Genomic DNA, 113371 nt, shown 5'->3' on the forward strand with positions numbered 1-113371 from the left:
CTCGGCATGCTCACCCCCGCCAGCGGGGAGGTGCGGCTCGACGGCTCTCCGTGGTCTTCACTGCGCGAGAACCAACGACGGTCGCGCCGGTCCCGCATCCAGCTCGTGCCACAGGATCCCCTCAGCTCGTTCGACCCACGATTCACCGTCGAGCGCATCATCGGGGAAGGGCTCGGCCATCCCGGACGACGAGGAGCCTCCGCCAACCGGTCCCGCATCGTCGAACTGCTGCACCGGGTGGGGCTCGACGACGCCATCTTGGACCGGCGCGGCATGCAGCTCTCCGGCGGGCAACGTCAACGCGTGGCCATCGCCAGGGCCCTCGGGCCGGAGCCGGAGATCCTGGTCTGCGACGAACCCGTCTCCGCACTGGATGTCACGATCCAAGCGCAGATCCTCGACCTGTTCACCACCCTGCGCCGCGACCTCGGCGTCGCGCTGCTGTTCATCTCCCACGACCTCGGCGTCATCCACCAGGTCTGCGACCGTGCCCTGGTGATGAAGGACGGCGCGATTGTCGAACACGGGGCCGTCTCCGACGTCCTGCGATCACCCAAGCACCCCTACACGCGAACGCTCCTCGCGGCTCTCGACCCGACCCACCCACCGGCCGGCCCGACCTTGGGTCCGCGCCAGGCCTTCACCTCAACCGAAGGATGACCGAAATGACAAAAGAAACGACACCGCCCGCAGCGCCCAAATGGACTTCGGAGGCCATGAACACGCCCGAGAACACCGACGAAATGGCCCGCCGCATCCGGACCGCCCTGAACGTCGACTTCGAGATGTACCACAGCGTGCATCACACCCTCTTCGCGGCCGTCATCGAGGTGGCGATCGCCCCGTGGGAGCAGCCCACCGACCAGCACGAATACACCGTCCTGGACCACGACACGGTCGCCGGGGAGGGCAACTACGGCGCATTCCTGCGTCGCACGATCCCGGACCTCGCCATCGCCGGCACCGCCACCGCGCGGTCCGCCGACACGATCGTCGCCGACTACACGATCATCGGCACGCTGCCCGACGGCCCCCTACACCTGCACACCGAGGCGACCCTCAACGTCGAGAACGGCAAGGTCGTGCGCTACCTCGTCCGCCACCACGCGGCCGAGTGGCAACGCTTCCTCGCGGCAACCGGCAACCCGTACGAGGGTGGCGGGATCCCCTCGGCCGAACTGGACAAGACCGACGTCGTCAACGGAGACGCCTGATGACGCTCCGTATCAGTGCTGCAGAACGGAAAGCGATCCGGGAACTGCTGGAATTTCCACTCCTGGCAAGCATCTACGGACGGCGATCACGCCGGTTCCCGGTAGGCGGAGAGGTACCGGCCGGTGAACTTGCCTTCCGCAGCAACAAGAAGCCCCAACCGCTCAGCGAACTCGAGCGAGCGCTCGTGCTCGCGACGGTAACCGGGGTCACCGGCTGGAACTTCGGCATAACCCATCATCCCGGCTACGCGCCGGCGTTTCCGAACTATCCAGGTTCAGCCGGCGGACGGACCTTCCCTTCGGCAGCAGGCTTTCACACAACCGAATTCTTCTTCACCGACGACTCCGGCACCTACTTTCTGTCCACTCGCGACGAAGCACCTGCGGTGGAGGTGGACGACGGGAAGGTCGACATCGACGCCTGGCTCGAGACCACGTCCGCGCGCTACCGGAAGCTGTCGTCGTCGCGCATCCATCTCCCCCGGCAAGAGCCGTATCTCGAGGGCCACAACACCTGGATCGCCAACCATCCGGGCTCTTTGCTGGTGATTCCGGTGGCAGACCTGGCACAGCACCTCATCGCCAACCTGGCTTTCTTCCTGCAGAACGGTTACGCCGTCTATGACGACGTCCATGACCGCCCGATTCCCGGCGTGGAGACCTTTACCGACCTCCGGCACGCCGGCGATCCCTTCCCCCTCTCGTTCGCCGAGCAGTACACCCTGGCGGAAGCCAGCGCCGAACTCATCACCAGCGTCTACAACGGCCACCTCCTCCTGGGGGCAATGGGACTCGGAGGCTGGACCTTCGATGGCATCGATCGTCTCTCGATCCTCGGGGCCTCAGGCGATCCGGAGGTTCCTGGCCTGGAATTTCACGTCGAGCACGACGACCGCTGGACGTTGCCCAACCCCACCGGCCTGCCCGGCGTGTTCGAAACACTGTCCCGTCCACACGTCCGTGACGCCGACGACGCGGTCGAGAGGTTCGCCCAGCGGAAATTCGGCAGGGGCGGGCCACTGAATGCGCAGACCCCAGGCCCGTGGAAAGACAACGCCAGGGTACGAGGTTCGGCCGCACCCTACGATGCCCGTTTCCTCGAACGGCTGGCGCTCCAGGTGCGCTACATCGATGACGTTTTCGGCAAAATACCCGGCACGGTCCCCACTGTCCATATCCTCAACTACTTACAGGCGCAGCACATCGACACGGACTTCTACGACCACCACTTCGCTCCCGGCGCGTACCTGTCGACCCATCGCGATCACCAAGGGAACTGGCATTAATCCGCTTGGTTCACCGGCCAGGGGGAGAGGCTTTCGCCGCCTGGCGTCCAACGGTACCCTCGGCTCATCCGCTCTCGAACCTCAACTTCCGGCGCTCCACCACCAATGGGAGAGATTCAGAAGCACCTGTCGGAGATCTACGGGGTGGAGGTGTCGCGTGAGCTGATCTCGAAGATCACCGACAAGGTTCTTGGTGAGATGACTGAATGGTCTTCGCGGCCACTGGAACGCGTGTATCCGATTCTGCTGATTGACGCGATTCATGCGAAGATCCGGGAGGGTCAGGTCGCGAACCGGCCGATTTAGGTGGTGGTCGGCGTCAACCTTGCTGGTGAGCGTGACGTGCTGGGCCTGTGGGCGGGCACCGGTGGTGAGGGGGCCAAGCACTGGGCCGGGGTGCTGGCCGAGCTGCGTAACCGCGGGATCGAGGACGTCCTGATCGTGTGTTGCGATGGGCTGAAAGGCCTGCCCGAGGCGATCAACGGTGCCTGGCCGCTGGCGCTCTACCTGTTGTCCGGGTTGACTATCCGGTTATGCGCTCGCCGTAGAAATATCCAGCCGGTTCGGGCGGGCCCGGGCCCAGGCAGGCGGCGGGCTGATAGCACGATGACGGAAAACTGCTACGGTCGGTGGATTCCTGGAAACGACGTATGCGGCCGTGGCGGCCCTGCTGACCGGGATCGCGCCGCGTTGGAGGCCGATCTCACCGCTGGGACGACCGGCGACTGGCGGCCCGACGATCCCGCAGGAGGCATCAGTGACGGATCACGACGACCTTCCCGCGCCGCGGGTAGGCCTGGTCATAACGCATTTCCTGACTGTGCGCGATGTCGCGGTCTCGCGCGAGTTCTACGCCGGCATCTTCGGCGGGCAGGTCGTGCTCGCCGAGAATCCCGCTATCGTCCGGATCGCCAACAGTTGGATCATCTTGAACCCCGGCGGCGGGCCTACCCCGGACAAACCGGACGTCGTGCTCACTCCGCCCCGGCCCGGCGACCCGGTATCGGCGTTCCTCAACGTCCGTGTGGCCGACATCGCGGCGTTCTATGCCGACGCCCGCGCGAAAGGCGCGGAATTCCTCACCGAACCCATCGACCGCAAAGCCGAATTGCGGTGCTACCTCCGCGACCCGGACGGCTATCTCATCGAAATCGGCCAGGCCACCGGCATGCTGCACGGCGTTTTCGCCGACCGCTCCCCGACAGCCGACTAGGTCGTCGGGAGACTGTAACTTCAACGTCGTAATTGCGCCGGAGTCCGCAACCCGAACCCGCGACAGGTAACCCCGCAGCGGGTAGCCCCATGCTCGCTGCCACACCCACTGGCGAACACCGTCAGGTCAGGTAGCCATAGGACCATCCGAACTGCGCCGACTCACCGTGGTTCACCGCTGCCCCGAACTGCGCGAGGCAATCCTGTTCCCGGCCCGAAGCATGGGATTGGACGTCGAATCCGGACTGGTCGAGCTGCTGCTGCGGGATCTGGGCACCACCACGACCGACGACGCCTCCGGCGGGCAAGCAGTTCCCGATCCCGTAACGCCGCGGCGATCCGGTCGGACACGCTTTCCAGGCGTCGATAGGTCCACGCCTGCTCGGCGATCGCCACCGCCTCGGGTATGCGTGAACCGACCGCTCTGATCAGCTCCGGAATCCCGTGGGACGCCGCATACTCCACTTCTGGTCCACAAAGGACACTACCCTCGGTCGACTCCGATCCCCTGTCACCTACCGCGCACCGTGCCCGGTCAGGGCGACGGTGCGCGGCACCGCCTCGATTGTCCGGCTGCCGGCGCGCTAATGGCTCTGTGGGAACGCCGACCCACGGCCGGCCGTCCGCGCCTGCGCGATGGCCGTCGCGCTCGGCGGGGTCCGGGTGAACTCGTCGTGTCCCACATTGGTGGCCTGCCATTCGGCGGCCGCGGTGCTGCTCGTGGTCAGCAACCACTGGGTGACGATTTCCGGCTGGGCACCGGCGAAGTACTGGCCACTCCACGTGGCCGTGGAATGCGCGTTGAGCTTGGAATTATAGAAGGTCACCGTCCAACCGACCGAAACGCCGTCGCCCGCGGGCGGCGCCGAGTCGAACCGCCCGGTGAGGACGTAGTAGTCCGTGGCCTCGCCGACAGCCGAGTAGTAGTTCCCGCTGAGCATGCCGTCCGCGGTCGCGGTCAGCTTCATCTTCGAGCCGAGTTCGTTGTACCAGACGCCGGTGAGTTCGTCGGCCAGATCGTTCGGTGCCGCATGCGCGGCGGTGACGGTCGTCGCGTGCTGGGCCGGCGATGACACAGCCAGCGCGCTCGCGGACGCGCCGGCTCCGGTGAGCAGTACCGCGAAGGTGATCACGAGTGTCTTGCGTAACCTGGTCACAGCCAATTCCCCTTCATTCCTTGATTGACAAAATCCAAAGTGGACAACGTGCCTGCCTGCTCACCAGGACAGGGGGCATCGCGGCGGCTTCGCAAAGCAGCGAAAGTCAGCCGAATTCACACCTTCGGTTGAAAAATCCCCAGTTCGCCCCCCCGAATCCCTCGTGCGACAGTCGATCATTAAGCCTTTTGGGACCGTCGATCAATTTCACAACGGAGCCCGTCCCCCGGCATTCAATCGGAGGTTACAACGGGAAAATATGGTTGGCAACCTCCTTCGGCACGGGATAAAGTCGATGATAAGGGGTGATCTGGGGGTGGGGGATGCACAGGCTCGCGCCGAGGTACCGGTGGTTCACCGGTACGCAGCACAATCCGTTGTGGTGGCCGGAAACCGTGGGCGACCCGCGGCACGGATCGGCCTGGGCACTCGGTTCCCGGCAGGACGGCGACGGGCAGAGCTTCGTCGGCGCGGACCCCGGTCCGGCCGTCTGGATACGGCGTGGTTCCACGGGGGTGACACCCGCGCGCATGGACGCGGTGGTCGTGTGCGCGGCCGTCCGGCGCGGGGTGCCGCAGGACCAGGCGACGATCGCCGCCGCCCGCGCGGCCGCCGGCGATCAGCTGGTCATCGCGGCCAACGGATACACCACACCGCTTCTGGGCGTCGGTGATGACGCGGAGATCGGCGGATTGCTGCACGCCGTCGGGGAGGCCGCCGACGCGGCCGGAGCGGTGCCGGTGGTGCTGCACTGCCCCGCGGGCGATCCGCTGTTGCGCGTGTTGCCGCGCCTGGGTTACCTCGTCGGCATCACCGATCTGTACGCCAGTATCGCATTGCCCGGTGCCGACCTGGCCGATCTGCTGGCCACCCTCCCGGCCAAGCGGCGCACCACCATCCGCCGGGAACTGCGCGCGCCCTCCCCCGGTGCCGGCCGGATCGTGGCTGGTGCGGCGGCCGAACCGTTCATCGACCCGGCGGCCGAGTTGGTGGCGGCCGCTTACCGCGCTCGCGGCCAGTCCATCGAACCGGCCGCCGTGGCCGGAAACTACCGGCGGCTGCTCGCCGCTTTCGGCGCGGATTTCCTGCTCAGCATGGTGTTTGCCGATGACCGGCTATTGGCCTCCACCTGCGTGCTCACCGCCCGAGACACCGCGATGAGCTACAGCGCGGGTTTTCGGCTGCCTGAAGCGAAAACGGTCGCGGGCTATTTCAACGCCGCCTACTACCTGCCGATCAAGCACTGCTACGACACCGGGCGGACCACATTGCTGCTCGGTCCCGGCACCCTCGAGGCCAAACGCCTGCGCGGTGCGCGATTCGGCCCGCTCTATTCAGCGGTGCCCCGAAGTTGTGCGCCGCTGGCCGCATTGCTGACCCGGACCGACGCCTGGCACCGCCGCAGATTGGCCGAACTGCCCCTCGCCACGGCGCAGCACCCGGACTCGTGATCAATCGCTGAGCGCCGGCACCAGCCGGACCAGCAGGAGGCCACAGCCGAGCAGGCCGAGGCCCAGCAGTGCCCAGCCGGTGAAGCCGAGATCGAGACAGAGTGCGCCGAGCAGCACCGGCGCGATCGCCTTGACCAGTCCCCGCCCCAGGCCGAACACGGCTTGGTACTGGCCTTGGGACCGCTCGTCGGCCAAGTCGAAACTCAGCGTGAACGAGGACGCCGTCTGCCACAGCTCGCCGGCGGACTGCACCACGACGCCGACAAAAAGCAGCACCACCAGCACCACGGACGGCCCGGACAGGAACGCGGTAAGGCCGAAAATCAGGCAGCTCATCAGGAAGGTCGCGCCGGCCCGCAGTCCGATCCGCGCCGCCGCCCGCGCGCTGTCCGCCTGGCGGCTCGCGGCGACCTGGAACAGGATTACCACCATGGTGTTCACCACGATCAACGCGGAGGCCAACCAGGCCGGTACCCCTGGCAGCCGAAGAACCCACAGCGGAAGCAGCACGGCCAGCACGTCGAAGTGCAAGCTGAGCAGGCCGTGCAGTGCGGTGACCGCCAAATACCGGCCGTCCCGCAGGGCCGTCGGTGACCAGGCCCGCCGCGGCGGGCCGGTGGCGGCCCGGACCGCGACCGGCAACCGCCGCACCAGCACCCCGCCGGCCGCGACGAACGCCGCGACCGCGCACATCATCACCGTGTAGGACAGTCGGGTGTCCACCGCGATCGCGGCGGCGGCACAGGCCGCGCCGAACGTCACGCCGAGATTCGCCACCGACCGCAGATAGGCCCGTACCCGCGTCCGTTCCGCGCCACCGACCTGGGCTATCAAAGCGCCGATCGCCACGTTCGCGCCGCGGTCGGTGATCATCACCAGCGCGGTGATCACCATCAGCGCGGGGAAGGCGGAGGTGGTCACGAACAGCACCGTGGCCAGTGCCCGGCACAGCAGCATCAGGGTGGCCATCGGCCGCGCGCCCACCCGGTCGGCGAGTTGCCCGATGGGCAGCGCGCCGAACAGGCCGGCGAAACCCGCCACGGACAGGGCCAGCGAGGTGTGGCCGCTGTTCAGGTGCGCCGAGCGGACCAAAAACAGCGCGAGCCCGCCGGTCAACTGGCCGGTGCCGGTGGTGTTCACCAGCACGGCGATGGTCAGCGGCCGGATCCCGGGCACCTCGGGACCTGCCAGTGCCCGGGGAAGCCGCCGGCTACGGCCTGCCGGAGACCGGCGCGAAATGGACGTCAAGGGTTCCCGCCAACCGGTCGGCGGCCGCGACCGCCGCGGCCCGGGTCGGCGCGCACGCGACGTGCACCGCCCGGATACCGAAATTGTCCTCAATGGACCGCAACACCGAACCCGGCCGCACATAGCACCGGGTCTCCACATGCTCCGCGGCCAGGCGTACCGGCTCGTCGCCGACCACCACGGCGGTGACCTCGCCGACTCCCTCGGACACGCACCGGCGCACCGCGACCGCGGCGCGGCTCGGGGTCAGGTCCGGGGTCCGTCCGTGCAGCACGTCGCACCAGGCGCCATACAGGTTGATTCCGGTCGCGGCGAGCACCATGTGCGCCAGGAACAGTCCACCGATCCGGGCATTCACCTCGATCACCTGGGGGCCGTCCCGGGTAAGCCGCAGTTCGGTGTGCGTCGGCGCGTCGCTGATACCGAGCGCGCCGACCGCGGCGACGGCCACCTCGTGCACCTGGCCACGCAGCCGCTCCGGCAGTTCGGCCGGCACCTCGGCACCGAGCTTGAGAAACCGCGGCGGATGCCCGATTTCCTTGGCCACCACCGCGATGACGCTGGTGCGGCCGGCCTGGGTGATCGCCTCGACGCTGACCTCGGGACCGTCCAGGTAGCGCTCGACCAGGTAGCCGCCGGTCCACGACTGGTCGAGCACCGCCTGGTAGGCGGCATCGAGTTCCGCTTCGCTGCCGGCGTAGACCACCGCGGCGCTGTTGGACCGGTCCGCCGGTTTCACCACGACCGGGAATCCCAGTTCGGCCGCCGCGCGGGAAAGTCCGGCGCGGGTGGTGAACGTGCGCCAGGCCGGCCCGGGCACACCGGCCTTGTCCAGCATGGCCCGCTGCGATCGCTTGTCGGCACAGACAGCGCCGGTCCGTGCGGTGTGGCCGCGCAGCCCGAGCCGATCGTTGAGCCGGCCCACCGTCGGGAGCAGGTAGTCGAAATCGGCGGTGATACCGGTGAGCGGGAACTGTTGGTGGAAGCGGACGATCCGGTCTTCGACCGCGCTCATGTCACCGCGCCGGAAGGCATCCACCAGCGTGTCCACCGGAATCTGGCGGTCGCCCAGCCCGAACAGTTCGCTGCCCGGGTGATCGGCGATCACGATTTCCACGCCGCGGCGCGCGAACGTGAGCACGCCGATCTCCCGCTCATGCAGCGGACGCAGGAAAAGCACCCGCTCCAGCACCATGTCTTCCCCCGCCTGTGTCATTGGACTCGCCCTTCCGGTCGAGCGTATACCTCGCCGGAGCGCTGCTTCCAGCGGAAAGAAAAGCGTGGATCTGTTCCCTGGTCCGGACAACGGGCTAAAGTCGGTCCGGGAGGACGATATGACGAGTAATCCCCGCACGAATTGTTCTTCCGGCAACAGCGAGAATCGGCACGCGAAGCCCCCCGGCCCGCTACACGGCGTGCGGGTGCTCGACCTGACCCAGGTGGTGTTCGGGCCACTGGCCACCCGTCGGCTGGCCGAACTGGGTGCCGAGGTGTGGAAAGTGGAACCGCCATACGGCGAGGTCGGCCGGCAGATGGGCGCGGTCGCCGCGCCGGGCGTGTCCTCGATTCACCTCACCTGCAATGCCGGCAAACGGGGGGTCTGCCTCGACCTGCGGGCGTCCGCGGTCCGGGCGGTGCTCTTGCGGATGGCCGCCAAAGCGGACGTGTTCATCCATTCGATGACGCCGGCGACCATCGCGGCGCTCGGCCTGACCTATCCGGAAGTCACCGCGGCCCGGCCGGACATCGTGTACGCCAACCTCTGGGGTTTCGGCCGGGGCGGCCGTTATGCCGGCGCGCCCGCCTATGACGACATCATCCAGGGACTGTCCGGGCTGGTGGGGCTGGAGAAGGACACCACCGGCGTTGAGGCCTTCTCGCCGAGCATTCTGTGCGACAAGGTGTGCGCGCTCTACGCGGTGTCGGAAATCGCCGCCGCGCTTTTCGGCCGGGCGCGCACCGGAACCGGCGTGGAACTGGAATTTCCCATGTTCGAGATCATGACCGCGGTGAACGCGGTGGAACATCTCGACCAGCTCGTGTTCGACACCGCCGGGCGATCCGGCTACCGGCGCGCGCTGTCCCCACACCGCCGTCCATATCTGACACTCGATGGCGCGGTGACGATCCTGCCCCACAAGGACCGGCACTGGCGCGCAGTGGCGGGCTTGCTCGGCCGGCCGGAACTGGCCGATGACCCCCGGCTGGCGACGGTCGCGGCGCGCGCGGCCAACCCAGCGCTGGTGACCGACCTGCTCAGCGACTTCGCGGCGGCCCGCACCAGCTCGGAATGCCTGAATGGGTTGCGGTCAGGCCAGATACCCTGCGGCCCGGTGCGCAGTCTGGACGAACTTGTCGACGATCCGCATCTGGCCGACGTCGGGTTCTGGCAGCGACTGGAGCATCCGGTGGCCGGTGCGATCCGGCTGCCCGGTGTGCCGGGCCGGGCCGCGGGCTCCGGCCGGCTGGCGCCGGAGTTGGGCGAGCACACCGCGACGGTGCTGGCCGAATGCGGTTTCCCCGCCGCGGAGATCGACGAACTGTGCCGGACCGGCGTCGCCCGGCAGGCCACGGTGGTGACCACGGCAGGCACCAGTCGGGAGGTGAGCTGACCATGGCAGGCGATCCGGTGGTCGGCGTGTCCGGCTGCGCCCGCCCCGGCGGCGCGGACGGCGGTCAGCTGTACCGGGTGGACGACAAGTACGTGCTCGCCATCGCCGAGGAGATCGGCGCACTGCCGCTGATGATTCCGCCGATCGGCCCGCTACTCGCCGTACCCCGGCTGCTCGAACTCGTTGACGGCCTCCTGCTCACCGGAAGCCTCTCCGACATCCATCCGGCCGCCTGGCACGTCACCGAAACACCCCGCGCGAGCGCGACCCTGGACCGCGACCGGGACGCCACGGTGATTCCGCTGATTCCCGAGGCGTTGCGCGCGGGTATTCCGATACTGGCCATCTGCCGCGGACTGCATGAGGTGAATGTCGCGTTCGGTGGCAGCATCGGTGAGCTGGCGGACAAACGGCGGCATCGCGGTTACACCGACCTGCCGGAGTCCGCGGTGACCGAGCCGGAGGCCTTCTACGGCAAGGTGCATCCACTGCGCATCGAGCCGGGCGGACTGCTCGCCGAATTCGCCGCCGGCAGTGCGCAGCCGTGGGTGAACTCCTACCACCAGCAGGTGATCGCCACGCTCGCGTCCGGACTGACCGTCGAGGCGTACAGCCCGGATGGTTACGTCGAAGCGGTGTCCCGCACTCACGACCCCGGCGTTTGCCTTGCCGTGCAGTGGCATCCCGAGCACCGCATCGCCCGCGACTGGCCGCTGAGCAAGGCCATCTTCGCCTGGTTCGGCGCGCAGACCCGGCGTCGTGCCCAGGCACGCGGGCTGCCCCGTTCAGCGGCTGACACTTCGCGAGGGGCGTGTTAACCTGCAATTCGTCCCGATGGACGAAAAACAACTTTTGTGTTCCGGGGGGCTGGTTCACCGGTGTCGCAGCGCATTCTCATTGTCTCCACAAATGAGACGGATTTCGAATGGCCGGATGACTATGTCACGAAAACGGCCGCCGATCGGCCGACCGGTCTCCGGCTGGTCCGCGAATGGCGGCCGGACGTGGCAATCCTGGTGGCGAACGCGCAGTGCGCGCAAGAAGTCGACACCATCAGGAAGCTGCGCGACGGTTCACCGGAAAACTCGTTACCCGTTCTGCTCATCGCCGACCGGCCTGAACCGGAACCGCTGATCGCGGCCATTCGGGCCGGTGCGCGCGGATTCCTGTCCGGCGACGCGCCACCGGACATCGTCCGCGTCGCGGTGCGGGCCCTGTTGGCCGGTGGCGGCTATTTCGGCGCCGAGGCGACCGATCGGCTCGTCGAACACTGCGTGTCGCACATAACCCGGCCCATGGTCCTGGAACCGGACGAACCGCGGCGCCGTCGGCTCCTGGAGGACGCCGCGATGCTGCGCCGGATGGCCGACGCGCTGTCCGACCGCGTCGCGCGATATTCCGACCTGGCCGCCCCGGCCGCCGTCCCGGTCCTGGCCCCGCCCGCCGCAAGCGGCGGGGCGCGGATCATCGCGTGCGTCGCGCTCGACACCGCCGACGGGTTGCCCGAACTGGTCCGCGACCGCCTGGCAGGACTCGACATCGGCACGGTCATCGGGCATGCCGGGGACGTCGTGCTGGTGACCGCGCCGGACCGGGACTGGCGCAAGATAGCGTCGGCGCTGGTCGGCCTCGATCGCCCGGTGTACGTGGGCATCTCCACCGCGTTCACCGACGATCCGGCCGCGGCCGTCGAGGACGCTCTCGCCGCATTGGCCGCGCTTCGCCGCTGTGACGCCCCCGCGGACAGCGAACTGTCCGTCGAGGAGTTCACGCTGCCGATGTGGTTGGCCGAGGCGGCCGACCACATCGCCCTCGGTCGCCGGCTGCCCGCGTCCTTTCACCGGCTGCGCAACTATCCGACGCTGTCGAAGACGCTGACCCGCTGGCTGCGCTACGACTGCGACGTCCGCCGCGCGGCCACCACCATGCACGTCCATCCGAACACCGTGCGCTATCGACTGTCCAAAGTAGAGCAAATTATCCGGCACAGCCTGTCCGACCTGCCGGTGCTCACCTCGCTTTATCTGATCACGCTGGCGTCTCCGGCTCCGGTCGTGTCTCCTGCCGAACCCGCCGCCGCGCCACCCGGCCGAGCGCGGCGCTGATCGCCGCCGGAATCCGGTCCAGGTCGGCGTCCTCGATCACGAAGGGCGGAGAGACCTGCAGGGCATTCCCGCCGGTGACCCGGATCAGCATGCCTTCGGCCACCATCGCGTCGGCGACCTGCGCGGCGACCTCCAGTTCGTGGCACGCCACGGCGGCCAGGAATCCGGTCCCGCCGCGCACCTCGGCGATCTCCGGGTGCGCACTCAGTGGCAGCAGCCCGGCCAGCAGGCGCGACTCCCCGGCCCGCACCCGGGTCACCAGGTCCTCCCGTTCCAGGATGTCCAGATTGGCCATGGCCGCGGCGCAGGCGGCGGCATGGCCGGAGTAGGTGAGGCCGTGCTCGAACACGTGCGGCGTGCCGGGGTTCCAGAATGTCTCAGCGACCGGACCGGCGGCGACCACCGCGCCCAGCGGCAGGTAGCCGGAGGTCAGTCCCTTGGCCAGCAGCATGAGGTCCGGGCGCAGGCCGTACCGGTCGGCCGCGAACATGCTGCCCGCCCGGCCGAAGCCGGTGACCACCTCGTCCAGGATGAACACGATTCCGTGCTTGCGGCACAGTTCCTGAGCTCCGGTAAGGTAACCCTCCGCCGGCGGCACGACCCCGGCGCCGCCGGCGATCACCGCCTCGCACAGGAACGCCGCGACGCGCCCCGAGCCGTGTGCCAGAATGGCCCGCTCCAGTGCGGCCAAATCCATCATCGGCACGGTGATCCGGCCCGGCAGCAACTCGCCGTACCCGGCCCGGAACTCGGGCACCCCGACCAGACTGGTGCCGAAGCCGTGCAACCCGTGGTAGCCGCCTTCCCGGGTGATCACCGCCTGCCGCTCGGTCTGCCCGCGCGCCTGCCAGTGCCGCCGGACCAGCTTGATCGCCGTCTCCACCGATTCCGAGCCGCCGCTGGTGAAAAAGACCTTGGCACCGGCCATCGGCACCAAGGCCGCGAGCCGGTCGGCGAGTTCTTCGGCCGGCGGGGTGCAGAACCGGCCGAAAACCGGATAGGTCGCCAGTTCCCGTAGTTGCCGACCGACCGCCTCGGCGATCTCCGCCCGGCCGTGGCCCACGTTGGCGAACCACAGGCCGGCTGGCACGTCGAGCAACCGCCGTCCCTCGTCGTCGAACACATACGCGCCCTGGCCGCGCACGATCCGGTGCACCCGGCCGGATATGGTCGGCATACGCGCGTGGTTGTGCCACAACGCGTTCACCGCGCACCGTCCCCGGCCAGGCCGGCCATGACGCGGCCCACGTTCAGTGTCCCCGGCGGCAGGATGCCCGCACCGAGCCACGCAAACTCCTCAGTGGACAGTGGGGCGAGTCCCGGTTTGCCGGCCGCCACCGGTTGCCCGCCACCCGGCCGCGCGTGATCGGTCACGAACCGCCAGCCTAGCTCGGCCTCCGGCCAGGCCACCACGACCGCGCCCGCGTTCTGGACAACGACAAAACGCGGCCGGCCAAATTTGGACAATCTCCAACCGGCCGATATTGCCGCAGTCGACGAGGCCCGGCTGTAATCGAGATGGTGTCCGTGCGCCGACCGGAGGGGCAGACCATGGAAACCACGTTCGACGCGCAGGAGGTCAACGCCCGGCTGCGCGCTCATCTGGAAACCTGGCTCACCCCGGACACGCACTTCGACCTCTACAGTCGTTTCCACCGCGACGGATTCGTCAAAGTGCGCGACATCGTGCCCGACACGATTCGGGCCGCCATCCACGCCGACGTGCTCGATCTGCTGGAAAAGAATGCCGAACGCCGCGATCTGCTGCTGGCCACGACCGGGCACACGCCGCGGTTCATGAGTGTGGTGCGCAGTGAACTGATCGCCGAGCAGAGCCCGCTCATCAACGCGGTCTACCTGTCCGCCCCGCTGCTGGCGGCGCTGGCGCGGATAGCCGGCGAGGAACTGTTCGCCTGCCCGCAAGCCGACGAGGAATTCCTGATCACCAGCCAGAACCGCAAGGGGGACACGCACGGCTGGCACTGGGGCGACTTCAGCTTCGCGCTGATCTGGATCATCGACGCGCCACCGCTGGACATCGGCGGGATGCTGCAGTGCGTGCCGCACACGGTCTGGAACAAGTCGGCGCCCCGCATCCACCAGTACCTGTGTGACAACCCCATCTCCACCTACGGTTTCGTCCTCGGAGATCTGTATCTGCTGCGCACTGACACGACGCTGCACCGCACGGTGCCGCTCACCGAGGACGCCCGCCGGGTCATCCTGAACATGACGTGGGCCAGCGCCAAGGACCTGCGTTCCGGGCCGGACGGCAACGACCGCTGGTGGGAGGACGGTACGGTCGGGGCTGCCAGCACCGTGCGGGACTGAGCGGTGACCTTCACCGTCGGCGACCGGCATGATCCGGCGTTGCTGGCCGAGGCCGCGCGACTGGTCGCCGAGGTCCCCAACACGCGACTGGCCGGGCGGGTGGGCGAGTTGGTCGTGGACAACGCCCGGTGGCGAGGCGTGGAGTGCGTCAACCTGATCGCCGCGGAGGCGCCGACCAGCCCGGTGGTACGCGCCCTGCTGGCCACCGAGGCCGGCACCCGGGCGTCCGGCGGCCATATCGGCGCGCTGTCCCGCTGCTTCCCCGGCATGCGCTATCTCGACCAATTGGAGGCGCTGTGCGTCGCACTGCTGGCGGACCTGTTCGACGCGGAATTCGCCGATCAGCGGCTGATGGGCGGCATGGCCGGTTGCCTGGTGGCATTCACCGTGCTCGCCCGGCCGGGTGAGCACGTGATGAGCCTCCCGCTGTGCGCGGGTGGTGACTCCAGCGGTCACCTGGACGGTCCGGCCGGGGTGCGCGGGCTGACCATCTCCGCCATCCCGTTCGACCCGGTCGAACTGACCGTGGACCTGGACGAGTTCGGCCGACGGGCGCGCGCCCGAAGGCCCGCGGTAGTGTCGCTCAACCAGACCACCGCGCTGTTCGCGCTGCCGGTGCGAGAGATGAAGCGCATCATCGAGCCGTGGGGTGGCCGGCTGTACTTCGACGGCGCCCACCAGGCCGGCCTCATCGCCGGGGGCCAGTACCCGAACCCGCTCGCCGAGGGCGCCGACATCCTCACCGGCTCGGGCGGCAAAACGTTCAGCGGGCCGCAGAGCGGGATGATCATGTGGAACGACGAACTGCTCAGCGAGCCGATCGTGTCCGCGATCTTCCCCGTGCTGACCGGCTCCCATCAGCTCAACCGGGTCGCCGCGCTCGCCTTGGCCGCCTGCGAACTGCGTGAGTTCGGGACCGGGTACATGGCCGCGGTGGTGCGCAACGCCCGGGCGCTCGCCGCCGCGCTGCACGACCGCGGGTTCACCGTGATCGGCGCGCACCGCGGGTACACCGACACGCACCAGGTGCTGGTGGACGTGCGCGCACACGGCGGCGGCGTCGTGGTGAGCCAGACGCTGGAGCGCGCCAACATCATGGTGAACAAGATGCTGTTGCCGGCCGCGGCGGACGTCGCCCGGCCGGTTTCCGGCGGCATCCGGCTCGGCACGACCGAGGTGACCCGGCTGGGCATGGGGCCGGCCGAGATGACGGTGCTCGCCGAGTTCATCGCCCGGGTTGTGCTGGCCGGCGACGATCCGGACGCGGTGGCTGGCCGGGTCCGCGAATTCCGCGCGGCTTTCCAGACGCTGGGCTTCTGTTTCCCCGCGATCGGCCAATTGGCCCTTACCGTACCGCGACAAGAACGGGAATAATTGATGCCACAACTGGGGAAGGAGATGCCGATGGCGTTGCCGGAGAACGAGTTCGCGAACAACTTCCACCTCACCGAAGAACAGGTCGCACAATTTCGCACCATCGGTTTTCTCAAATTACCTGGCTTCTTCAACAATTCGGTGCTCGCGTCGCTGCGCCGGCGGATCGAGGCGGAGCTGGACAACGCGCCTGCCAACTTCCAGGCGGAGTTCAGACGCCTCAAATACGACTTCGAGACCAGCCGGGAGGAGCTGTACGCGCTGCTCGCGCAGCCCTACTTCCGGCGGGCGATGACCGCGCTGACCGAGCGCACCATGTTCCTGACCTTCGAGATGTGCTTCGAACTGGAGAAGAACGTCAGCAAGGGCTTCCCGTGGCATGTCGGCGTGCAGAGTTTCGGTTACCAGCGCGCGCATGACTACGCCTGCACGATCTGGGCACCGCTCGACCCGATCGACCCCGCCGGGCAGCAGGGGGGCATGCAGTACGTGCCGCGCACGGTGCTGTCGGCCGAATTCGTGTACGAGTACGTGGAACCCGCGCTGGTGGAGTCACTGCGAATCCGCGCGGCGCGGGGTGAGCCGATCGAACTGGCCGACTATTTCGCGCTGCGCGAAGGCGTGCTGAACTCCCCCGCGATGCAGGACATCCTGCGAGCCCAGGCCGTCGAGGACGCGTTCGAACCCGGCGACGCGCTGATCTTCGACAAGTACGTGGTCCACCGCAGCCGGCCGCTGGGCGAGGGCCCGCTGTCCCGGCGGGACGCGTTCGTCATGCGGTTCGTGGACAGCACGTCCCGCTACGACCGGCAACGGGCTCTCGACATCGACTTTCCCGCCCAGCAGTTCGGCTACAAGCCCTTTACCCGCTCGCACCTGGACGTGGGCTCGGTGGACGGCGAACTGCTCGCCGAGAGCCCGTACTTCGACAATCACGCGGCGCGCACCATCACCCACGTCGACGCCGGAACGGAGCGGACGTAGTGCGCACCCGGGATGTCGTGCTCATCGCCCTGTTCGCGGCGATCACCGCGGCGCTCGCGCTGTTCCCGCCGCTGCCGCTGTCGCTGACCGGCGTGCCGATCACCGCCCAGTCGCTGGGCCCCATGCTGGCCGGTTCGATCGTCGGCTGGAAACGCGGGACCCTGTCGCAACTGCTGTTCCTGGCGCTGGTCGCCGTCGGGCTGCCGTTGCTGGCCGGCGGCACCGGCGGGCTCGGCGTGTTCCCCACCGTCAACGGCGGCTATCTGATCGGGTGGGCGATCACCGCCGGCGTCATCGGCTGGCTGTACGAGCGATTCTGGAATCGGCTCAACATCGCGGTGGCGATCCTGATCGTCGCGTTCGGCGGCATCGTGGTCCTCTATGCGCTCGGCAGCGTGTGGGTCGCCGTGGTCGCGCACCTGACCTACTGGCAAGCGATCGCGGCCAACGGGCCGTTCCTGATCGGTGACGCGGTCAAGGTGGTGATCGCCGCGCTCATCTCGCTGGGTGTCAAACGGGCGTACCCGGTCATCGAGCCGCGGAGCCCGGGAAAACCGGCGGCGCATGATCACGGTTGACCGGGTCCGCGCCTGCTACGGCGACCGGCTTGTGCTGGACGACATCACCGTCACGCTGGGGGAGAAACGCGTCGGGGTGATCGGCGCCAACGGTTCCGGTAAGAGCACGTTCGCCCGGCTGCTCAACGGCCTGCTGCTGCCTACCAGCGGTTTGGTCACCGTGGACGGACTCGACACCCGCGAATCCGGCCGGGCGGTACGCCGGAAGGTCGGGTTCGTGTTCCAGAACCCGGACAACCAGATCGTGCAGCCCACGGTCGCGGAAGACGTCGCGTTCGGGTTGAAAAACCTCGGACTGGCCAGGCGTGACATCGCCGGGAAGGTCGGCGAGATCCTTGGCCGGTACGGCCTCGAGCACCTGCGCGACCGGCAGTCGCACCTGCTCAGCGGCGGCGAGAAGCAACTGCTCGCGCTGGCCGGAGTGCTGGTGATGCGACCGGCGTACGTGGTACTCGACGAGCCGACCACCCTGCTGGACTGGGCGAACCGGCGCCGGCTGATGGACGCGCTCGCCGGGCTGGACGAGACGGTCATCCTGGTCACCCATGACTTGGACACGCTCACCGGCTTCGACCGGGTGCTGGTGATCGACCACGGGCGCCTCGCGGTCGACGACACCCCGCGGGAGGCGGTACGCGGCTACCTCGAACTGGTTTCCGGGTGACGGCCGCGCTGTATGTCGACCGCGACTCGGTCGTGCACCGCGTCCCGCCCGGCGGCAAACTGGTCGCCCTGGTCGCCGTGGGCACCGCGGTGTTCCTGGTCGGCGACTGGCGGATACTGGCCGGCATCCTGACCGCGGTGGTCGTGCTCTACCGGTGCGCCCGCGTCCCGTGGCAAGTCATGCTGCGGTCGCTGTGTCCGGCACTGGTGAGCATGATCTTCGTGGTCGTCGCCGGACTGCTGGACGGCTGGCTCACCGCGGCTCTGGTCGCCCTGCGCCTGGCCACCCTGGTCCTGCTGGCCGGCGTCATCACGCTGACCACGCACACGTCGGCGATGCTGGAGTCGCTGGAACGCGCGCTGCGACCGTTGCGCCGGGCAGGCGTCAACCCGGCCAAGGTCAGCCTGGCGCTCTCGCTCGCGCTGCGGTTCATTCCGGTGATCGCGCAGATCGTCCTGGAAGTACGCGAGGCGCAGCGGGTGCGCGGGATGGAGCGCAATCTGTTCGCGGTCGCGCTGCCGGTGGTGATCCGCACCCTGCGCATGGCCGACGATATCGCCGACGCGGTCGACGCCCGCTCGTTCGGCTAGTGCGTGTTCACAGTGCGCGCAATCGGATTCGAGCGGACCCGACACCACCGGCCCGCTCCTCGAGAGAGCTACTTGGTTCCGGCGCGGAGCGCGGACACCGCGGCCAGTTCGCGCCTGGTCACCCCGACCCTGCTGAGCACCGGCAGGAACACTTCGCGTAGGAAGACCGCCCGGTCGATCCCGACCGAGCGCATCACCCGCACCCGGTCCGTGTAGTCGGGCACCAGATCGTAGGCGGGCATGGTGAAGTGGCTGAACACATGCCACAGGTCGGCGATGGTGCCTGGTCGGTCCTCGGCGAGGCAGGACTCGATCACGTCGAGGTAGAAACCACCGTGGGCGGCTTCGTCCCGGGAGATGAAGCGGTAGATCGATGCCAGCAGTTCGTCGCCGGCCTTCCGGGCCGCGGCCAGTTGGTGCCGGTAGATCATCCAGGTGGTCTTCTCCTGGAGCGCGCCATAGCACACCATCCTGCGCACCGTGGCGAACGGCAGTTTCCAGCGCTTGGCGAGCAGTTCGTTCTCGAAGGCGACCATCTGTTCCGCGCTGCGCGCTCCGGTATTGACCAGGTACTGGCGCAGGGCGAGGGCGTGTTTGGCCTCCTCGTAGCCCCAGTTCACCTGCCACCACGCCTGGCCGAAGGACTCGCGCACCAGGTTGAGGCCCTCACCGACATAGTCGGGCATGTAGGACTCGACCGCGAGAAAGGTCTCGGCGCACAGCACCAGATCGGGGTGCGGTTCCCGGTCGCCCGCAAGGTCCCAGGGAAGGTCGTCGAACACGTTCCAGCGCCGTTTGCGTTCGGCGGTCTCGAAGAACTCCATGTACTTGCGGTACAGCACTTCCTCACTCACATAACTCATCGGATCTCCCTGCGCCGGAAGCCAAACTGGCCCAGACTCTGATAACGCCGGTCGAAGGCGAGCACGCAGACCGACAGGTACCGTTCGTAGTCGGCAAAAACGACGCTGCCCCAACGGCTTTCGACGACTTTCCGGTTGACCCGCAACCGGCGCAGCCATTCCTGGCAGGTACGCCGGTAGTGCGTGCGCCGAGTGTGCAGGCCGACCAGCTCCCAGTACTGGTCGGCCGCGGCGATGACGTCCTCCAGCCGGGGGCTCATGCCGCCGGGAAAGATATGGTCGGTGACCCATCGCAGTTCGGTGATGTCGGCCCGGTCACGGGGCATTCGGTCGCGCAGGATCACCTGGAGCGCGAAGGTTCCCTCCGGCCTGGTCCAGGTGTGCACGCGCCGGAAGAAATCGGCGTAGATCCGCCGGTGCGCGCCGCTGCGCACGTCCGACGGACTGGCGATGTGTTCCATCATGCCGATGGACAGCACCGCGTCGAAGGTTCGCTCCGGCACGAAGTCCCGGTAGTCGGTGAGCAGCAGCGTAGCGCCCGGGATCTTTCGGCGCCGGGCCAACGACAGTTGCGCGCCGCTCAGGGTGATCCCGCACATGTCCCGCACGCCACGGACATCCGCCTGGTAGGCCAGGTTGGCGCCCCAGCCGCAGCCGATGTCCAGCACCGAGGTGTCCGGCCCGGTGCCGGCGAGTTCACTGAGATACCCGAGTTTGCGGGCCTGCGCCGCGTCGAGGTCGGTGTCGTCGAGGTCGTCCGGGTCCGTCCACAGTGCACACGAATAGTTGAGCTGGTGGTCCAGCCACAGGGAAAAGAATTCGTTGCCGACGTCGTAGCTGACCTCGATGTCGGCCGGGGTCGACATCAGGACGCCTCGGCCCGGGCGCGGCCGATGATGCCGATCAGGTCGCCGACGGACTCGATGGCGGCCAGGTCGTAGTCGGGCAGGGTTACGCCGAACCGGTTCTCCACCCGGGCGACGAGTTCCAGCATCTGCACACTGTCGATGCCGACCTCCGCGATGTGCGCGTCGCGGCGCAGGACGGCCGGGTCGACGTGCGGTGCCAGTTCCCTTGCCTCGGCGCGAATCCCGGCCAGGATCTCCTCGTCGGTCAGTGTCGCCATGCCATGTCTCGCTTTCGCTGTCGTGCCGGTCTCGTTGCCGGGTCGAGGTCGGTCATCCACGCTGCCCCGCCAGGACGCCGGCTGCCAGCAGCTCGGCGGTGAGCGAACGCCGCAGCTTGCCGGAACTGGTCTTGGGCAGTTCGCCCTCGAACACGGTGACCTCACCCACGGTGATCCCGATCCGGCGGAACACCACGCGCCGCACCCGCGCGGCCAGTCCTGCGGAGTCGACCGGCGCGCGCACCGCGACGACGAGTTCGACGCCCTCGGTGTCGCCGGCGCGCACCGCCAGCGCCGCGACGTGGCCCAGCCGGACGCCGGGCACCTCGCTGGCGGCCCGCTCGATGTCCTGCGGTTGGTAGTTGACCCCGTTGATCACGATGAGATCCTTGCCACGGCCGGTGACATACAGCTCGCCCGCGTGGCGCAGGCCGTGATCACCGGTGTGCAGCCAGCCGTCCCGCCAGACGCGCTCGGTGAGCTCCGGCGCGCCGAAATAACCGTCGGCCAGGCTGGGGCCGCGCACGACAACTTCACCCTCCACCCCGTCCGCGCAGTCGAGCCCGCGCTCGTCGACGACCCGGATCTCCGAGCCGGCCACCGGAAACCCACAGGACACGAGTTCGGTGATCCGCCGGGTGGCCGGGGCGGGTCCGCTGACCCGGCGGTCGGCTGCCAACCGGTCGGCGTCCACGGTGAGCGTGCGCACGCCGGTGTCCCGCGGCGCGAGCGCGACGGCCAGGGTGGATTCGGCCAGTCCGTAGGAAGGCAGGAACGCCTCCGGCCGGAAACCGCTGGGCGCCAACCGGTTCGCGAAGGCGCGCAGCGTGTCCGCGTGTACCGGTTCGGCCCCGCAGCCGGCGACCCGCCAGGCGGCGAGGTCGAGTTCGGCGACCTGGTCGTCGGTCACCCGCCGGGCAGCCAGACCGTAGGCGAAGTTGGGAGCGAACGCGATCGTGCCGCGCACCTCACTGAGCAACCGGAGCCAGGAAACGGGATCACGGGCGAACCGCAACGGCCGCAGGTACCAGGTGGGAACCTCGTCAAGCAGCGGCACCAGCACGAACCCGACCAGGCCCATGTCGTGATACAGCGGCAACCAGTTGACCGCGCGGTCGCGCTCGCCGTCGGTGGCCAGTCCCGCTCTGATCGCGAGCATGTTGGCCAGCAACGCGCCGTGGCTGACCATCGCGGCCTTGGGCATTCCGGTGCTACCACTGGAAAACTGGAGGAAGGCCAGATCACGGGCGGCCGGCCGGTGCGACCGTCCGGCCGGTGCCACGCGCAGTGCCGCGTAGTCGTGGATCGGCAGCCCCAGACCGGCTTCGGCGATCAGACCGCGCAGTGGACCGCTGACCACGCAACAGACCGGCCGGGCGACAGCGCGGATCCGGCGCAGTTCGGCGGAATAGTCGTCGAGCCGGCCCGGCCGGAACGGCGGATAGACCGGCACTGCGACGATTCCGGCGTGCAGCGCGGACAAAAACAGCGGGATGAACTCGTACTCGTCCGCCACCACCAAAAGCACCCGATCGCCGGCCGCGACCCCGAGGCCGGACCAGCGCGGCGCCAGCCAGGCGGTCAGCGCGCCGAGTTCAGCGAAACCGATCCGTTGTGCCGCACCCGTTCCATCCGGGTTCGTGCCATCGAAGGTGAGAAATCGTCCGCTGGTCAACTGGTCGAGCACATCGGCGAGCGTCACCGCCGCGATCGCCCCGTGGTGCACCGCGCTCCCCTCGACCGGCCCGCGATGTTCTCCGGCGAATCCGGCAACAATCCGGGAATTGATCAATTTATCGTCCCCACCGGAAACCGGTACGACCGACGCTAGCAAGCTCAATGGTGGAGCACAAGCGCCGAACGGGGTCTTGCCAGCCCCCGGACACCGGGTTAATCTGCGAAGAGAGAATCCACCAATTTCGATGGATATTTGTTTGACGAATCCGGCGACACGCGGAAGCCGGGGAATTCCACGAAACGGGGGCTTTCGTTGCGCGACATCGCCGGCGCGGTCGGCATAGTCACCGGGGCTTCGCGCGGCATTGGACCGGTCATCGCGGCCCACCTGGCCGACCTGGGCGTACGCCTTGCGCTCGTGGCCAGGTCGCGCGCGGGGCTGGAAAAGACGGCACAGACCATCGCCCGGCCGGGCCGTGAACCATTGATCATCACGGCCGACCTGACCGAGATCCCCGGCCAGCAACGGGTGATCGACACGGTGTGCCAGGAGCTGGGGCCACCGGAACTGTTGATCTGCAATGCCGGAATCGAATATCTCACCTTGTTTCACGAAGCCCCGGTCGAGGCGATCCGAGAAGTGATCCTGACCAATTTGTTCGGCACCGAGGCGCTCGTCCGGGTCGCCCTGCCGCATATGCTGCGCCGGCGACGCGGACACATCGTGGTCATCGGCTCGGTGGGTGGCCGGACCGCCTACCCCTACGCCACGGTGAACTGCTCGGCCAAGCACGGCCTGGTGGGCTTCACCTGGTCCCTGCGCGAAGAACTGCGCGGCAGTGGGGTCGGCGTGTCCGCGGTATATCCGACGATGGTCAGCCGGGTCGGCATCGCCGCGCGGTGGAACGCTGGAGGGCGCCCGGCGCTGCTCCGTACGGTGCCACCGGAAGCAGTCGCCGCCGCCGTGCTGCGCTGCATCCGGCGCGACCGGGTGGAGATCACCGTGGCGCCGCCGCTGGAGCGGGTCGCCGACGTGTGCAGCGCGGTGTCCCCGCGCCTGACCGCCTGGATGGCGCGTACCGCCGGGGTCTACCGGTTCCTGCGCGCCGCGGCCGCGCGGACCGCCGCCGAGCGGGAATTCCCGAAGGACACGAAATGACGGCGCCCTCCGCGCGCGGCGAGTCCACCGAAGCGCTGCGCGATCAGCTCACCACGCTCGTCGCGGAGACGACCGGTTCACCGGTGCGGGGCGATCGGCTGTTCCTGGAATCCCTTGCCACGCTTCGGTTGAAGTCGGCACTGCACGCGCGGTACGGCGTCGACATCGGAGTGGAGTCGTTGTTCGACTTTGGTATCGACGAACTCGCCGACACGCTGCAGGCCGCACTGCTCGATCGGCACTTCGCCGAGCCGGAGGAGATCATCGAGCCCGACGAGGCGGGCAGGTCACTGCCGTTCCCGCTGACCGAGGTCCAGCAGGCATACTGGCTGGGCGGTGGCGATTTCGAACTCGGCGGCCGCTCCGCGCACTTCTACCTGGAGATCGATTTCTTCGCCGCGTCCGCCGGAGAGATCGGCGCCGCGTTCGACCGGTTGCTTGTCCGGCACGACATGCTGCGTGCCGTACTGCTGCCGGACGGCAGGCAGCAGGTACTCGCCGGCATCACCACTACCCCATCCGCCACCACGATCACGACGCCACCGACGCCATTCGAGCCGAACTGGCCGATCAGGTTTTCGACCCGTACCGGTGGCCGCTCTACGAAATCCGCACCCAGGACCTCGGCGACCGCGTCCGGCTGCACCTGAGCATCGATCTGTTGATCGCCGACGCGAGCAGCATCCAGTTGCTGCTGGCCGAATGGATCCGGCTGATCATCGACCCGCACACGGCGTTGCCCGCGCTCGGCGTGACCTTCCGCGACGTTCTGCTGGCGACGGCGGCCCTCCGGAACAGACCGGCCTACCAGCGGTGCCGGCGATACTGGCTCGACCGGATCGGCACGCTGCCGCCGGCACCCCGGCTGCCGGTCCGCGACCTGCCGGCCGCGCACCGGCCCGAGTTCACCCGGCGCGAGCACCGGTTTTCCCCCGCGACCTGGGCCGGCCTACGCGATCGTGCCAGGGCGTCGAGGGTCACGCCGTCGATGCTGTTGTGCGCGGCCTACGCGGAAGTGCTGCGCGTGTGGAGCTCCCGGGAGCGTTTCACGCTCAACGTCACCGTTGCCCAAAGGCCAGGCGGGCATCCCGGTGTCGCCGGCGTGATCGGCGATTTCACCGGCACGGTCCTGCTGGAGTGCGAGCTGACCGGCAGTCCCGATCTCGCCACGACGGCGGCCACGATCCAGCGGCAACTGCGTGCGGATCTGGCGCACGCGGAATTCACCGGCGTGCTGGTGCAGCGGGAACTTGCTCGCACCGGCACTCCGGACCGGGCCCGCATGCCGATCGTGTTCACCAGTTTGCTGACCGAACCTGACGGCGTCGCGGCTTTCGAGGACGTCGTGTTCGCCACCGGCTACGCCATCTCCCAGACCCCGCAGGTGCTGCTGGACAATCAGGTACTGGTGCGCGGCGAGGGCCTGCTGGTCAGCTGGGACGCGGTCGACACCGCGTTCGCGGCCGGGGTCCTCGACGACATGTTCGCCGCCTACACCGGCCTGCTGCATGCCATCGCCGACGACGAGCACACGCTGCGCCTGCGGGTTCCGGTCACCGCGCCGCGCCGGCAACTCGACGCGCGGGCTGCCGTCAACGACACCGCCGGTCCGCTGCCGCGGGAACTCCTCCACGCCGGCATCGATCGCTGGGCGCGGCATGATCCGGACGCGCCCGCTGTGCTCACCGCGGACCGCACGCTGACCTTCGGCGAGTTGGACCGGCGCGCCAACCAGGTCGCGCACTGGCTGCGCAGCACCGGCGCCGGCCCCAACAGCCTGGTCGGCGTGCTGATGCGCAAGGGCTGGGAACAGGTGGTCGCCGTGCTCGGGATTCTGCGCGCGGGGGCGGCCTACCTCCCGATCGACGCCGACCTGCCACCGCTGCGCGTCGCGCGGGTGCTCGACACCGCCGGCGCGGAACCAGTGGTGGTCCAGACCGGTGTCACCGGGTTCGGCGCGCGGCGGGCGCTGGTGGTCGAGGCGGCGCGGGCGAACCTGCCGGACGGCCCGGTCGAGTCGCCGCGCACCGCAGTGACCGACCTGGCCTACGTGATCTTCACGTCGGGCTCGACCGGGGCGCCGAAGGGCGTGATGGTCAGCCACCGCGCCGCGGGCAACACCCTCGCCGACATCAACGACCGGCTCGGCGTCGGCCCCGGCGACCGGGTGCTCGGCCTGTCCGCGCTGAGTTTCGACCTGTCCGTGTACGACATCTTCGGCGTGCTGGGCGCGGGTGGCGCGATCGTGCTGCCGGATGCGGACGAGGTGCGTAACCCGGCTCACTGGGAGTCGCTGACCGTGCGGCATGGGGTGACCCTGTGGAACAGCGTGCCCGCGCTGCTGGAAATGCTGGTCGAGCACCGCGCGACCGCGGCCACCCCGCTGCCGGCCACGCTGCGGGCCGTGCTGCTGTCCGGCGACTGGATCCCGCTGCCCCTCGTCCGGCGCCTCCACGCGGGCGCCGGCCCCCTGATCTACGGCCTCGGCGGGGCGACCGAAGCCGGCATCTGGTCGATCTGGCAGCCGATCACCGCAGTGGATCCGGAGTGGCGCAGCGTCCCGTACGGCACCCCGCTGCGCAACCAGGCCTTCCGGGTGCTGGACTCCCGGTTCGCGGACAAGCCGGATCTGGTTGCGGGCGAACTGTTCATCGGCGGGAGCGGGCTGGCCGACGGATACTGGGCCGACCCCGCACTGACCGCGGCAGCCTTCCCAGCGCACCCGGACACCGGGGAACGGCTTTACCGGACCGGGGACACCGGCCGGTATCTGACGGATGGCAGCATCGAATTCCTCGGCCGGCTGGACACCCAGGTCAAGATCGGCGGGCACCGGATCGAACTCGGCGACATCGAGGCCGCGCTCGCCGAGCACGACCAGGTCCGCGCGGCCGTCGCGGTGGCCACCGGGCCCGACGGCGGGCCCCGGCGCCTGGTCGGCTACGTCGTGCCCACCACAGACGCCGGCTTGGATCTCGCCGAACTGCGCGATTTCCTGGCCGCGCGGCTACCCGCCTACCAGGTGCCGCCGGTCATCGTGGCGCTGACCGCCTTGCCGCTCGGCCCGAACGGCAAGGTCGAACGCGCGGCCCTGCCGCCCCCACCTCCCGCCGAGCCGGCCCAGCCACCGGCCGGCGACGCCGAACGGACGCTGGCGGAGATCTGGCGGTCGCTGCTCGGCACCCCGCACGTCGGCCGCGACACCGATTTCTTCGCCCTGGGCGGCGATTCGCTGCTCAGCGTGCGTGCGGTCGCCCTGGCCGCCGAGGCCGGCCTGCACTTGAGCGCGGCCGAGTTCTGCCGGCACCCGACCGTCGCCGGGCAGGCAGCCCTCGCCCGGTCGGCGCCACCACCCACGGCCCCCGAGGAGCCGGCCGAGGGACCGGTCGGCCTGACGCCCAGCCAGCACTGGTTCTTCGCGCAGGAGGTGGCCGAGCCCGATCACTGGAACGGCATGTGGCCGGTGTTCGCCCTCGGCCGGCTCCTGGACACCGCTGTGCTGGCCCGCGCGCTGGATATCGTGCTCGCCCGGCACGAGGCACTGCGCACCCGGTTCCACCGCGCCCGGTGCGGCTGGCGTGCCGAAATCGTCGCGGCGCGGCCGTCCCCGGCCGGCCTGGTCGAGGCGGTCGGGCTGGCGCACGTCGCCGACCACGATCTGGAGGCGGAGATCGGCGCTCATGTCGCGCGCCGCAACGGCGGGCTCGACCTGGCGAACGGCCCGGTGGTCACGCTGACATCCTTCGACCTCGGTGCGCGGCGGGCGCCACGACTGCTGGTCAGCGCGCACTGGCTGGTCATGGATTACTACTCCTCGCGCGTCTTCTACGAAGAACTGCGTGTCGCGTATTTCGCGCTCGAACGAGGCGAAAACCCCGTACTGCCACCAAAAACCGCGTCCCTGCGCGCCTGCCTGGCCCGGCTCGCGGAGTGCGTGCGCGAGCCGGAAGCGGCTGGGGAACTGCCCTACTGGACCGAGCTGGCCGGCCGGCGCGTCAGCGCCCTGCCCGTGGACCACCGGATCGGACCGAACACCCAGGCGTCCGCGGCCCGCGTTCTCGTCCAGCTCACCGGCGCCACGGCGGACGCGGTGCTCGCCCGGCCGCCGGCCGCGCGCGGCGTGGAGATCCGGGACGTGCTGATCACCGCGCTGGTCCGCACCATCGCCGGCTGGACTGATGTGCGGGAAGTCGCGATCGAGCTGGAGGGCCATGGCCGGGAGTGGGCCTACGGCGACCTGGACGTGTCCCGCACGGTCGGACGGCTGTCGACCCTCACGCCCGTGCTGCTGCGCACCGGTGATCTGCGCGCCGTCCGCGACCAGCTGGCGGCTGTCCCGCACCGCGGAGCCGGATACGGCATCCTGCGCGAACTACACCACGACCCCGAGGTCCGGGCCAGGCTGGCGACGGTGCCGGCTCCTGAGGTCGGCTTCAACTTCTGGGGCGAGGTGAGCGAGTACTTCACCGCGGACTCCCGGCCGGTGATCGAGTCGTTCGGTCATCACCGCGGGGAGTCCGGGCTGCGTCCGAGGGTGCTCGACCTCACCGCGCTGACCGTCGCCGGTGAGCTGTGGCTGGTCTGGACCTACAGCACCAACCTGCACACCGAGGCGACCATCACCGCACTGGCCGGGCGGTTCGAGCGGGAACTGGCTGAACTGGCCCGGGACGCCCGTTGAGCGACTACACCCACCCGGAGGAGCTGTTCGGCGCGGCGACCGTGCCCGAGATCCTGGCTCGCGCCGGACGCGGCGAGCGCGGCATCACGCTGATCGACGGCGGCCTGCGCGAAACACCGCTGCCCTATGCGCTTCTCGCCGCCACGGCGAACCGAGTCGCCACCGGGCTCGCCCGCGTGGGGGTGCGGCCGGGTGACCGGGTCGCACTGGTGTCCACGACCAGCCCGCGATTCCTTCTCAGCCTGTTCGGGGTGTGGCGCGCGGGCGCGGTGCCGGCGGTCATCGCACCGCCGCACCGGCTGACCGACCTGGCCGCCATCATGGCCGACCTCCGGCGCCGGATCGCCCACCTCGACGCGTGCTGCCTGGTCGTCGCCGATTCCTTCGGCGAGTTCATCAGCAAGCGGATCGGCCCGGAAGTGCCCGTGCTGACCTGTGGCGAGCTGGTCACCGGCCGGGCGGACGACCCACCGCGGCACCAGCCGGCGCCTGAAGACATCGCCTACCTGCAGTTCACCTCCGGCACCACCGGGCCGTCCAAGGCGGTCGTCCTCACCCACCGCCAATTACTCACCAACGTGGCGGTGTGCTGCCAGCGGCTCCTGGTCGAGGGCGTAAACAGCGTGCACGTCAGCTGGGCCCCGCTCTACCACGACCTCGGCCTGGTCGCGGTGCTCTCCGCGGTCGCCGCCCGGATTCACCTGATTTTGCAGGCGCCCGAAGCGTTTCTGGCCGCGCCGGACAGCTTCGTGGACGCGTTGTCGAAGTTCCGGGCGACCAGCACCGTGGCGCCGAACTTCGCCTATGGCCTCGCCGGGGACGGCATGCGGCTGCGGCCACGACGGCTGGACCTGTCCGCGCTGCGGGTGTGCGGTGACGGCTCGGAACCGACACGGCCCGGGCCGGTCGAGGCGTTCACCACCTACGGCGCGCCCTACGGACTGCGGCCCTCGGCGATCACCCCGATGTACGGCCTGGCCGAGGCCACCCTGTCGGTGACCATGGGCGACCGGTTCGCGCCGTTGAGCTGGGACGTGGTCAGCAGGCAGTCGCTGTGCTCAGGCGGCACGGCCGATCCTGCGTCCCCCGGCGAGTCCGCCGCACGCACCCTCGCGGTGTGCGGCGACGCGGTGCCCGGCGTGACGGTGACGATCCAGGACGCGCGGGGCGCGAACGTGCCGGACAGGGTGATCGGCGAGATCTGCGTGCAGGGCCCCTCGGTGATGCTCGGCTACTGGCAGGCGCCGGAGGCCACCGCGGAAGTGATCCGGGACGGTTGGCTGCGCACCGGCGACCTCGGCTACCGGACGCCGGCGGGCATCGTGGTCTGCGGCCGCGGCAAGGACATGATCATCATCGGCGGCGCGAACCTCTATCCGGAGGACTACGAGCACGTCGCGGCCCAGGCCGACATCTCGGTCACCCGCTGTGCCGCGTTCGCGGTGCCCGACGAGGAGCGGATGATCGTGGCGGTCGAGCTGGCCGGCGACGTGGATCCGAACGCGGTCGCCGACGCGGTCATGGCGCGGCTGCGGGGCGAGCTCGGGCACGCCCCGGACCGGGTCGTGGTGATCGGCCGCAACGCGATCCCGCGCACCTCGTCGGGCAAGGTGCAACGCGGCCGCTGCCGGGAAAGCTATTTCACCGGCCGGCTACCGGTTCTCGCCGAAAGCGCTCGCTGAACGCGCTTGGACGTCAGGTGTTGGCCGGCTGATCCGAGCCCGCGCCGCGCCGCCGCATGGTGACCAGGTCGTGCCGGGCCGGCGGGAGGGTCTGCTCGGCGGCGCTCTCCACCACGAACCCGGCGTCGGCGATCATCTTCAGGTCCTCGGCGCCGGGCTGTCCCTCGCTGGTCAGGTAGTCGCCGAGGAAGATCGAGTTGACCACGTGCAGCGCGAGCGGCTGCAGGGCCCGCAGGTGAATCTCGCGACCGCCGGCCAGCCGTACCTCGACGTCCGGGAACAGGAACCGGAACATCGCCAGGATGCGCAGGCAGCGCTGCGGGGTCAGGTCCCAGCGGCCCCCCAGCGGCGTGCCCTCGAAGGGGATGAGGAAGTTCACCGGCACCGAGTCCGGGTCCAGTTCGCGCAGGGCCAGAGCGACTCCGACGATGTCGTCGTCGGTCTCGCCCATCCCGAAGATCGCGCCGGAACACGGCGACAGGCCGGCATGCTTGGCCTCGCTGACCGTGGCCACCCGGTCGTCGAAGGTGTGCGTCGTGCAGATTTCCTGATAGTTCTCCGCGCTGGTGTTCAGATTGTGGTTGTAGGCGTCCGCGCCCGCCTCGTGCAGCCGCTCGGCCTGGCCGGCCTTGAGCAGGCCGAGGCAGACACAGATCTCCACGTCCGGCGTGGCGTCCTTGATCGCGCCGACGGTGTCCGCAACACGGTCGATGTCCCGATCCGCCGGGCCGCGCCCGCTGGCGACCAGGCACACGCGCTTGGCGCCGGCCGCGATGGCCCGCTGGGCGTTGGTCACGGCCTCATCGGTGCTGATCCACGAGTACTTCATGATGTCGGCGGTCGAACCGAGCCGCTGCGAGCAGTAGAAGCAATCTTCCGGACACAAACCGCTCTTCATGTTGACCAGGAAGTTCAGCTTGACCCGCCGGCCGAAGAACCGGCGCCGGACCCGCGATGCGGCTGCGACCACATCGAGCACGTCCTCGTCCGAGGTGTTCAGCACGTCCAGCAGTTCCGCCCGGGCCGGTTGCTCACCGCGCAGGGCCTTCTCCGTGATCGAGCCAAGCAATGTGTCGAGTGCGGTCTGTGCCATGTCAGGCATCTTGGAGAAGCTCCCTTTTCTGTGCAAGCCGGCCACACGGCCGGGGGATCCATCACACCAGAATTGCCGGACCGGCAGTCACGACGGGGTCATCGCCGCGGGGTAAGCACGATACGCGCGCCACGTCTCGGCACCAGCGTGACGCTGCGAACACGCGCCCGCTCCCGCGCGGGCCGATCCGGCGCGAGATCGTGGTCACGCAACACCGCCTTGAGCACGCCGACGATCTCCATCAACGCGAATCCGGCTCCGATGCAGCGGCGTCCGCCGGACCCGAACGGCAGCCACGCGGTGGCGGGCAGGTCGTCAGTCAGAAACCGTTCCGGCCGGAATTCGGTGGTGTCCGGGTAGTACCGGGGAGCGGCAAGGGACAGACCGATAGCCGGCATCACCGACACTCCCGCGGGGAGCCGGTATTCGCCGAGTTCGACGGGCTCCGCCAGCGTGCGGGCCACCTCGAACACCACCGGCCGGATCCGCAGGGTTTCCTTGGCGACCGCGGTCAGGTAATCGTCGTCGTCGGCCAGGGCCGCCTGCCGCACCCGCGCGCAATACTCCGGTCGGCGCGCGAGTTCGTGCAGTGCCCAGGCCAGGGCCGCGGCGGTCGTCTCGTGGCCGGCGAGCAACAGGGTAATGAGCTGATCGTGCAGTTCGGCGTCGGACAAGCCTCCGCCGGCGGCGTCATCGGCGCCGGCGTGCAGCAAGCGGGAAAGCACATCGGTCCGGCCGGACAGGTCCGCCGACCGCCTGCGTTCGGCGATCTCGGCGTACAACAGCTCATCGAGCCGTTGCTGGACGGCCCGGAAGGTGCGCCACGGACCGAATCCGCGCAGTCGCCGGTCGGACAGTCCGAGCAGCGTGATCGGGCCGATCGCGGCGATCGCGCGCACCAGTGGGCGCATTTCGGCCAGCCGCGCCTGATCCGTGATGCCGAACACGACCCGTACGATGACGTCGAGAGTTAGCTCCTGCATGCGCCGGTGCCCGGAAAACGGCTTCCCCACCGGCCAGACGGCCACCTCGCCGGCAGCGATGCCGACGACCATCTCGCGATAGCCACGGAGTGCCGCGCCGGAGAAGGCGGGCAGAACGAGACGCCGCATCCGTTTGTGCTCGTCCTCGTCGAGTACCAGCATGGAACGCGTTCCCATGGCCGGGGCGAGCACGGCATTGCCCTCACCACCGTGGAACGCGGTGTCAGGACCGGTGAATACGCGCAACATCTGCTCGGGGTCGGCGACCACCACCACTGTTTTGCCGAACTGCGCGAGTTTCAAGGTGAACAGGTCTCCGTGCCGGCGCTGCGCCCTGGGCAGCACACGGTGCCGGAACTTGCCGTATACCAACGTTTGCACCAGTCCGGGCAACCGGGAACCGCGCGGTGGCAACGACGTGGCTACGACGGGCGCTGGCGCGTCAACAGGCATTTCTCTCCCCGGACAGGCATTTTCCTGATACATCAACCGCCTGCCTGACTATACTCCGATTTCAAGACCATTTCGGGAGCATTCGGGTGATCGACCGGCACTGTCAGTGGTCTTGGCTACGCCTGGTTCCACCTCGGCAAAGAGCGAGACATCATCGGGTGGCAAGACGACATGGCCCCTCTCGTGTTCCGCGCACTGGACTGCATAGCCGTTGACGCTGTCCTGCCGGGCCTGGACCAAATATGGCTACCGCGCCGTGGCGTGTGTCCATTCAGGACCTTGTGGTCCGGTTCGTCCGGGACGCGCGGACGCGGGTGTGGACCATGACCGCGCTGGGGAAGCGTTGGGCGAGGTGATCGATGGCTTTCTGGCCGCGGTCTGAGGAGCCGTTGTCCACGACCCAGAACACGCAACGCCGGCCACAGGGTGCCCGGACTTCCGCTACCGGGGCGCGTTCGCCTGCATCGACGCACTCCCGCCCGACGGTGAGGTGCTGCCGCTCCTGCGGCTGCGCTACCGCGGCTCCGCCCACCACTGGGGCTTCGGCCTGTATCTGGCCAGCAGCCAGCGCTACGAAAACCAGCTCCTACCCACCGGATTCCCCATCGACACCCCCGAAGAAGCACACAACGCACTGGCGCTTCGTCGTCAGTTGACGCTATGGTCCGTCACATGAATACGCATCCTGCGCATAAATGCCTCAAAAGTCGGGTCGCCTGGGGGAATTGCACCCCCGGGCTCCCACGGAACCGCGTTTAAAGGTCTCCCTTTACACGGCTCTTGCCATCTTGGTCACCAAAACGTTGGGGTCCATGCCCAGTCGGCGAAGAGCCTGGGGTGCTGGCGGGTGATTCTTTGCCAGCACGCGTGGGCCTTTTTGAACGCCCGGAGCCGTTTGCCAACCTGCGCACCCGCCGCAAACGCGCCGCCTTCCCCGCTGGCAAGACCTTCGGAGACTGGGACGAGGCCGCATCCTCGATCCCCCCACCCAGGACGCGCTGAGACGCTGGAATGGTTACAACGCAAAGAAAATCTCTGCATCTGCGGGCCAAGCGGGACGGGCAAAAGCCACTTCTGCGAAGCGCTCGGGCAGGCCGCGGTCGAGGCTGGTATGACCGTCGCCTGGTTCACCATCGAAGACCTCGGGGCCGCTGGTCCGCCGGCACCGGGTCGACGACTCGATCACCCGGGCCATGACCCGGTTACTGCGCACCGACCTGATCATCGTCGACGATATCGGCCTGCTGCCGGTCTCCCCGGACGCCGCCGAGAACTTCTACCGGCTGGTCGATGCCGCCTACGAGCGCCGCGCCCTGGCAGTCAGCTCGAACCTGCACCCCTCCGGATTCGACGAGATCATGCCCAAGACCCTGGCCACCGCCACGGTCGACCGGCTACTGCACCACGCCCACATCGTCGTGACCCAGGGTGACAGCTTCCGGCTCGCCCAGGCCACCTCCGGAAAGGGGGTGAAGGCGTTGAACTAATCAGCACCCCATCCACGGCGGGGAGCTATCTGGCCGCCGTCGGGGAGGAACTCGTGGCCATCAGCGGGGCGAACTGCTGGCCGCCTATGGGGAAGTCCAACTGGCCATTGACACTCCTGCGCCGCGCTGACCATCGCCCGCTGAGCAGAGGCACTACGACCGCCTGTGGAAGCAGGTAGGCGATCACCTGTACTGGGCAGCCCAGCTCGGCGTGACGGCCCACTGGTTGCGGCGCACCACCATCACCTGGGTCGAACGCCACTACGGCTACGCCATCGCCCAGGCCTACGCCGGCCACAGCCACGACAAAGACACCGCGCTCATCTACGCCCGCGAAGTGGCGATGGCCCTGTCCGCCCCCACCAACGAACCGCATCCCTTGGTGGCATCCTGTTGAACGGGGCTGATGCCGGTGCGAGGACCTGTACCGGGCCTCGGTTAACCTGCGGCCAATGACTCGATCGAAGAAACTGATCCGGCGCGCCGCGGCCTCGCCACGCGGTGGGTGGCAGTGGCCGATCCTGGTGGCTGTGATGTCAGTGATCGCCGGATGCGGAACGGTGACCAGTGTGGGCCGCGCATCGAGCACACCGCCGCCGGTGACCAGTTCCTCGCAGCCGACTGCGCCATCTCCGAAATCGGCCACTGAATCCGCGCCGTCACCTCAGGCCCCGTCGAACTGCCCGGCCGTGGCCGCCGGTTTCGACTGCGACTTCCAACAGCGGTTCGAGGCCGCACAAGCCTACCTGGCCAGCAGGCCCGGCCTCGTCGGCGTGGTCGTGCGCGACCGGCAGACCGGGGCGGTGTGGCGAACAGGTGCCGCCGACACGGCGATGTGGACCGAGTCGACGATCAAGCTTGCGATGACCGTGGACCTCTTGGTCCGGAACGACGCCGGCAAGATCAGTCTGACCTCGGCTGACCGCACGCTGATCCAGCGAATGCTACACAGCTCGAACGACGACGCCGCCGACTCGCTGTGGTTCAAATACGCGGGCCCGGACACTATGGCGTTCAACCGGGACTTCGGCGACTACGGCATGACCTCGCTCGTACCGCAGCGCGGCTACAGCAACACGTTCCCGTACTGGGGCTTCCAGAAATGCACCCCGAACGACTTGGATCGGCTGGTCAACTACGTACTCGACCACCTTCCGGCGAACACCCGGAACTACATCGTCGACCAGCTCTCCGCCGTCGACCCGGACCAGCAGTGGGGTGTGTGGGCGGCCGGGCCTGCGGCGAGTCCCGGCAACAAGGACGGCTGGGGCGCGGAGGACGACGGCTGGGTGATGAACACCGTTGGCTGGGTCGGCCCCAGCCAACGCTACACCCTCGCCGTGATGAACGAACTCCGGGGTCACGGCGGTGAAGAAGACGGTCGCACCACCGACAGCCACCTCGCCCAGCTCCTGTTCACCGGCCGCTTCCCGTAATCCCCAATCCGCCGCCGACGGGAAGGTCGAAGTCCACAAAGGACTACCACTGGCCGCTGCTGCGGCGAACCTGAACGTCTCTGCGCCGGCGCAGGCCGCGATCGCCGACGAGTTGTAGGTCGCGCCACGAACTCACGGTTGGACGCGTTGCCTGCCCCGCGTGGCGCGGTCTCCCATCGTGCCGCTGTCTGCGGGCAGTTCCCGGTTTGCCGAGCACCTTTTGCGGCCCCGCAAGTGGCGCCGGGTCCCGGCGTCGACCTTGGCCCGGCACACACGCCTCTGCGCCGCGTCTCGGCCGACCCGGGCCGGTGCGGTGTCACGGACTAGGCCTGCGCGCGGCAGTCTCCAGTGCCCTTCGGGGGTCGTCCTCCGCGTACACGAAGTCGGTGCGGCCCTGGCCGCGAGGGCGCTCGTCCGGGACGGGATAGATGCCGTTGTTGGTCACCATTCCGTCTGTCGTCACCATGTCCCAACGCACGGGGCAGAAGAAGTCGATCAGGCCGACGGTCGATCCACTCGTGATGGCCTGGGTGGTGTGGATGTCCGGTGGTTTGGAGATCGCGATGGCGGGTGCGATGACGATCTGGTGCTCGTCGGGCAGCCACTCCCGCGAGTCGCGGCCCCAGTGGCGTCGCATGTGGTGGACGAACGTGCCCGCGACAATGAGCGAGGCCTGCTCGAAGTCCTCGTGGTCGTGCGGGCTCATCTTGCCGGGATCACGTGGTTGGGACCGGAGGGGCCACCTGAACCTGGACATCGCGGTCCGGTGAACGAAGCACCTCGGGCCGGCGTCACCTTCGTCGAGGTCGTAGTGGCGCAACGCATAGCCGTCGACGGGTGCGCCGAGTTCGTAGATCGGGGCGATGTTGTCGACGGGCGGCTCGTACTCGGTCTTGTTGGGACAGCGGTCGATCAGGTCGGCGGCCCGGCTGGTGAAGCCCAGCCACACCGAGCCCTCCTCGGTGAGCTCGACCACACTGTCGCCAGGGGGCACGATGAAGACCGAACCGGCCTTGCCCTCGATCGTCTCGTCGCCGGCAGTGACGCGCACGCCGGTGAACAGCGCCCACACGAAGTACTCGTCCGGGTTTCCCACGCGCGTGAACCTGGCTCCCTTAGGACCGGTCAGGTGCACCGTGATCGAGTTCTGGGTGCGGTGATACCAGACCTTGCCGTCTCCGACGATCTCGTCCGGGGCATCCTCCCAGAACTGCCGGTACGTTCCGATCAATCCTTCTGTATGCGGCATAGGACTCGATTCCTTTCTTATTGAGTTGGTGCGGTCGAGCTCGTGGGGCCAGTCGGGCTCGGCGGGTCCGCCGCCGGTCGGTTCGGTGGTGATGTGTTCAGGGATGCCTGGTGTGTCAGGCCGACGAGGATGACACCGCCGGCGAGGATGGTGGCGGTGCTCCAAAACACCGCGAACATTCCCGCCGGTCCCGCGACAGTGGCCACGAGCAGGGGCAAAGTCACCTGCGCGAGGCGGTTCACGGTCATCCGAGCGCCGAAGACCGCACCGGTGGCTTGAGGCGGCGCCAAGGACGAAATCCAGACGAGGGTGAGCGGCTGCGGTATCCCGAGGCCGATCCCGATTGCCGCCATGATCGGGACGGCGATCCACGCGTTCGCGAAGGGCAGCAGGACGAGCGCCAGCACGGTCAGTCCAAGGGTCAGCAAAAGGAGCGTCTTGCGGCCGAACCTCACGACCAGCCTGACGACGCCGAACCTGCTGGCGATGGTGAACAGTGCCCGCACCGCGAGCAGCCAGCCGACGACGTTCGCCGGAATCCCATCGGCCACGCCCCACACCGGGACGAACGACGCCAGCAGGTCGACCGTCACGATCACGGTCGCGCCCACGAGCAGGGCGCGCCGGAGAGCCGCCACCTGGACCAGTTCCTGCAGCGATGCGGTCTTGGCGGCCTTGCCCCGCGGGGTCCCGGCCGCCGCCTCGGCCGGCCGGAGCACGAAAAACATCGGCAGTCCCAGAGCCAACAGGGCGCCACAGCACGCGAGGCCGAGCTGGGTATGGGGATGGGCCTCCCCCGCGGCCGCCCCCGCGATGGCCACTGCGGTGACGAGGGGCGGGCCGATGAGTTGGCCGAGCGACACCGCGGCGGTCAAGGTGCCGAATGCCGCGTCGGGGCTGCCGGCGGTAAGCCGCGCCACCAGCCCCTGCTGGGCGACGACGACGTAGATCTGCCCGATCCCGGCCAGGGCGGCCGCGCCGAGTGTCCCCGCGATTGTTGGTGACGCGGCCCCTACCACTACGCCGACGACGGAGATGACCATGCCGCCCGTGGCCACGCGGGCGCTGCCGTTGCGGTCGATGAGCCTCCCCGACGGGATCGACACGACCAGCCCCGCGAGGGCGAACACAGCGGCGACCACACCGACGAAGACCGGCGATCCGGTCACCGCCAAAGCCTGGTAGGCCAGCATGAGCCGCACACCTTGCGACCCGGCCTGCGCGGCCGCCGCCTGGATGCCGAGTGCGTGCGGCCAGCGGCGCTCGGGCCGCAGGAAGCGCTCCACGGCACTCATGGCGTGACGAAGATGGTGGTGACACAGCAGTCCGGTGCGGCGCCGCTCACGCGAAGCCGTCGATCAGCTCACCGGCCGTTCCGGACACGAAGCGACGGACGTCATCCTCCGACCAGCCGTGGTCGAGCAGGAGCCGCACCGTGATCTGGTACCCGGTGACCGGGAGCGGGTTGTGGACCTGGCCGTAGTCGGACGACAGGAACGTGCTCGACAGCCCGGTGGCGTCGACGTAAGCCTGCAACAACTCGACCCCACGACGCCGCACGTTGCCGATGACGTGCTCGATCTTCGCGCCCTGCGCGGCCCAAGCCGCGGTCCGCTCGGGGGTGGCGCCCTCGAGCAGCGGTGGATGACTCACGATCATGCGCCGCACTCCCGCGGCAACGGCCGTGGGCAGCACGGCGTCGATCTCGTCGGCCGACAGGTGGCCAAAGTTGAGGATCGCGTCGTACTGCGCGACGAGCTCGAGCACCTCGCGGACGTCACCGGTCGGCTTGCCGTCGTCGTCGGTGACGCGGTTCGCGGGGCCCACCCGCAGCACAGGGTTGGCGAAAACACTGCCGGGGCCATGGTCCTTCGCGAGATGCGCGGCCGAGGAGATCGTCGGCAGCCACACGATCCGCGCGCCGGAGTAGAGCGCGTTCTCCACGACGTAGGGGTTGACGTTGCCCTCGTACCAGTTGAGCGCCACCCCGCCGTAGACCTCGATGCCGAAGTCGTCGAGCCCGGCCGTGCGCAGCACATCGATCATCGGCGCGGTGTTGTCGTGATGGGACTTGGCGACGATCGCGCGGAACCCCGCCAGCGACGCGTCCTCGGCGGCCTCCATGATCGTCATGCGTCGCGGGATGGGACTGGGGCCCGGATGCTGATGAAGGTCCACGACGCCGTGGAGCAACTCCGCCACCTGCGAATCCGGAGTGTCGCGCGCCGCGTCGAGTTCGGGATCCAAGAAATCGCTCCTCAGCATTGAGGCTCCACCTCTCCCTGGCGCAGGTCGCCGCGCGCCATCATGACCAGTCCGTAGACTGGATACAATACACGAAGAAGTGCGCCCGGCCAGGGCTTCTTCAATGGCTACGCTGCGATGTTGACTTCTTTGGCATGTGGATCCAAAATACAGTGCTGGTCCACCAGGGAGGAACACCATGTTCACGCAGCGTCGCGTTCTGGGAGATCGGCTTTGCGAGCGTCCGCTCTCGCGAACGTTCGTTGCGCTGAGGACACCATCTGGGCAGGCCAGGAGCGTGACGGTCGGTTGTGCCGCGGCCTCTGACGGCTGGGCGGGCGATCAGTTGCCGCCAATCGGCGATGCCTCGCGCCGTTGTGTAACATGGATCCAGCCCGCCATCAGGTACGAAGGACAGCACCGTGAGCCGCAAGTTCGAGCGACCCGTTACGGCGCAGGCTGCCGTCCTGACCGAGCTGCGCCAGCGGATCACCCGCGGCGAAATCCTGCCGGGCGTAGCCATCCGCCAGGAGGTGCTGGCGTCCGAACTGGGGGTCAGCCGACTGCCGGTGCGAGAGGCTCTCGTGGTTCTGCAGTCCGAGCGACTGGTCGACTATACGCAGCACAAGGGGTACATGGTCGCGCCTCTCGACGAGGACGACCTGGTGCAGACCTACCAGTTGCGGGACATTCTCGAGCCGGTCGCCATCGAGCAGGCCGTGCCGCGTCTGACCGAGGAGACCATCGATGCCATGCGGGAGACGCTCGCCGACCTGATGGCCGCCGGTGCCGGCGCCAAACTCGAGCGCATCGAGTGGAACAGGGAATTTCACTTCCACTTGTTCAAGGCGAGCGGCAACATGCGTCTGGTGTCGCTGCTCAGCCAGCTCTGGGACAGCTGCGACCGCTATCGAGCGCTGTACTACTCCAGCACCGAGGTCCCCGACCGGGTGCACCGTGGCGGCGAGGAGATCATCAACGCGGCGGCGGCGCGCGACACCACCAGGTTGCGCGAGCTGCTCGCCGAGCGCCGCGGTGCGGGTTTCGCCGAATCCCTGCGAGTGGTGCACACCTACAACAAGGCAGCCGACGCCATGGCCGCCGAGTCGGCGCCTGCCTGATCACAGGCCGGCTGGTGGAGCCTCGCTCCATCAGTCCTCGTGGATCATTCATCGCCCGCGGCCCCGCGGTCCCCGTCGAAAAGAGGAATGGGGCCTTTACTGCGGATGATCCGTAGCAAAGGCCCCTTCCTCCGCTACTGCGCCGACCGTTACCAATCCGACCACAGCCACGGCGGAAACGGGTCTATACAGCCAGATTGGCCGCGGTCCGTGTCCGCCTACTTTTGGTCGGGTTGGTAAATCCCGGGCAGCTGCTCGCGAGCCCCCTCCTCCGCCGCACATTTCGTCCGCGCGTCGCATCTCGCGCACGACCTTGGGAGTCATGTGATGACTTGGTTCAAAGAAATCCTCGGCCGGCCGGCGGGCCACATCCCGATCGGCCCCTTCCTCAAGATCCCCTCGATCGAGGTCGTGGAGATCATCAAGATGGCCGGGTTCGACTTCGTGGTCTTCGACGCCGAACATGCCATGCTGAGCGTTTCCGACCTCAACGTCCTCGTGGCCATGGCCCGGGCTCTCGACCTGCCGCCGTTGGTGCGCGTGCCCAACCACGACTACGGCGACATGCAGCGGATACTCGACGCCGGCGCCGCCGGCATCCTGTGGCCGCACGTTTCCAACGCCGAGGAGTGCCGCGCCGTGGTCCGCCAGGCGTCGCACCCGCCCCTCGGCACCCGTGGCTCCGGAGGCGGTATGCGCGCGGGTGGCTGGGGTATCTCGCGTGACCCCGACGTGAACTACCTGCGCGACGGCCGGGAGCGGGTCATGAAGATCCCGATGATCGAGGAGATCGGAGCGGTGGAGAACGCCGAGACCATTCTCTCCGTCGAGGGCGTCGATGCCGTGTTCATCGGACCCGGCGACCTCTCCTTGACGATGGGCAAGAAGCCGACGGATCCCGACGTCGTCGCGGCCGTCGACCGCACCTTCACCATCGCGAAGGAGAAGGGAGTCAGGGTGGCCACGCTCGCTCGGGGTGCCGCCGACGCGCGTGCCAAAGCAGAGCAGGGCTACGACTTCCTGATGGTCGGAAACGACACCGGCTTGCTCGCCCGCGCGGCCCGCGCGCTGGTCGACGAGATCCGCGGCTGAACGGCGTATCGATGGACAAGGTCGTAGCCAATGCCGCGGACGCCATCGCAGACATCGATGACCGCGCTGTGGTCGGGATCTCGGGGTTCGGCGCCAGCCACAACTTCCCGGTCGACCTGATCCAGGCCTGCGCGGCGAAGGAGATCAGTGGCCTGACCCTCGTGTGCAACTCTCTGGGAGTCACCGAGGACCACCCGAGACGGCTCGTGACCGCCGGGCGAGTGTCTTGCCTCCGTGCGGCCTTCTCGGCTCGCGCGGCGGTGCCCGACAGCTCCGCTCAGCAGCAGAGTCCGGTGCCGATCGACGTGGAGCTGATCCCGCAGGGCATCCTCGTCGAACGGCTCCGCGCGGCCGGCGCCGGCCTGGGTCCGTTCTACAGCCCGGTGGGCGTGGACACCGACCTGGCAGACGGCCGCGAGATCCGGCACTTCGACGGTCGGGACCACCTGCTCGAGTACCCTCTCCACCTCGACTACGCCTTCGTCTACGCGGCCGCGGCCGACCGCGCGGGCAACGTCGCGTTCAGGGGTACGAGCGAGAACCTCGCGCCCAGCGTGGCCAAGGCCGCGAAGGTGGTCATTGTGCAGGTCGACGAGATCTTCGAGGTCGGCGAGTTGCCCACGGACGAGATCGACCTGCCCGGTGTCTTCGTCGACCGGGTGGTCCGGTCCGCCTCGACGCGCGTGCCGGCCTGGAGCCAGCGCCGGGACGACGACGAGCGGAGGCTGTATCACGGCAAGCCTGGCCTGACCCCGCGCGAGATCGGACGATGGATCGCCGAGCTGCTGCCCCACGGCAGCTACGTCAACCTCGGTGTCGGGCTGCCGACGCAGGTGTCCGACTTCGTCACCGGGCGCGACATCTCGCTGCATGCCGAAAACGGCGCGCTGGGCTACTCCGAGCGGCTCAGCGTCGAACACGCCGACCCCGACGCGTACAACGCGGGTGGCGAGCCCATCATGTTGGGTCCCGGTGCCTCGGTGTTCGACAGCGTCCGCGCCTTCGAGATCGCCCGTGGCGGGCACCTCGACGCGGTCGTGTTGGGCGCGTTTCAGGTCGACGCCCGCGGTTCGTTCGCGAACTGGACCACCCCGCGGATGGGAGGAGGCGCCATCGGCGGAGCCATGGACCTGATCGTGGCGCCTGGGCGGCTCATCATCGCCATGCGGCATACCGAGAGGAACGGGCGGCCCAAGGTGGTGAGCGCCCTTGACTATCCGCTCACCGGCAAGGAGATCGTCGACATCGTGGTCACCGACCTGGCGGTCATGGAACGCGACACCGCGGGCGCTGAAGGGTTCGTGCTTCGCCGGGTGGCGGCAGGGTTCGAACCACACGAGATCCTCGAGCTCACCGAAGCCCCCCTGCGCATCGACCTCTGGGGCAGCGCACCACCTCCCCCGGTCACGTAGCGCTCATGCGCCCAGGAGTCCACTCGACGTCATCCAGAGGAAGGCCGGGCGGTGTCGGCGGAGCTGTGCAGGCGTTCGCGCCGTCGGCGCTGCTCCTCGACGTTCGGCACGGGCACAGAGTCGAGCAGCCGGCGGGTGTAGGGGTCTTGGGGGTCGTTGACCACTTGCGAGGCGGTCCCCTCTTCGACGATCCGACCGCGGTGCATGACCGCGACGCGGTGGGCAAGGTGCCGGATCGTGGCGAAGTCGTGCGAGATGAGGACGATCGCGAGATCCATGGTTTGCTGCAACTCCCGCAGCAGGTTGAGGATCTCCGCGCGGGTCGACACGTCGAGTGCCGACGTCGGTTCATCGGCGATGAGGGCCGTTGGTTCGAGGGCGAGCGCCCTGGCGATCGACACGCGCTGCCGCTGCCCGCCCGACAACTCGCCGGGACGCCGGGCGGCCAGCCGCGGGTCGAGGTTCACCCTCTCCAGCAACTGAGCGACGCGGTCGCGGGCATCCGACCCCGACGCACGTCGGTGCACCTTGAGAGGCTCGGCGACGGCATACCCGACGGAGTATGCCCCGTCCAGTGAGCCGTAGGGGTCCTGAAAAATCATCTGGATCCGGCCCCGCAAAGGCCGCAGGGCGCGACCTTTGAGCTCGGTGACGTCGGCGCCTTCCCAGACGACTTTTCCCGCGTCGACCGGGATCAGTTTGGCCAGCATGCGGGCCACCGTGCTCTTGCCGGAGGCGGACTCACCCACGATTCCCAGCGTGCGACCGGGCTCGACCGCCAGGCTGACACCGTCGACCGCGACAACTTGCTCGATCGCCCGGCCCCACATCGAGCGTCGCAGCGGGAAGGTCTTGCGCAGGTCGACTCCCTCGACGGCATAGGGGGTCGGGGTGGCCTCAGCGCGCGCGTCCCTCATCTGCTCATCCTCAACTCTTCGATGTCGGTGACTCGTACGCACCGGCATGCACGACCGGGTCCCAAGCTCACCTCGGCCTGCGGCTCGCCGCACACGTCTGGCGACGCGTGCGCGCACCGGGCCTGGAACCGGCATCCCGTGGGCATCTCAGTGGCCGACGGGACCCGTCCCGGAATGGTCGGCAGCAGCGTGTGTGCCTTACCGGTCTGGGTCACGCTGGCGAGCAACGCGCGGGTGTAGGGGTGGCTTGGCTGGTGGTCCAGCAACTCCGCTGTTCGGCCGCGCTCGACGATCTGGCCGGCATACATGACGGCAACCCGGTCCGAGAAGTCGGCCACGACGCCGAGGTCGTGCGTCACCAGAAGGACGGACAGGCCCAGCTCCGCCTGGAGCGACCGGAGCAGGTCGAGGATTCCTTGCTGCACGGTAACGTCGAGGGCCGTCGTCGGCTCGTCGGCGAGCAGCAGGGCGGGCTCGCAAGCGACCGCCGCGGCGATCATCACGCGCTGTTGCATTCCGCCGCTCAGTTGGAACGGGAAGGCGTCGAGGCGCTCCTTGGCGCGTGGGATGCCGACGCGGTCGAGCAGATCGACCGCGTGGCCGCGCGCGACCCGCCGGCTCTCGCCGAGATAGATGCGCCGGGACTCGGCGATCTGGTCACCGATTCTCATTGTCGGGTCGAGGCACGACATGGGGTCCTGGAAGATCGCGCCGATCTGTTTGCCCCGGATTCGGCCAAGTTCTCGCTCCCCCTTCCGCAAGAGGTCGGCGCCGTTCAGCTTGATGGAGCCGGAGATCGCCGAAACCGCTGAAGGCAACAGCCCGAGGATCGACAGCGACGTCAGGGTCTTGCCGCAGCCGGACTCTCCGATGAGGGCGAGACACTCGCCCTTCCCGACATCGAACGACACGGACTGGACGAGGTCCGCCGGGTTGGTGGATCCACGCAGCCGCAATGACAGGCCGTCGACTTCGAGGACAGGGTCGGTCTGCGGCCGCCCGCTCAACGTTGCTCTCCTAACAGGATGTCACGCAGCCGGTCGCCCAAGGTGTTGAAGGACAGCACTGTCAGCACCAGCACGATGCCCGCGGGCAGCACCGCGAGCGGCGCCTTGAACTGGAATTGGTTGGCATCGCGAAGCATGGCGCCGAGACTCGCCGTCGGCGGCTGGGCGCCGACCCCGATGAAGCTCAGACCGGACTCGGCGATGATCGAAATGCCCATGAGGATGGTGACCTGCACGACCAGCGGGGCCAAGATGTTGGGCACAACGTGGACGAACAAGATACGTCCGGTGGAGCTCCCGATCGAGCGGGCGGATTCGATGTGAGTCTCCTGTGACACCTGGAGTGCCGCCGCGCGGACGATGCGGTAGAGGCCGGGAGAGAAGGCGATGCCGAGGGCAAGCATCGCGTTGACCGTACCTCGCCCGAGCACGGCGACCATGGCGAGCGCGAACACCAGACCGGGAAGGCTGAGGAACACATCGGCGACCCTGCCTGACACGGCGTCGAACCAACCGCGGCGGAACCCGGCGAACATGCCGGTCGGCAAGGCGAGCGCGAGCGCTACCCCTACCGCGATGGTCGGCGCCAGGAGAGTGAGCCTGGCGGCATATATCAGCCGGCTGAACACGTCGCGACCGAGGTGGTCCGTACCCAGCCAGTGCTCCGCGGACGGCCCCCGCAGTTGGTCCTGCAGGATCTGCGTGGCCGGGTCGAAGGGGGCCAGGACGGGGGCGAACGCTGCCACCACGATGAGCAGCACGATGAAGGTGAGTGACGCGACGGCGGCGGGACGACGCAGCAACGAGAACGCGCGGCCGGGAGCCCGCGGCCCACCTCGGGCCGCGGGCCGTTCGAACGCGGGCGGGTCTTTCGTCAGTGTCGTCGTCATGCGCGCACCTTGGGGTTGATCGCCGAGTAGAGCAGGTCCACCAGGATGTTGATCACCACGACCACCGCCGCCGTGAACAGAACGTAGGCCTGTACCAGCACGAAGTCGCGGTTCAGGATCGCGTTGACGGCCAGGAGTCCGAGGCCGTTGATGCCGGCGACCGTTTCGACGACGATGACGCCACCGAGCATGTTGCCGATCTGCAGACCGAACACGGTGACGACCGGGATGGCGGCATTGCGCAGCACGTGCGTTCTGACGAGGCGCCATCCGGAGGCGCCCCGCGATCGGGACGCTCGGATGTAGGGCGTGCTGAGGACGTCCATGACGGCACCACGGGTGAAGCGGGACAGCTCCGCCGCGTGGGCGACCGCCAGTGCGGTCGCTGGAAGCAGAATATGGCTCAGCCACGGCCAGAACCCCGCGGAGAGCGGGGCATAGCCGACGGCCGGGAACCACCTGTTGAGGATCGACAACGGCACGAACAGAATGAGCAGGACCCAGAAGGCCGGCATGGAGATTCCCAGGCCCGCACAGAAAGTGACGCCCCGGTCGACCCAGCTCCCCCGGCGCAACGCGGCGATGGTGCCGAAGAACAGCCCCAGCACCGTCGAGATCAGCAGCGATACGAGGGCAATGGACAGGGTCGCCGGGACGGCGTCCAACACCATGTCCTTGGCCGGCCGCGACGTCCACAGCGAGGTGCCGAAGTCGCCATGGAGCACCGACGTCAGCCAAGTGAAATACTGCACGACAATGGGCTTGTCGAGGCCAAGCTGAGTACGCACATTCTCGATCTGGTCCGGCGAGGCGAACTCGCCCGCAATGGCATTGGCGCTGTCACCGGGCAGCAGATGGACCAGGCTGAACGCCAGGATCGAAACACCGACCAGGACCAGGACGCCACTGACCAGGCGTCGGCCGATGGCTGAGGGTCGCAATGCTCCATTACCTCCCGCCTTGCGGTAGCTCCGAGTTGACGTGATCGAACGATGGGCTCAGATCGTGCTCGGCGGCCGAGCCGCGACGGCGTCGGTCTACTTGGGCGGGTCGAAGTACAGCGTCGAGAGGTCGAAGTCCATGGCGACCGGGATGCGGACGCCCTTCACGTTGGACTTGTAGATGTTGACGTAGTCCGGCGCGCAGATGGGGATCACGGTCGGGCCTTGTTCGAGGACCGCCTTGTCGATCTGGTGCATGTCCTCGCTCCGCTTTGCCATGTCGTTGGTTGTGTTCATGTCGGACAATGCCTGGTCGATGCCGGTGTACTTGGTGTTACCGGGGTTGAAGATCCCGCCTGGCAGGTAGAACTGCCGCACGAACAGTGCCGGATCCGGGCGACCGCTCTGGACCGAGGCGATGGATGCCTCGAAATCGCCCGAGGCCCGCGCCTTCGACAGGGCCACCGCGTCCAGCACCTCCACCGAGACCTTCAGCCCGATCGCGTTGAGCTGCTGCTGGACCGCCGCCGCCATGTTCTGGAAGACCGCTGTCGACCCGACGTAGAGCTTGAGCGGGGTGCCGACGAGCCCGGCATCCTGCAGGAGCTTGCGTGCCGTATCCGGGTCGTACGCCGCGTCCTTCGACTGCTCCAACGCGGGGTCAGAGGCCCAATAGGTCGTCGGGAAGGGCTGCGCCACAGGCTGGCACCCGCCCTCGAACAGGGCGTTCTGGATCGCCTTGCGGTCGATCGCGTGTTGGATCGCGAGGCGCATGGCCGGGTTGGCCAACTTGGAACGGGACGTATTCAGCATGATCGCGTTGATCTGCGCCACCGTGGCCCTCGACGACTTCAGCTGGTCGCCGCGGGCGTCGGCCTCGGCGATCTGCGTCGTCCGCATCGAGGTGCCGAGGTCCGCCTGACCGGTGAGCAACGCGTTGAGCCGGGCTGGGTCATCCAGGCCGGTGAGGTACTCGATGCGGTCGAGCTTGACCCGTGCGGCATCCCAGTATCCCGGCCATTTCTTGTACGTGATGCCGGTCTGGTTGAACACGTCGACCAGGAACGGCCCGGTGCCGACCGGCTTCTTCCCCAGGTCCTTGGATCCGAGGGCGGCGGGGCTGATCATCATTCCGGCCTCGCTCGCCAGGATTCCGAGCAGGTCGCTCGCGGGACGCTTCATGGTGATCTTCACGTGGGTGGGGTCGACGACGACCACCGTCTCGATCAGCGACAGCTGATTCGGGATGTCGCCACCCCGTTTGGGGGCGGCGTCGAGGTTCGCCTTGACCGCCTCTGCGTTGAAGGGTGCGTTGTCCTGAAACTTGACGCCGTCGCGCAGCGTCAGGTCGAGTTGCTTCGCGTCCGCGCTGAGCTTCCACTCCTTGGCCAGGCCCGGGCCGACCTCGCCCTTGTCATCGCGCTTGAGCAGGGACTCGTAAACAAGGTTGAGGAACGTCGAACCGAAGGTCGCCGCCAGCGCCGGATCGAGCGAGGTCGGTGGCGTGTTGTGAGCGACTCGCAGTACCTGGGGCTGTGAGCCACCTCCGGTTGCCGCGCCGCCGCTGCACGCCGCGAGACCGACCACCATGGCGACGGCAGGTGCGAGCACAAAGACACGCTTCGCACGAGAGGTCCTGGACGCCCGCTCAAGACTCATTCCCGTCTCCATCTCCATTGACAAATCAGGGGAACCGACCTTGACATCCGGCCGGACCGTTGTCAACAGTCTATTGGATCCAGTACTCCGAGAGGGCGACAAACGGTGACAATTTGGACGAGCATCTCCGGGCAGGGCTCGGCGGCCTCTGGCTCTTCGTCCAGCACGGCACGCCAGGGCCAGCGCGCGGGGCCAGGACGAAGCGGCTGCTCCGCGACTTTCGCCGTGGTCGACGAACCGGATCCGCATTGCCGGAAAGCCCCGCCTCAGGCGGGCGATCGTACGTAGATTGTATCCAATCGACCCTGTGAAAGGAGGGCAGGGTCAAAGGCCGCTTCAACCCGGGGAAGCATCAACTGCGGCAGGGTTACCACCGACGGCGTCCAGCGCATCCCGATGGTGCCCGGCTTCGTCAACGATCTCGCCCAGCCGATCGCCGTCGAAAACGGAGACCCGTTGTTCGAGCCTGTCCTGGATCAGCTGGAATGGGTATCCGCTGAATCGCCGCCCAAATTCCAGGTAGACGGCAACGAGATCTTGGTGTTGCCGAATGACGTCGCCACCCGCTCCGGTCAGCGCCGAACGCGTTGCCAGGGCCGCTCGGTTGCACGTGCCAATTCTCCGACGGTCTCGGCCGATGTGGCCTGCCGCGAGGTGGTCTGCCCGGTATCCGGCCGATGGAATCCGCGCAGCCCGCGTGCGGACTGGCATTCACCGTCCATCTGCAATCGATCGACGAGGTCGAGGCCGTGACGGACGACTACCTCGACCGGATCGGCACCGGTCACTTCGTCATGCTGGCCGCAGGCGGCCGATCGACTGTTCGGTGTGGGGTTGCATGATGGCCGCACTTCGGGGTGGTGCGGTCGGAGCGGTGGCCGACGGAGCGTCCCGAGACGTCGAGGAACACCGCGCGCACGGTTTCCCGTCTACGGTCTGGCGCCGACGCCGATGGCGGGTCGCGGCCGGTTGGTAGTGAGCCGGATCGCCGAATCGGTCCGGATGTGCGGTGTTCCGGTGCGGCCACGCCATCTCGTCTCGACAGATTCCCCGGGCGTGGTCGTCATTCCCCACGAACATGAAGGCGCACTGTCCTTAATGGAGCCGCAGTTCAACGGAATGAACGAGGCTGGGGAAATGGTTCGGCGCCGTCCTCGCCACTTACCATAACCCCAACCGTCCGGATCGATCGTCGTTTCGATCCGGACGATACGTGTGCCCGGGTGGTAGGTCGCGTGCAGCCGTAACTGTCGGTAGACCTCTTCCTTGCGTTGCTTGTTCCACACCTGCCGCCCCGTATACCGAGGATTCGACAAGATCACCAGGATCGCGCCCTTGGACCACGCCACCCCCGACCGGTGCCGGTTCCGCCCAGGATCCGACGCCGACGGTGACGTAACACCATCGCGAGTCAGGCCCTCCGCGATCGCGAAGATCCCCCGGCCGGCCAGATACTCGGCGAAGATCCTCCGCACCACCGGGGCTGTGGCCGGGTCCGGCTCCAACCGGTGCAGGCGCTTCCCGTCCGCGGCCTTCGCCGGGTTCGGGTGCGGACCTGCATCAGCCAATCGATACCCATACGGCGGCCGCCCACCCAGGAAGCGTCCCTCCCCGACCTCCGGCACCCACAAACCCACCCCATAATGCACAAAAACCGGAAACGTCAAACCATACTGGTTACCGTAGAACGCCCGCTGCGGTTCTCCGACCACCACCGCATCAAACCCACGACCCGGATCCCGCATCGCCGCCAGCAACCGCGCCAGTGTGGCGTTGGATCAGGAACGGCATCGGTTCGCTCATGCGCCGCTTGTGGTTGTCGTAGCGTTGAATGAGGGGAATGGGACGGTCATGCTGGGTATGCCGTCGGATGATCGCGGCCATCACGGCGAACAATTCTGCCGACATCGGAATGACGCGCTCACGGTCGGTCTTGGACGGGGCGGTCATCAACAGAGCGCTGTGACGGCTACTTCGCCGATCCGGCCGTGCTCGTAGTAATGGACGTCCGAACCGCACACCCCGACCGCGGTGACCCGCACCAGAACCTCATCGGCGCCGGGCGCCGGAACGGGACGTCGTTCGAGCGCGATTTCATGCCGGGCACGCGGAACAGCGACGCGCTGGTGCGTCATGGCCTCCCCAAAGGGGTTTCCGGTCGAAGTCGGGCCTGGCCTGGTCAGACGACAAGGAGTTCGGCGTCGACCTCGGCGATGAGCCGTTCCCTCAACCGCTCGTCGATGCCGGAGTCGGTGATGATCACATCCACCTTGTCGAGCGGTAGCACCTTGCGCGACCCGCTACCGCCCCATTTCGACGAATCCAGAAGCACGATGGTCGAGCGGGCGAGCCGGGCGTATTGCTGTTTGTTTCTGGTCAGGTCGTCCGAATTGTCGACGATGTCGAGGTCCGAATCGACGGCCATGGCCCCGAGGAAGAGGGTGTGCGCGAGCAGGTCGCCGATGCCTTGTTCTCGCGGGGTCCCGACCGTCTCGGCCCAGTACGCGTCCACCCGCCCTCCCATGAGGAAGACGCTCACTCCCTCCACCGCCATCAGGTGCTGGGCGATGCCGAGCCCTGGCGTGTAGACCCGCAGGCCGGACACGTGGGCGGGCACTTGCAGGGCGAGTGAATGCACGGTCGATCCGGCGTCGAAGATGACCGTCCGGTCGGGCTCCAGGTAATCGGCGGCCGCCTGGGCGATGCGGCGTTTGGCATCACGGTTGATGGACATCCGCGCGTCGAACGACACGATGGCCGAATCCGCGTCCGGCGCGACGGCGCCACCCCGTGTCCGCTTGACTCGCCCGCGGCGTTCGAGGTCGTCGAGATCGCCGCGAATGGTCACCTCGCTCACGCCCAGCCGGTCCGACATCTCCGAGGTCACGACGCGTCCGGAGACGGCGATCTCCTCCAGGAGCCGCGAGCGACGTTCGTCAGCGAGCATCGATAGTGCCTTTCTGGATTTTCGTAGAGTAAGTATGACCGCAACGGAGTTTATCGAAAGTCGGGCACTTTCGTTACATTCCGATAAGCTCCACGGCATCGGCACGGAGACACTCAGGACCACAAAGGACGGATTCAGTGGTCCGGCGCGGGGACGTCCAGGCCGTCCACGCGCCGCGGAAGCCGCAGCGGGTTGTCCTCCTTGAGCTCGTCGGGCAACAGCGCCGCGGGCACGTTCTGCAAGGTGACCGGCCGCTGGAACCTGCGGATCGAGGTCGTGCCCACCGAAGTGAACTGCCCCGTCGCGGCAGGATAGGGACCCCCGTGCTGCATGGCGTGGGAGACCGCGACCCCGGTCGGCCATTGGTTCCACAGCACCCGGCCGGCGAACCTGGCGACCGTGCCGACCAGATCGCGGGAGAGTTGCTCGTCCTCATCGCCGTGCACTGTCGCGGTGAGCTCGCCTGAGAAGCCACGGGCCGCGTCGAGCAGTTCGTCCGCGCTGGTGTAGGTGACAACCAATGATGTGGGGCCGAAGCACTCGGTGGTGAGAGCGTCGCGGTCAGCGCTCAACGCCATGCTCGTGGTGAGCAGCAGGGACGGTGCCACGTCGGCGCCCACTTGCCCGCCGTGTCCCCCGGCACCGGCCACGCCACCTTCATCCGCCCCGTCAAGGACGACCGAGACGCCTGGGTGCGCGGCGAGTTCGCGGCGCGCACGGGCGTGTCCGTCACTGATCGCACGGTTGAGCAAGGGCACCGGCGCGGTGGCTCGTACCGCGGGGACGGCCCGGGCGAGGAAGTCGTCGGCGGTGTGTTCGGGCACGAACACCAGGCCGGGTTTGGTGCAGAACTGCCCGGCACCGATCAGGGAGGAGGCGACATACCCGTCGGCGATGTCGTCGAGCCGCGCTCCGGCGGCCGCCGGAGTGACGAAGACCGGGTTCACGCTGCCCATCTCGGCGTAGAAGGGGATCGGCACGGGTCGTGAGGCAGTCAGATCCGCGAGGAGCCGTCCGGCGTACGGCGATCCGGTGAACGCGCCCGCACTGATCCGCTGGTCTTGCAGGGCGTCGCGCCCAGCGTCGGTCCCGAAGACGGTCGCGAAGCTGCCGTCGGGTGCGCCCGCCTCCCGCAGGGCCGCCTCGACGATTTCTCCGGTGCGCGCCGACAGTTCGGGATGACCCGAGTGGGCTTTGAGCACCACCGGCGCACCTGCCGCGAGAGCAGCGGCAGTGTCGCCTCCGGCGACGGAAAAGGCGAAGGGAAAGTTGCCGGCGGCGAAGACCAGCACCGGTCCCAGCGGGACCAGCAGCCGCCGCAGGTCCGGGCGGCTCCCCGTCGGCCAGTGCGGATCAGCGGAGTCGATGATCGCCTCGACCGCGCGGCCCGCCTCGTCGCCCAGCAGTCGCAGTTGGAAGGTGGTACGGGCCATTTCGCCGCGCAGTCGCGCTTCCGGCAAGTGGGTTTCGCGCCGGGCCACCGGTATCAGCTCGTCGGCGGCGTTGTCGAGCGCATCGGCAATCGTGTGCAGGAACCCGCGGCGCTGTGCCGGGGTGGTGTCGGCCAGCGCGAGAGCGGCCGACGAGGCTCGGGTCAGGAGCGCATCGAGGACCTCTCGCGTGGTATCGGGCACGGGCAGGCTGATCGTCGTCATGGACGGAGCAAGACCTTTCCGCTCGGAGAGGGGGAATCGGGCCGCAGAGTGAGGCCGACCCGGTCGAGGGTGAGTTCGTCACTGATGAGCGGTTCCGGCCGCAGCACACCGGCGGTGAACGCCCGCACCGCGTGTATCCACGCCCGGGGCGGAGCTCCGAACACCGTATGGACGGTGACGGCGGCCGCGACGAGTGCCGCCGGGTGCAGGTCCTTGTCCGGGCCACCGTGCAGTCCAGTGAGCACGGTGCGTCCACCGCGCCGGGTCAACTCGACCGCGAGACGTCCGGTGCCATGCGCACCCGCCGCCTCGATCACGACATCGAATCGGCCGTGCGAACCTCTGGCCGCTTCGGGCGTCACGGTCTCGGTAGCCCCGCAGACGGTCGCCACGGACCGAGAACGGGGATCGACCACCATCAGGTCGGCGGGACCGCACGCGGCGGCGAGCTGGGTGGCGAGCAGTCCCAGGGTGCCGCCTCCGACGATCGCCACCCGCTCGCCGGGCACGATCCGCGCGGCGAGGGTGGCCGCGGCCATACACGCGGCGGGCTCGATCAACGCGGCCGCGCGCAGGTCCGCGTCATCGGAAAGCAGGTGCAGTTGGCGGGCGGGCACCAGCACGGTTTCGGCGGCCGCTCCGGGACGGGTGAAACCCGTTTCGTCATAGCCCCCCTCGCACAGCACGGTTTCGCCACGGCGGCAGTTGTCGCACCACCCGCAGTTGTGGTGGTTCTCCCCGACCACGCGACGCCCGATCAGACTCCGCTCGACCCCGTCGCCGGCCTCGATGACGGTGCCCGACCACTCGTGACCCGGAATGACCGGGTAGCGCACCAAGGCCGGATCCCGGCCACCGCTGACGATCTCACGGTCGGATCCGCAGATCCCGGTATAGGCGACCTGGACCAGGACCTCGCCCGGCCCGGGTGGGCCGGGATCGATGTCGTCGAGGCGGAAGGTTCCCGGCCGGTCGATGATCAGCGCCCGGCCGGCGGTCACGTCCGACTCCCTTCGCGCTTTTCCCAGCCCTCCTTGTAGAGGTCGAAGAACGCTCCGGTCGAAGGATGCCTCGCTATGAAGTCGAGATCGAGCTCCACGCCGAGCCCTGGAGCGGTCGGCAGGTCGAAGTAGCCGTCGACCACCGCCGGGCAACCGGGAGCCGCCGCCTTGACGTGCTCGTCGGCGAAATCGTTGAAGTGCTCCTGGATCTTGAAGTTCGGGCTGGTCGCGGCAAGGTGGAGGTTGGCGGCGGTGAGGACCGCCCCACCGACGTTGTGGGGGGCGATCAGCGTGTAGTGCGTCTCCGCCGTCGCGGCGAGCTTGCGCGTCTCGGCGATTCCGCCGATGTGGCCGATGTCGGGCTGGATGACGTCCACGACACCGAGGTCGAACAGCTCCCGGAACTCGACCCGGTCGTGGATGCGCTCCCCGGTGGCCACCGGGATCCCGGTCTGGGCGACCCGGGTCAGTGCCTTGAGATTGGCGGGCGGGACCGGCTCCTCGATCCAGCTCGGGTCCACCCCGGCGTCCGTGAGCATGCCCGCGATCCGCACCGCCTCGGCCGGAGCGAACCGGCCATGCATCTCGATGAGAACCTCGACATCGGGACCGACCGCGTCGCGGACCGCGGCGGCGAGGTCGACGCAGCGGACCCGCTCGGCCGGGTCGAGCTCCCACTGCCCAGGCCCGAACGGATCGAACTTGAGCGCCCGGTAGCCGCGATCGACGACCTTGTGCGCCGCGGCCGCGAACTCGTCCGGGGTTCGCTCGACGGTGTACCAGCCGTTGGCGTAGGCCTTGATCTTGTCCCGCACCGCGCCGCCCAGCAGCCGCCACACCGGTTGTCCCAAGGCTTTGCCCATGATGTCCCAGCAAGCCATCTCGACGCAGGCGATGCCGGACATCACGATCTCGCCGGCACGCCCGTAGTCGCCGTACTTCATGCGCTGGACGAGGGCCTCGATGTCGAACGGGTCGTGCCCGACGACGTGGCGTGGAGCGGCTTCGGCCAGGTAACCGGCCAGCGCGGCGGTGTGCCCGAGCATGCGGGTCTCCCCCACACCGGTCAGGCCTTCATCGGTGTGGACCCGCACGTAGGTGAGGTCCCGCCAGGGGGTGCCCAGGACATGCGTGTCGATTCGGGTGATCTTCATCGGGTGGCCTCCGTGGCTGGGGCCGGTGTGCCGAGGTCGGCGACCGGCAGTGTCGAGGTCTTCGCGTCGGGCATGAGCCGGTCCAGCAGTTCCAGCCCGATCTCGGCGCGACGCACCCGCTCGCGAGCCAGCGAGGTGGCCAGCGGGGTCAGATGAGTGCCTGCCGGGTAGATGCCCGGCGAGTTCCGCAGTCCGAACTTGAGGTAGACCGGCGCGGCGACACGCACGAACTCGGCGATCTCGTAGTGCCGAACCAGTCCGCCCTGGTCGTCCGGCGACTCGACGTAGAGGTCGATGGGGATGTCCACGGCCTGGCGGATGGCGGCCAGCTGGCCGAGAGTCAGGTCGGTCGGAACGTTGTAGGTGTCGGCGCCCAGGGACGCGGCCAAGGCGATCGAGGCCGGGTTGGAGAATCCCATTTGGACGCTGATCTTGAACTGCAGGTCCCTCGGCAACAGGCCGGTCTGCCGGGCCCGGGCGGCCAGGTTCAGCACGCCCACATCGGTGAGCAGAACGCTGCGTAGTCCTGCGTCGGCGATGCGGGCCATGTCGGCGAGATTGTGGACCACCTGCTCGGTGCCGCGAGCCTGGCTCGCGAGGGATCCCGCGCCACTGGCATTCATCGCGGTCGACAGACCCCACCCGGTGAGGGGCCGCACGAACAGGCTGATCTCGATGTGCCGCGCGCGGCCGATCGCGGCCAGCTCGTCCAGTTCGGACGAAGTGGTGAGCAATCCCCCGCTGCCTTGCGACACGCGGTGGACGACAACCCCACGCTGGTCGGCCTCCTCGAGCACAGCGGTGAGGACGGCGGGGCCCTCGACGCTGGGAATTTCCACCCGGTACTGGGCGCCGTCGGGAAAACGTTTGGTGCTGCTGGGGATTTCGCCGTCGGAGGCGGCGAACCCGAGCGAGGACAGGTAATCCCTGAATCTCTGCATGATGATCCGTTCTGCGGAGCGCCGTCCCGATCGGCGTCGGCCGACACTTCGCGGGTTTTTTCAAGGGTCAGGACGAGGAGCCGCGTGCGGAACAGACCGGCGCCTTGGCTTGTGCCACAGGATGGCGATGTGGCTGGTCTGCGCGCCCTGCTCGGTGACCGGCGCCAGCGCGATGCCCGGTCGCAGGTTCGCGGAGACGGCCTCTACCGCGGGGGCGCTGCCGTCCGCCTCCGCGGGCGGGTCCGTGGATGCGGGCCAGGCCGGTGGCTCGGAACGTGGCCGCCCGACGCGCTTGACCTTTCCGGCCGCTCTCCCCGAACCCGCGGAAAGACCTCGTAGATCAACTGTTGGGTCAAGGCCGGTCTCCGGAAGCGTCGGTGAAAAGGCGTTCGAGGGTGTGGCGGGCGCCCAGGCGGCGGAGATCGTCCAGGGTCCGCAGGTAGGGCTCGGTGAAGCCGGGGTGGTCGTCCAGACCGGCGAAGAGCGGGTTGTCGCGGATGACCGCGAGTGGATCCGCATCGAGGCGGGCCGCTCGGGCCTGCAGGTCCTCGGCACGGATGTCGGCCAGCGGCAGCGGAGCACCCGCATCGTCGTGGCCTTCCAAAACCCGTGTCCAGCACGCGACGATCGCCGCGATGGCCAGGACAGGGCGGCCCCTTGCCAGCAGGAGACGCGCGGCCGGCAGGACGAACGTGGACAGCATCGTCGACGGCTGGCCGCGCAGTCGCGTCATCGTGTCGGAAATCTGGGGGTTGGCGAAGCGGTCTATGACGGTTTCGCAGTAGCCGCGCAGGTCCACTCCGGGAACGTCCCCGACGGCCTCGACTCCTTCGTCGTGCAGATAGTGGGTCAAAAGCCCTCTGACCGCGGGATCGGCGCAAGCCTGCCAACCGAACTCGTGCCCCAGCAGGGAACCCGCGTAGGCGATGGACTGGTGGCCGGCATTGACCAGCCTCAACTTCATCACCTCATAGGGCCGGACGTCCTCGACCATCCGCACACCGACCTGTTCCCACTCCGGGCGGCCGCCCGGGAAGCGGTCCTCGATGATCCATTGCGTGAAGGCCTCGCACGACACCGGACAGGCGTCGCTCAAGCCGGTCGCACGAGCGGCCTCGGCGATGTCGCCGGGCGATGTCCGTGGCGTGATCCGGTCGACCATCGAGTTGGGAAACTCGACGTTTTCCTCGATCCAGGCGGCGAGTCCGGCATCGACGAGACGGGCGTAGGCCAGCGTCACCGCACGCGCGAGGTCGCCGTTGCCGAGGATGTTGTCGCAGGACAGCACGGTGAACGGGGCTGTCCCGGCGTCGCGCCGTAGCCGCAGCGCCTGGACGAGAACGCCGAACGCCGTGCGTGGCCGGCCGGGTTTCTCCAGATCGGCCTTGATACCGGGCGTGTCGATATCGATCTTCCCCGTGGCGGGGTCGTGGCAGTACCCGGCCTCGGTGATGGTCAGCGAGACGATACGGACGCCGGGGTCGCTCAGCCGGTCCGGTATCGCGGCCGGATCATCGGGGGCGAAGAGATTATCCACAATGGATCCGATGATCCGCGTACAGGTCGAGGAGTCCGAATGCCGTTCCAGCAACGTATAGAGCCCGTCCTGGTGTCGCATCGCCCGGGCCAGCGGTTCGTCGCCGGCCAGCAGGTTGATGCCGAGAATGCCGAATCTCCGGGCAGCGGGGTCACGTGCGAACAGAGCGTCGAGGTAGGCCGCCTGGTGTGCGCGGTGGAAGTTACCCAGCCCGATGTGCGCGATACCGACGCCGACTCGCGCTCGCTCGTACGCGGGCACCGCGATTCCTGATCTCGTCGACGAAAGTGTCGCCGCCGTGAGCGTGGAGTCCATCCGTTTCCTCACTGTCCGTTCGTGCCGACCGCTGACCGGAGACCGGCATCCTTCGCCATCGATCAGCCCGTGCGGTGGGTGTCACCGACCTGCTGCGCCAGCTTCTGCGACGCGGCGAGCGCGTCGGGCACCGAGATCTGACCGGCGATCGCCGAGCTGATCTGCTGCGACACCTGCGTTCCCAGCGAGGGGAATTCGGCGATCCCGACGAACTGGATACCGGAATAGGGACGCGGCTGGACACCCGGATTCGCCGGGTCCGCCTTCTGCAGAGCGGTGCGCTCCTGCTGGTAGTAGGGTGCCGCGGCTTGCCGGTAGCCGTCCTGGGCGTAGGTGGAGTTCCGTTTCCCGGTCGGCGCCTTCGACCAGCCCACCTTGGCGGCGGCCTGCTGTTCGAACTGTTTGCCCGACGCCCACGAGATGAACTTCCAGGCATTGTCCTTGTTCGGACTGGCCTTCTCGATACCCCAGGCCCAGGTCCACAACCATCCCGAGTTCGCGGTGTCCTTCACCGGCGCGGGGACGTAACCCATCTTTCCTTTCACCGGCGAGTCGTTCGCCTCCAGCAGACCCGCGATCGACGTCGCGTCGTAGAACATCGCGGCCTTGCTCTGCTGGACGGTGTTGATGCACTCCTGCACACCCGCCTGCGCCGCGCCCGGCTCACCGTATTTCCGCACGAGGTCCACGTAGAACCGGGTGGCCTGGGTGAACTGCGGCGAGGTCAGCTGGGCGTTCCAGTTCTGGTCGTACCAGGTGCCACCGAAGGTGTTGACCACGGTGCTGAGCGGGGCGAGGTTCTGTCCCCATCCGGCCTGCCCGCGCAGGCAGATGCCTGCCATCCCGGGCTCGGCGTTGCCGACCTGCGCTGCCAGGGCCGCGACCTGATCCCACGTCGGGTTCTCCGGCATCGTCAAGTTCTTGGCCGCGAAAACGTCCTTGCGGTACATCAGGAACGACGACTCGCCGTAGTACGGCTCCGCATAGAGCTTGCCGTCGTCGGAAGTCAGCGCCTTGGTAAAGGCCGGGAAGACGTCGCCCTGGTCGAACGCACTGTCCTTGCCGACATAACCGTCGAGCGGCGCCATCCAGCCTCGCTTGGAGAAGATCGGGACTTCCAGCGCGCTGACACTCGATACGTCATATTGGTTGGACTGGTTGGCGAACTCCTGATTGACCTTGTCGCGCAGGTCGTTCTCGGGCAGCTCGGTGAAGGAGAGTTTGATGCCGGTCTGCTGGGTGAACTCCGGCGCCAGCTCTTTGAGAGCGCGCATCTGCGGGTTGTTGACCATCAGGATGCGGACGGTGTCACCCGAACCGCTCCCGCCCCCGCCGGCGCCCGCGCACGCGCCGGCGCCGAGTGCGGCAAGCGCGCACAAAGCCGTGATGGTCAGCGGTCGAGAACGGAATCGCGTCATTGCGGTCTTCCTTCTTTCTTTTTTGGCCTCACACGCCGGCGGGCCTGAACCGCGCTCAGTGTCTCTGACCACCTCGAGCGGTGCCGGTCGCGCGAGTCCGGTTATTCGTCGGACTTACGTGTCGGAATGGATGTTTTGCCGGGTCAGGGGCGGGACTCCGCCCGGGCGTGCCGCGCAGTCCGCGGCGCCGAGAGTCGCCGCTTCCACGCAGCCGTCCAAACTCACGCCGCCGGCGAGGGCGGCTGCGTAGGCACCGTGGAAGACATCCCCGCAGCCGGTGGTGTCGACGACGTCCACCTCGACGGCCGGACGGTGGGCCAAGGCCGGCCCACTCGCGCCCCGGTACCAAGTCCCGCTCGCGCCTGCGGTCAGTACGACAGCCTGCCGGTCGGGCCGCCAGAGTGCCGCGACGACCTTGTCCGGGCTGGTTTCGCCGGTCAGTTCCTGGGCGAAGCCGATCGGAAGAACAAGATGGCCTGCCAGGGTGAGCAGTTCGCTGATCCGCGGATGCGAGGCGAACTCGATGTCGACCACCACCGGTACGCCGGCTTCCCTCGCGGCTGCCGCCGCCCGGATGCCGCCAGGAACCCCGTAAGCGTCGAGGAGCAGTGCTCCCGCGGTACGGACGACGTCGAGGTCCAGGTCTTCCGGCAGGCCGAGCAGGGTTTCATCGTCGAAGGCGATGAACCGGTTCCCGTCGGAGCCGACCAGAATCGTCGACCGGATCGCTCGTGTTGCCGGCGAGTACGTCGCTTTGGACAGGTCGACCCCACCGGCGCGCAACCGGGCCAGCAATCCCGGCTCGGTGTGTTCGTCGGGCAGGTGCCCGGCGAACACGGTCGCCGCGCCCGCCGCCGCGGCCGCGAGCACGGCCACGACGGCATTGCCGCCGAAACGCTGTTCCCGCCGCACGATCCGCGCCTTGCCGTCGCCGAGGGTCCCGGCCACGAACAGGATTTCGTCGACAGCGGCAGCTCCGCCGACGACGACGGGTCCGCCGGGCTCGCCATCGCCGGGCGGCCGGCACGCGGTCACCCGCCCTGGCCGTTCATCGCCGAGGCGGCTTCCTTGCCGCTCACCCCGTCGTGGATCACGGCCTTGTACGCGTTGGCGGCGGCGACCACATCCGCCGCGCCCCACATGTTGCGCCCCACGACCGCGCCTTGGGCGCCGGCCCGGATGCCCGCTTCGACCTGGGCGAGGGCATCGGCGAAGCTTTCGGTCTTCGGACCACCGGCGAGCACGATCGGTGTCGGGCAGGACCGCACGATCTCCGCGAACGCCAGTTCGTCCCCGGGATAGCCGACCTTGATCACGTCCACTCCGGTCTCTATCCCGCACCGCACGGCGAACGCGATCTCCTCCGGGTTGAACACGATCTTGGCGCCGCCGTCGAAGTGCCGTGGATAGATGTGGGCGACGATCGGCACTTCGAGCGCGGCCGCTTCGCGAACGGTGTCGGTGAGCCAGCGCAGGTAGGACCCCTCGGTCTCACCGCGCACCGGAATCGCGACGGCCAGCGCATCCGCCCCATGCCGCACCGCGTCCTTCGGCGTGGCGATCAGCTCGCGCACGCGATCGTCCACCGTGAACATCCCGCCCTGCACGATCAACGCCGCCTTGCCGGCGTAGGAGTGCCAGAGGTTGCGGGCGCTCCCGCCGAGCATGGTCACCGAGTCCGGGCCCGCCGTCATGATCTTGCTCAGGGCGCCGGGCAGGTCGGCAAGACCGCCCGCGCGGACATCGCCGTAACCCACGAAATGGTCGACGGCGGCCCCGAAGAGGTTCCCGGACGGATGTGAGAACAACCGCGACAGTCGGACGGTGGTACCGAGGCCCATCGGATCTCCTTTGTTCGTCGAGCGATGGACATGAGCTTGAAACATAAGTCTTCGAACGTCAAGTGCTTGTGTTATCTTTGCTTTCGCCGTGGAGCAGAGTGACCGCCGCCACGGCTGTCCACCCGGCCGGGACCAAGGAGCTCTGACGATGACGTTAGCGATGCACGGCCAGCCCGCCGAGTCCGCGCCGCAACCCCCCACTTCGTTCCCAGCACGACCACCCAACCAAGCCAAGGCGCGTTCCCGCAGGAAAGCATGGGTTCGGCGGCTTCCGCTGCTGCCGGCGCTACTGTTCGTGGCGGTGACGACACAGGTGCCCTTCGGAGTAACTCTGGTGGTGTCGCTGCTGACCTGGAACGCCCTCTACCCCGAGCGGCGCGGCTTCGCGGGCCTGAGGAATTTTCGCAAAGTTTTCGAAAGCGACGAACTCCGGACCTCGCTACTCACGACGATCGTCCTCACCGTGATCGTGGTCGTCGTGTCGCTGGTCCTCGGGCTGATCCTGGCACTGTTACTGGATCGCCGGTTCCGGGGCCGGGCCGCCGTGCGAACGATGCTCATCGCGCCCTACCTTGTCGTCCCGGTGGCCGCGGCATTGCTGTGGAAGCACGCGCTGCTCAACCCGGCCTACGGGCTCGTCAACGGAATCATCAAGTGGACCTGGGGGTTGTTCGGCTCCTCAGCCGCCCCCCAGCCCGCGTGGATCGCGGACCATCCCCTCGCCAGTGTCGAGGCATCACTGGTGTGGCAATGGACCCCGTTCATGGCGCTCATTCTGCTGGCAGGACTGCAGTCGAAGCCACTGGATGCCCTGGAGGCCGCCCGTATCGATGGCGCCGGGCACTGGCAGACCTTCCGCTACATAATCCTCCCGCACCTGCGCCGGTACCTCGAACTCGGCGCGCTATTGGGCAGCATCTACATCGTCCAGAACTTCGACGCCGTCTACACCATGACGGCGGGCGGCCTGGGCACGGCCAATCTGCCGTATTCGATCTACCAGGCCTTCTTCCAAACCCAGGACTACGGGCTCACCTCGGCCATGGGCGTGCTGGTCGTGATCGGAACCATGATCATCGCCACCTTCGCGCTCCGTGTGGTCAGCTCGCTGTTCAAAGAGGAGATCTCCCGATGACACCTGCCGTCGGCCCGCGGCCAGGGCCCACACTCAGCCGGGTCCACCCCGGTGGGCCCGTGACCGGGTCTTTGCCCATGAACGAAGCTGTTCGCCCACGCACCACTCCGCGCACCCAGGCCGTGCGTCGCGCTCCGGTGCGCCGACGGACGACCTCGGCACTACTGGGAGCGGCAGCCTGGGCAGCCGGGATTCTCCTTGTACTGCCGGTGGTATGGATGGTGCTGACCTCACTGCACAGCGAAACCAGCGCGGCGACCAACCCACCCTCGGTGACGGCACCACTGACACTCGACAACTACGCGCGCTTCTTCGGCGCCAACCCCTGGCCGGCTTTGCTCAACTCGCTCACCGCTTCGATCGGCTCAACCGTCATCGTGATCGCGCTGGCCCTGCCCGCGGGGTACGCCCTGTCCATCAAGCCCGTGCGCAAGTGGACCGATGTGCTTTTCTTCTTCCTGTCGACCAAGTTCCTGCCGATCGTCGTCGGTCTGCTGCCGCTCTATCTGTTCGCGGCCCAGACCGGCTTGCAGGACAACATCCTCCTGCTCGTCGTGCTCTACGCGTCGATGAATCTGCCCATCGCGGTCTGGATGCTGCAGCGGTTCCTGTCCGAGGTCCCAGCGGAGTTGCTCGAAGCGGCCGCGCTCGACGGCGCCGGGCTTCTCACCGTCCTGCGCCGCGTCGTGGCACCCGTGGCGCTGCCCGGTATCGCTGCCACCGCACTGATCTGCCTGATCTTCTCCTGGAACGAACTACTGCTCGCCCGGACCCTGACCGCCACCATCGCCGGCACCGCCCCGGTCTTCCTGACCAGCTTCCTCACCAGCCAAGGGCTTTTTCTGGCGCAAATGTGCACCGCGTCGGTCGTCATCTCGCTGCCGGTCCTGCTCGCGGGATTCCTCGCCCAGGACAAACTCGTCCAAGGGCTCTCACTTGGCGCGATCAAATGACCGCAAGGAAACACGGTCACCCCGCTACCCCAATCGACGGCCTGAAGGAGGTCATTGCCCTGGACAAGCAAGTGAACACAATCCACATTTACCCATAGACGTCGTGGCTATCTTGCAGCCGGATGTACAGTTCGGGCCCTATTGGCCCGCCTACGGCGGTGTGTTCGTCGCCGGGTCGCTGGCGTCTCCGGATCTTGCGCTCGACCTTGCCGGGTGTCGTTCCTCCCTGACTTCCGGCAAAAAGCCACGCTCGCTCAGGTCTGTCCCTGCGGCGACAATCCCGCCGGTGAGCGTTGGCTTGACCCTGAAGGGCGAGACCGCTGAACCGCATAGCCGAATATCGATGCCAGCAACAAAATAGTCGAGAACGTCACAATGTCAATGCCGAGAAGTTGGACTTCTGACAGGTGCAGTGCGTCGTAGCCGTCGTACGGTGGCACGAACCACCGGTTGACTCGGATCGCGATGATGACGAAAGAGATTGCCGTGCAGCTCAAAAGAACCCGGTTGCGTGAGCGGTATGCGACTACGGCGAGGTGGATCGTGACAGGAATGATCCACACCCAGTAATGGTGCCAAGAGACAGGTTCCACCAAGAGCATGGTCAAGGCGCATGCCGAGACACCCAAGTGATCGGGATTGTCGTGCTTGCCGAGGAGGATGATGGTGGCCGCCACGGCCACGACGACCACACTGGTCAGCATCCAGGGCAAGACCGCGGCTGAATCGGAGTGGAGCATGCGGCTCAACGTCCCACGGATCGACTCGTTCGGCACCCAGTGGACCGGCAGCATTCTGTCACTGCTCTCCCAGAAGTGTTTGGTCCAGAACGCGACAGAGAATGCCGGGAAGGCGAGGAAGCCGATGACGGCCGTGGCTATCGTGGTCAGCGTGGCCGTCGCCGCGGCGCGCCATTGCCTCCTGAGCAGGTAGTAGACGACAAAGGCCCCGGGAAGGATCTTGATGCCCGTTGCCAGGCCGACCAGAATTCCCTTGAGCCGCGAGGACTCGGCCAGGTCGAGGTCGGCCAGGACCAACGCGACCAGAACGATGCTGAGCTGACCGACTTCCAGGGTCTGGTCGACCGGATTGAGCAGGACGGCCGCCACCGTCAGCGGAACACTCCAGGCCACCGCGTGAGGCAGTTTAGCGCGAAGCCAAGAAGACGAGATGATCCATTCCAAGGCCGCGATGTTGATACTGTTCCAGATAAGCGCCGCCGCGGGCAAGGATACAAATACCAGTGGCGCGAGGAAGATGACGTCGATCGGTGGATACAAGTAGGACAGCTTCGACATTCCGCTCTGGATCGCGTAAGGGTCATGTCCATGCAACGCCGCGGTCCCGGCGTCGCGGTATACCGCGAGGTCCACCATCCATTGCTGCGGATAGTGGTAGACGTCGCGCGTGATCTGCACCAGTGCGGCAAGCGCGACCGGGAAGAGAATCCAGCGCGTCATGCCCCACGACACGTGCCTGACAGACCATTGACCGGTCACACGATCACCCCTTCAAGGTCGATGTCCGCGCGTTCCGTCACGGCGTCCCGCCATCCGGGGCGTGGTGCCGGCCGGAAATGGCCTTGCTGACCCGGGGAACGACGATCATGCTGATCGCGATCAGGACTGCGGACGCGAGGAAGGTGGCGCGGAGCCCGAAGACGTTCGCCAGCAATCCGCCCGCGATCGACCCCATCGGCAGTCCTATGCCGACGGCGAGTAAGCCCATGGCGCTGACAACACGTGCCATCAGGCGATCGGGGACCAGGGACTGGCGAAGCGTCTGCAGGAGAACGGAGGCGGTGAGTCCCGCGAACGAGTTCAGGCCGATCATTGCGGCCGCCACCGCCGGTATCGACGTCAGTCCCAAGACCACGAAGATGGGCACGGTGATCACGATGGTCGCGGCGAACAACGCGGCCGGAGGGATCGCCTTGCGTAGCGCGGGTCCGCACAGGCCGCCGAGCAGGCCTCCCACTCCGGAGGCAGCGAGCAGGACGCCATAACCTCGTTGGGTCATCTCCAGATCCTGCAATGCGTAGAGCACGAGAACCGACTGTGTGGCCGCCTGGGTGAAATTCACGACGGCGATCAGCGCGGCGACCGAGCGCAACACCCGATGCCGTGCGAGCCAGTGGACTCCTTCGCGAATGTCGGACCACAGCGACGGCGTCCTCACCTGCCCGGCATCGCGCGAGCCACGACCGGCCCTCTCGACGGGTAGCAGGATGCCGGTCAATGCGGCGGCCATGCCGAAGGAAGCGGCGTCGGCGACGAAAGGCAACGCGGCGACCGCCGCGAACAGCACGCCGCCCAACGGGGGTCCGACAAAACTGTTGATGGTGATCCGTGTGGTCGTGAGCCGGTTGTTCGCCGAGGGCAATGCCGCGCGCGGGACGATCGTGGGCAGTAACGCCTGGGACGAACTGTCGAACAGCGTCTGGCCGACTCCGATGAAGGCGGCGACGGCACTGAGGACCACGATGCCTGCCGTGCTGGTCATCACGATGATCGCCAACATGAGCATGACCAAGGCCCGCCCCAGGTCCACGGTCCACATGAGGGTGCGGCGGTCCCATCGGTCTCCCAGCGCACCCGCGACGAGGGAGATCAGCAACCACGGCAACTGACCGCTGAACGACACCGCGGCGACAGCCAGAGGGTCTCGCGACACAGCGGCGGCCAAAAGGGGCAGTGCGGCAAGCCGGATCCCGTCACCGATGGTCGAGACCGTCGCGGCGGTCCACAGGACGGTGAACGGCTTGCCCAGGCGAGCACGCTCCGTCGTCTGCTCGAGGTTCACCGCATGTCCTCCACGTGAACGACGCTGAGGACGTCGCCGGGTCGAGCGAGTTCCAGCCACGGAGACCGCCAGGCGCCGTTGCCGGCCTGGATGGGCGCTATCCACCGGCCGGCGTGCAGCAACCGGCCCGGATCAGGAAGATCGACGATGGCGGTACTGGGCCGCCCGCGGCAGGCGGCCATGGTGAAGGCGATGAGACCGGGCATGCCGGGAAGCGGTCGCGCCTGAGCGACCAAATGGTGAGCCGCCTGCCTCGGCACGCCATGCTCGGCGTCCGGGGACCCTACCGAGAGGTTCTCGAACTCGACGCCCTGGAATCCCGCGTGCCCGGTGAGTTCACCGTGGCCGCCGCGCGTCATTATCGTGACGACCGGAGCGGTCAGCGTCATGCGCCTGCGCCTGGTGCCCTCCAGATCGGTCGGCGGCCCTGCGCCGTCGTCGATGATATCTCCGAAGTAACCGGCTTCGGAGATGGTGTCCGGTCGGTGTGTGTGCTCGCCGCACCGGCGTGTCAGCGCTTTGGTCAGCAGCGGCAGAAATATCCCCGACAGCGCCAACGGACTCAGGAGGAGCGCCGTCCGCAAAGGACCCGAGTTGTCCCGCAACGCGATCACCTGGGCAGGCGGGCACACCCTGCCGTCCGGCGGCACCCTGGCGTCGGCGGCCACGGCGAGCGGAAACCGTCTGTTTCCCAGGCCGAAGACAACGCGCTCGGCGGTGTGTGACCATCGCAAACGGGCGCCACCGGCGGTGGTGAATCGTGCCTCACGGAACGAGGTCAATCGCTCGACCACGTCCGGATGGTCCTCGATCGAGGAGGAACGACGGCTGCCGGTGCGATCATGAAGGCCGGCGCCGGATATTTCGCCGTGTCCGGGATAGTTGGTCCCGAATGGTTCGACCAGTACCGGGCCCTTGCCGGCGGCCGTTGCCGAAACGGCCAGGTCGCGATGGCCGGGCGGTCCGGCCGTCCAGCTTGTCGCTTCCCTGATCCGGTTCGAGACCACCAGTCGCAGGCGGCTGCGATGCTCAACGATATCGTCTTCGGATCGATGACGGCTCGGCCCTACTCTCATGCGACTGATTATGGTGGTCAAGTTCAACAGTTCCCAGTCACTCACGCTAGCGGGCATGAATTGTCACTCCGCGCAGGACAATCGTGGGGGTGCGCACGACGGTGGGTAACGCTTGGCCTGCTTTGACAAACAATCCGGCTCGCCCGGCGGAAGTGTCGTCACCGATGGATTCGACGCACTGGGCGAGATGCCTGATGCCCACCCCGAAACGAAACGGCCGCAGTGCCGTGACGGGTGCGCCGTCCTGGGCCAGTTCAGCGGTGGACACGCCGATCAAGGCGTACCGGCCGAACAGTTCGGCACCCGAAATTAATCGACCATCTCCGCGCCGGTCTCGGTGAGCACGGCCGGTCTCACGCGAAGCAACTCGCGTCCCAGATAATGCGCCCGGAACAGCGCGCGATCCTTCAGACGCCGGCCATAGTCGGCATGACCGTGGGTACGCCGCAGACCGTCGCCCAACACGGTGAGGTGGGCATAGAAGTGGCATGCGGCGAGGGCACGCCAAGGCGACCACCAACTCGAACGCGCCCCGGAAGGATGCCACACCGCGAGAATCGGCGTCGTGGTGTTGTCGCCAGGCGCGGAGAAGGTCAGCGTGTGGGCCTTGCTCAAGGCATCGAGCTTGGAGTGCAAGCTCTCGTGCAGGATCGACTCCGCGATCAGCGCCGGATCGGCCAGGACCCGACGGTCGATGATCACGACGCCGGACAGATCCGCCAGTGTCGTACTCAGGAACGCGGCACCGCTGTCCGCCAAGGCCACAGTCGCGATATGCCGGACGCAGTCGCCACCTAGTTCCGGCAGAACATCGAGAAGAAGCGTGTATCCCGCCCGCACGGCGGAAACATCTTCCTCGGTCGGCTTCATCAGTTCCGCGGCCGATCCTGACAGCTCATTCTGCACGAACGACCGAAACGCATCGCCGACCCGCCCGTCGATTTTCTCGTGATCGGGATCGTAGACCACGTATTCCCGCAAACCAGGGTAGGCCGCTTTACCGAATCTCGCGTTCGACAAGAGCGCGAGTTCAAGATTCCGTACGCTGTCCAGAATTTCTCCTCCCCTGGGACGAGGAGCGACTTCAGTCCACCGATTATCGCAGCCGAGTTACGAGCCACCGACCACGCGAGGGTGGCACGGGTAACCGGCGAAGTCAACAGATCACATCATGAACGCCAAAAAGGTCGCTTTGTTATCAAAATGCCAACAAATTTGTTGTCACCACATGTACAACACGGCCTTCAACCGGCCAGGGCGCGAACTTCGATCTTCATCTGATGCTCGCAAGCCACGAAAAAAGGTGCGACGCCGAGTTACCTCGATGATTCATCCGGGTGATTCGACCTCGGCCAGAGTTCCGGCCGCCACGGCGGGATCCGTGGCGGTCGGTTCCTTCACCAGCAAAGCGCTGCCCCCGCTGAGGCCAGGTCGGCGAGCGCCGCGGTCGCGGTGCTGAGGTCCGCCACACCCACGCCGAGGACTATGCCGTTGGGCGAAATCGAACCCGGCTCCCTCGGGTCATGGATGGTCACGCTTTCGACCGGCCGATCGGACCGGCCCGCGACCACTCTGAGCAATGCCGGACCGAGATCACGGACGATCTTGGCGAGCGGTGCGGGCGCCCCTCCCGCGGCGGACCGGACGACCGTGGGCATGCGATTGTTCACCGAGCGCATGTCAACTCAGGTCCGGGAACAGCTCGCCCAGCCGGTCACGGACCTGCACCGCCGGCGGCGCTTCCCTCTTGCCCCAGTACATCGCCTGCACCGCGGCGGCGATCTGCGGGTCCGGCTCAGGCCAGGGCTGCGGGTGCACCGACACAACACACTCCGATCCGAGGGGAAGCACGACACCGATCAGCGAGCCGCATGATCCACCAGCGCCGTCCACGCCGTCATCCCCCGCGGCCGAAAGATCCGACGCCGCATCAGCCACCACTGATGGGTCAACTCACTGCCCTGGCAGGCAGATTGGAGTTGGCCACCAAGATCATTCCGGCCGTAACCTGTCAGACCTGTTCCAGTTCGGTCTTGACGGAGGTCGCGGCGCGGATGAAGGCGGCGACCTGGCGAGAGGTGGACTCCCGGTGCCAGGCGATCACGAGGGTGGCCTGCTCGGCGTCGAAGACAGGACGACTGACCGTACCGGGTGGCAGACGATCACGGATCGATTCCGGGAGCACCGCGACCATCCGCCCGAGCCGGACAAGTTGCAGCAGTTGGTCGGTGTCGGTGACGAGGTGGCCGGTCACCTCGGGGCGAGACTCTGGCCAGCGGGGCTGGGTTCCGCCGCGCAGGTCGGCCATCGACACCTCGGTGCGGGCGGTCAGGGGGTGGTCGTCCGGAAGCACCACGACCTGGCCTTCGACGTGGAGGTCGTCGCTGTCCAGGCCGCTCAGATCGTTCTGCGGCCGGTGCAGCAGTGCGAGGTCGGCGCGGCCGTCACGGACCATCGCGGCGCGTTCGCCGACACTGAAGGCGAGATCGACCGGAACGGCGTCGGGGGTGGCAGCGTAGCGGTCCAGGATCGGCTGCAACAGGTCGGCGTCGCTGCCGGGTTTGAGCGCCAGGACCAGCCGCGGAGTGGTTGCCGCCGCCCTTCGCGCACGGCGCACCACGGCGGCCACCGCATCCAGTGCGAGGCGTCCCTCGGCCAAGAACACCTCCCCGGCCGCCGTGAGCTGGACCCCACGACTGGTGCGGTCCAGCAGGGTGAGGCCCGTCCGCTGTTCGAGCAGGCGGATCGCCCGGGACAGGGGTGGCTGGGCGATGCCCAGCCGCTGGGCAGCCCGCCCGAAGTGCAGTTCCTCGGCGACCGCGACGAAGTAGCGCAGTTCCCGGGTCTGGACGTCCATACAAGGAGGGTATCGAGCGAGATCAGTCCGGTCCTGGCCTGGGGGAACGACAGGTGGTTCGCTGATCATATGAGTGATGACGCAACGATTGCCCTGGTGACGGGGGCGAACAAGGGGATCGGGCGGGCCGTCGCGGGCCAGCTCGCGAGGCTCGGGATGACGGTGGTAGTTGGTGCCCGAGACCTGGAGAAGGGCGCCGAGGCGGTGGCCGAGATCAGCGCGGCGGGTGGTATCGCGCACCCGATCGGCCTCGACGTGACCGACCAACGCGGGGTGAGCGCGGCGGCCGAGCAGATCGCCGAGCGGTTCGGCCGTCTGGACGTCCTGGTCAACAACGCCGGTATCTCCGGCGACCTCGGGGCGCAGGCGCCGGGCTCCGCACACCTCGACGGGGTGCGGGCGGTGTTCGAAACGAACCTGTTCGGTGTCGTCACCGTGATCGAGGCGATGCTCCCGCTGCTGCGCCGTTCGTCCGCGGCGCGAATCGTGAACGTCTCCAGCGGCACCTCGTCGATGACGTGGACGACCGATGCCACCCACTACCTGAGTCGGATGTCGGGTTCGCTGGGCTATCCGGTGTCGAAGGCGGCACTGAACATGCTCACGGTGCAGTACGCAAAAGCGCTGTCACGCGAAGGGATCCTGGTGAACGCGGTCGCGCCTGGTGCGTGTGACACGGACTTCGCCAAGGGCCTGCCGTTCCAGCTGACCCGGACCGCAGCCGAGGGCGCCGCGATCGTGGTGCGGCTGGCCACGCTCGGGCGAGAGTGTCCGACGGGCGGCTTCTTCGACGACAACGGCAGGGTGCCCTGGTGAGGGGGCCGGAAGGCAGGACGACGGGTGCCCTGAGGGGCAGGGCAGCGCTGGTCACCGGTGGCTCACGCGGAATCGGCGCGGCGGTCGTGCGACCTATCCGGGAAGTTTGATGCGTGTAGCCTGTGCGTAGCTCTCGGACACACTCTTACCCCACGGTCCCCACGCCGCTGCCCCGCAGGTAGAGACGGGCGGTTAGTGCGCAACTCCGTCCTCGGACGCCAGTGGGTGGAATCCCTCCCACACAACTCTAAGTGGTTTCCCAGCCGACACGACGGCGCCGTACGTCGCTTCGGCTGTTTTGTCGCGCCTTGTGGTCATTGCCTGGCCGGAGGTGATGGCCGTGGCTGAGGCGTTCGTACCGGCGGTGGTTCCCCGGTCGAATCCACGAGGCTCATCGTCGAGTGGTATTACGTCGCGAAGCATGCCTCGGCTGGGGATCGGGCGAGCGGCTGCAGATCGGGCTGGTGTCCACCACCCACCGTAGTAGCCATACAGCCGCACTCTGCGGAATTGTTCACCTTCGCCCGGCGAGGCCACGTCCCCACTGCCCATGACCGTCCGGCACTGGTGTCACCTCCAGGCCGGTGATCGGGTGCTGCTCGCCGCCGCACCCGACCGTGGCGTCCTGATCGTCTCCACGATGAGCGCCCTCGACTCGATGGTCACCGCCTTCCACTCAGCCAGCACCGGGGGCGACGCGTCATGACCACCAGTCCCGAACGACACCCCGGCGCTGCGGAACTCGACGCGGCACGCCTGGTACTGGAACGGATGGGGGCACACCCGCGGATCTCCTCGGTGCTACCCAGCATCGTCGCCTTACCCCGACCTTCGACGAGTACATCCCCAAAGCGTCAACCGCGGTCACCAGCGCACCCGCCGGGTGTATTCCTCGTATTGGAACCGCATTCAACAGTAGTGGGGCCACCGGCGCCTGGACGAACCCACAGCGCTGGAGATCAAACAACTGGCCGAGCACATCCGAACCCATGTCGTAGCACGGCGCAACGCGCGCGGCGGGGGCCGCCAATCGGGAGCTCACCATGCGAACCCGGTGTTCCTGCGAGAACACCGGGCTCACTGGCCGCCGCGGGCAGGCGGCGGAGTCCCGCTGGCTCAGAACGCGGTGACCGTGCTGGCCGATTGTGGTGTCGCCGTTCCTTCCAGCGGCGTGCTCATGCTCGCGGTGCCGCCGGTGATGGCCAGGCCGCCGGTTGGGGCGAACATGCCCATGGTGAAGGTCGAGCCGCTGGGCGGCGACGCGATCGGGACGACCGGGTAGGCGTTGCCGCCGGGGCGCACAGAGGTGGAGATGTAGTCGCCGAACATGCGACCCTGCGAGGTGTTGGGGATCCAGGACAGGTTCATCGGACCGGCCAGCTGGGTCGCCGTGCTCCAGGTGGTGCCGCCGTTGGCCGAGGAGACGAACCCGACGTCGAGCTGGCAGGTTGACGCCGTGCAGTTCGCGGCGGGATAGAAGTAGTACGTCAGGCCGATCCGCGCCGTGTTACCGGAGGTGGAGGGGTCGACACCGATGCCGGGCACGAAGTGGTCGACGCTGCTGGTCGTGGCATCGACCGGCACCCGCACCGGGGTACTCCAGGTGGTTCCGTTCGCGGACTTGCTCAGCACGATGTCATTGCTGGCACATCCGGAGCGGAAACGGCAGTCCGACCACACGACATAGACCGTGCCGGCCGCGTCGATCTCCGCGCTGGGCAACGATTCCTCCCGCAACCCGCCGGCGACGTCGTGATGGCTGATGCCGGCCACCAGGGTAGGTGTGTTCCAGCTCGCGCCGCCGTTTGTCGAGGTGAACGACCGGATCTGGTCGCTCGATGACTCGTACGGCACCACCACGGTCCCGTCGGGCCGGACCACCGGCTGGCCGCCGAGCCCGGTGTGCGTGCCCGAGGGCGCGCGGGCTGCGCCCCAGGTCAGGCCCCCGTCGGTGGAGGTCTGCATCCGGATCGAGTCGCCCTGGCTGGTGACGTCGTATTCGGTGTAGCAATTGCCGAAGAACGGGCTGGACGTGGTGTTGTCGCAGACGATCCAGTTCTTGTCCAGCGACCCGCTCGCAGTGGTGACCGGATTGGACCAGTGCAGCCCGCCGTCGGTGGAGCGGCTGGTCAGCACCGGTGTCCCACTGGGGCAGTTGACCCCGAGTGAGGAAATGAGCCAGACATTGTGTTTCGCGTCGAACGCGACCGAGGCGTCGCTGATCTGCCCGCACGAACCGCCGGAGTTGCCGGTGGTGCCAGGCAGAAAGCCCTGCGTCCAGGTGGCCCCACCGTCGGTCGAGGTGGCGAAGCCGATGTTCGACGAGCCACCGCCGGGCACGCGTCCGACCTGGAACGCCGACACGATGGTGTTGCCGGAGGAGAAGGTGTCCGGTTCGACCTCGGTGCGGTGCTGGGCCTGAGTGTCGGTGTAAGGGTCGGTGCTGACCTGGGCGACCGCGACATTCGCCGACGCAGGGGCGGCGGCGACAACAAACCCCCCGACAACGGCGGCGGGCAGCAGCATCGCGGTCAGTATTCTGCGGGAACTGGACAACGCGCTATCACCTTCTCGGGCGGAACGGGGACAGACAGCGGACAACGCTGCCCACCATGGCCCAGTCATCCAGCCACAACCCCGAGGCACGGTAAACCCGCCGTCCGATTCACGACGCGTCGACAAACGCAAAACTAGATCGGTCCAGGACCATTGACTGGAGCCGAACGGTGCAACCACTCGCCCGCATGTCCGAAAACACGACGGACAAAGAACCCCCATGCGTGCAAGGAAGATCCACAGCTGATCGAGGTCACCGACTCTCCGCCTCCGGGCAAGCCGGAATGACGTGGCCTCCGGGTGAGGTCGTCCCCACACGTGCGGCGATACTCCTGAAATTTGAGCGTCAGCCCCAGCGTGGCCGAGTCGTTCCCACATGACGATCTCGCTCCGTACTGGAACCCAAGCTGGAACCGGCCGGACAGGGTGTGGACCCCTACGCCCAAGCTGTCCTCGACCTCGACCTCGACACGCCGCCGAACTTCGGGCGACCAAAAAATCGACCTCTCATGAGGTACCGTTTGTGGTCGCCACCGAGGAGGTGTCCGTGACCACCGCCAACCTTTTGCCTGATCCGAAGGATCTCGACGCCTGGACCGCCTGGGCGGACGAACGTCTGCACCAGTTCGACCTCTCCGTCCGCGTCCTGCATCAGGTCGCGGTCGCCGGCCAGCGCAAGAAGGACCGGACCAGCCCTCTGTCGGCTCCGATCATGCGAGGAATCGACGGCTGGGACGGGGCGCTGGTCGCACTGAGGGAGGCCACCGGCTGGGGAAAAGACGAGCGCGGTGGGTTGCCCAGGACGGTGCACCCCTCGGGACGGTTCTTCGTCGTCGTGCTCACCGGCGCTCACCCGGTCGGTGTCTTCGGCGCGACCCCCCAACCGAAGAACGGTCTCCGCCCCATGCTGCGCGACCTGATCGACGATCACCCGACGGTGGTCCCCTTGTTCGATGCGGCCAACGTGCCCGTCGATCCGAACAACTACCAGGAACCCGAACTGTGGCTGTTCCTGTGGTGCCATCACGAGGGCTACCTCTACTCGGAGTTGTGCAGCCCGCTCCGCCGCGACGGTGACCGCATCACCGCCTACCGCGACCAGATCCCATTACCCCCTCTGCCCTACGACCACGACACCACCGATGCCATGATCACTCCCGACGACGGGCCGGATCCCTCCGCCGGGCCGGTCATCGATGTCCAACCGCGCTGACACACCTCGGGAGCACACGCAGTGCCCATTTCACCGACCCGGCTCGCTCTCGCGCGCAAGCTGCGCGGCTTGACCCTGGCGGAACTGGGCAGGCTCACCGGGCTGAGCCCGCAGACGATCAACCGCTACGAGAAAGCCCGGCAGGAGCCACTGCCCGAGAACATGGCTGCTGTGGCCCACGCGTTGAACCTGCCGGTCGAGTTCTTCGAACGACCGGAGATCGAACCGATACCCCTGGCCGCGGCCAGCTTCCGGGCACCTACCAAGACCCCGGCGTTCCGCCGTGACGCCGTGCTGGCGGCCGGCACCATCGCGACCGAGATCGCGGCATGGATCACCGAGCGCTACCGCCTGCCGGGCGCGGACATCCCGTCCCTGCACCTCCCCGTCGACGCCACCTGGATCGACGTCGAGACCACCGCCCTGCGTGTCCGCGGACGGTGGGACCTCGGCCACCACGCGATCCCGAACATGGTGCACCTCCTCGAATCCCGCGGTGCACGCGTGTTCTCCCTCGTCCAGGACGTCCGCGACGTCGATGCGTTCTCCGCGTATCTCCGCAACGAACCATTCGTCTTCATCGACACCGGCAAAACCGCGGAACGGCAACGATTCGACGCCGCGCACGAACTCGGCCACCTCGTGATGCACCAAGGCCCCGAAAAATTCGACGGCCGCCAAGCCGAACGCCAAGCCGACCGGTTCGCGGCCGCCTTCCTCATGCCCAAAGAAGACGTACTGGCGCGCAACCTCCGCGACGCCACCCCGGACGAGCTGATCAAAGCGAGCACCAGGTGGGGCGTGTCCGCCATGGCCCTGACCCACCGCCTGTCCGAACTCGGCGTACTCACCGAGTGGGGATACCGAAGCACCTGCGTCGAACTCGCGAAACGGGGCTACCGTCGCGCCGAGCCAGGCAGCACACGAGTACCGGAGACCTCCCAAGTACTGGAAAAAGTCTTTGCCCACCTCCGATCCAGCGGCGTCGGAGTCCGGTCCATCGCCACCACACTCGCCATCACCGACGAAGAATTCAACCGACACGTCTTCGGCCTGGCAAAACTGGCCACCACCAACTCGGCGGGCACACCTCCACACCGCCGCTCACGCAGCCATCTCCGGGTAGTACCCACTTCAGCCGCCACATCGAACGGTCAACGACGACAAGCAAAGTAAGCGGGATTCAACTCGACTCCTATAGAGCGCACGTCCTTCGGCAGCTTGCCGCGGTGTGCCGGAGTCGCAATGACGTTGCCGCCGCCCACCGCGTTTTGCCGGTATGCAAGATGCGCTTCGACCAGCAGGTTGATCAGGTGAATGCCCACATGCAACGGTCCGCAGGAATCGGCGGCAGTCCACCTGGTCTGCACGAAGTCGAATTTCACGATATCAGAGGAGCGAATTCCCCAGCACGTTCTCCGAAATCGCAGGCAAACGTGCATACCGCACCTACGTACTCAGAGTTTTGGCCACCCTGGAAATAACCGTAAATAACCGGCTACGGGCTTCGGAGAAGTCGCTCGGGAGACGCCGAGGGTCAAGCAGGCCTGCTTGGCAGGAACGCACTCGGCGGCACCCTCTTGGTCTCGAGCAGATCCCGCGATGTCCACCGATGCAGGCACGACTCGGCAATGCCCAGCCCGAATGTGGCGTGTCAGGGGGTCAGAGGGTCGCGCATTGGCCGATGCGGGAGCCGATGACGGTGTTGGGGCGGCCATCGTTGCCCGGCGGAGGGGTGTTGCCGGTACAGACAAGGGAACCGAAGATGCGGTTGGCCTCGATCTCCGTGGCCGTGGCGCGCTCCGGCGGCACGGTCAGGGTGGTGGTGTTGTTGTTCACCGTGACCGGGCCCGCGATCTGGTTGCCGCCGAGTTCGACGAAGCCGGTGTTGCCGGTCAGGGTGACCGGGCCGCGCAGGGTGTTGCCCGCGCAGGCCGGGGTGCCGTCGTCGTTGGCGTCGCCGATGACGACGACTCCGGTGATGCCCAAGATGCTGATGGGGCCGTTGACGGTGCCGGCACAGATCCGCACTCCGGTGCCGCTGGTGGCGGTCAGCGGGCCCTGAAGGGTCGCGCCCTCGGCGTCGAGTGACCCGTTGCCGCTGATGGTGACCGGGCCGAAGACCCGGGTGCCCGGGGCCAAGCACACGGCCGCGGTGACCGTCAGGGGCCCGAAATGGTTACCGTTGATCGTCTGGCAACCCACGGTGACCGTCACAGTGTTGGACGTGGACGGGTGGCAGGCGGCGGTGCCGTTGAACTGCGCCTGTATCTGATGCGCGCCGGGGGCGAGGCCGTTGACGACGATCGTGGCCGTCCCGGATGCATTGACCGGGACGGTGCCCAGGACGGTGCCGGTGGACAGGTCGGTGAAGGTCACCGTGCCCCCGGTGAGGCTACCGGTGCAGACCACCGTCGCGGTCAACGTGACCGGCTGGCCAAACGAAGGGTTGGTAGGCAAGGCCGTCAGGCTCGTCGAACTGGCGGCCGCCGGGACGGCCACATTGGACGGTGCCGAGGCCGGGCCGGTTCCCTGGGCGTTGGTGGCGGTCACGGTGAAGGTGTACTGATCCCCGTTGGTCAGCCCGACCACGGTGATCGGCGAACCCGGACCCGAGGCGGTCTGACCCCCATGGCCGGGGTTGGTGAGATCGGTGGCGGTCACGGTGTAGGCGGTGATCGGGCTGCCCCCGTCCGAGGCCGGAGGGCTGAAGGTCACCGTGGCCTGCGCATCGCCCGCCGTGGCAGCCACATTCACCGGTGCTCCGGGGACGGTCGGTAGGACCACATCGACCGGCGTCGAACTGCTGGTGGTGGTGCCGTTACCCAACTGGCCGAAATTGTTGGCGCCCCAGCACTTGATCCCACCGGCGCTGGTCACCGCGCAGGTGTGGAACCGGCCGGCGCTGATCGCGGCCACCCCGCTGGTCAGCCCAACCACATCGACAGGCGTCGAACTGCTGCTGGTGGTGCCGTTACCCAACTCGCCGTTACCACCGAAGCCCCAGCACTTGGCACCACCACTGGTGGTCACCGCGCAGGTGTGATCGCCGCCGGCGCTGATCTGGGCGACCCCGCTGGTCAGCCCAACCACATCCACCGGCGTCGAACTGCTCGTGGTGGTGCCGTTGCCCAACTGGCCGGAAGTGTTGAAGCCCCAGCACTTGGCGCCGCCGCCGGTGGTCAAGGCGCAGGTGTGGTTGAGGCCGGCGGTGATCGCGGCGACACCGCTGGACAGCCCACTCACATCGACCGGCGTCGAACTGCTGGTAGTGGTGCCATTGCCCAACTGGCCGCCACCGTTGAAGCCCCAGCACTTGGCCCCGCCGCTACTGGTCACCGCGCAGGAGAAGTTGGCGCCAGTGGCGATCGCGGCGACACCGCTCGTCAGCCCAACCACATCCACCGGCGTCGAACTGCTCGTGGTGGTGCCATTGCCCAACTGGCCGGTACCGTTGGCGCCCCAGCACTTGGCCCCGCCGCTGGTGGTCAGGGCACAGGTGTGCTGGAAGTCGGCGCTGATCGCGGCGACACCGCTGGTCAGCCCGCTGACATCGACCGGCGTCGAACTGCTGGTGGTGGTGCCGTTGCCCAACTGGCCGTTGCCGTTGAAGCCCCAGCACTTGGCCCCGCCGGTACTGGTCACCGCGCAGGTGTGCCCGTCGCCGGCACTGACCGCGGCGACACCGCTCGTCAGCCCACTCACATCGACCGGCGTCGAACTGTCGGTGGTAGTGCCATTGCCCAACTGGCCGACATTGTTGTGCCCCCAGCACTTGGCCCCGCCGCTGCTGGTCACCGCGCAGGTGTGCCCGCCACCGGCGCTGACCTGCGTAAAGGTGACCACTGCTCGCGGCGAAACGGTGGACGCGCCGTGGGCTGCGACCTTCGTGGCATAGCCGGTCATGGACGCGGCGGTGTTGGCGTCGAAGGCGGAGGGCGCTACCGGGTGCTTCGCACTCACCGAGGCACGAGGCGTCGACCGAACCTGGGCACCGGCGGGGGCGGCCGGGACCACAGCGGCTGTACCCGCGACGAGGCCCACCGCCAAGGCCGCAAAGACCACCGGTTTGACCAACCCGACAACCGCTGGCCCCCCATTGGCCGCTTGTCGCCGCGCCAGCCGTGACCCGGCGACCCGACGTGCCCACAGTTGTGTGATCTCCACAGCAATCCCTTTCGACTCCTGGCCACGGTGATCGCACGACCAGACACCACGATGACAATTCGTCCTTGATCGAGCAGACACGGTCTTCGCCAGGAATGCATCCGGGATCACACGTCCGGCAGAACCGCGAAAATCAAGTTCACCCGGCGAGGGGACCACTGGTGGGCAGAGTCGTCTGCGAGCCGCCAGGTCAGCGTGACCGAATGCCGCGCGGTCTGGCGGAACACCACCAACGCATCAATAAGTTCTTCGGTGGGGTTCCGCGCCGGTTGGTGCCGGATAATCTGCGCACCGGGGTGGATAAGCCCGACCTCTACGACCCGAAGATCAACCACTCCCCCGCGGAGCTCGGTGTCCACTATGGAAGGCTGATCGATCCGGCTCGGGCGGTCGAGCCGAAGGATAAGCCACGGGTCGAGCGGCCGATGCCCTAAATCCGCGATTCGTTCTGGCGCGGGTGGGAGGTCACCTCGCCGCCGGAGATGCAGGCCGCGGCGGCCACGTGGTGTCGGGAGGTCGCCGGGCGGCGGTCGTATCGCCCGCTGGGCGGCGCGGCGCCATTGTCGGTGTTCGAGGTCTGCGAGGCTAAGGCACTGGCCGCGTTGCCGGCGGAGTCGTTCGTGCTGGCTACCTGGTCGGCTGCCAAGGTCGGCCCGGATATCACGCCAAGGTCGGGCACACGCTCCACTCGATCCCGTGGCGGTTCCTCGGCTCCGACCTGGATGCCCGGGAGACGGCGCTGGTGCAGTTCTTCCACGAGGACACCCTGATCCCATCTGCGGTTGGATCGCGGCAAGCGAACGGACAAGGCGGACTACCCGCCGGAGAAGATCGCGTTCCAGATGCGCACTCCCCCGAGTGGTGTCGTCAGCGGGCCGCCGAGATCGGCGAGCACCGCGGCGCGGTGATCACGGAGATGCTCCAGGTGAACGCGTTGTTCCGGCTTCGGGCCGCACAGGGCGTGCTGGGTCTGGCCACCAAGCACGGCGGGACCGGCTGGAGTCCGTGTGTCGCCGCGCGATCGAGGTTGACGACCCCAGTTACCGCACTACCAAAGGAATCCTGGCGGCGGGCGGAGGACGCCTCATCACCAGGCCTCGGGACTTACCCGATCGTCCACATAGGAAGAAGGAGTATTCGAAGATCGCCGTGCCGCACGCGACTCCACCATCGGATTGAGCGACGGTTGTTCCCCTGGCCATGAACTGGGTCGCCCCACCACCTGGTCCATCGAAATGAGACTCTCCGCGGCGACCGTCAACAGCGCCGGCACGATCACCAACCCGAACCAGACCCGCAGCGACCTGCTCGGCGCCTGGGACACCAAGCCCCAATGGGTCATCACCTACACCTCCCCAGAACAGGGAGCCACCGACCCCTACGGCATCGTCAACGGCAACGTCCTGGTCAACCTCGCCGCGTTCGGCCCCAACACCGACCCCTGGCAGGACCCCCTCACCCGGTGTTCCAACATCCGATTCGACTCCGTCGGCGCCGTCGCCGGCAAAGCCCGCGGCACGGTCTTCACCCAGGCCAAGGTCGTGGTCCCGTTCAGCCTCAGCCAACCCGCAAAGCGCCCGCCACTACAGCGACGCCCTCACCACCTTCCCCTCGACCCTCGGCAAAAACGTGCCCGGGGCGACCACCCCGCTGCACCGCACTCTCAACACAGCCACGCAGGACGCCAACAACGCCGCAGCCCGCAAAACCTGCGACAACGTCTGGGTCCCCTACGACGGCAAACTCCTCAACTGCGACGAATACCCCTTCGCCTCCACCGAAGAAGGCGCCGCCAAAGGCGACGGCAACTACTCTGCCCGCCTGATCGACGCCGGCGACAACCAAGCCGCCGGCCGCTGGCTCAACAGCAACTACACCCTCAACCGGATCCTCGACGGCGACGCCTTGTCCATCGCCATCACCCCCTGACCCCCAGACCAGCACACCGGAGAGCCCGTCCGGGAGCCTTCGACACCGGCGGGCTCTCCGCCCCCGTCTGGGAGACAATCAGCACATGAACGCGTTGCCACAGGCCATCACGGTCCGCTCCGACCGCGGACTGATCGGCATCTACGGCGACCAGGTCGACGCCTTCGACCAAGACATCAGCACCATGACGCGCCATGGCATCCTCACCGGCGACGACTACGAGTGCTACCTCCACACCGCCCAAGACCTCGCCAGGGTCACTCTCCACTTCACACCGCCCACCGGAAAAAACCCGGCTCGACGAACTCGGCACCGCAACACTTGATGTCCCTACTGGAGCGGTCATCATCAGTGAAATCACCAAAGGAGCCCACGGTCCGTTCACCCTGCCCAACGGACCCGGCGTCTACCAACTCCGCATCCTCGGCACGGAAACCACCCGCCATGGCACCGCCGACCGGGTAGCCGCCATCGTCGCGGACAACCCCACCACAGCCGCGATCACCACCGCGCTCGAAACCGTGCACGGGCGCGAGCAATACTGGATCGACCTCCACCGGACCGGAGAATCCCCCGGAGAGGACGAATAAGCGGGGGGCGTTCCCGAACGCTGCTGGTCGCGCCGTCCCGGGTCAGCGTCCAATCAGAGTGTCGTGCACATGGTCATCGAGTTGGGCCATGAAGTCTTCGGTGCGCCATGGCCGAAGGTGGTGCCGAGACAGTCGAATCCGCTGGGCGGGCACCCGGCCGCAGGGTCGATGGCCTCATGCAGGAGCGATCGATTTCTGCTACTGGAACCACGCCCACGGCGGCCGCGCCCACGCGAACGACATCGGTGAAGGCGGCAGCGACAACTTCGAACCCCTGTGCCGCGCCATCGGCGAAGACGATCGTTGGCCCCACATCCTGATCCTCGCGAGGCCGACCGCTACGACTGGGACGGCGGAGCCGGCCTGTGGGGCGCGGCCGCGGCGATACGCGCCGCCGGCGGACGACCCTACACGCCCCTGATGTGCACGCTGCCCCGCGACTGAGGAGATTTCGCGCCCGCCATCTTCGTCGACCTCCAGACCGTGGAAATGTGGCGATTCCGCCAACCCCACCAGCCCGGCTACGCCGCACGCCTCCGCAACGTCCTCGAAGCCCGCATCCCCGGCCGGACGGATGTCTGGCGCGTCGTCACCGGCCACGGTGACCTCTCCGGCGAGTTGCAGTTCAACGCGAGCCTGTCGCAAAGAGGCGCGTAGTACCGAAGCAACGTTCAGGCGGGGAAGTGAGCGATGCCCTGGGCGACGAAATTCTGCGCCAATCCCGTCGTGTGCAGGTGCTGAATATCGCGTTGGTCGATCTCCCCGCCGACGACGGGTCTGTGGATCGGGACACGATGCAAGCCGGCCGAATCACCGAAGACATACGGCTTGAGTACCCCGACCGTGTACTCCGTGCCCATCCGGCCGTTGGTGATACCCGTCAGCCGATACCGGAAGTCGTGGAAGGACCAGTACCAGTCGCCTTCCGTGGCGGCGATGTTCCGCCAGCCGGAGTCGAACGCGAAGACCTCCTCGCCAGGCCTGCCGTGCCCTGCGTCGCTGACCATGGTTGTCACTTCCCGCTTGAAGCCGGGGATTTCGTCCAGCATGGTGGCGGGGTCCACCCAGTACGAACGTCCTGAGTTGTCGAGCCAGTGTCGCAGCAGGCCGACCGTGTTGAGCCAGCCATGCGCGCTGAAATACGCGACCCCACCGGTGCTGAGTTCAGTCCACAGCTCGTAATCGGAGGTGCCTGGGCTCGCCACCGCATACGGCTGGGAGGCCGTGTCATGGTGCGGCGGCTCGTCAACGGCGATCTCCTGGATCTTCCCGGCCAGTTTGCGACTGAGTTCGACGACGTCTTGGTGATCTTTCTGAGCGTCCTGCATCCAGGGCCCGCTGTCGAACTTGGTCGCGTCGTTCAATCTATCGCTGACAGCCTTGTCGACGTAACTGGCGATGTGCCGCGCCTGGTAGATGATGTTCGCCGCCTGCATCGCGGTTGTCACCATGGGCCGGTCCCATGAGATGTCGTATACGAGACCATCTTGGAGCAACGGCTTGCCGTCGGCGTCCAGCGGAATCCCCGCCGCTGTCGCCAAGTCAATGCCCTGCTGGCATCTTGCCTTCGCGGCGGCGGTGCCCGCAGCCGACTGCTCCAGGAGCAGGCAGACCGAATCGAGATATGTCAGTGTAGGGCCCATCTTGCCGTATGTCTGGTGTAACCGTCGTCGAGCCGAGTCGGCCGCCGCGCCTTGCCATGACTCGCCATCGACCGGCTCGAGCACCTCCGTCCGATAGTTCGTCATCTGGTCGCGGAATCGGTCGTGCAGGCCGGCCCACGCTTTCGCCGATGCGTCGAAACGATTCGGATCGACCGTCCGCAAGGCGTGGAAGGACACCGGAACGACGGAATGCTGGTCTGGCGCCATCCCACAGTGCTCCCCTCGGTCAGGCCGTCGAGTTCCCGGTGTCACGTACTGTCAAGCAGCGATTGGAGCTCACTGAGCGACTGGACGGCGTTGGTATCGGCGCGCGCATAGTTCTCCTGCGCCGCGGTCAAATTGTCGCCATCCTGCTTCACCTCGTTGCCGAGGGCCATGAGATGGCGCTGCCATAGCGGTGTCACCGCCAGCAGCGTCGCTCCGATCGTCAACCCGTCCGGCGCCGGCTGGACGTTGGACGCCGCACGCACCTCGCTACCCAACTCGGAAATGGCGGCCCCGATCGGCCCGGCCGCCTGTCCGGCGCTGTCCACCGTTGGCAGGTGAACCTGGAAGCCCGGGCTGGACATACCGTTTCCCCACTCGTCTCGGTGGTACCGCACTCTCGCAACGACTCTAAGCTACCGTCCCCGCTTGGAGAACCTCTTGCACAGGCTGGATGCGGCGGTGCTCTACCGGCTCGCACCGCACCTCTCGAGTTCGTCGAACCAAAGACCGTGTTGCCCGACTTTGGGCCGCAGGGGTGTCATTCCTGGCTCGCCTTCGCGTTCGAATTTGTGCGGAACTCACCCGCGTAGAGGTCGAGGAGGACTTTCGAGGCGTGGTTGCCACCCAGGTGCACGGTCTGGGTGGCGGGAATCAGGCGCATAGTGGTGGCGGGCGGCTCGGTGCCGCCCGGGTTGCGCGAATACATCGGGTGGGCACCGCTCGAAACCTGGATCCGCAGGGCGTGGCCGGGGTCCATCCGATGCGCGACCGGACCGAGATCGACCTCGACCTCGACCGGCTCGGGCCCCGGCAATTCGTCCGTGTGCGGGATACGGGTGATGCCGTCGACGACGTTGAAACTGGATCCGTCCGGGTGGACATCGGTGATGCGGACGAAAAAGTCGGCGGTCGGCTCGGTGGAGTTGACGAACAGTCGCGCACGCACCGCACCCACGAGCGTCACCGCGTCGACGAACGGCTCGGCGGTGTAGGTGAGGACGTCGGCGCGGGCCTCCAACGCACGGTTGTCCACGGGTGTGCTCGTCCCCGGTCCGCCGAAACTCGCGATCCCCACCGACGGCGTGGGGTCGCCGGGGTCGTAGAGGTAGGTGTCCGCGCCCGCGTTACCAGGCTCCGACGAAGTGATCCTCTGGCCTGGGCCCAGGTACAAAGTCGTCGGCGTGGAGCCCTTGGGCGGCCACTGTGGCGTCTCGGACCAGCCGCGGTCCGGGGTGAGGTAAAGGCGCACGGAGGCCGAACTCTCCGGCCTCACCTCCTTGCGGTCGGCGTGGTCGTCGAACCAGCGGCGGGTCTCTTCGTTCACCACGCGCCGATCCAGACCGGTGTGGTACCAGGGGCCGATCACCAGCCGGGTATGGGCATCCGGCCGGGCCCGTGCGACCTGGTAGTCCTGCCACATGTAGCGGCGGTGGTAGTCGTACCAGCCGCCGACCAGCAGGATCGGCACGTCAAGCTCGGACCGCAGGTGACCGAAGTCAAGCGGCGCCCAGTGCGGATCGTCCCCGTCGTGGCGCAGGCGCTCCCGGTAGAACGGGATGAGGGCACCTCCCAGCGCGATGTCCGCGTCTTGAAGAGGCAGGTGGTTGAACGCGGCGGCGCCGCCCGTCAGGGAGGCGGCCTCACCATCGTGCAACTCTTCGATCGAGGGCGCGTGCCCGCCGAGCCTGCCCATGGTGCGTTCGGCAGCGGCCCGGTGATCGTCGTCGATCTTCTTCACGCGACCACTCCTTGCTGGCGCCACCGCTCTCGGCTGGTCGCATCGATGCCGAGCTCGTCCAGGATGGCTTCGGTGTGCTCGCCGAGCTGCGGCGGAGGGTTCTTCGTGGCACCGCGTCGCCCGTCAAGACTGACCGGGACGGGTACCAGGCGCAGGTCGGGAATGTCGTCGCGCGGGTATGAGACCAGCAGGCCAAGGGCCTCGAGCTGGGGGTCAGCCGCCAGGTCGGCCACGTTCCGCACGCGGCTGCACGGGATCCCGCGCTTGGTCAGCAGCTTCTCCCAGTCGGCCGCGGTGCGCACGCGGAAGGCAGGGCCGAGCAAAGCGCGCAGCTCGTGACGATGGCGTACTCGGTCAGGGTTGGTGGCGAATCTGGCCTCGTCGGCGATTCCCGGCAGTCCGAGTTCGGCGACCAGCGCCGTGAACAGCTTGTCGTTGGCGGCAGCGACCAGAAGGTCGCCGTCCGCGGTGGAGAAGGTCTCGTAGGGCGCGATGAACGGGGTGCCCGTGCCCTGCCTGCCCGGTGTTTTCCCGGTCGCGAGGTATCCCACGAGGTGGTAGCTCATCCACCACGTCGCGGTCTCGTACAAGCTCGTCCGGACGTGGGCCCCCACTCCGGTGGCCTCGCGTTGCGTGATCGCCGCCTGGATCCCGATCGAGGCCCACAGCGCCGCCCCGAGGTCGATCGCTCCGATGCCGACGCGTGCCGGAGGTTCTCCGGGGTAGCCGGTCAGGTCCATGATCCCGGTGTCGGCCTGCAAGACCGGGTCGTAGCCGGGTTGGTGGTTCCTGGGTCCCCGATCACCATAGGCGCTGATCGAGCAGTAGATCAGGCGCGGGTCCGCCGCCCTGAGTGTCTCGGCGTCCAAACCGCGCTCTCGCAGCCACCCGGGGCGGAAGCTCTCGACCAGGATGTCGGCGTTCTCCAGCAGACGCCGGACCAGGCCTTGACCCTCGCGCCGGTTCAGATCGACGGCGATGCTGCGCTTGTTGCGGTTGGCCGAAAGGAACGTGGCGCTCTCACCGTTCCACGACGGCGGTTGCCATCCGCGCGTGTCGTCGCCCTGGCCCGGGCGCTCGATCTTGATCACATCCGCGCCGAGGTCTCCCAGCACCATGGTGCAGAACGGACCCGCGAGATTCCGGGTCAGGTCGACAACCCGTACCCCGCTGAGCACATGGGATAGTTGTGGTTCGAAGAACAAGGCGGTGCACCCCTTCGATCGCTATAAGGAACTATCGTACGCTTGTAAGGAACACTGTCAAGGAACGTCCGATGTGGAGGTTGAGGTGCCTGCGAACGATGGTGCGCGACGCGAGCGCAATCCGATCGCGGCGGTGGCGCGGGTTCTGGGGGCGCTCGCCGAGCATGACGACACGACCGTCGGTGTGCGGGAGCTGGCCAGGATCCTCGACACCGCACCGAGTTCGGTGCAGCGGACCCTCGAGGCGGCGCAGGAAGCCAGTCTGGTCACCGTCGCCGAAAACGGCCGATGGGAACTCGGCTGGGAGTTGTATCGCATCGCCGCGATCGCCCAGGCCAAACGCCCCTACCAAGCCGCGGCAGCGGTACTGGGGTCATTGACCGAGCAAACGTCCGAGACCGCGATCCTCACCGTTTACGACCCCCAACGGCGAGCCAGGATGTTCGTCGCGGCGGCACCAAGCCGGCACAGCGTGCGGTTCGTGCCCGATCTCTTCACCTGGATGCCGGCCTACGCCGGAGCCAGCGCGACGGCCATTCTCGCCTTCCGGCCCGAAGCCGAACTGGAGGGCGTGATTGCCACGGCCGACGCCTTCTCGGCACTCGCCGCGGTGCCTGGCACACGCAAACTCAAGGCTGTGCTCAAGGAGATCCGTGAACGCGGGTACGCCATCAGCCACGACGAGGTCAACCTGGGCGCCAGCGCGGTCGCCGCACCCGTCCGGCTGCGCTCGGGTGTCACGTCGAGCGTGGCCGTCATCGCACCCAAGCAGCGTTTCGACTCGACTTCCCTCGACGACGTCGTCAAGAAGGTCGTCGAAGCAGCGGACGTCCTCGCCCGCCGCATCGGCGATCCACTCACCAACCTTGAGGCCCTCCCGTGACGATGCCGGCAGGCCGGTCCGTCCACTCGACGAGGATGAGGGTCGCGTCGCGACCCGCGACGGCGGACGCGGCCTGGGACGGCAGGAGGCGACGGAACCAGAACGGACCCAGGAAAGGTCCGGCCCCGTCGGCGTCCACCAGGCTTCCCTCCACGATCAGGCAGACCCTTTCGGACTCGTCGGGAGGAAGGTCGACCGCAGCCCCGGCGGCGACCCGGAGAAGCCGCGCACGGCGGGCCACACCGCCGCCCGTGGCGGGAACCGAACACAGCTCCGCTTCGGAGACTCCGGTACCCGGCGCACCTGACATCACGACCGATGTGGGCGCCAAAGGCATTGAGCCGCCGTCTTCCTCCGCCGTCGACGCGGGCACCGAGGTGCCGGTGACGACCACGAAGACGACGGCACCGTTCGGGCTGACGACCGAGTGTGTGCACCCCACGGGGCGGTAACTCGTCCAGCCGCGGGAAAGAGTTCCGCCGTCGTCCTCGACAGCACCCTCGACGACGTACAGGAACTCGTCGCCTTCATGTCGGTGCCTCGGGATTTCCGCCCCTCGGGAGAAACGCGTGAAGCCGACGTACGCGCCACCCGACGACGGGGGAACCAGGACCTTCGCCGCGAGTCCGTCCAGTCCGGTCTCCTGCCACGGAAGATCTCCCGCGTCCGTCCATCGCACTCGCTGTGCACCCGAGTTGCTCATCTTCCACTTTCTTCCGTCAATGCGTCGACGGGAATGGTGGGAACCATCGCTTGGACGACCTCCTTGGCGCACGCCTTGGTCCGAGGCCGTCGTCCGCCGACATTGACCACTGTTTGTCACAAGCGTACAGTTCGCCGCTTGTAAGGTACAGCCCCTGGCGCGGGCCCAGTCGACCGGCGAGACCCCGCCACTCCCCCGCATCGAACTTCGGAGGTTTGCCGTGCTCGTCGATGACGCCGACAACGGTCTGCCCAAGCCCAGCGGCACGGCCGCCAGAGACAACCTGCTCGCGGCGGTAGCCGCACTCAGGCTCGCATCGCACCGCTTCCGCGGCGCACTACCGTGAACCTCCGGGCGCGTCATCGGGCTGATGGCGGACAGCGGCAGGTAAACCGATTGGCGTTGTCAGTACCACCAATGGTTTGTGCCACTGGCGATGTACGACCAGAGCTGCACTACGGTTCGGCGTTGCTCGTGTTCAGGTCCGCGTCGACGTATCGTCCACTCTGGACATTCAGCCGGGCGGCAGCCAGTGCACGGCGGCCAGGCAAGTCAGCGGCACTGAGTTGGCGAACATCCAGCGCCACGTTCGCGGTCACCGCCGTGGTTACCCAGGAGACCGTGCAACAACCCGCGCCAGTGGACGAACTTTCGGAGAACTGGCACGCCGCCGGTCCGATGTCGGCCGTGGCCGACATCCGCTTCGCGGCGTGTTCGCCGGGCTTCATACCCACAACCGCCGCGCCGCCCCGACCGACGACACTCGCCCTTCGCGCGTCGGTGCAGCAGGTGTGCGACTCTGAGAAGAATTCACTTCAGACGAGTTCGGACGAGACGACCGAGGGCAGTTCGCGAAGCCGTTCAAGCAAAGGTTCGGTTGCGTCACCGGCCAGCAGGAGGGTGCACGACATGCTGCTCTCGCGGACGCCGTCCCTGATGTCGACGGACAGTTCGTGCACGAGGCAGCCGTCCAGTGCGCCGACCAGCGTGGGGAGCTCGTCAGCACCGCCGACGAAGTAGGTCGCGATGCGGCGCCGCAGCAGCATGGCCGAGCGGGACGCGGGAATGACGAACGAGGTGGACATGACTGATCTCCGAGGTGCAGAAGGAGTGAGATCGGGGCCAGGTCCCGGAAAGTGCGATCGACGACGCTGCGCGCCGGCGATCTGGCTCAGCCGGCGCGCCGGGTTACGAGTCGCGAGGACGTCATGGGGCGCTGCACGGCGTCAGACTAACACGATCTCATGTCACCGGGGCAACACTTGCCTGGGCAGGGCGACGGCGCCTTGCGCCGCCCTGCCCAGGATCGGCCACCCCGTCGAAGCAGGGGCGTCAGCAGTTCGCGATCTCGTCGTAGCCGATGAACAACTCTCCCGGGCCGCGCAGCAGCATGTTCACCGGTCGTTCCAATGGCGCTCGCCCGGGTGGGCCGCTGTCACCGGCCTGGTCAGGCACAGGCACGCCCGTCAGTCTTCGCGGGAGGCGGTGGGGAGTTTCTCCTTGATGAGGTCCATTACGGAGCTGTCGGTGAGGGTGGTGACGTCACCGAGTTCACGGTTGGCGGCGACGTCGCGCAGCAGACGTCGCATGATCTTGCCGGAGCGGGTCTTGGGCAGTTCGGCGACGACGAGGATCTGTTTCGGTTTGGCGATGGGCCCGATTTCGTGGGTGACGTGGTCACGCAGCTCGCGCACGAACTGTTCGCCGTCGGTGCCGGTCCGGGTGGCGCCGCGGGGGATGACGAAGGCGACGATGGCCTGCCCGGTGGTGGGGTCGGCGGCACCGACAACGGCGGCTTCGGCGACCTTCGGGTGGGACACCAGGGCGGATTCGACCTCGATGGTGGAGATGCGGTGGCCGGAGATGTTCATGACGTCGTCCACCCGGCCCAGCAGCCAGATGTCGCCGTCGGTGTCCCACTTCGCCCCGTCGCCGGCGAAGTACGCGTCGGGGTAACGGGACCAGTAGACCTCGCGGTAGCGGTCGTCGTCGCCCCAGATGGTGCGCATCATGCCGGGCCACGGCTCGGTGAGCACGAGGTAGCCCGCGGTGTCCTTGCGCGGCAACACCTGCCCCTCGTCGTTGTAGATCGCGGCGGAAATCCCGGGCAGGGGCCGGATCGCGGAACCGGGCTTGGTGGTGTGCACCCCGGGCAGCGGGGAGATCAGGATGCCGCCGGTCTCGGTCTGCCACCAGGTGTCCACGATCGGGCACTCCCCTCGGCCGATGTTCTCGCGGTACCACATCCACGCTTCGGGGTTGATCGGCTCGCCGACGGTGCCCAGCAACCGCAGTGAGGACAGGTCGAACTCGGCCGGGATCTCGGCACCCCATTTCATGCAGGTCCGGATCGCGGTCGGCGCGGTGTAGAGGATCGAGACCCGGTGTTTCTCGACCAGTTCCCACCAGCGGCCCTTGTGCGGAGTGTCCGGCGTGCCTTCGTACATCACCGAACTGGCGCCGTTGGCCAGCGGCCCGTAGACGATGTAGGAGTGGCCGGTGACCCAGCCGACGTCGGCGGTGCACCAGAAGACGTCACGTTCGGGTTTGAGGTCGAACACCGCCCAGTGCGTCCAGGCCACGAAGGTGAGGTAACCACCGGTGGTGTGCAGGATTCCCTTGGGTTTTCCGGTGGTGCCGGAGGTGTAGAGGATGAACAGTGGATGGTCGGACTCGAACGCGTCCGGGGAATGCTCGCGGCTTTGCCGGTCGACCACCTCGTGCCACCACAGGTCACGCTCGTGCCAGTCGATGTCCTGCCCGGTGCGCCGCACCACCAGCACGTGCCGTACCTCCGGGCAGTCCGCCACCGCGGCATCGACGTTCGCCTTGAGCGGGCTGGGCGCGCCGCGCCGGTAGCCGCCGTCGGCGGTGATCACCACCTGCGCGTCGCAGTCCTGGATGCGCGTACGCAGCGCCTCGGCGGAGAACCCGCCGAACACCACGGTGTGCGGGGCGCCGATCCGGGCACAGGCCAGCATCGCGACCACGACCTCGGGAATCATCGGCAGATAGATCGCCACCCGGTCCCCCGCCCGAACCCCGAGTTCGGCCAGGGCGTTCGCCGCTTGGCACACCTGGCCGTACAAGTCTTGGTAGGTGATGACGCGGGTGTCGCCGGGCTCGCCTTCCCAGTGCAACGCGACCCGGTCACCGTGGCCCGCTTCGATGTGCCGGTCCACGCAGTTGTAGGCGACGTTGAGCCGGCCGCCGGGGAACCAGTGCGCGAACGGCAGTTCCCAGTCCAGGGCGCGGTCCCATCGGGCGGTCCAGGACAGGCGTTCGGCCGCGCGTTCCCAGAAGGCGAGCCGGTCCCGCTCGGCGGTCTCGAACGCCTCCGCGGTGACGTTCGCGTGCTCGGCCAGTTCGGGCGGGGGCGGGAAGGTGCGGGTTTCGTGGAGCAGATCGGACAGGGTGGCATCGGGGTCGCTCACGGCACATCCCTCATTTCGCATGCGTGGCAGTAGGTGAGCAGATGCAGCCCTGGTGGCACGGCGTCGGGCTCTTCCACGACATAGGAGATCGCGGTGGCGCACAGGGCATTGCAGGGGTCGCACCAGATGTCGGTCTCAACCCACAACACGACGATCCGCAGCCGGTGGACAGCTGATGCGGCTGAGGGGAACTCGGACATCGCGACTGCCTCCTCCCGTTGCCGGGTAGAAGCCATCAGCGGAGGATCCCGCGGTTGTGGCGAGCCTCATCGCCACCTCCCACTCTCGTCCGCCAGCACCGGCACGGCAACCCGAGTGTGGCTGTGACGTGGGAAAACCGGTCGGAGTGGGTGGATTCCCGGGGTCCACACATCGTCACTTCCTGCGACACCCAGCGGTCCGGCGCCCGCGTGCGAGGTCGCGACCGGGTTGCCGCATAGCGTGCCTTCGCTGGAACGCGATCAGGGGTGAGCGGCGCTGCCGAGGTAGCGAGGCAGGTCAAGCCCTAGGGAGCGGTCCAGGGAGACGAAGGTCCCGAAGACCGCGCCGGGCAGGATCCGGGGGTTGTCCGGTAGTTGGTCGAGGAGCGGGATCAGGGCGGCGGTGCCGAGGTTGTCGTCCAGAGCGGTGTGTGCCCGGTCGGCCACCGGCCACCGCACCGACCGCGTCCACCGACCCCCGCACCGTGACCGCGAGCGCACCGGCGACTCACTCGCGCGGCGGCTGGCCGCCGGACGCCCGATCCGACAGGGTTGATGGGACGACGCCGTAAACCCGGGGTGGTGTGTGATGACGCTGGGCCGGCACAAGCACATCAACCAGGCTCTGATGCGTATCGCGCGACGCGCGGAGAGCACCGACCGCACCACACTCGCGACAACCTACGTGACCGCCGGCTCGCTCTCGGCGGTGCTGAATTCAACCGACCACCAGATCCTCTACGGACGCAGAGGGACCGGCAAGACCCACGCCCTGCTCTACCTGAGCGACCTCGTCGAATGCGCGGGAGACGTGGTCGTCTACCTCGATCTCCGCACGATCGGATCCGCCGGTGGCCCGTCCCCGGACCGGGCGGACCGGGGCACGCAACTTCTCGTGGACACCCTGGAAGCGATCCATGAAGAACTGCTCGCCGTGGCCCTCGAACAGGAGATCACCAGCCCGGAACGGCTCCTGCGCGCCCTGGACGCGCTGGCCGATGCGGCCACCGGGGTCGAGGTGGTCGGCGAAATCGAACGGGAAACCACGCTCGGCGGTTCCGCGGAGGTCAACGACACCGCCGGCCTGAGCCTCTCCGCGCGCCCCACCGTCTCGGTGTCGTCCACCACCCGGCGATCGGCCACGCGCCAGAACCGCGTACGGAAAACCGGCATCGAACGAAATCGCGTGTTGTTCGGCCCGCTGACCAGAGCACTTCGCGCCATCACCGACGCGATCAGCCCCGCACGGCTGTGGCTACTGCTGGACGAGTGGAGCAGCATCCCGTTGGAACTGCAACCGCTACTGGCCGACCTGCTCCGGCGCGGCGTCCTGCCCGTCGCCGGAATCACGGTCAAGATCGCGGCGATCGAACGCCGGACGCGGTTCGCGCTACCCACTCAGGACGGTGACTACCTCGGACTCGAGGTCGGCGCCGACGCGGCGTCCGCCGTCAACCTCGACGACGTCCTGATCTTCGACCATGCCCGTCATCGCGTCGAAGAGTTCTTCGGCCAACTGTTCTTCAACCACGCCAACGCCAAACTGGCCACCATGATCCCGGACCCGCCCGCCGACCCACCAAGCCTGATCACCGAAACGTTCCGCGGCACCGCTTTCACCGAACTGGTGCGCGCCGCCGAAGGAGTCCCCCGCGACGCCATCAATATCGCCGCACTGGCCGCCCAACACGCACACGACGACAGCATCGACATCGCCGACATCCGGCGCGCCGCCCGCGACTGGTACCTGCGCGACAAACAAGCCGCGATCAACAACAACGAACCCGCCCGCCACACCCTTCAACTCCTGATCGACGAGGTCGTCGGCCGCCGCCGCTCCCGCACCTTCGTCCTCGACCAGGCAACCAGTATCGGCCACGACATCATCAACACTCTCTACGACGCACGACTCCTCCACATCGTGCGCCGCGGCATCACCGACCCACAACACCCAGGCAGACTCTACGACGGATTCGCCGTCGACTACGGCTGCTACGTCGCGCTGCTGCTCGACGGCCAGCCACGCAACCGCCCCCGCGACCGCAACCGCTGGCTCACCTCACCCAAAAGCATCCCACCAGAAGACTTCAACCTCGCCAAGACGGCAATCAACCTGGGACTGTTCCAAGATCCGCTCTGGCCCGACACGCCGGGCTGAGGTCCGACCGTTGGCCGACTTCCTGTTCGAGCAGCGGCTCTGTGCCGTCCGCGTGACAGTCTCCGAAATGCTCACCCCAAGCCCAAGAGATGCCGGGCGGTCGTGCCGCGAATGAGTTCCGTGTCAGCGTCGCTCTCAGGCGTCGTCAGGCCCACTACACGCAACGCCGACATGGCTCGCAGCCGGCCGTGGCGGCGGGCGACGGTCTGGTCCGAGACATCGAGCACTTCCCCGATGCGGCTGAACGGCGCCCGGCCGTCAATCTGCGACGCGTGTACGACGGCCCGATCGAGATCGCCGAAATTGTCCGCGGCCACCAGCCCGACACTACCGGAACCTGTGCTCCCGCCCTGACCAAAAGGGACTGTCACGGCTTCCTGCCGCTTCCCGATCGGGGCGGGTTTCCTCCCTGCCCAGTATGTTCTCGGAGCGACCCGGAGATCCCGGACGAGCGATAGCGCGTGAGCCCCCGTCCGAGGTCAGGCAAGCTTGGCCAGCCCGGGTACCACTTTCAGCGGGTTCGCGTGGAAGATCGTGCGTTTGTCCTCCTCCGAGAGGAAATCGAACGCATCGATCACCGGGACGAGATCGTCGCTGGTCCGGCCTGTCTCGGGCCGCACCGCGCGACCCGATCCGGGCGCCTCGGTGCCGAAGCACATCTGGCTCACGCCGCGCTGGTGGATGGCGGCGGACAGGAAGTGCTCGTCGTACCCGCAGGTGTCGTAGAAGAGGTTCCCGCTGAGGTCCTTCTGCGCCAGGTGGTGGTCGGTGGGGATGAAGCGGTTCAGCGCACCCCCGCAGTGGCAGATGATCACCCGCAGCGCCGGGAAACGCTCGAACACATCACCGTGGCCGAGGAACTGACCCGCGAGGTATTGCTCGGTCAGGAAACCGAGTTGGTAATTGTGCGGTACGACGCGGTAACGCCGGTCGAGCGAGTTGGTGCCGTGCACGATCAGCGGGATGTCCAGATCCTGACACCGTTCGTAGAGTGGGTACCAGTACGCCTCGTGCATGCCCGGCGTGGTGCGGCGGCCGGCCGGGTCGGGGCTCACATAGGTCGCGACGAAACCGTACTCCCCTACGCAGCGGTCGAGTTCCGGCAGGCAGTGGCTGGTATCCGGCGCGTCGCTGATCTGGGGAAGCTGACAGGCGCCGAGAAACCGGTCGGGGAAGAACTCGCACTGCCGGTGGATGTTGTCGTTGACGTTCGAGGTCCACGACGGCAGCAGGTGGTCCTCCATCCAGCCGAGCATCAGGAACGGCCGGGGCCCGATGATCTGTACGTCGATTTTCCGTTCATCCAGATAGGACACATGACGCTGCGCGGCGGCGTGGAACTGTTCCTCCGGAGGCGCGGGAATGACGGAGCCGCTCCAGTCGTCGATCGGTGTGTTGGAACCGAGCATGAAAAGGAGTGGTGCGTTGGCCGCCTGCGGGACCGACACATGCCCATGGACGTCGAGTACCTTCATGTCCTTGTACATCAGCGAATCCCTTTCTGTTCGTACCTGGCCGCTAACCCGCTTGGTCCGCTGTCGCCGCCGGGACGTTCGCGGCTTCGGTCGGGAGTACCCGTTCGCGCCGTGCCATCGCCCGGTCGCCGCCCCGGAAACCGGCCCAGTAGGTGACGAGGTACACCGACGCGATGGCCGCCCCGACGAGCAGCACGGCACCGGCGATCAGCCAGAAGGTTTCGAAACCGCGTTCCGATGGTAGCCGGGTGCCGGGAACGCCGTGCGAGGTCAGCACCGCTGCGAAGACCGCTCCCGCCAGGCTGCCGCCGACCCCGTTGGCGAGGATCGGTGATATACCGAACAACCTGCCGACGTGTTCCGGCGGCACGTCCTCGACATAGATCAGGCCGAACGAGGACGCCACCGAGCCGGAGCCGAGGCCCACCACCACCATGGCCACCACGATCGCCGCCGTCGAGGAGTGCGCGGTCAGCAGCAGGACGAATCCGAGCATCTGGACGACGGCACCACCGGTGAGGAACAGCCCCTTGCCGGCTCGCCTGGACAAGTATCCGACGACCGGACCGACGAACAACGTCATGGATTCGGCGGGAAGGATGATCAGCGCGCCCTGCACCGCGCTCAGACCGAAACCGTGCACCCCCGCCACCGGCGGCAACTGCACGAAGGTACTCGTGGCGACCGCCCCGCCGACCAGGCCGAAACCGCCGAGCATCGCGACGGAATTGTTGACCCACAACGGTCGCGAGAAGAAGACCTTCATGTCGACCAGGGGTTTGGCGACCCGCCGTTCGACCACCACCCACGCGGCGAAGGTCGCCGCGGCCACCACGAACAGGATCACCACCGCCGGAGACGACCAGCCCCAGTCCGCGCCCTTGCTGAACGCGATGACGAGCGCGATCGCCGGCACCGCGAAACCGAGCGCGCCGGGCAGGTCGATTTCCCGCCACCATTGGCCGGGCCGTCCGGTCGAGTACCGGCCGCGCGGGAGGAACGCCACCACGAAGGGCAGCGCCACGAACGGCAGGGCGGCCGACATCCAGAACACCAGCCGGAATCCATCGGACCGCGCGACCAGCAGCGCCGCCAGCACACCGCCTGTGCCGATACCGACGAACAGCGCCGCGGACATCATGCCCATCGCGAGTTTGCGCCTCAACACCGGGAATTCGTCGTTCACGACTCCAGCCGCCATGGGAAAGACCAGCAGGCCGATGCCCTGCAACGCACGCCCCACGAACAGCAGCGGAAGCCCCGGGGCCGCCGCGGCGAGGACACCTCCGGCGACGAGCGCGCCGAGTCCTAAAAGGACCATTCCCTTCTTCGCGTCGAAGACATCACCCAGCCGGCACAACGAGGGCACGAACACGGCGCCGGCGAGGAGCGTCACGAGGACGATCCAGATCGCCGTCGTCGAACCCACGTCGTAGGCCTTTTCCAGCCCCGGAAGCAGCGGCGTGAGCATGTTGGAGGTGAGCGAGTAACTCAGCAACGCGAACAGGATCACGGCCGTGACCACTGTCATCCGGCCGGGCCCGAGCCGGACCTCGAAGGACTCCTCTTTCATCACAGGCCTCCTTGCCTGGAAACAAAAGAACTACCGCGCTACTCGCGTGCCCAGGAGACAAAAGCCATGCCGGCGCCGGTGCCGGCCGGGGTGCGGTAACCGGGCACATAATCGATGATGCTCGCCCGCAGTCCCCCGAGCGTGCCCGCGGCGGCTATCCAGTTGAGGATTTCGGAAGTCCCCGAACGCAGCCGGCGCCGGGAGAACGCGGTGAGGGCGACGGCGTCGTTGCGCTCGATCGCGTTGAGGACCCGCCAGTCGAGGTCCTCGTCGACGACGAAGTGACTCAACCCGCCCGAGGCGACGATCGCGACCCTCGCCTCGCTGTCCCACGATTCGATCGCCTGCCGGACCACGCTTCCCAGCGCGTAGCAGCGGCCGGCGGTGGGCACGTTCGGCGGATAGTAGGTGTTGATGAAGATCGGCACGATCGGCACGTCGGGTGACAGGCCCAACCGGTACCGGGGAAAGGTGAACGCGTGGCCCAGCGAGCGGCCCTCCGGCTGCCGGCCGAACCGGGTCATGTCGAAATCGTTCTCGACGAGGAAATCCAGCACCCGTCGGCTGAGCTCGGCCGACACCTGGTGTGCCGTGGGTTCGCTTCCGTGCGCGGCCCATGAAGCCGCTTGGATTCCCTTCGGGAGTTTCGCGAACGCCTCGCCGGGCAAGGGCCGGTCGATGAGCTCGGACCCGGTGAAACAGGAGAACGTGGGGACACCGTCGTCGGTGAACAGCTCGTTCTGATCATCGCCATAGATCACCACGATGTCGGCCTTCGCGGCCGCGAGCCGGTCGCCGAGCAGCCGCAGGGCTTTCTGGCACCGGTCGTGTTTCGCCGCCCACACCTCGGCGGTGATTTCGTCGGCCAGGCCCGGATCGGCCGTTGCGAGGAGTTCTTCGTAGGTGTGGAATTCGGCGTCGTGGCCCAGCAGCTTCTTGTTGTTCCGGTCGCGGGCCGCGTGGTCGGACCACAGATCCGTGCCGGTGGACAGCTGAGGGGTGTGCGAAGACGCGATGCCCGCGACGATCTCAGCCATGCTCACCGCCCCACACCTGGCGGGCGATCCGCGCCACCGTTTCCAGTTTCGCGCGTTGCGCCTCTCGGGTGGCGGGGTTTCCACCCGCGACCGAGGCGAAACCGCACTGGGTGCTCAGTGCGAGCTCGCCGAGCGGCTTGACCTCCGCCGCCGATTCGAGGCGTGCGGTGATCTCCTTGTCGTTTTCCACCGTGGCGTTCTTGGTGGTCAGCAACCCGAGCACGGCCGTCGTCCCGGCCGGGACGGTGGCGAGCGGCCCGAAATCACCGGCTCGGTCGGAGTCGAATTCCAGCAGCATCACGTCGACCGACAGCGCGGGGAACAGGCGGTCCGCGATCGCCGCGTAACCGCCGCTGGAGAACCAGGCACCACCCGGAAGGTTGCCCCGGCACAGGTGGATGGCGCGGGTGACCCCGGACAGCCCGGCGAACACCGACGAGTCGAGCGCCGCGTCGAAGTCCAGCTGGGCATCCAGGTCGTGCCCCGCCGCGCGGTGGTGCTCGCGGATCCGGGCGTCGCACAGCGAACCGTAGTTCGGCGCGTCGAGCTGGATGTAGTCACATCCCGCCGCGGCCAGCCGTGCCGCGACACCGCGAACCCAATCCCGCACGTCGGTCAGGTAGTCCTCGCAGGAGTCGTAAGCGTTGCGCGACAAGGTGTCCGACCAGAATCGCCGATGGTAACTCGGCGCGGGCAGGGTGAACTTGACGCGGCGGTCGGTGTTCTCGCGAAGGAACCGGTAGCCGTCGTCAAGGTCGCGCCCGGTCGGAGGACTCACCCGACGGGTGACCACGGGCATCACGGTCGTCTCGTCCGTGGCTTGTTTCACGCTCGCCGGATACGAGCGCGCACCGGCAAGACGATCGAAGCAGTCGAGGACGAACGGGCTCATCGCCCACGCCTCCCGGCGCATCTCGCCGTCGGTCAGCACGTCGAGACCGACCGATTCCTGCAGGGAGATCGCCTCCAGCACCGCCGCGTCCTGGATTTTGGCGAGTTCCTCCGCCGTCACCTCGCCGTTCGCCCGCCCGAGCGCCGCCTCGAGCAACTGTGGGGGCCGAAGCAGGCTTCCGACATTTTCCGCCCTCGCGATGGCCATGGTTCCCGTCGGCATTCGCAAAATCCCCTTCACCCCGGACGCGGAGGCTGGGCCCCCGCGTCCGGTGAATCGTGGTCGAGGTCGTCGTCCTCTGGCTCCGCTCGACGATCTCAACGCGGGCCACGCCGTGGTAGGGGTGAATGCCCCGGTTCTGGCGGGTATCGTTACTAACCCGACCACAGTCACGGCTATCCGGCTTGCGTAGCAACGGTTACGTACTGCTCGGGGTCCGCCTATTTTTGGTCGGGTTGGTAACGACCGGTCACCGGCCCGCCGGCCCCCACACCCGCTGCTCGATGCCGACGATGAACTCCAGCTTGCGCCACTGGTCGTCGAGCGTCATCGTCTCGTCGTCCACCCCGTGGAAGAACCCGCACTGGGGACTCAGCGCGAGCCGTTCGACGGGGCAGAAACGGGCCGCTTCGTCGATGCGTCGCAGGATGTCGTCCGGGTCCTCGAGGCGTGCGTCCTTCGTCGTGACCAGCCCGAGCACCGCGATCTTCCCTTCGGGGACGAACCGCAGAGGCGCGAAGTCACCGGAGCGCCGGGAATCGTATTCGAGCAGAAACCGGTCCACCCGCAGCTCCGTGAACACCTGCTCCGCGATCCGGTCATACCCCCCGACCTCGGGGTTGTAGTTCGTCCGGTTGCCAAGACAGATGTGGATCGCCCGCACCGCGGCTCCTTCGAGCACGTCGTGACAGGCGTTTTCCGCGTCGATGTCCCGCTGCAACCTGCCGCGCAGATCGACTCCGGCCGCGCCACGGGTTTCCCAGGTGGTCCGGTTCGTCCATCCGGCGAAACCCTCGTCGAGTTGGACATACCCGGCCCCGTCCTCCCGCAGCGCCTCGGCTTCGGAACGGATGATTTCCGTCGTATCGGCCAGCAACTCCTCCACGGAGTCATAACCCGCGCCCTCGCGGTAGCAGGCCCAGGCCAGGAACGCCGGGCTGGGCATGGTGATCTTCGGGCAGATCCCCCGCGCTGCGTCGTTGAGGAACCGGAACTCGCGGTCGGTGAAGCGACCGGTTTTGCGCAGCCTTCCCACGATCGGCTTGGTGTGGAGTTCGACCGGTTCGGTCGTCCCGTCGGGCATCGGCATGGGGACGACCGGATACTCGGCCGCGAAACCACTGACTACCTGGCTGACTCCGGTCATCCACGCGTCCCGGCGCATCTCGCCGTCGGTGGCCACGGTGTAACCGATGTCCTCCAGCCTGCCCAATGCTTCGCGGATCGCCTCGTCCTCCACTTCACGCAACGCCTCGGCGGTGATTTCACCGCGCTGGAAACGCGACCGCGCGGTGAGCAGCTTCGGTGGCCGCATCAGGCTGCCCACCATGTCCGCGCGCCCGACAGTCGTCGTCTTCCCAAGACCGATCTGCGTCATTGCTTGATCCTCTTCCCGGTGTAGCGGTGACCTGATGATCCGAACGGGGGGTGATGGTGTCCGAGACGAATGCCGGACGTCGCGCGTAGCAATGTCCCCGCGCGCTCCAGGGCCCGTCAAGACCCGAGGCTCGCATAACGAAGCCTTTCCAGCTCCGGGAAGCGCTCGATCTTCGCGCCGCGAAATGCCAAGCTGTCCCCTGTCATGTGTGCGCAGAGGGCAGCGCGGCCCGCCGGCAACCTGCCGGCGTTCGGCAGTACCTTCGTGGGCCGTCACCGGGAACTCGCCGAGGTCAAACGGCAGCTGGAACGGTCGCGCCTGCTCACCCTGACCGGTCCCGGCGGGGTGGGCAAAACCCGCCTCGCGCTTCAGGCGGGCCTGTTCACCGGTCGCGCTTTCGCCGATGGCGTCTGGGTGGTCGACCTGGCCGCCCTCGAAAACTCCCTACGGCTCGGTGACACGGTCGCCGCCACGCTCGGGGTGCCGGACCGGTCCGTCAGGCCGGCGTTCGATCAACTCGCCGATCACCTCGCACACCGGTCGATTCTGCTCATTCTGGACAACTGTGAACATCTCGTCCAGGCATCCGCGGAACTCGTCGACGGGTTGCTCCACCGTGCCCCGGGGCTGCACGTGCTCGCCACGAGCCGGCAGGCACTTCGACTCGCGGACGAGCACATCCTGATCGTCGACCCGTTGCCCGTACCGGACCCGCACGACTCACCACCCGTCGCGATCCTCGCCGGATACTCTTCGATCGCGCTCCTCGTCGACCGGGCGAGCGCCGTGCGGCCCGGTTTCACCGTGCACGAAGGCAATCGCGAAGCGGCGGCCCGGCTGTGCGCGCGGCTCGACGGCCTCCCCCTGGCCATCGAACTCGCCGCGACAAGGCTCCGGTCACTGTCCGTGGAACAGGTCGCCGACCGGCTCGACGACCGGTTCCGTTTGCTCAACCGCGGCAGCCCGGCCGCGAGGCCGCGCCAGCAGACGCTCCGCGCCCTGATGGACTGGAGCTACGACCTGTGTTCGCCGCAAGAACGGCAACTGTGGGCCCGGCTTTCGGTATTCCCCGGTGATTTCGACCTATCCGCCGCCGAGGCGACCTGCTCGGGGCCCGGGCTGCCGCGGGAGTCGATCATCGACGTGCTCGACGATCTGGTCGCCAAGTCGGTGGTCTCCGTACGGCCGCGATCACCGGCGGCGCGCTACCACATGCTGGAAACGGTGCGCCAGTACGGGCGCGAGCGACTGAACCGCGACGGTCTGGGCCGAGTAGTGCAACGACGCCATCGCGACTACTACCTGCGGCTCGCGGTCGACTGCTGTGACCGGTGGTGCGGACCGGATCAGGCCGATCTGCTGAGCACGATGCGGCTCGACCACGACAATTTGATGACCGCGCTGGAATGGTCCCTCACCGAAAAGGGCGAGTCCCGCGCGGCCCTGAAAATGGTCTCCGCCCTGCGGTATCACTGGGTGCTGAACTACCCGGCCACCGGCCGCCGCCGGTTCGACCAGGTGCTCGGCAAGGCGCGCGAACCCTCACGGGAACGCGGTGAAGCGCTTTGGGTCGCGGCCTGGATCGCCCGGATCCAGGGTGACATCCCGACCTCCGCGAAATGGCGGCGGGAGTGCGCGGAAATAGCCGACCGCTACCACGATGAACATCTGCATGCCTACACCCGGCTTCTCACCGGGAGCATGGCTCTGTTCACGGGTGACCCCGCCGAAGCCGCGCAACACCTCGAAGCCAGCCTGTTTCTGCTGCGCGAGTTACAGGACACGCCCATGGTCCTGATGGGGTTGTTCCTGCACGGCGCCGCGCTCACGCTCTGCGGTGACAGCGCGGCGGCGCAGGCCGCGTGCGCGCAGGCCATAGCCCTGGCGGAAGAGCACGGTGAGCGCTGGGCGCGCTCGGAAGCGATCTGGATACTCGGCTTCCATCTCTGGTCGAGCGGCGACGCGAACGCGACGGCCGCCGATCTCGCCCGCGAAGCGCTCGCGTTGACCCCCGACGTCAGTTCGACCAGCACCGTGCTCGCGATCGAACTGCTCGCCTGGATCGTCGGTTCGCAGGGCGCCCACGAGCACGCGGCCCGGCTTCTCGGCGCGGCCACCGCTCAGTGGCAGTCGCTGGGAACCGACCTCGCGACCGCATTCCCGCCCTACGCGCGCTACACGAAAGCATGCCGAGCCGCCGCGATCACCGCATTGGGCCAAGACGGTTTCCGGAGCCATTTCGACGACGGAAAGGCCCGGCCGTACGACACACAGGAAAGGACAGAACCGGAGAATGCCGGAAAAACGGGCGGGCCCCGCCTCACCCGGCGCGAAGGCGAAGTCGCGACGCTCATCGCGCGTGGCTACACGAACAAGGCGATCGCCGCCGAACTTGTCCTGTCTCCGCACACCGTGGGCGGGCATGTGGAACGCTTGTTCGCCAAACTCGGTGTCACCACTCGCGCCCAGGTCGCCACCTGGCTGGCCGAGCACCGTGACCAGGCGGCGGACCTCGCCCGGCGGCCCGGCACCGAACGTCCGGACGCCTCGCCGATGGCCGGTTCGGGGAGCGGAACCGGGGCATTCACCCCTTCACCGCGGCGGACAGGAATGTCATCGTCTTCGTGACGCGCGACTGGAGGAGACAGCGCACGGGGAAATTCGGAACCCTGAGGTTGGCGCTGACCTGGTCTTCTTTCATGGTTGTCTTCTTGCTCGATTCCGGTGTGGCCTCTTTGGCCAGTTCGTAGGTGAGGCCGAAGTCGCGTCGCGCGATTGTGCCTTCGGCGTGGAAGGCGACGCGGACCCGGCCGGCGACGAGGTGCTAGGCGCTGAGGCCGACAGGACGATGCACTGGACTTCGCGCCGAGGTCGGTCCCGAACTCGACGAAATCCGCAAACCGCTGGAAGACCTCCGCACACTGCGCGACCTCCACCCAAAAAGGGCACTCAGCCAATATCTTCTCGAGGACCCCAAACCGGCCCCCAGCACCGAAAGTCACCTGCCGGCCCCCTCCGGCCCAGCGGCGCCGGTACCACTCGACCCCGACGCCACCTGAACCCTCCGACCACATTCTCCGGCGAAGTCTGTCCATTATGGATTGCCGGTACACGTCAAAGGATATCGCCGCCCGGAAGGCCGCCGAGTCCGACTCCGATCCGACAGCACCGCCTCACGCCCGGGCAAACCCAACACACAGCCTCGTAAAATCGTCGACGAGCCGGCTCAGTGACACTCGGCTACAGGGATTCACCGTGGTGGCTTCGCGGACCAGTCCCGCTATGCCGGGTGGTGCAGGTAGTAGTCGTAGATCGCGACCCAGACCTCGCATCGCTCGAGTCGGCGAGCGAGTTCCCAGCCGGTCCCGGTCAGCTCGCAGGGCGCGCCGGATGGGGCAGGCTGGTCCCAGCTGCCGTAATGATCGCGTCGTCGTATCACCTCATGCGCGGCCAGCACGCGCAGCGCTTGGTCCAGGTGCCGCCGTCGGACACGAAGCCGGACTCGCAGGGCAGAGAAAGTCGCGGGGCCGTCGGCAAGGGCGTCCACGACGTCGACCGTGAGCGGCACGCGCAGCAATCCGGTCAGGACCGGATCGAGGTCGGCACCGGGGAACATCTCCGTGACGGTAGGAAGCGCGGTGGGCCGGCGGTGGCCTTCCTGACGGAACCACCACGGCACGGACCGCAATATTGACGTTTTCCTTACGTCTTCTCCCCGTCCGGGTGAGCCTTCGCCTACCTACGCTGCGGGCGTGGGATCTTCGACGTCGGTCTTGAAACGACTTGTGGTGGGCCGGCCCTTCCGCAGCGACCAGCTCCATCACGAACTTCTGCCCAAGCGCCTGGCGTTACCGATCTTCGCCAGTGACCCACTGTCCTCGGTCGCCTACGCCACCCAGGAGATCATCCTGGTCCTCGCCCTGGCCGGGACCGCCTTCCTGCACCTCACCCCGTGGATCGGGCTCGCCGTCGTCGTGCTGCTGGCCGTCGTCGTGCTCTCCTACCGCCAGGTCGTGCAGGCCTACCCCAGCGGCGGCGGCTCCTACGAAGTGGCCTCCCGCAACCTCGGGCCCTCCGCCGGGCTCGTCGTCGCCGGTGCGCTCCTGGTCGACTACATCATGACCGTCGCGGTCTCCGTCGCGGCCGGCGTGGACAACATCATCTCCGCCGCGCCCGAACTCAACCCCTACCGCGTGCTCATCAACCTCGTCTTCCTCGCGATCCTGGCCGCGGTGAACCTGCGAGGCCTCCGCGAGTCCGGACGAGCCTTCGCGGTACCCACCTACCTGTTCGTCGTGGGCGTGCTGGTGATGATCCTGGCCGGGCTGGGCCGTGCCGCCGTCGGGCACGCGCCGGTCGCCGAAAGCGCCGGCTGGGACATCCGGCCCGAGCACGTCGGGCTTTCCGGGCTGGCGGTGGCTTTTCTCGCGCTGCGTGCCTTCTCCTCCGGCTGCACGGCACTGACGGGTGCCGAGGCCATTTCCAACGGCGTGCCCGCGTTCCGGAAACCGAAAGGCCTCAACGCCGCGCGCACCATGGGCGCGATGGGCATCCTGGCCATCGTCATGTTCGCCGGCATCACCGTGCTGGCCCTGATCACCCACACCCGGGTGGCGGAGGACACCTGTGATCTCGCCGGATTTCCCGGAGACTGCACCACCCAAGCACAGCGCACGGTCATCGCACAGATCGCCGCCGCGGTGTTCGGCGGCGACCACAGCATCGGGTTCTACTACATCCAGACGACCACCGCGCTGATCCTGATCCTGGCGGCCAACACGGCGTTCAACGGCTTTCCCCTGCTCGGGTCGATCCTCGCGCAACACCGCTATCTGCCCCGCCAGCTCCACACCCGCGGCGACCGGCTGACCTTCTCCAACGGCATCATCGCGCTCGCCGTGATCGCCGGCGTCCTGATCTACGCCTTCGACGCCTCCACCACGAAACTCATCCAGCTCTACATCATCGGCGTGTTCACCTCCTTCACGCTCTGCCAGGCCGGCATGGTCCGGCACTGGAACCGCGCACTGCGCGAGGTGAAAGACCGTGCCCAGCGGCTGCGCATCCAGCGCGGCCGGGTGATCAACGCGATCGGCGCGTGCTTCACCGGCGTCGTGCTGGTGGTCGTGCTGGCCACGAAATTCGCGGGCGGCGCCTACCTCGTGGTCATCGCGATTCCGCTGCTGTTCCTGGTGATGCGGGGCATCCGGCGCCACTACCAACGAGTCCGGCAGGAACTGGAACCCGACCCCGCCGGCGACCTGCTGCCCAGCCGCATCCACGCGCTCGTGCTGGCCTCCACATTGCACAAACCGACCCAGCGGGCACTGTCCTTCGCCCGCGCCGCGCGCCCGGACACCCTCACCGCCATCACCGTCAACGTCGACGACACCGACACCCGCGAACTCCAGCGAACATGGGAAGAACACCGCGTCAAGGTGCCCTTGAAGGTCCTCGAATCGCCCTACCGGGAAATCACCCGGCCCCTGGTCACCTACATCAAAAACATGCGCCGCGAAAGCCCCCGCGACGTCATCTGTGTCTACATCCCCGAATACGTGGTCGGCCGCTGGTGGGAAAACCTGCTGCACAACCAAAGCGCGCTCCGCCTGAAAGGCAGACTGCTCTTCGAACCCGGCGTCATGGTCACCAGCGTGCCCTGGCAACTCCGGTCCAGCGCCCACCGCGACCTCGAACGAGCCGACCACCTACCCGGCGACGTTCGCCGCGGCATCTTCTAAACCGGCAAGGTCTCGCCGACATTCTCGGCCGTAGTCATGCGCGCGAACCGGAGCGCGCGCATGAAGGCGTCAGGGTTGTACTACGCCGCCAGATCGAGGCCGCCGCACCAACCGCACCGTCCCCAGGGGCTGCGGATCCCGGACTCACACCGGTGGTATCACTTCCCCGGTAGCCCGGCCCGCCGAGTCCAGCAGCCAGCCCATCCGTTTCGGGGTGCGAAGGTTGATCCCGCTGTCCCGCACCGAGAGCCAGGGAAGACGCTCGCCGATCAGCCGCTCCAGCCGGGTGATGTCCGCCAAGGAACTCGTCCACACGGTGAACGCGATCGTGGCGTCGCCGGTGATGGACGCACACATGCGCAGCTCCGAGAGCGTCGCCAGCGCGGCGACCGTGCGCTCCTGATCCGCCGGGGACACGGCCACCAGCCAGGTGCTGCTGATGGGACGGCCGGAAACGAACTGCGAAACCTCACAGCGGAACGTCAGCGTCCCGGAGACGAGCAGGCGGCCCAGTTGCCTGCGCACGGTGGCCGGATTGCGTCCCGTCGCGCGGGCACAGTCCGCGGCGCTCGCGCGCCCGTCCGCGGCCAGCACCTCGATCAGCGGGTCGGCGTCGTCCGGCGGTGTCACCCCGCGCACCGGCCGCATCGCCCTGGCGGCGGCTTCAAACTCCGCCTCCTGCCGACGGTCGAGCGCTCCCAGCCGCCAGTCTCCGCCGTGACGGTGCAGCGTGGTGATCACGGAGGTGCGCTGCCGCTCGACTCCGGGCAGCGAGCGCAGATCGTCGAGCACGAACTTCGTCAGGCCGTCGAGGTCGCGGGTGAGGGTCGTGACCAGCAGGTCACGACCCCGAGTCGATTCCTCCACGGTAACCGCCCTGCGGTCCGCACAGATCGTGCGGACGACTTCGGCACGTGCGCCAGGAAGGCAGTCCACCTCGACCAGCGCCAGTACCGGCCGGCGGTAGGCGCCACCTCGGTGTGCGGTGACCCAGGCCAGTCCCTCCCGGCGCAGGCGGGCCCAGCGGGCGGCGAGCGTCGTGGGCGTCGAGCCGAGGATCCGGGCTGCTTCGGCCCAGCTTGTCCGGGGCGCGATCTGCAGCCCGTGCAGCAATTCGAGGTCGAGCTCCGTCATCGCCTCGGAATGCACGAAAACTCTCCCTGGCAGGGCTTCGATGCACGAATCCAAGTCGTTTCGCCCGGTTCGTCGTAACGACAACCACACTACGCGGAAAGTTCGCCCGCTGAGGAAGGACCCCAGGATGTCACTGGTCGCGGAAGCACGGGAGATGGCGGACGAGCTCGTCCAGCTGCGGCGTGCGTTGCACCAGGAGCCCGAGATCGGCTTGCGTCTGCCTCGCACCCAGGAGCGGGTGTTGCGGGCGCTCGACGGCCTTCCACTGGAAATTTCCACTGGACAGGACTGCACTTCCGTAACCGCGGTGCTACGCGGGCAGGGCCCGGGCGTGGTGCTTCTGCGAGCGGACATGGACGGGTTGCCTGTGCGGGAGGAGACCGGGCTCGACTTCGCGTCGCGGACCGACGGCGCGATGCACGGATGTGGGCACGATCTGCACACCGCCATGCTCGTGGGCGCCGCCCACCTTCTCGCCTCGCGCCGCGACGAACTCGAAGGCGATGTGGTGTTCATGTTCCAGCCGGGCGAGGAAGGCTGGGAAGGCGCGCGAACGATGATCCGCGAAGGAGTCCTGGACGCGGCGGGCCGACGACCCGACGCCGCGTACGCGTTGCACGTGTTCTCCACCCTTGGCCCGGCCGGCCGGTTCTCCAGCCGTCCCGGCGTGGCGCTCGCGGCGTCCGCGACGCTGCGCGTCACCGTGCGGGGCGAGGGCGGCCACGGTTCCACGCCGCACCAGGCCAAGGACCCGGTTCCGGTGCTCGCGGAAATGGTCACCGCCCTGCAAGCAGCCGTCACCCGCCAGTTCGACGTGTTCGACCCGGTCGTCCTGACGATCGGGGTGCTGCGGGCAGGTACCCGCAGCAACGTCATCCCCGACACCGCGACGTTCGAGGCCACCATCCGCACGTTCTCGGAGAGGTCGCGAGGGCGCATACGGGAGGTGGCACTGCGGCTGGTGTCCGGCATCGCGCAGGCGCACGGCGTGGAGGTGGAGGCCGACTACGCCGAGGGCCGGCCGCCCACGCTGAACGATCACGAGGAGACGGCCTTCGCTCGTGACGTGATCGGCGAAACGTTCGGCGACGCCCGATACTCCTCGCTGGCCAACCCCTTCACCGGCGCCGAGGACTTCTCACGGGTGCTGGCCGAGGTGCCCGGTTGCTTCATCGCGCTGGGTGCGCTCCCGCCCGGCGCGGATCCGGACAAGGCGCCCTTCAACCACAGTCCCCGCGCCGTCTTCGACGACTCCGTCCTGCCCGACGGCGCTGGTCTGTTCACCGAGCTGGCCCGCCGCCGGCTCCACCTCACGGCTCAGGAAGGACAACGATGACCGAGACACTCCGGCCCCACACGATCCCGTCCACCCGGCGCACACCGCAGCTCGTCGGCACGGCGCTGGGCCACGCCCTCGAGTGGTACGACTGGGGCATTTACGCGATCTTCGTGCCGTTTTTCGCCACCCAGTTCTTCCACCAGGGAAACCAGCTTTCGGCCGTGCTGTCGAGCCTCGCCATCTTCGCCGTCGGGTTCGTCGCCCGGCCGCTCGGCGGCTTCGTGTTCGGCCGGCTGGCGGACCGCATCGGACGGAAAACGGCGATGTCCGCGACCGTGGCGACGATCGCCGTGGCCAGCTTCGCCGTCGGTGTCTCACCGACCTACACCAGCATCGGCGCATGGGCTTCGCTGATCCTGCTGGTGGCTCGCGTCGTGCAGGGGCTCGCCTGCGGGGGCGAACTCCCGTCGGCACAGACCTACCTCTCGGAAATCGCACCCGCGGAGAAACGTGGCACCTGGTCCAGTTTGATCTACATCGCCAGCGTCTTCGGAAACACCGTGGGTGTGCTTCTCGGCCTCGTCCTGACGCTCACCCTGTCCAACACCGAGATGCACACGTTCGGCTGGCGGATCCCGTTCCTGCTCGGCGGTGTGTTCGGGCTGGTGGCCGTCTACATGCGACGGAAGATGTCCGAGACGGAGGCCTTCACGCTGGCCGGCCGCGAACGGTCCAGGTTGTGGCCCGAACTCGTCCGGCACCGTAAGGAAGCCCTGCGCGTCATCGGCCTGTCCGTCGGCTTCACCGTCGTCTACTACTCGTGGGTCGTGGCAGCTCCGGCCTACGCCATCAACTCACTGCACGTGTCCTCGTCCGGTGCGTTGTGGGCCGGAGTGGCGTCGAGCGTGCTCCTGATGGCCGTCATGCCGTTCTGGGGCAAGCTCTCCGACCGGATCGGGCGGAAGCCCGTCCTGCTGATTTCGACGCTCGGCGCCGCTGTCATGCTCTACCCGATGCAGTTCCTCATGGGGCACAACGCATGGCGGCTGTTCGCGGCCATGGCGATCGCCGCGGTGTTCATCTCGGCCGGGGTGTCGATCCTGCCGGCGGTGTACGCGGAAATGTTCCCCACCCACATCCGGGCCGTCGGGCTGGCCGTACCGTATTCCGTGGCGGTGGCGGTCTTCGGCGGAACGGCCCCGTACCTGCAGACCTGGATCGGCGCGAAGCTGGGGCAGTCGTCCTACACCGGCTACGTGTTGTTCCTGCTGGTGGTGTCCAGCCTGGTGATCGCCAGGATGCCGGAGACCCGCGGAAAGGACCTCAGGTGAGCAATTCCCTGCTCGAGGCGCTCGACGCCGCCCGGCCACGGATCATCGACCTAGCACAGCCCTTGCGGGAGGGGATGCCCTGCTCACCGACCCACCCGGGCTTCCACCTGGCGCTGACCCGCCGCCACGGAGACACGACCAGACCGGACGGAATGACCGGATCGCACGAGCTGATCGTGCTCGGCGGTCACGTCGGCACCCACATGGACGCGCTGTCGCACGTCGCGGTGGACGGCCGCTTCCACGGCGGAGCGCCGGTCACCGTGGAAAACGGCCGCTACGCCAGTCACGGGATCGACGAGGTGGCCCCCATGGTGTGCCGCGGCGTGCTCGTCGATGTCCCCGCACGGCACGGCGTCGGCCGGTTACCGCCGGGAGAACCCGTCACCGCCGCCGACCTGCGGGACGCGGACCTCCGGCCGGGTGACGTGGTGCTCATCCGGACCGGATGGGCCCAGTTGTGGCACGACCGCGACGCCTACCTCGGCACGGAAAGCGGCGTGCCCGGTCTCGCGGCCGACGGCGCACGGCATCTCGCCGCCGCCGGCGTCAGAGCGGTCGGCGCCGACACCATCGCGCTGGAGCACATTCCCGCCGGCGCCGGCCTGGCGAACCTGCCCGTGCACCGGATCCTCTTGCAGGACAACGGAATCAACCTCATCGAGGTGATGAACCTCGAACCGCTGGCACTGGCCGGGGCGCACGAGTTCGTCTTCGTCGGCGCTCCCCTGTCCATCGTCGGTGCCACCGGGGCACCGATCCGCCCGCTGGCACTCGTGGAAAACCGGCCGGCCGCCGAGAAATGAGGGCGTTGCGGCCAGGACTCCGGCGAAACAAGAGATCGCCGGCCGGCTCGTAGCCGATGCCAGGCCACGTTCTTCCCGGCTCCATCCCTGGAGCCCACGAATTCCAGTGCGGGCAATTCTACCCACCACCATCGCTTTCGAGTGTCCGCCTGGTGCGCGTTTTCCATTCGTGTCTCCGCAGCGCCCACCACACCTCACTGATTTCCTGGGCCGATTCCAGGTTCAGCCCGGAAAGGTGTTTCACCTGATTGACCCGGTACCGCAAGGTGTTCGGGTGTATCACGAGCTCCCGCGCCGCCGCCGCGGTGTTCATGCCGGCGGCGAGAAAGGCGTCGAGGGAGGACACGAGTTCCTTTCCGAATTCGCCCTGCGCGAGCAGCGGCGCCAGGATCCGTTCTACCAGGTGGTCACCGACGCTGTGCTCGGAGGCGACCGCGACGTGCAGCGAGAGGCTTTCCAGGGTTTGCGGGCCTGTGCGGCCGAATTCGAGGCCGACCTCGATCACCTGGCCTGCCGCGCGATAGGACTCGTGAATCTGGTTCAGTTCGGCAGTCGGCCCGATCCCGGCCGTCGGTCCCGCAACGGGCAGATCTTCCCCGGTGAGAATGCCGACCGCATCGCCTTCCACCACCGCGCCGAACGGTGCGAGCCGGTGTGCGTTCCCCCAGCTCAAGATCTGGTGCAGCAACTGTCCCGCCGATTCCCCCTTGGCGGGCCGGGCCCGGAACGCGCGATAACGGGCCGTGGCGACGAGGCCGAACGAAGCCGCGTGCAAGGCCATGTCCGGCGTGTTCACGCCGTCCCGGAGCAGGCTGCGCACGAACTCGACGCGGCGGGTCTCGGCCGTCCTCGCCATGTCGAGGTCCTCGTCGCGGTGCGCCACCGCGTACTCGCGGCTGACGAGGTCGTTCACTTCCCACAGGATGCGGACGCCCTCGAGTTGTATCCCGGGTTCGATTCCCCTTTCCGTCGCGGCGCCGATCACGAATTCCCGCAACGCCTGGAAGGACAACCGGATGGCGAGCAGGACGTGCTCGATCGGGATCCCGGAGCGGGCTCGTTCGGCGGCCACGGAGACATCCTGCACGCGCTCAGGCACCTTGCCGACGATCAGCGAGCGTGCCGCGGTTTCGATGTGCTGCCGCAGCGACCGGCGCAGTGACGCACGGGCGACCGCCGAGTAGGTCGGCACCTTCTCGACGATCTCGGTGACTATGTCGTCCGCCAGCTTGTCCGTGTTCTCGCACAGGAGCTGGGCGAGGTAGCCGAAGGCGTCGGCCATGGCCTGCCCCCGGGCTTCCTCAGGCGACCTGCGCACGACGGCCTCCTTCCCTCGGGCGACCACGCCCCGGTCCTGTCCGGATCCTTCCATCTGTTGTGCGGCGACACAATCAAATCGTCTGCGCCTCGTTGCGTCAGACATGGATCGGGCGCGGTCGTGCCACCTAAAGTGGCGACTGCGCCCAATAAATGGCGAATTTCCCACCGAAACGCGCGTAGTGGCCGATCTCGCTCCGGCGATGATCTTGTGGTCGTGCACAACGGCGGCCAAGAACCGGCGACACCCCTCGTCAAAGGAGATGAGCACATTGAGCGACGAACCAAAGGGCGTGCCGCGCACGACGCTGAGCCGTGTGGCCATCGCGAGCTGTGCCGGCACGACCATCGAGTTCTACGACTTCTTCATCTACGGGACCGCGGCCGCGCTGGTCTTTCCGAAGGTGTTCTTCCCCGCGCTCGGTGCGGCGGCCGGAACCGTCGCCTCGCTCGCCACCCTGGGTGTCGCCTTCGTGGCGCGCCCGGTCGGCGCGGTGGTGTGCGGCCACTTCGGAGATCGGCTCGGGCGAAAGAACACGCTCGTCGCAACCCTGCTGTTGATGGGCGTGGCGACCATCGTCATCGGGCTGCTGCCGCCGGCGAGCGTCATCGGAGCGGCGGGGCCGATCCTGTTGACGGTGCTGCGGTTCCTGCAGGGGTTCGCCGTCGGCGGCGAGTGGGCGGGCGCCACCTTGCTCGCCGCCGAAAATGCCCCACCGGGCAAACGCGGCCTGTACGCGGTCTTCCCCCAACTCGGACCGGCGTTCGGCTTCGCCCTCGCGAGCGGGACGTTTCTCGTTGTCGATCTCGCGGTCGGGCCGGGCAGCCCCGCCTTTCTCTCCTACGGCTGGCGAATCCCCTTCGTGGCCAGCGCGGTCCTTGTCCTTATTGGACTGTATGTGCGGCTGGCCGTCACCGAGACCGCGGAGTTCCGCGAACACCAGGCGAAACTTCGCGCCTCGGGAACGCAGGGCGCGAACACGCTTCCCCTCCGCGCGGTGTTCCGGGCCCAGTGGCGCGAAGTCCTGCTCGGCGGCGGCGTGCTCACGATCCTGTTCGCCTTGTTCTACGTCGCAACCGCGTACCTCACCTCGTTCGGCACCTCGCGGTCCGGGGTGGGACTGAGCCGGGCCTCCGTGCTGGGGCTGGGCATCGCCGCCAGCGCCGCGCTGGCGATCACGACCGTGGCCGCGGGACTCCTGTCCGACCGGTTCGGCCGCCGGCGCACGATTCTCTTCGCCTACGTACTGACCGTTCCGGCCGTCGTCGTGTTGTTCGCGTGGCTCACCGGCCGTTCCGGCATCGCGTTCGCGGTGACCCTGACGGCCATGATGGGGCTCTACGGCATCGCCTACGGCCCGGTGGGCGCCTATCTGCCGGAGCTGTTCCAGACCGCGTACCGGTACACCGGTGCCGGGATCGCCTACAACCTCGGCGGGATCCTCGGCGGTGCCATCGCGCCACTGGTCGCGGCCGCGCTGGCCGCCTCGCACGGCGTACTCGCCGTCGGCGTCCTGCTCGGCGTGCTGGGCGCGGTGAGCCTGCTCAGCACCGTCGCGCTGCGGTCACGTGCCGCCCATGAACACAGTCCTGCCGCCTCCCCGAAGCTGGAGCACACCCCATGACCGAGAACCGCCGTGCCCTGACGGGCATCCGCGTCCTCGACCTGACCCGGCTTGCCCCCGGGCCCTACTGCAGCATGCTGCTCGCCGACCTCGGCGCGGACGTGGTGATGGTCGGGGGCGGCCGGACCGGTGCCCCCATCCCGGTGTTGCGCCGCGGCAAGCACGCGATCGAGGTGGACCTGAAGACCCGGAAAGGGCGCGCGTTGCTGGACCGCATGGTCGAACACACCGACGTCCTCGTCGAGAGTTTCCGGCCGGGCGTCGCCGCCCGGCTCGGGGCCGGCCACGAGCGGCTGAGCCGGATCAACCCGAGACTCGTCTCGTGCAGCCTGACCGGCTACGGCCAGGACGGCCCGCTGGCACAGCGGGCCGGGCACGACATCAACTACCTGGCCATTGCCGGGGCACTGGGCACGTTCGGCGCCGCCGACGCCCCGCCGACGCCACCGCTGAACCTCCTGGCCGATTTCGGCGGAGGCGGTCTTCTGGCT

At 67.7% G+C, this 113371-nt stretch carries 110 protein-coding genes, 4 pseudogenes and 1 riboswitch (2 of these 115 only partly in view); of the genes and pseudogenes, 50 read left to right on the top strand and 64 right to left on the bottom strand.

All coding sequences use genetic code 11. The annotated features are described in order from the left end of the window. The 5 genes and pseudogenes from ACFSXZ_RS03865 to ACFSXZ_RS03885 form a co-directional block, all read left to right on the top strand. A protein-coding gene (locus ACFSXZ_RS03865) for a dipeptide ABC transporter ATP-binding protein (protein ID WP_378261270.1) crosses the window boundary here: on the top strand, nt 1–660 show its 3' end. The gene continues 1185 nt to the left of window position 1, outside the view; the window shows 660 of its 1845 coding nt (coding positions 1186–1845); its start codon lies off the left edge, out of view; the stop codon is at nt 658–660. A 5-nt stretch (nt 661–665) separates the two neighbouring features. Then, nucleotides 666–1214 (top strand): hypothetical protein, encoded by a 549-nt coding sequence (locus tag ACFSXZ_RS03870; protein WP_378261272.1) that lies wholly within the window; start codon nt 666–668, stop codon nt 1212–1214. Beyond that, nucleotides 1214–2500, top strand: a complete 1287-nt coding sequence (locus tag ACFSXZ_RS03875) for a hypothetical protein (RefSeq protein ID WP_378261274.1) — start codon at nt 1214–1216, stop codon at nt 2498–2500. The genes ACFSXZ_RS03870 and ACFSXZ_RS03875 overlap by 1 nt, the downstream gene beginning before the upstream one ends. Nucleotides 2501–2608: 108 nt before the next feature. Continuing rightward, nucleotides 2609–3001, top strand: a pseudogene (locus ACFSXZ_RS03880) (IS256 family transposase); the annotation flags it as partial. Between the two features lie 256 nt (nt 3002–3257). After that, nucleotides 3258–3713 carry a VOC family protein gene (locus ACFSXZ_RS03885; protein WP_378261276.1) on the top strand — a complete coding sequence of 152 codons (456 nt, stop codon included), beginning with the start codon at nt 3258–3260 and terminating at the stop codon, nt 3711–3713. A gap of 121 nt (nt 3714–3834) precedes the next feature. Here ACFSXZ_RS03885 and ACFSXZ_RS03890 read toward each other — a convergent pair whose 3' ends face one another. Next, nucleotides 3835–4020, bottom strand: a complete 186-nt coding sequence (locus ACFSXZ_RS03890) for a hypothetical protein (RefSeq protein WP_378261278.1) — start codon at nt 4018–4020, stop codon at nt 3835–3837. A 276-nt stretch (nt 4021–4296) separates the two neighbouring features. Further along, nucleotides 4297–4869, bottom strand: coding sequence for an avidin/streptavidin family protein (locus ACFSXZ_RS03895; RefSeq protein WP_378261279.1), 573 nt, complete (start codon nt 4867–4869; stop codon nt 4297–4299). A gap of 323 nt (nt 4870–5192) precedes the next feature. On the opposite strand from ACFSXZ_RS03895, the gene ACFSXZ_RS03900 reads away from it, so the two are divergent. Next, nucleotides 5193–6320 carry a GNAT family N-acetyltransferase gene (locus tag ACFSXZ_RS03900; protein WP_378261281.1) on the top strand — a complete coding sequence of 376 codons (1128 nt, stop codon included), beginning with the start codon at nt 5193–5195 and terminating at the stop codon, nt 6318–6320. On the opposite strand, the gene ACFSXZ_RS03905 is transcribed toward ACFSXZ_RS03900, so the two are convergent. Both ACFSXZ_RS03905 and ACFSXZ_RS03910 read right to left on the bottom strand, forming a co-directional pair. After that, nucleotides 6321–7496 (bottom strand): MFS transporter, encoded by a 1176-nt coding sequence (locus ACFSXZ_RS03905; RefSeq protein ID WP_378261283.1) that lies wholly within the window; start codon nt 7494–7496, stop codon nt 6321–6323. Between the two features lie 34 nt (nt 7497–7530). Further along, nucleotides 7531–8784 carry an ATP-grasp domain-containing protein gene (locus ACFSXZ_RS03910; protein ID WP_378261285.1) on the bottom strand — a complete coding sequence of 418 codons (1254 nt, stop codon included), beginning with the start codon at nt 8782–8784 and terminating at the stop codon, nt 7531–7533. 118 nt (nt 8785–8902) lie between these two features. Between ACFSXZ_RS03910 and ACFSXZ_RS03915 the strand changes: the two genes are divergently transcribed. Genes ACFSXZ_RS03915 through ACFSXZ_RS03925 form a run of 3 tightly spaced genes read left to right on the top strand, consistent with a single transcriptional unit; the run spans nt 8903 to nt 12285 of the window. Continuing rightward, nucleotides 8903–10180: a CaiB/BaiF CoA transferase family protein gene (locus ACFSXZ_RS03915; protein WP_378261287.1), complete on the top strand. Its 1278-nt coding sequence runs from the start codon at nt 8903–8905 to the stop codon at nt 10178–10180. Between the two features lie 2 nt (nt 10181–10182). Further along, nucleotides 10183–10998: a gamma-glutamyl-gamma-aminobutyrate hydrolase family protein gene (locus tag ACFSXZ_RS03920; protein ID WP_378261289.1), complete on the top strand. Its 816-nt coding sequence runs from the start codon at nt 10183–10185 to the stop codon at nt 10996–10998. Between the two features lie 60 nt (nt 10999–11058). Further along, complete coding sequence (locus ACFSXZ_RS03925) at nt 11059–12285, top strand: helix-turn-helix domain-containing protein (RefSeq protein ID WP_378261291.1); 1227 nt, start codon at nt 11059–11061, stop codon at nt 12283–12285. Here the strand turns inward: ACFSXZ_RS03925 and ACFSXZ_RS03930 are convergent. Beyond that, nucleotides 12209–13462: an aminotransferase family protein gene (locus ACFSXZ_RS03930; RefSeq protein WP_378261293.1), complete on the bottom strand. Its 1254-nt coding sequence runs from the start codon at nt 13460–13462 to the stop codon at nt 12209–12211. The genes ACFSXZ_RS03925 and ACFSXZ_RS03930 overlap by 77 nt on opposite strands. A 26-nt stretch (nt 13463–13488) precedes the next feature. Beyond that, the gene (locus tag ACFSXZ_RS03935; RefSeq protein ID WP_378261295.1) at nt 13489–13659 is read right to left on the bottom strand and encodes a hypothetical protein; all 171 of its coding nucleotides are present in this window, start codon (nt 13657–13659) and stop codon (nt 13489–13491) included. 177 nt (nt 13660–13836) lie between these two features. Here ACFSXZ_RS03935 and ACFSXZ_RS03940 point away from each other — a divergent pair, with 177 nt between their 5' ends. Genes ACFSXZ_RS03940 through ACFSXZ_RS03965 form a run of 6 tightly spaced genes read left to right on the top strand, consistent with a single transcriptional unit; the run spans nt 13837 to nt 18806 of the window. Then, nucleotides 13837–14616: a HalD/BesD family halogenase gene (locus tag ACFSXZ_RS03940; protein WP_378261297.1), complete on the top strand. Its 780-nt coding sequence runs from the start codon at nt 13837–13839 to the stop codon at nt 14614–14616. Between the two features lie 3 nt (nt 14617–14619). Next, nucleotides 14620–15990 carry a hypothetical protein gene (locus tag ACFSXZ_RS03945; protein ID WP_378261299.1) on the top strand — a complete coding sequence of 457 codons (1371 nt, stop codon included), beginning with the start codon at nt 14620–14622 and terminating at the stop codon, nt 15988–15990. Between the two features lie 30 nt (nt 15991–16020). Then, complete coding sequence (locus tag ACFSXZ_RS03950; RefSeq protein WP_378261301.1) at nt 16021–16974, top strand: phytanoyl-CoA dioxygenase family protein; 954 nt, start codon at nt 16021–16023, stop codon at nt 16972–16974. After that, the gene (locus ACFSXZ_RS03955; protein ID WP_378261303.1) at nt 16974–17552 is read left to right on the top strand and encodes a biotin transporter BioY; all 579 of its coding nucleotides are present in this window, start codon (nt 16974–16976) and stop codon (nt 17550–17552) included. The genes ACFSXZ_RS03950 and ACFSXZ_RS03955 overlap by 1 nt, the downstream gene beginning before the upstream one ends. After that, nucleotides 17539–18216, top strand: a complete 678-nt coding sequence (locus tag ACFSXZ_RS03960; RefSeq protein ID WP_378261305.1) for an energy-coupling factor ABC transporter ATP-binding protein — start codon at nt 17539–17541, stop codon at nt 18214–18216. The genes ACFSXZ_RS03955 and ACFSXZ_RS03960 overlap by 14 nt, the downstream gene beginning before the upstream one ends. Then, the gene (locus ACFSXZ_RS03965; protein WP_378261307.1) at nt 18213–18806 is read left to right on the top strand and encodes an energy-coupling factor transporter transmembrane component T family protein; all 594 of its coding nucleotides are present in this window, start codon (nt 18213–18215) and stop codon (nt 18804–18806) included. The genes ACFSXZ_RS03960 and ACFSXZ_RS03965 overlap by 4 nt, the downstream gene beginning before the upstream one ends. A 68-nt stretch (nt 18807–18874) precedes the next feature. Here ACFSXZ_RS03965 and ACFSXZ_RS03970 read toward each other — a convergent pair whose 3' ends face one another. From ACFSXZ_RS03970 to ACFSXZ_RS03985, 4 genes are read right to left on the bottom strand one after another with little or no spacing between them, the layout of a single operon-like run. After that, nucleotides 18875–19669 carry an acyl-ACP desaturase gene (locus ACFSXZ_RS03970; protein ID WP_378261309.1) on the bottom strand — a complete coding sequence of 265 codons (795 nt, stop codon included), beginning with the start codon at nt 19667–19669 and terminating at the stop codon, nt 18875–18877. Beyond that, the gene (locus ACFSXZ_RS03975) at nt 19666–20535 is read right to left on the bottom strand and encodes a class I SAM-dependent methyltransferase (protein ID WP_378261311.1); all 870 of its coding nucleotides are present in this window, start codon (nt 20533–20535) and stop codon (nt 19666–19668) included. Before ACFSXZ_RS03975 ends, ACFSXZ_RS03970 begins: the two co-directional genes overlap by 4 nt. Further along, a complete protein-coding gene (locus tag ACFSXZ_RS03980; protein WP_378261313.1) occupies nt 20535–20795 on the bottom strand; it encodes a phosphopantetheine-binding protein in 261 nt (86 codons plus the stop codon). Before ACFSXZ_RS03980 ends, ACFSXZ_RS03975 begins: the two co-directional genes overlap by 1 nt. 52 nt (nt 20796–20847) lie before the next feature. Continuing rightward, on the bottom strand, nt 20848–22587 hold the full coding sequence (locus ACFSXZ_RS03985) for an AMP-binding protein (protein ID WP_378261315.1): 1740 nt from the start codon (nt 22585–22587) through the stop codon (nt 20848–20850). Nucleotides 22588–22725: 138 nt separating this feature from the next. Between ACFSXZ_RS03985 and ACFSXZ_RS03990 the strand changes: the two genes are divergently transcribed. The 4 genes from ACFSXZ_RS03990 to ACFSXZ_RS04005 are packed head-to-tail and all read left to right on the top strand — an operon-like array spanning nt 22726 to nt 29994. After that, nucleotides 22726–23631 carry an SDR family NAD(P)-dependent oxidoreductase gene (locus ACFSXZ_RS03990; protein ID WP_378261317.1) on the top strand — a complete coding sequence of 302 codons (906 nt, stop codon included), beginning with the start codon at nt 22726–22728 and terminating at the stop codon, nt 23629–23631. Beyond that, entirely contained in the window at nt 23628–24281 is a 654-nt protein-coding gene (locus ACFSXZ_RS03995; protein ID WP_378261319.1) for an acyl carrier protein, read from the top strand. The genes ACFSXZ_RS03990 and ACFSXZ_RS03995 overlap by 4 nt, the downstream gene beginning before the upstream one ends. Next, nucleotides 24239–28312 (top strand): amino acid adenylation domain-containing protein, encoded by a 4074-nt coding sequence (locus tag ACFSXZ_RS04000; RefSeq protein ID WP_378262749.1) that lies wholly within the window; start codon nt 24239–24241, stop codon nt 28310–28312. Before ACFSXZ_RS03995 ends, ACFSXZ_RS04000 begins: the two co-directional genes overlap by 43 nt. Then, complete coding sequence (locus ACFSXZ_RS04005) at nt 28309–29994, top strand: AMP-binding protein (RefSeq protein ID WP_378261321.1); 1686 nt, start codon at nt 28309–28311, stop codon at nt 29992–29994. The genes ACFSXZ_RS04000 and ACFSXZ_RS04005 overlap by 4 nt, the downstream gene beginning before the upstream one ends. A 13-nt stretch (nt 29995–30007) precedes the next feature. On the opposite strand, the gene bioB is transcribed toward ACFSXZ_RS04005, so the two are convergent. Together bioB and ACFSXZ_RS04015 are read right to left on the bottom strand one after the other, a co-directional pair. Then, nucleotides 30008–31087: a biotin synthase BioB gene (gene bioB, locus ACFSXZ_RS04010; RefSeq protein WP_378261323.1), complete on the bottom strand. Its 1080-nt coding sequence runs from the start codon at nt 31085–31087 to the stop codon at nt 30008–30010. A 98-nt stretch (nt 31088–31185) separates the two neighbouring features. Next, complete coding sequence (locus tag ACFSXZ_RS04015) at nt 31186–32523, bottom strand: cytochrome P450 (RefSeq protein WP_378261325.1); 1338 nt, start codon at nt 32521–32523, stop codon at nt 31186–31188. 490 nt (nt 32524–33013) lie between these two features. Between ACFSXZ_RS04015 and ACFSXZ_RS04020 the strand changes: the two genes are divergently transcribed. From ACFSXZ_RS04020 to ACFSXZ_RS04040, 5 genes and pseudogenes are all read left to right on the top strand, one after another. After that, entirely contained in the window at nt 33014–33199 is a 186-nt protein-coding gene (locus ACFSXZ_RS04020) for a hypothetical protein (protein WP_378261327.1), read from the top strand. A 171-nt stretch (nt 33200–33370) separates the two neighbouring features. Next, nucleotides 33371–33607: pseudogene (locus tag ACFSXZ_RS04025) on the top strand (hypothetical protein); the annotation flags it as partial. Nucleotides 33608–33716: 109 nt separating this feature from the next. Beyond that, a complete protein-coding gene (locus ACFSXZ_RS04030) occupies nt 33717–34010 on the top strand; it encodes an ATP-binding protein (protein WP_378261329.1) in 294 nt (97 codons plus the stop codon). A gap of 211 nt (nt 34011–34221) precedes the next feature. Further along, nucleotides 34222–34407 carry a hypothetical protein gene (locus tag ACFSXZ_RS04035; RefSeq protein WP_378261331.1) on the top strand — a complete coding sequence of 62 codons (186 nt, stop codon included), beginning with the start codon at nt 34222–34224 and terminating at the stop codon, nt 34405–34407. Between the two features lie 55 nt (nt 34408–34462). Beyond that, nucleotides 34463–35446, top strand: coding sequence for a tat pathway signal sequence (locus ACFSXZ_RS04040; RefSeq protein WP_378261333.1), 984 nt, complete (start codon nt 34463–34465; stop codon nt 35444–35446). 316 nt (nt 35447–35762) lie between these two features. Here the strand turns inward: ACFSXZ_RS04040 and ACFSXZ_RS04045 are convergent, their stop codons facing one another. Genes ACFSXZ_RS04045 through ACFSXZ_RS04055 form a run of 3 tightly spaced genes read right to left on the bottom strand, consistent with a single transcriptional unit; the run spans nt 35763 to nt 38960 of the window. Continuing rightward, the gene (locus ACFSXZ_RS04045) at nt 35763–36695 is read right to left on the bottom strand and encodes a hypothetical protein (protein ID WP_378261335.1); all 933 of its coding nucleotides are present in this window, start codon (nt 36693–36695) and stop codon (nt 35763–35765) included. A 17-nt stretch (nt 36696–36712) separates the two neighbouring features. Further along, on the bottom strand, nt 36713–37990 hold the full coding sequence (locus ACFSXZ_RS04050) for an MFS transporter (protein WP_378261337.1): 1278 nt from the start codon (nt 37988–37990) through the stop codon (nt 36713–36715). Nucleotides 37991–38036: 46 nt separating this feature from the next. Next, a complete protein-coding gene (locus ACFSXZ_RS04055) occupies nt 38037–38960 on the bottom strand; it encodes a DUF6282 family protein (RefSeq protein ID WP_378261339.1) in 924 nt (307 codons plus the stop codon). A 401-nt stretch (nt 38961–39361) separates the two neighbouring features. On the opposite strand from ACFSXZ_RS04055, the gene ACFSXZ_RS04060 reads away from it, so the two are divergent. The 3 genes from ACFSXZ_RS04060 to ACFSXZ_RS04070 all read left to right on the top strand — a co-directional run bounded on the left by ACFSXZ_RS04060 (nt 39362) and on the right by ACFSXZ_RS04070 (nt 42564). Beyond that, nucleotides 39362–40060 carry a GntR family transcriptional regulator gene (locus tag ACFSXZ_RS04060; RefSeq protein ID WP_378261341.1) on the top strand — a complete coding sequence of 233 codons (699 nt, stop codon included), beginning with the start codon at nt 39362–39364 and terminating at the stop codon, nt 40058–40060. Nucleotides 40061–40387: 327 nt separating this feature from the next. Further along, nucleotides 40388–41152 (top strand): HpcH/HpaI aldolase family protein, encoded by a 765-nt coding sequence (locus ACFSXZ_RS04065; protein WP_378261343.1) that lies wholly within the window; start codon nt 40388–40390, stop codon nt 41150–41152. 11 nt (nt 41153–41163) lie between these two features. After that, nucleotides 41164–42564 carry a 3-oxoacid CoA-transferase gene (locus tag ACFSXZ_RS04070; protein WP_378261345.1) on the top strand — a complete coding sequence of 467 codons (1401 nt, stop codon included), beginning with the start codon at nt 41164–41166 and terminating at the stop codon, nt 42562–42564. A gap of 29 nt (nt 42565–42593) precedes the next feature. Here ACFSXZ_RS04070 and ACFSXZ_RS04075 read toward each other — a convergent pair whose 3' ends face one another. The 5 genes from ACFSXZ_RS04075 to ACFSXZ_RS04095 form a co-directional block, all read right to left on the bottom strand. After that, complete coding sequence (locus tag ACFSXZ_RS04075) at nt 42594–43481, bottom strand: ATP-binding cassette domain-containing protein (protein ID WP_378261347.1); 888 nt, start codon at nt 43479–43481, stop codon at nt 42594–42596. Further along, nucleotides 43478–44488 carry an ABC transporter ATP-binding protein gene (locus ACFSXZ_RS04080; RefSeq protein ID WP_378261349.1) on the bottom strand — a complete coding sequence of 337 codons (1011 nt, stop codon included), beginning with the start codon at nt 44486–44488 and terminating at the stop codon, nt 43478–43480. The genes ACFSXZ_RS04075 and ACFSXZ_RS04080 overlap by 4 nt, the downstream gene beginning before the upstream one ends. Next, complete coding sequence (locus ACFSXZ_RS04085; protein ID WP_378261351.1) at nt 44485–45378, bottom strand: ABC transporter permease; 894 nt, start codon at nt 45376–45378, stop codon at nt 44485–44487. The genes ACFSXZ_RS04080 and ACFSXZ_RS04085 overlap by 4 nt, the downstream gene beginning before the upstream one ends. Beyond that, nucleotides 45375–46319, bottom strand: a complete 945-nt coding sequence (locus ACFSXZ_RS04090; protein ID WP_378261353.1) for an ABC transporter permease — start codon at nt 46317–46319, stop codon at nt 45375–45377. Before ACFSXZ_RS04090 ends, ACFSXZ_RS04085 begins: the two co-directional genes overlap by 4 nt. 96 nt (nt 46320–46415) lie before the next feature. After that, entirely contained in the window at nt 46416–47930 is a 1515-nt protein-coding gene (locus tag ACFSXZ_RS04095) for an ABC transporter substrate-binding protein (protein WP_378261355.1), read from the bottom strand. A gap of 725 nt (nt 47931–48655) precedes the next feature. Between ACFSXZ_RS04095 and ACFSXZ_RS04100 the strand changes: the two genes are divergently transcribed. Continuing rightward, on the top strand, nt 48656–48820 hold the full coding sequence (locus tag ACFSXZ_RS04100) for a hypothetical protein (RefSeq protein WP_378261357.1): 165 nt from the start codon (nt 48656–48658) through the stop codon (nt 48818–48820). Between the two features lie 87 nt (nt 48821–48907). Here ACFSXZ_RS04100 and ACFSXZ_RS04105 read toward each other — a convergent pair whose 3' ends face one another. The 12 genes and pseudogenes from ACFSXZ_RS04105 to ACFSXZ_RS04160 form a co-directional block, all read right to left on the bottom strand. Beyond that, nucleotides 48908–49735, bottom strand: a complete 828-nt coding sequence (locus ACFSXZ_RS04105) for a recombinase family protein (RefSeq protein WP_378261359.1) — start codon at nt 49733–49735, stop codon at nt 48908–48910. Then, the gene (locus ACFSXZ_RS04110; RefSeq protein WP_378261361.1) at nt 49698–49928 is read right to left on the bottom strand and encodes a hypothetical protein; all 231 of its coding nucleotides are present in this window, start codon (nt 49926–49928) and stop codon (nt 49698–49700) included. The genes ACFSXZ_RS04105 and ACFSXZ_RS04110 overlap by 38 nt, the downstream gene beginning before the upstream one ends. Nucleotides 49929–49942: 14 nt before the next feature. Beyond that, nucleotides 49943–50113 (bottom strand): annotated as a pseudogene (locus ACFSXZ_RS04115) (alcohol dehydrogenase catalytic domain-containing protein); the annotation flags it as partial. A 44-nt stretch (nt 50114–50157) separates the two neighbouring features. After that, a complete protein-coding gene (locus tag ACFSXZ_RS04120) occupies nt 50158–50925 on the bottom strand; it encodes a DeoR/GlpR family DNA-binding transcription regulator (RefSeq protein ID WP_378261363.1) in 768 nt (255 codons plus the stop codon). A 134-nt stretch (nt 50926–51059) separates the two neighbouring features. Further along, nucleotides 51060–52580, bottom strand: a complete 1521-nt coding sequence (locus ACFSXZ_RS04125; protein WP_378261365.1) for an aldehyde dehydrogenase family protein — start codon at nt 52578–52580, stop codon at nt 51060–51062. Continuing rightward, nucleotides 52577–53581, bottom strand: coding sequence for a zinc-dependent alcohol dehydrogenase (locus ACFSXZ_RS04130; protein ID WP_378261367.1), 1005 nt, complete (start codon nt 53579–53581; stop codon nt 52577–52579). The genes ACFSXZ_RS04125 and ACFSXZ_RS04130 overlap by 4 nt, the downstream gene beginning before the upstream one ends. Further along, nucleotides 53578–54735 carry a mandelate racemase/muconate lactonizing enzyme family protein gene (locus tag ACFSXZ_RS04135; protein WP_378261369.1) on the bottom strand — a complete coding sequence of 386 codons (1158 nt, stop codon included), beginning with the start codon at nt 54733–54735 and terminating at the stop codon, nt 53578–53580. Before ACFSXZ_RS04135 ends, ACFSXZ_RS04130 begins: the two co-directional genes overlap by 4 nt. After that, nucleotides 54732–55676 carry a U32 family peptidase gene (locus ACFSXZ_RS04140; protein WP_378261371.1) on the bottom strand — a complete coding sequence of 315 codons (945 nt, stop codon included), beginning with the start codon at nt 55674–55676 and terminating at the stop codon, nt 54732–54734. The genes ACFSXZ_RS04135 and ACFSXZ_RS04140 overlap by 4 nt, the downstream gene beginning before the upstream one ends. Nucleotides 55677–56028: 352 nt before the next feature. Further along, entirely contained in the window at nt 56029–57528 is a 1500-nt protein-coding gene (locus ACFSXZ_RS04145) for a mannitol dehydrogenase family protein (protein WP_378261373.1), read from the bottom strand. A gap of 62 nt (nt 57529–57590) precedes the next feature. Further along, entirely contained in the window at nt 57591–58946 is a 1356-nt protein-coding gene (locus tag ACFSXZ_RS04150; protein ID WP_378261375.1) for an ABC transporter substrate-binding protein, read from the bottom strand. Nucleotides 58947–59060: 114 nt separating this feature from the next. After that, on the bottom strand, nt 59061–59981 hold the full coding sequence (locus tag ACFSXZ_RS04155) for a PfkB family carbohydrate kinase (RefSeq protein ID WP_378261377.1): 921 nt from the start codon (nt 59979–59981) through the stop codon (nt 59061–59063). Beyond that, nucleotides 59978–60787: a hypothetical protein gene (locus ACFSXZ_RS04160; protein WP_378261379.1), complete on the bottom strand. Its 810-nt coding sequence runs from the start codon at nt 60785–60787 to the stop codon at nt 59978–59980. The genes ACFSXZ_RS04155 and ACFSXZ_RS04160 overlap by 4 nt, the downstream gene beginning before the upstream one ends. A gap of 148 nt (nt 60788–60935) precedes the next feature. On the opposite strand from ACFSXZ_RS04160, the gene ACFSXZ_RS04165 reads away from it, so the two are divergent. The 3 genes and pseudogenes from ACFSXZ_RS04165 to ACFSXZ_RS41260 all read left to right on the top strand — a co-directional run. Then, nucleotides 60936–61922 (top strand): carbohydrate ABC transporter permease, encoded by a 987-nt coding sequence (locus ACFSXZ_RS04165; RefSeq protein ID WP_378261381.1) that lies wholly within the window; start codon nt 60936–60938, stop codon nt 61920–61922. A 77-nt stretch (nt 61923–61999) separates the two neighbouring features. Next, the gene (locus ACFSXZ_RS04170) at nt 62000–62875 is read left to right on the top strand and encodes a carbohydrate ABC transporter permease (RefSeq protein ID WP_378261383.1); all 876 of its coding nucleotides are present in this window, start codon (nt 62000–62002) and stop codon (nt 62873–62875) included. A gap of 103 nt (nt 62876–62978) precedes the next feature. After that, nucleotides 62979–63059: pseudogene (locus tag ACFSXZ_RS41260) on the top strand (YnfA family protein); the annotation flags it as partial. Nucleotides 63060–63129: 70 nt separating this feature from the next. On the opposite strand, the gene ACFSXZ_RS04175 reads toward ACFSXZ_RS41260, so the two are convergent. From ACFSXZ_RS04175 to ACFSXZ_RS04205, 7 genes are all read right to left on the bottom strand, one after another. Continuing rightward, the gene (locus ACFSXZ_RS04175) at nt 63130–64335 is read right to left on the bottom strand and encodes a glycosyltransferase 87 family protein (RefSeq protein WP_378262751.1); all 1206 of its coding nucleotides are present in this window, start codon (nt 64333–64335) and stop codon (nt 63130–63132) included. 76 nt (nt 64336–64411) lie between these two features. Then, entirely contained in the window at nt 64412–65677 is a 1266-nt protein-coding gene (locus ACFSXZ_RS04180) for an MFS transporter (protein WP_378261385.1), read from the bottom strand. Beyond that, nucleotides 65674–66753 carry a hypothetical protein gene (locus tag ACFSXZ_RS04185; RefSeq protein WP_378261387.1) on the bottom strand — a complete coding sequence of 360 codons (1080 nt, stop codon included), beginning with the start codon at nt 66751–66753 and terminating at the stop codon, nt 65674–65676. The genes ACFSXZ_RS04180 and ACFSXZ_RS04185 overlap by 4 nt, the downstream gene beginning before the upstream one ends. A gap of 309 nt (nt 66754–67062) precedes the next feature. Further along, nucleotides 67063–67773 carry a hypothetical protein gene (locus ACFSXZ_RS04190; RefSeq protein WP_378261389.1) on the bottom strand — a complete coding sequence of 237 codons (711 nt, stop codon included), beginning with the start codon at nt 67771–67773 and terminating at the stop codon, nt 67063–67065. Nucleotides 67774–68150: 377 nt separating this feature from the next. After that, nucleotides 68151–68423 carry a hypothetical protein gene (locus ACFSXZ_RS04195; RefSeq protein WP_378261391.1) on the bottom strand — a complete coding sequence of 91 codons (273 nt, stop codon included), beginning with the start codon at nt 68421–68423 and terminating at the stop codon, nt 68151–68153. Between the two features lie 10 nt (nt 68424–68433). Next, a complete protein-coding gene (locus ACFSXZ_RS04200) occupies nt 68434–68577 on the bottom strand; it encodes a hypothetical protein (protein ID WP_378261393.1) in 144 nt (47 codons plus the stop codon). A gap of 187 nt (nt 68578–68764) precedes the next feature. Next, on the bottom strand, nt 68765–69610 hold the full coding sequence (locus ACFSXZ_RS04205; RefSeq protein WP_378261395.1) for a LysR family transcriptional regulator: 846 nt from the start codon (nt 69608–69610) through the stop codon (nt 68765–68767). Nucleotides 69611–69679: 69 nt separating this feature from the next. Here ACFSXZ_RS04205 and ACFSXZ_RS04210 point away from each other — a divergent pair, with 69 nt between their 5' ends. After that, a complete protein-coding gene (locus tag ACFSXZ_RS04210; RefSeq protein WP_378261397.1) occupies nt 69680–70426 on the top strand; it encodes an SDR family oxidoreductase in 747 nt (248 codons plus the stop codon). A gap of 550 nt (nt 70427–70976) precedes the next feature. Next, nucleotides 70977–71132, top strand: a complete 156-nt coding sequence (locus ACFSXZ_RS04215; protein ID WP_378261399.1) for a hypothetical protein — start codon at nt 70977–70979, stop codon at nt 71130–71132. Nucleotides 71133–71542: 410 nt separating this feature from the next. Here ACFSXZ_RS04215 and ACFSXZ_RS04220 read toward each other — a convergent pair whose 3' ends face one another. Then, nucleotides 71543–72982, bottom strand: coding sequence for a sialidase family protein (locus ACFSXZ_RS04220; protein WP_378261401.1), 1440 nt, complete (start codon nt 72980–72982; stop codon nt 71543–71545). Between the two features lie 547 nt (nt 72983–73529). Here ACFSXZ_RS04220 and ACFSXZ_RS04225 point away from each other — a divergent pair. Further along, complete coding sequence (locus ACFSXZ_RS04225) at nt 73530–74195, top strand: hypothetical protein (protein ID WP_378261403.1); 666 nt, start codon at nt 73530–73532, stop codon at nt 74193–74195. 21 nt (nt 74196–74216) lie between these two features. Then, nucleotides 74217–75371 carry an ImmA/IrrE family metallo-endopeptidase gene (locus ACFSXZ_RS04230; protein WP_378261405.1) on the top strand — a complete coding sequence of 385 codons (1155 nt, stop codon included), beginning with the start codon at nt 74217–74219 and terminating at the stop codon, nt 75369–75371. Here the strand turns inward: ACFSXZ_RS04230 and ACFSXZ_RS04235 are convergent. Next, nucleotides 75350–75580: a hypothetical protein gene (locus ACFSXZ_RS04235; protein ID WP_378261407.1), complete on the bottom strand. Its 231-nt coding sequence runs from the start codon at nt 75578–75580 to the stop codon at nt 75350–75352. The two genes, ACFSXZ_RS04230 and ACFSXZ_RS04235, sit on opposite strands and share 22 nt — an antisense overlap. Nucleotides 75581–75857: 277 nt before the next feature. Next, nucleotides 75858–78158, bottom strand: coding sequence for an RCC1 domain-containing protein (locus ACFSXZ_RS04240; protein WP_378261409.1), 2301 nt, complete (start codon nt 78156–78158; stop codon nt 75858–75860). A 407-nt stretch (nt 78159–78565) separates the two neighbouring features. On the opposite strand from ACFSXZ_RS04240, the gene ACFSXZ_RS04245 reads away from it, so the two are divergent. After that, a complete protein-coding gene (locus ACFSXZ_RS04245) occupies nt 78566–78796 on the top strand; it encodes a hypothetical protein (RefSeq protein WP_378261411.1) in 231 nt (76 codons plus the stop codon). Here the strand turns inward: ACFSXZ_RS04245 and ACFSXZ_RS04250 are convergent. The 3 genes from ACFSXZ_RS04250 to ACFSXZ_RS04260 all read right to left on the bottom strand — a co-directional run bounded on the left by ACFSXZ_RS04250 (nt 78793) and on the right by ACFSXZ_RS04260 (nt 79704). After that, on the bottom strand, nt 78793–79119 hold the full coding sequence (locus ACFSXZ_RS04250) for a hypothetical protein (RefSeq protein ID WP_378261413.1): 327 nt from the start codon (nt 79117–79119) through the stop codon (nt 78793–78795). The genes ACFSXZ_RS04245 and ACFSXZ_RS04250 overlap by 4 nt on opposite strands. A gap of 57 nt (nt 79120–79176) precedes the next feature. Then, nucleotides 79177–79347, bottom strand: a complete 171-nt coding sequence (locus ACFSXZ_RS04255; protein ID WP_378261414.1) for a hypothetical protein — start codon at nt 79345–79347, stop codon at nt 79177–79179. A 102-nt stretch (nt 79348–79449) separates the two neighbouring features. Then, the gene (locus tag ACFSXZ_RS04260) at nt 79450–79704 is read right to left on the bottom strand and encodes a hypothetical protein (protein ID WP_378261416.1); all 255 of its coding nucleotides are present in this window, start codon (nt 79702–79704) and stop codon (nt 79450–79452) included. Between the two features lie 287 nt (nt 79705–79991). Between ACFSXZ_RS04260 and ACFSXZ_RS04265 the strand changes: the two genes are divergently transcribed. The 4 genes from ACFSXZ_RS04265 to ACFSXZ_RS04280 all read left to right on the top strand — a co-directional run bounded on the left by ACFSXZ_RS04265 (nt 79992) and on the right by ACFSXZ_RS04280 (nt 81538). Next, on the top strand, nt 79992–80291 hold the full coding sequence (locus ACFSXZ_RS04265) for a NucA/NucB deoxyribonuclease domain-containing protein (RefSeq protein WP_378261418.1): 300 nt from the start codon (nt 79992–79994) through the stop codon (nt 80289–80291). 194 nt (nt 80292–80485) lie between these two features. Further along, entirely contained in the window at nt 80486–80881 is a 396-nt protein-coding gene (locus ACFSXZ_RS04270) for a hypothetical protein (RefSeq protein ID WP_378261420.1), read from the top strand. Between the two features lie 303 nt (nt 80882–81184). After that, the gene (locus tag ACFSXZ_RS04275; RefSeq protein ID WP_378261422.1) at nt 81185–81325 is read left to right on the top strand and encodes a hypothetical protein; all 141 of its coding nucleotides are present in this window, start codon (nt 81185–81187) and stop codon (nt 81323–81325) included. Nucleotides 81326–81370: 45 nt separating this feature from the next. After that, on the top strand, nt 81371–81538 hold the full coding sequence (locus ACFSXZ_RS04280) for a hypothetical protein (protein WP_378261424.1): 168 nt from the start codon (nt 81371–81373) through the stop codon (nt 81536–81538). A 14-nt stretch (nt 81539–81552) separates the two neighbouring features. On the opposite strand, the gene ACFSXZ_RS04285 is transcribed toward ACFSXZ_RS04280, so the two are convergent. The 4 genes from ACFSXZ_RS04285 to ACFSXZ_RS04300 form a co-directional block, all read right to left on the bottom strand. Beyond that, nucleotides 81553–82752 carry a hypothetical protein gene (locus tag ACFSXZ_RS04285; RefSeq protein WP_378261425.1) on the bottom strand — a complete coding sequence of 400 codons (1200 nt, stop codon included), beginning with the start codon at nt 82750–82752 and terminating at the stop codon, nt 81553–81555. 41 nt (nt 82753–82793) lie between these two features. Next, the gene (locus ACFSXZ_RS04290; RefSeq protein WP_378261427.1) at nt 82794–83114 is read right to left on the bottom strand and encodes a hypothetical protein; all 321 of its coding nucleotides are present in this window, start codon (nt 83112–83114) and stop codon (nt 82794–82796) included. Between the two features lie 176 nt (nt 83115–83290). Continuing rightward, nucleotides 83291–84490, bottom strand: a complete 1200-nt coding sequence (locus ACFSXZ_RS04295) for a CocE/NonD family hydrolase (RefSeq protein ID WP_378261429.1) — start codon at nt 84488–84490, stop codon at nt 83291–83293. Then, the gene (locus tag ACFSXZ_RS04300; RefSeq protein ID WP_378261431.1) at nt 84487–85695 is read right to left on the bottom strand and encodes a CaiB/BaiF CoA transferase family protein; all 1209 of its coding nucleotides are present in this window, start codon (nt 85693–85695) and stop codon (nt 84487–84489) included. Before ACFSXZ_RS04300 ends, ACFSXZ_RS04295 begins: the two co-directional genes overlap by 4 nt. Before the next feature lie 85 nt (nt 85696–85780). Here ACFSXZ_RS04300 and ACFSXZ_RS04305 point away from each other — a divergent pair, with 85 nt between their 5' ends. Continuing rightward, nucleotides 85781–86578, top strand: coding sequence for an IclR family transcriptional regulator (locus ACFSXZ_RS04305; RefSeq protein ID WP_378261433.1), 798 nt, complete (start codon nt 85781–85783; stop codon nt 86576–86578). On the opposite strand, the gene ACFSXZ_RS04310 is transcribed toward ACFSXZ_RS04305, so the two are convergent. Then, the gene (locus ACFSXZ_RS04310) at nt 86553–87281 is read right to left on the bottom strand and encodes a cupin domain-containing protein (RefSeq protein WP_378261435.1); all 729 of its coding nucleotides are present in this window, start codon (nt 87279–87281) and stop codon (nt 86553–86555) included. The genes ACFSXZ_RS04305 and ACFSXZ_RS04310 overlap by 26 nt on opposite strands. A 220-nt stretch (nt 87282–87501) precedes the next feature. Between ACFSXZ_RS04310 and ACFSXZ_RS04315 the strand changes: the two genes are divergently transcribed. Beyond that, nucleotides 87502–87627 (top strand): hypothetical protein, encoded by a 126-nt coding sequence (locus ACFSXZ_RS04315; RefSeq protein ID WP_378261437.1) that lies wholly within the window; start codon nt 87502–87504, stop codon nt 87625–87627. Between the two features lie 469 nt (nt 87628–88096). On the opposite strand, the gene ACFSXZ_RS04320 is transcribed toward ACFSXZ_RS04315, so the two are convergent. The 5 genes from ACFSXZ_RS04320 to ACFSXZ_RS04340 all read right to left on the bottom strand — a co-directional run bounded on the left by ACFSXZ_RS04320 (nt 88097) and on the right by ACFSXZ_RS04340 (nt 91374). Continuing rightward, nucleotides 88097–88366: a hypothetical protein gene (locus tag ACFSXZ_RS04320; protein ID WP_378261439.1), complete on the bottom strand. Its 270-nt coding sequence runs from the start codon at nt 88364–88366 to the stop codon at nt 88097–88099. Nucleotides 88367–88613: 247 nt separating this feature from the next. Further along, nucleotides 88614–88742, bottom strand: a complete 129-nt coding sequence (locus ACFSXZ_RS04325) for a hypothetical protein (protein ID WP_378261441.1) — start codon at nt 88740–88742, stop codon at nt 88614–88616. Nucleotides 88743–88747: 5 nt separating this feature from the next. Then, complete coding sequence (acs, locus tag ACFSXZ_RS04330; RefSeq protein WP_378261443.1) at nt 88748–90715, bottom strand: acetate--CoA ligase; 1968 nt, start codon at nt 90713–90715, stop codon at nt 88748–88750. Next, nucleotides 90712–90951 (bottom strand): hypothetical protein, encoded by a 240-nt coding sequence (locus ACFSXZ_RS04335; protein ID WP_378261445.1) that lies wholly within the window; start codon nt 90949–90951, stop codon nt 90712–90714. Before ACFSXZ_RS04335 ends, acs begins: the two co-directional genes overlap by 4 nt. Continuing rightward, a riboswitch (Fluoride riboswitch) is annotated at nt 90935–90998 on the bottom strand. Its footprint overlaps the gene before it by 17 nt. 178 nt (nt 90999–91176) lie before the next feature. Beyond that, nucleotides 91177–91374, bottom strand: coding sequence for a hypothetical protein (locus ACFSXZ_RS04340; RefSeq protein WP_378261447.1), 198 nt, complete (start codon nt 91372–91374; stop codon nt 91177–91179). Nucleotides 91375–91504: 130 nt separating this feature from the next. Here ACFSXZ_RS04340 and ACFSXZ_RS04345 point away from each other — a divergent pair, with 130 nt between their 5' ends. Continuing rightward, entirely contained in the window at nt 91505–93073 is a 1569-nt protein-coding gene (locus ACFSXZ_RS04345) for a hypothetical protein (RefSeq protein WP_378261449.1), read from the top strand. Between the two features lie 71 nt (nt 93074–93144). Here the strand turns inward: ACFSXZ_RS04345 and ACFSXZ_RS04350 are convergent, their stop codons facing one another. From ACFSXZ_RS04350 to ACFSXZ_RS04375, 6 genes are all read right to left on the bottom strand, one after another. Continuing rightward, nucleotides 93145–93390, bottom strand: a complete 246-nt coding sequence (locus ACFSXZ_RS04350; protein ID WP_378261451.1) for an AsnC family protein — start codon at nt 93388–93390, stop codon at nt 93145–93147. 162 nt (nt 93391–93552) lie between these two features. Next, entirely contained in the window at nt 93553–94560 is a 1008-nt protein-coding gene (locus ACFSXZ_RS04355) for an amidohydrolase family protein (RefSeq protein WP_378261452.1), read from the bottom strand. A 31-nt stretch (nt 94561–94591) separates the two neighbouring features. Next, a complete protein-coding gene (locus tag ACFSXZ_RS04360; protein ID WP_378261454.1) occupies nt 94592–96121 on the bottom strand; it encodes an MFS transporter in 1530 nt (509 codons plus the stop codon). Between the two features lie 38 nt (nt 96122–96159). Beyond that, entirely contained in the window at nt 96160–97158 is a 999-nt protein-coding gene (locus tag ACFSXZ_RS04365; protein ID WP_378262753.1) for a DODA-type extradiol aromatic ring-opening family dioxygenase, read from the bottom strand. Beyond that, nucleotides 97151–98272: a cobalamin-independent methionine synthase II family protein gene (locus ACFSXZ_RS04370; protein ID WP_378261456.1), complete on the bottom strand. Its 1122-nt coding sequence runs from the start codon at nt 98270–98272 to the stop codon at nt 97151–97153. Before ACFSXZ_RS04370 ends, ACFSXZ_RS04365 begins: the two co-directional genes overlap by 8 nt. 247 nt (nt 98273–98519) lie before the next feature. Continuing rightward, a complete protein-coding gene (locus ACFSXZ_RS04375; protein ID WP_378261458.1) occupies nt 98520–99647 on the bottom strand; it encodes a cobalamin-independent methionine synthase II family protein in 1128 nt (375 codons plus the stop codon). Nucleotides 99648–99851: 204 nt separating this feature from the next. Here ACFSXZ_RS04375 and ACFSXZ_RS04380 point away from each other — a divergent pair, with 204 nt between their 5' ends. Continuing rightward, nucleotides 99852–102275: an ATP-binding protein gene (locus ACFSXZ_RS04380; RefSeq protein WP_378261460.1), complete on the top strand. Its 2424-nt coding sequence runs from the start codon at nt 99852–99854 to the stop codon at nt 102273–102275. A gap of 652 nt (nt 102276–102927) precedes the next feature. On the opposite strand, the gene ACFSXZ_RS04385 is transcribed toward ACFSXZ_RS04380, so the two are convergent. Continuing rightward, nucleotides 102928–103263 carry a hypothetical protein gene (locus ACFSXZ_RS04385; protein ID WP_378261462.1) on the bottom strand — a complete coding sequence of 112 codons (336 nt, stop codon included), beginning with the start codon at nt 103261–103263 and terminating at the stop codon, nt 102928–102930. A 136-nt stretch (nt 103264–103399) separates the two neighbouring features. On the opposite strand from ACFSXZ_RS04385, the gene ACFSXZ_RS04390 reads away from it, so the two are divergent. Beyond that, entirely contained in the window at nt 103400–105388 is a 1989-nt protein-coding gene (locus ACFSXZ_RS04390) for an APC family permease (protein WP_378261464.1), read from the top strand. A 144-nt stretch (nt 105389–105532) separates the two neighbouring features. Here ACFSXZ_RS04390 and ACFSXZ_RS04395 read toward each other — a convergent pair whose 3' ends face one another. Beyond that, nucleotides 105533–106537, bottom strand: coding sequence for an Lrp/AsnC family transcriptional regulator (locus tag ACFSXZ_RS04395; protein ID WP_378261467.1), 1005 nt, complete (start codon nt 106535–106537; stop codon nt 105533–105535). 112 nt (nt 106538–106649) lie between these two features. Here ACFSXZ_RS04395 and ACFSXZ_RS04400 point away from each other — a divergent pair, with 112 nt between their 5' ends. From ACFSXZ_RS04400 to ACFSXZ_RS04410, 3 genes are read left to right on the top strand one after another with little or no spacing between them, the layout of a single operon-like run. Continuing rightward, entirely contained in the window at nt 106650–107858 is a 1209-nt protein-coding gene (locus tag ACFSXZ_RS04400) for a M20 metallopeptidase family protein (protein ID WP_378261469.1), read from the top strand. Further along, a complete protein-coding gene (locus ACFSXZ_RS04405; protein ID WP_378261471.1) occupies nt 107855–109132 on the top strand; it encodes an MFS transporter in 1278 nt (425 codons plus the stop codon). Before ACFSXZ_RS04400 ends, ACFSXZ_RS04405 begins: the two co-directional genes overlap by 4 nt. After that, complete coding sequence (locus ACFSXZ_RS04410) at nt 109129–109938, top strand: cyclase family protein (protein ID WP_378261473.1); 810 nt, start codon at nt 109129–109131, stop codon at nt 109936–109938. The genes ACFSXZ_RS04405 and ACFSXZ_RS04410 overlap by 4 nt, the downstream gene beginning before the upstream one ends. 118 nt (nt 109939–110056) lie before the next feature. Here ACFSXZ_RS04410 and ACFSXZ_RS04415 read toward each other — a convergent pair whose 3' ends face one another. After that, nucleotides 110057–111256, bottom strand: a complete 1200-nt coding sequence (locus ACFSXZ_RS04415) for a PucR family transcriptional regulator (protein WP_378261474.1) — start codon at nt 111254–111256, stop codon at nt 110057–110059. A 262-nt stretch (nt 111257–111518) separates the two neighbouring features. Here ACFSXZ_RS04415 and ACFSXZ_RS04420 point away from each other — a divergent pair, with 262 nt between their 5' ends. Next, a complete protein-coding gene (locus ACFSXZ_RS04420) occupies nt 111519–112880 on the top strand; it encodes an MFS transporter (RefSeq protein ID WP_378261475.1) in 1362 nt (453 codons plus the stop codon). Then, nucleotides 112877–113371, top strand: partial view of a CaiB/BaiF CoA transferase family protein gene (locus tag ACFSXZ_RS04425; RefSeq protein ID WP_378261476.1) — the beginning only. 696 nt of this gene lie beyond the right edge of the window; the window shows 495 of its 1191 coding nt (coding positions 1–495); its start codon is at nt 112877–112879; its stop codon lies beyond the right edge, outside the window. Before ACFSXZ_RS04420 ends, ACFSXZ_RS04425 begins: the two co-directional genes overlap by 4 nt.

Source organism: Amycolatopsis pigmentata (assembly GCF_042684065.1).
Lineage (GTDB): Bacteria > Actinomycetota > Actinomycetes > Mycobacteriales > Pseudonocardiaceae > Amycolatopsis_E > Amycolatopsis_E pigmentata.

What these genes read in the sequence shown, in the direction of transcription:
- ACFSXZ_RS03870 (WP_378261272.1), top strand. Translation starts at nt 666, where the DNA reads ATGACAAAAGAAACGACACCGCCCGCAGCGCCCAAATGGACTTCGGAG.
- ACFSXZ_RS03875 (WP_378261274.1), top strand. Translation starts at nt 1,214, where the DNA reads ATGACGCTCCGTATCAGTGCTGCAGAACGGAAAGCGATCCGGGAACTG.
- ACFSXZ_RS03900 (WP_378261281.1), top strand. Translation starts at nt 5,193, where the DNA reads ATGCACAGGCTCGCGCCGAGGTACCGGTGGTTCACCGGTACGCAGCAC.
- ACFSXZ_RS03910 (WP_378261285.1), bottom strand. Translation starts at nt 8,784, where the DNA reads ATGACACAGGCGGGGGAAGACATGGTGCTGGAGCGGGTGCTTTTCCTG.
- ACFSXZ_RS03915 (WP_378261287.1), top strand. Translation starts at nt 8,903, where the DNA reads ATGACGAGTAATCCCCGCACGAATTGTTCTTCCGGCAACAGCGAGAAT.
- ACFSXZ_RS03920 (WP_378261289.1), top strand. Translation starts at nt 10,183, where the DNA reads ATGGCAGGCGATCCGGTGGTCGGCGTGTCCGGCTGCGCCCGCCCCGGC.
- ACFSXZ_RS03930 (WP_378261293.1), bottom strand. Translation starts at nt 13,462, where the DNA reads ATGCCGACCATATCCGGCCGGGTGCACCGGATCGTGCGCGGCCAGGGC.
- ACFSXZ_RS03940 (WP_378261297.1), top strand. Translation starts at nt 13,837, where the DNA reads ATGGAAACCACGTTCGACGCGCAGGAGGTCAACGCCCGGCTGCGCGCT.
- ACFSXZ_RS03950 (WP_378261301.1), top strand. Translation starts at nt 16,021, where the DNA reads ATGGCGTTGCCGGAGAACGAGTTCGCGAACAACTTCCACCTCACCGAA.
- ACFSXZ_RS03960 (WP_378261305.1), top strand. Translation starts at nt 17,539, where the DNA reads ATGATCACGGTTGACCGGGTCCGCGCCTGCTACGGCGACCGGCTTGTG.
- ACFSXZ_RS03970 (WP_378261309.1), bottom strand. Translation starts at nt 19,669, where the DNA reads ATGAGTTATGTGAGTGAGGAAGTGCTGTACCGCAAGTACATGGAGTTC.
- ACFSXZ_RS03975 (WP_378261311.1), bottom strand. Translation starts at nt 20,535, where the DNA reads ATGTCGACCCCGGCCGACATCGAGGTCAGCTACGACGTCGGCAACGAA.
- ACFSXZ_RS03980 (WP_378261313.1), bottom strand. Translation starts at nt 20,795, where the DNA reads ATGGCGACACTGACCGACGAGGAGATCCTGGCCGGGATTCGCGCCGAG.
- ACFSXZ_RS03995 (WP_378261319.1), top strand. Translation starts at nt 23,628, where the DNA reads ATGACGGCGCCCTCCGCGCGCGGCGAGTCCACCGAAGCGCTGCGCGAT.
- bioB (WP_378261323.1), bottom strand. Translation starts at nt 31,087, where the DNA reads ATGGCACAGACCGCACTCGACACATTGCTTGGCTCGATCACGGAGAAG.
- ACFSXZ_RS04015 (WP_378261325.1), bottom strand. Translation starts at nt 32,523, where the DNA reads ATGCCTGTTGACGCGCCAGCGCCCGTCGTAGCCACGTCGTTGCCACCG.
- ACFSXZ_RS04030 (WP_378261329.1), top strand. Translation starts at nt 33,717, where the DNA reads ATGACCCGGTTACTGCGCACCGACCTGATCATCGTCGACGATATCGGC.
- ACFSXZ_RS04040 (WP_378261333.1), top strand. Translation starts at nt 34,463, where the DNA reads ATGACTCGATCGAAGAAACTGATCCGGCGCGCCGCGGCCTCGCCACGC.
- ACFSXZ_RS04045 (WP_378261335.1), bottom strand. Translation starts at nt 36,695, where the DNA reads ATGCCGCATACAGAAGGATTGATCGGAACGTACCGGCAGTTCTGGGAG.
- ACFSXZ_RS04050 (WP_378261337.1), bottom strand. Translation starts at nt 37,990, where the DNA reads ATGAGTGCCGTGGAGCGCTTCCTGCGGCCCGAGCGCCGCTGGCCGCAC.
- ACFSXZ_RS04055 (WP_378261339.1), bottom strand. Translation starts at nt 38,960, where the DNA reads ATGCTGAGGAGCGATTTCTTGGATCCCGAACTCGACGCGGCGCGCGAC.
- ACFSXZ_RS04065 (WP_378261343.1), top strand. Translation starts at nt 40,388, where the DNA reads ATGACTTGGTTCAAAGAAATCCTCGGCCGGCCGGCGGGCCACATCCCG.
- ACFSXZ_RS04070 (WP_378261345.1), top strand. Translation starts at nt 41,164, where the DNA reads ATGGACAAGGTCGTAGCCAATGCCGCGGACGCCATCGCAGACATCGAT.
- ACFSXZ_RS04075 (WP_378261347.1), bottom strand. Translation starts at nt 43,481, where the DNA reads ATGAGGGACGCGCGCGCTGAGGCCACCCCGACCCCCTATGCCGTCGAG.
- ACFSXZ_RS04085 (WP_378261351.1), bottom strand. Translation starts at nt 45,378, where the DNA reads ATGACGACGACACTGACGAAAGACCCGCCCGCGTTCGAACGGCCCGCG.
- ACFSXZ_RS04100 (WP_378261357.1), top strand. Translation starts at nt 48,656, where the DNA reads ATGGAATCCGCGCAGCCCGCGTGCGGACTGGCATTCACCGTCCATCTG.
- ACFSXZ_RS04110 (WP_378261361.1), bottom strand. Translation starts at nt 49,928, where the DNA reads ATGACCGCCCCGTCCAAGACCGACCGTGAGCGCGTCATTCCGATGTCG.
- ACFSXZ_RS04120 (WP_378261363.1), bottom strand. Translation starts at nt 50,925, where the DNA reads ATGCTCGCTGACGAACGTCGCTCGCGGCTCCTGGAGGAGATCGCCGTC.
- ACFSXZ_RS04125 (WP_378261365.1), bottom strand. Translation starts at nt 52,580, where the DNA reads ATGACGACGATCAGCCTGCCCGTGCCCGATACCACGCGAGAGGTCCTC.
- ACFSXZ_RS04135 (WP_378261369.1), bottom strand. Translation starts at nt 54,735, where the DNA reads ATGAAGATCACCCGAATCGACACGCATGTCCTGGGCACCCCCTGGCGG.
- ACFSXZ_RS04140 (WP_378261371.1), bottom strand. Translation starts at nt 55,676, where the DNA reads ATGCAGAGATTCAGGGATTACCTGTCCTCGCTCGGGTTCGCCGCCTCC.
- ACFSXZ_RS04145 (WP_378261373.1), bottom strand. Translation starts at nt 57,528, where the DNA reads ATGGACTCCACGCTCACGGCGGCGACACTTTCGTCGACGAGATCAGGA.
- ACFSXZ_RS04150 (WP_378261375.1), bottom strand. Translation starts at nt 58,946, where the DNA reads ATGACGCGATTCCGTTCTCGACCGCTGACCATCACGGCTTTGTGCGCG.
- ACFSXZ_RS04160 (WP_378261379.1), bottom strand. Translation starts at nt 60,787, where the DNA reads ATGGGCCTCGGTACCACCGTCCGACTGTCGCGGTTGTTCTCACATCCG.
- ACFSXZ_RS04165 (WP_378261381.1), top strand. Translation starts at nt 60,936, where the DNA reads ATGACGTTAGCGATGCACGGCCAGCCCGCCGAGTCCGCGCCGCAACCC.
- ACFSXZ_RS04170 (WP_378261383.1), top strand. Translation starts at nt 62,000, where the DNA reads ATGAACGAAGCTGTTCGCCCACGCACCACTCCGCGCACCCAGGCCGTG.
- ACFSXZ_RS04175 (WP_378262751.1), bottom strand. Translation starts at nt 64,335, where the DNA reads ATGACGCGCTGGATTCTCTTCCCGGTCGCGCTTGCCGCACTGGTGCAG.
- ACFSXZ_RS04185 (WP_378261387.1), bottom strand. Translation starts at nt 66,753, where the DNA reads ATGAGAGTAGGGCCGAGCCGTCATCGATCCGAAGACGATATCGTTGAG.
- ACFSXZ_RS04205 (WP_378261395.1), bottom strand. Translation starts at nt 69,610, where the DNA reads ATGGACGTCCAGACCCGGGAACTGCGCTACTTCGTCGCGGTCGCCGAG.
- ACFSXZ_RS04210 (WP_378261397.1), top strand. Translation starts at nt 69,680, where the DNA reads ATGAGTGATGACGCAACGATTGCCCTGGTGACGGGGGCGAACAAGGGG.
- ACFSXZ_RS04215 (WP_378261399.1), top strand. Translation starts at nt 70,977, where the DNA reads ATGACCGTCCGGCACTGGTGTCACCTCCAGGCCGGTGATCGGGTGCTG.
- ACFSXZ_RS04245 (WP_378261411.1), top strand. Translation starts at nt 78,566, where the DNA reads ATGCCGCGCGGTCTGGCGGAACACCACCAACGCATCAATAAGTTCTTC.
- ACFSXZ_RS04260 (WP_378261416.1), bottom strand. Translation starts at nt 79,704, where the DNA reads ATGACCCATTGGGGCTTGGTGTCCCAGGCGCCGAGCAGGTCGCTGCGG.
- ACFSXZ_RS04270 (WP_378261420.1), top strand. Translation starts at nt 80,486, where the DNA reads ATGGCATCCTCACCGGCGACGACTACGAGTGCTACCTCCACACCGCCC.
- ACFSXZ_RS04280 (WP_378261424.1), top strand. Translation starts at nt 81,371, where the DNA reads ATGTGGCGATTCCGCCAACCCCACCAGCCCGGCTACGCCGCACGCCTC.
- ACFSXZ_RS04285 (WP_378261425.1), bottom strand. Translation starts at nt 82,752, where the DNA reads ATGGCGCCAGACCAGCATTCCGTCGTTCCGGTGTCCTTCCACGCCTTG.
- ACFSXZ_RS04290 (WP_378261427.1), bottom strand. Translation starts at nt 83,114, where the DNA reads ATGTCCAGCCCGGGCTTCCAGGTTCACCTGCCAACGGTGGACAGCGCC.
- ACFSXZ_RS04310 (WP_378261435.1), bottom strand. Translation starts at nt 87,281, where the DNA reads ATGAGCAACTCGGGTGCACAGCGAGTGCGATGGACGGACGCGGGAGAT.
- ACFSXZ_RS04320 (WP_378261439.1), bottom strand. Translation starts at nt 88,366, where the DNA reads ATGTCCACCTCGTTCGTCATTCCCGCGTCCCGCTCGGCCATGCTGCTG.
- ACFSXZ_RS04335 (WP_378261445.1), bottom strand. Translation starts at nt 90,951, where the DNA reads ATGGCTTCTACCCGGCAACGGGAGGAGGCAGTCGCGATGTCCGAGTTC.
- ACFSXZ_RS04345 (WP_378261449.1), top strand. Translation starts at nt 91,505, where the DNA reads ATGACGCTGGGCCGGCACAAGCACATCAACCAGGCTCTGATGCGTATC.
- ACFSXZ_RS04355 (WP_378261452.1), bottom strand. Translation starts at nt 94,560, where the DNA reads ATGTACAAGGACATGAAGGTACTCGACGTCCATGGGCATGTGTCGGTC.
- ACFSXZ_RS04360 (WP_378261454.1), bottom strand. Translation starts at nt 96,121, where the DNA reads ATGAAAGAGGAGTCCTTCGAGGTCCGGCTCGGGCCCGGCCGGATGACA.
- ACFSXZ_RS04365 (WP_378262753.1), bottom strand. Translation starts at nt 97,158, where the DNA reads ATGGCTGAGATCGTCGCGGGCATCGCGTCTTCGCACACCCCTCAGCTG.
- ACFSXZ_RS04370 (WP_378261456.1), bottom strand. Translation starts at nt 98,272, where the DNA reads ATGCCGACGGGAACCATGGCCATCGCGAGGGCGGAAAATGTCGGAAGC.
- ACFSXZ_RS04375 (WP_378261458.1), bottom strand. Translation starts at nt 99,647, where the DNA reads ATGACGCAGATCGGTCTTGGGAAGACGACGACTGTCGGGCGCGCGGAC.
- ACFSXZ_RS04380 (WP_378261460.1), top strand. Translation starts at nt 99,852, where the DNA reads ATGTGTGCGCAGAGGGCAGCGCGGCCCGCCGGCAACCTGCCGGCGTTC.
- ACFSXZ_RS04385 (WP_378261462.1), bottom strand. Translation starts at nt 103,263, where the DNA reads ATGTTCCCCGGTGCCGACCTCGATCCGGTCCTGACCGGATTGCTGCGC.
- ACFSXZ_RS04400 (WP_378261469.1), top strand. Translation starts at nt 106,650, where the DNA reads ATGTCACTGGTCGCGGAAGCACGGGAGATGGCGGACGAGCTCGTCCAG.
- ACFSXZ_RS04405 (WP_378261471.1), top strand. Translation starts at nt 107,855, where the DNA reads ATGACCGAGACACTCCGGCCCCACACGATCCCGTCCACCCGGCGCACA.
- ACFSXZ_RS04420 (WP_378261475.1), top strand. Translation starts at nt 111,519, where the DNA reads ATGAGCACATTGAGCGACGAACCAAAGGGCGTGCCGCGCACGACGCTG.